The sequence below is a fragment of the Duganella fentianensis genome, from assembly GCF_009857835.1.
GTDB lineage: Bacteria > Pseudomonadota > Gammaproteobacteria > Burkholderiales > Burkholderiaceae_D > Rugamonas > Rugamonas fentianensis.
In genome coordinates, this window is record NZ_WWCL01000001.1 from 1,083,382 (window position 1) to 1,198,724 (window position 115,343).

Consider the following 115,343-nt stretch of genomic DNA (forward strand, 5'->3'; position numbering starts at 1 on the left):
TGAGTTTGTCGACCAGCTTGCGCAGTACGGGCAGGGGCAGGCCTACGCCTATCAGCGGGCAATGGCTGCTATGGTCGAGCTGCCACAGGCGCCGCCGGCGCGAGGAAAGCGGCGCAGCGATCGCTTGCGCTTCGGTAGCGTGACGTTCGCACATGGCCGCACCTATGCCATGCTGCCGGCGTGGCGCGCACGCGTCATGATGCGGGCGAGAAAGCTGCTGCGTTCGGGCGGCGGCAACTGGCGTTCCACCACATGGGCCCATTGCTCCGACAGCTGCTGGCAGGTGGCGCTGAGCACGGGTGCCAGCTCGGGCAGGCTGGCCAGCGCCTTGAGGTGGCGTTCGATCACGGACGCCAGCTTGATGCAGCCGCCTTCGGCGCTGTGATGCGCCGTGTAGTGCGACATCAGATGCAGTACGGCAGACAGCATCAGCTCCGGATTAGGGCCGGCTGGCGGCGCCATGAAAATAGGGTCGTGACGATCGAGGGCCATGTATCGCTCCTGAAAAAAAAGGGGAAACTCTGGCTGGCAGTAGCGGCTGGCGACGAGGGGAATTGGGCGGCGGTGCTAGGCCGTCAGTATCAGCTTGTTTAACTGGGTGATGCGCAGCTGGTAGACCCGGCCGCCATGTTCGATTTCTATCGCCCGCCCTTCACCCATCAGGGTGGCGCTGCTGATGCGGCGCGGCGCGACAGCGCGCGGGCTGTCCGTGGCCGGGTTAGGGGAGGTGGTGCAGGCACGATCTGGGGCGCTGCTGGCTGGCAAAGTCTGGCTCATGGTTGGGGAGTCCTCAAATAAGAATGATTCGCATTTGCGTTCATTATTGAGGATCACGCGCCGGAATGCAAGCGGATTCGTCGCTGGGGCGGCAGCGCGCAGCGGCCAGCATGGCTGGCAGGCAGGAAAACGGCAAAAAAGAGCCCGGATTTGCCGGGCTCAAGGCTGGGGGAAGCGGCGGGCGGCCCCGATCAGAGTGTGGCCAGTGCGCTTTCGGCGCTGCGCGCTTTGGCGGCGGCCTGCTGTTTGGCACGGGTGCGTGATGGCGGCAGCCGGCGCAGGTTTTTCAGCGCTTCCGGATCCTTGATGCCTATGGTGCGCTGGTCCACGCTGATCAGGCCGATTTCGTTGAAGGCGGACAGCGTGCGGCTGACGGTTTCCAGCGTCAGGCCCAGATAGCTGCCGATTTCGTGGCGCGTCATGCGCAGGTTGAACAGCTTGGACGAATAGCCCATCTGGGCGAAGCGTTCGGCCAGCGACATCAGGAAGCGCGCCACCCGTGCTTCGGCGCTGAGTGCGCCCAGCATGCCTATCATGGCCTGTTCGCGTACCAGTTCGCGGCTCATCACGCCATACATCAGGTGTTCCAGTTCCTGATGCACACGTCCCAGCGCCGTCAGTTTCTTGAACGGCAGCAGGATCACGTCGCAGTCGGACAGGGCCACCGCTTCCGACGAGTAGTGGCGCGTGTGGATGCCGTCCACGCCCAGCATATCGCCCTTCATGGGGAAACTGAGTACCTGCTCGTTGCCGAACTCGTCGATCAGCACGGTTTTCAGGAAGCCGGAATTGACGATGTACAGCGTGTCGAAGATCTGGCCTATGGTGTGCACGCGCTGGCCCGTCTTGAACTGCACATGCTGGAATAGCAGCTCTTCCGTATTCACGCTGCAAGCGGCCGGAATGTGCAGCAGATCGCACACCTCCTTGAGATTCGACCAGAGCCGCCCCTGACGCTGGCGGCCGGCCTCCATGGCGCCTGCTTGCAGGCTGGTGGTGCCGGCGGGGCGTAGTTCGGGGCTAGGTGTGGACAGCATGATCATCTCCTGTGGTATGGCATGGCACTCAGTGATTTCAGTATGCCAACAGAAGCAATCCGGATATATCGGCAACGGCTGAATCTGGCCGTAGGAGAACACGCCGTCTTGTAGGAGTTTTCCTAAGAGAAAAAAAGTGTTTTCAAGTCTTGAAAGGCGAGAGCAAACGGTGTGCAACTGCGTATTGCACCATTTCTGAAAGCGAACTCATGCCCATTTTCTGCATGATGCGGGTCTTGTGTGTGCTGACCGTTTTGACGCTCAGGTGCAGGCTGTTGGCGATTTCCGTGATGGACTTGCCGGCCACCAGCAGCGAGAACACTTCGAACTCGCGGTCCGACAGCTGCTTGTGCAGCAGGCTCTCGTTGGGCGCCATGATATTCAGGGCCAGCTGTTCGGCCACGCCGGTGCTGATGTAAGGGCGGCCCGAAGCGACCTTGCGGATCGCCCCCACCAGCTGGGTGCCGGCACTTTCCTTGGTCAGATAGCCCTGGGCGCCGGCGCGGATGGCGCGCACGGCGTACTGCTCCTCTTCGTGCATGGTGAGGATCAGGATGGCCAGCTTGGGCGCTTCCGAACGGATCTGGCGGATCAGATCGACGCCGCTGCGGCCGGGCATGGACAGATCCAGCAGCAGCAGATCGAAGCCGCCCTGGCGGACATGGCCCAGTACTTCGAAACCATCGATGGCTTCACCCACGATATCGATGTCCGGCGCGCCGTCGAGAATGCGCTTGAGACCTTCGCGCATGATGGTATGGTCGTCAGCAATGACTATGCGGATCATGAATAGTGATTTTAGGTAAGATTTATTATGTTTGAGCCAATCTTATAATCTTACTATAAAAATCGACTACCAGTTTTTTACTTGCTATCGGGTTCCTTGATCAGCCTGTGTACGAGTACCGGAAGGCTAGTGTGGGACAACACCTTGTTGGTCACACTGCCTAAAAGTAATTGTCCCCAGCCGCTGCGGCCATGCGAACCCATGAAAATCAGATCGCACTGTTGCTGTTCCGCCACCTCGACGATTTTCAGTGCCGTATGTTCGGCGAAGGCCGTCATGCTGCGGCAGGGCAGGCCGTGCTGCTGGCAGGCCTGTACCACGGCGCGGGTATGTTCTTCGCCCGCCTGCAGCATGGCGGCGCGGTAATCGTCTTCGCTGGGGTAACTGGGGGGCACGATTTCTACATAGATCGGATACTGGTATTCCGGTGCGACAAACAGCACCAGTACTTCCGCCTGCATCTGGGCGGCGAAGGCGACGCCGGCACAGGCTGTTTTGCTGGAAACGGCCGAGCCGTCGGTGGTGAGCAGGATTTTGCGGTACATGGTCAACCTCCTTGCGTAACTGTGCTCTATCATGCTTTATTCTAGACCCGATTTACATTATTGCCACTATGGAAAGAGTTGATGATTATCAAGTGAAGGCAAGATTTCCTAGTGGGACGATGTGGTTTTGCTACCGAGTCGCGGGTTTTTTTGCACCGGGGCACTACTTTTGTGTCATGAACCATGTTTTGTCGCCGTAAGCGATGTTAGTATCACCAAATACAACGAAACATGGGCTGGACTCGTGGCGCAGGGGAGGCGACCCTGTGACGGGATTGAATAATCTGGCTGTGGCCTGCTACACTCAGGCAGGTGCACTATATTGCCGAGAGTCATTACCCGTAAAGCAAGTTTAGGGCAGCATTTTTACAAATTATGGAGAAGCAGGGATTATGACCAACGCCGCTGACGATTTCGACGCATTATTTGATGAAGTGTCTGCGCAGAGCAAGACTTCAGCTCCAGCGCCTGCTCCCGCACCGGCTGCTGCCGAGGACGATCTAGAGAGTCTGTTCGAGGAAGTAGCTGCTGCGCGTCCCGCCGACGTAGTGGCGGCGCCTGCGGCTGCTCCGGCCGCTGCGGAAGCCGCTGGCGGCGCGGACGAAGAAAAGCCGATGTTCGAACGCCTGGGCGGAATTGTGCGTCTGCTGCACGATTCGCTGCGCGAACTCGGTTACGACAAGGCGCTGACGGAAGCGTCCTCGCAGATCAATGATGCGCAGGACCGCCTCGAATACGTGGCCACGCTGACCGAGCAGGCTGCCAACAAGGTACTCAATACGCTGGACGAAGGCATGCCGGAACAGGATGCCCTGTCGAAAAAATCCAAGGACATGGAAGACCGCTGGGCCGATCTGTTCGCAGGCAAGCTCAGTCAGGAACAGTTCAAGCAGCTGGCCGGCGATTCGCAAGCCTTTGCAGCGGCCGTTTCCTCTGCCACGGAAGCGGAGAAAGCCCGTTTGCTGGAAATCATGATGGCGCAGGACTTCCAGGACATTACCGGTCAGCTGATCAAGAAAGTCGTGATCATCACCAAGACCGTGGAACAGGAACTGGCCATGCTGCTGCGTGATAACGCACCGCCAGCCCTGCGCGAGAAAATTGCAGCGAAAGAAGTGACCCTGATGCAAGGCCCGTCGACCCCGACCGTTGCGCTGAGCCAGGATAGTGTTGACGACTTGCTTGCTGATCTGGGATTCTAATGGACGATATGCTCAAGGATTTCGTCGTCGAGGCGATGGATCTTGCGGTCAACGTTGAAGAGCATCTGCTCAAGCTCGAACGCGACCCAGACAATAAGGAAACACTGAATGCAGTGTTTCGCTCCTTCCACACCATCAAGGGTGGTGCCGGTTTCATGGGCTTGCCCGCACTGGTTGCCGCCTGCCACCTGACAGAAAATCTGTTCGATGCGCTGCGTACCGGTGCTGCGCCCGTTACGCCGCTGGCGATCGAAGCGGCGCTGCAGGCGTCCGGTTTTGTGGCCGACCAGCTGGCCGAACTGAATAACGGTGTCGAACCGGATACGCTGCCGGCCATGCCGCACGATCTGGAAATCATTCTGAAAGATGCCATCGACGGCAAAACCGACTCGGCGCCTGCCGCAGCTGCACCGGCACCGGCCGCTGCCCCTGTGGCCGCTGCCCCGGCAGCTGTCGCAGCTCCGGCTCCAGCCCCGGCGGCCGCACCAGTCGACGGCAATGCCTCGACCATGACGGCCAACGGTCTCGACTGGGATGCCATGTATGAAGCGGTGATGCCGCCCGGTAGTTACACCCGTCCGGCCGCGGCCGCCGCTGCGCCGGCCCCCGCTGCTGCCGTGGCTGCACCGGCCGCCGTTCCTGCTGCTTCTGCTGCGGCACCGGCGCCAGCGCCTGCCGCTGCTGCGCCTGCGCCGGCAGCCACCGGCTCCAATCCTGCTGCGACGGCTGTCAAGCGCGAAGCGGCCGAGAAGCGCGACGAACGTCCGCACGCTGCGCCTGCCAAGGAAGAATCGATCCGCGTCGATGCCGTCAAGCTCGATGCGCTGCTGGAAGTGGCCGGCGAATCCGTGCAGGCTGCCAATCAGGCAGCCGTGCTGCTCGAACGTCTGCTGCAATTCAAATTCGAAGGTCAGGCCCAGACGCTGATGGCCACGCTGGCAGAAACGCTGGAACGTGCTTCGCGCTATTCCACCGAACTGCAGCGCGCCACGCTGGCCACCCGTATGCAGCCGGTCGGCCGGCTGTTCCAGAAGTTCCCGCGACTGGTACGCGAATTGGCCAAGGACCTGGGCAAGGACGTGGAACTGACCATCGAGGGTGCGGAGACCGAAGTCGACCGCGTGGTGGTGGACAGCCTGTACGATCCGCTCGTGCACATGCTGCGTAACGCACTCGATCACGGGGTGGAAACGCCGGAAGAACGTGCTGGCGCCGGCAAGTCCATCAAGTCGTATATTTCACTCAAAGCCTGGCAGGAAGCCAATAGCGTGATGATCGTGCTGCAGGATGACGGCAAGGGCATGGACCCCGTCAAGCTGCGTGCCAAGGCATTGCAGAAGGGCCTGATTTCCGAATCGGCCCAGCTGACGCCCGACGATTGCTTCCAGCTGGTATTCCTGCCCGGGTTCTCGACCAAGGAAGTGGCTTCCAGCGTGTCCGGCCGCGGCGTCGGCATGGACGTGGTGAAAACCGCCGTGGAGAAAAACCGCGGTGCCATCCACATCGAATCGGAACTGGGCAAAGGCACCAAGTTCGCCATCCGTCTGCCGATCGAACTGTCGATCGTGCCGACCATGCTGGTCTCGACCTCGGGCGCCGCACTGGCGCTGCCGATGGCCGTGGTACAGCGTGTGGTGGAACTGCCGGAAGAGTTCATGGAAGTGGGCGGCGCGCCCGTGCTGAAAGATCAGGGTCGTCCGCTGCCGGTGCGTTCGCTGGCCGGTGCGCTCGGTTATGAAGACTGCCGCGAGAAAGTCGGTATTGTTGTTGCAGCGCCACAACCGTATATTCTGGCGGTGGAAGCGGTGGACGGTACAGCCGACCTCGTGATCAAACCTATGACTGCGATTGCCGTCGAAGGCATTACCGGTACCGCACGTTCGGCCGAAGGCGAGCTAGTGCTAGTGGTAGGCCTATCCTTCCTGATGGACGGGTGTCGAGGCAATGTGCGCATGGCGGCCTAGCAAATAGCGGGGCCAGTAAGACACTAAGCCTGCGACCCCGCAGGCTTTTTTTTCATTGCAGCACGGAATTTTTTAAAAGGAGTCATAAAAAGTGTATCAAATGAGCGGAACTGCATCAGCTCACGAGGCCGACCGCAGCGACCGCTATTGCGTTGCACAATATGGCATAATCGAAGTGGATCACTCACACAGGCAGTAGCAGTACTCAACGAATATGATGAAGACGCTTTACGACAAACTCTGGGAATCCCACGTGGTGAAGGCCGAAGAAGACGGCACCACCATCCTCTACATCGACCGCCATCTGGTGCACGAAGTCACCAGCCCGCAGGCTTTCGACGGCCTGCGTGCCGCCAAGCGCGCGCCATGGCGGGTGTCGGCCAATCTGGCCGTGGCCGACCACAATGTGCCGACTACCGGCCGCGATCAGGGTATCGCCGATCCCGTTTCGCGCCTGCAGGTGGAAACGCTGGACAGCAATGCCAAGTCCTACGGCCTGACCTATTTCAACATGAACGACAAGCGTCAGGGCATCGTCCACGTGATCGGGCCTGAACAGGGCGCGACCCTGCCGGGCATGACGGTGGTGTGCGGCGATTCGCATACCTCCACCCATGGCGCCTTCGGCGCACTGGCGCACGGCATCGGCACCTCGGAAGTGGAGCACGTGCTGGCCACCCAGACCCTGCTGCAGAAAAAATCCAAAGCCATGCTGGTGCAGGTCGACGGCGCGCTGCCGGCCGGGGTGACGGCCAAAGACATCGTACTGGCCATCATCGGCAAGATCGGCACCGCCGGCGGTACCGGCTACTGCATCGAATTCGGTGGTTCCACCATCCGCGCGCTGTCCATGGAAGGCCGTATGACGGTCTGCAATATGGCGATCGAAGCGGGCGCCCGCGCCGGCATTATCGGCGTGGACGATACCACCATCAACTACGTCAAAGGCCGTCCGTTCTCGCCAGTTGGCCCGCACTGGGATCGCGCCGTCGAATACTGGCGCACCCTGCATTCGGACGCCGGTGCGCGCTTCGATCTGGTGGTGACGCTGAACGCCGCCGAGATCAAGCCGCAGGTGACCTGGGGCACTTCGCCGGAAATGGTGCTGGCCATCGATGGCCGCATCCCTGATCCGGACCACGAAAAAGATGAAGTCAAGCGTAACGCCATCGAAAAAGCGCTGGTGTACATGGACCTGAAACCGAATACCGCCGTCAGCGATATCCGCATCGACAAAGTATTCATCGGTTCCTGCACCAACTCGCGCATCGAAGACCTGCGTGCTGCCGCCGAAGTGGTGCGCGGCAAACAGCGCGCTTCCAACGTCAAGCTGGCGATGGTGGTGCCGGGCTCCGGTCTGGTGAAAGAACAGGCCGAACGCGAAGGTCTGGACCAGATCTTCCGCGCTGCCGGTTTCGAATGGCGCGATCCGGGCTGCTCGATGTGTCTGGCCATGAATGCCGACCGGCTGGATCCGGGCGAGCGCTGCGCTTCCACCTCCAACCGCAATTTCGAAGGACGCCAGGGTCAGGGCGGTCGCACCCATCTGGTGTCGCCCGCGATGGCTGCGGCAGCCGGTATCGCCGGCCACTTCGTTGACGTACGCAGCCTGCGTTAATTCAACTCTTACGACCCACGAGGCCCCAATATGAAAAAACTGATCGCACTGACTATTCTCGCCATGACCACGCTGACTCTGACTGGCTGCAACACCGTCGCCGGTATCGGCAAGGATGTGCAGAAAGCCGGCCAGGCGGTGCAGGGCGCCGCGGGCCATTAAAACGGACCCCCATGACGGCGCGCAGCACGGTCTGCGCTGCCGTCCACTTATAGAGCATCATGGATAAATTTACGATTTATGAAGGGCTGGTAGCACCGCTCGATCGCGCCAACGTCGATACGGACGCCATCATTCCCAAGCAATTCCTGAAGTCCATCCACCGCACCGGCTTCGGCCCCAACCTGTTCGACGAATGGCGCTATCTGGACCACGGCGAACCGGGCATGGACAACAGCAAGCGTCCGCTCAATCCTGATTTCGTGCTGAACCAGCCGCGCTATCAGGGCGCCTCGATTCTGCTGGCGCGCAAGAACTTCGGCTGCGGCTCCTCGCGCGAGCACGCACCATGGGCACTCGACCAGTATGGCTTCCGCGCCATCATCGCACCGTCGTTTGCCGACATCTTCTTCAACAACTGCTACAAGAGCGGCTTGCTGCCCATCGTTTTATCCGAATCACAGATCGATCATCTGTTCAATGAAGTCAAGGCCTTCCCCGGTTACCGTCTGGTGGTGGACCTTGAACAGCAGCGCATTTCCACCAGCAATGGCAGCGTCTCCTATCCCTTCGAGATCGACGCCTTCCGCAAATACTGCCTGATGAACGGGCTCGACGATATCGGCCTGACCCTGCGCCATGCCGACACTATCCGTGCTTTCGAAGAGCGCCATCTGGCTAGCCAGCCATGGCTGGCCAATGTCATCTAAACGCTAACCAAGATCTCAACATGAAAATCGCAATTCTCCCGGGCGACGGTATCGGCCCGGAAATCGTCGCCCAGGCCGTCAAGGTACTGAACGTGCTGGGCGAGTCCTTCGAGCTGGAAACGGCACCGGTCGGCGGCGCCGGCTATGCGGCCCACGGCCACCCGCTGCCGGAAGCCACGCTGGCGCTGGCCAAAGCGGCCGACGCGGTGCTGTTCGGCGCCGTTGGCGACTACCAGTATGACAATCTGGAACGCTCGCTGCGTCCCGAGCAGGCTATTCTGGGCCTGCGCAAGCAACTGGGCCTGTTCGCCAATCTGCGTCCGGCGATTCTGTACCCTGAACTGGCCGGCGCTTCCACGCTGAAGCCGGAAGTGGTGTCCGGTCTGGACATTCTGATCATCCGTGAACTGACCGGTGATATCTATTTCGGCCAGCCGCGCGGCGTACGCGAGTGCCCGGACGGCCCGTTCAAAGGCCAGCGCGAAGGTTTCGATACCATGCGCTATGCCGAAGGCGAAATCCGCCGCATCGCCCGCGTGGCGTTCCAGGCGGCGCAGAAGCGCGACAAGCGCCTGACCAGCGTGGACAAGGCCAATGTGCTGGAAACCTTCCAGTTCTGGAAAGACATCGTGATCGACGTGCACAAGGAATATCCGGACGTCGCGCTCGAGCACATGTATGTCGATAACGCCGCCATGCAGCTGGTACGCGCACCGAAGAAGTTCGACGTGATCGTGACCGGCAATATGTTCGGCGACATCCTCAGCGATGCCGCCGCGATGCTGACCGGTTCGATCGGCATGCTGCCATCGGCTTCGCTGGATGCCAACAACAAGGGCCTGTACGAACCCTCGCACGGCTCGGCACCGGACATCGCCGGCAAAGGCATCGCCAATCCGCTGGCGACCATCCTGTCGGCCGCCATGATGCTGCGCTTCTCGCTCAACAAGCCGGAACAGGCTGACCGTATCGAGAACGCCGTCAAGGCCGTGCTGGCGCAAGGCCTGCGTACTGGCGATATCTACGAAGCCGGTACCACCAAAGTGGGCACGGAAGAAATGGGTAACGCCGTCGTGAAAGCGCTGGTGTAAAGAAGTAAGCACCGGGACTGACTGCCGCAACAGCTGGGGAAAGCCAAGCTACAGCAGTCCCGTTCGGGAAGAAACTGAAACTCAAGGAATGATTATGAAACTGGTAGGCTTGGTAGGTTGGCGTGGTATGGTCGGTTCGGTGCTGATGCAGCGTATGCAGGAAGAGGGCGATTTCGCCCACATCGAGCCGGTGTTCTTCACTACTTCGAATCCCGGTGGCGATGCCCCGAAGATGGCGAAGAATGAAACCAAACTGAAAAGCGCCACCGATATCGACGAACTGAAAAAGTGCGAAATCATCATTTCGTGCCAGGGCGGCGATTACACCACCGAAGTGTTCCCGAAACTGCGCGCCGCAGGCTGGAACGGCTACTGGATCGACGCGGCTTCGACGCTGCGTATGGAAAAAGATGCCGTGATCGTGCTCGATCCGGTGAATATGCACGTGATCAAGGACGCGCTGGGCAAGGGCGTGAAGAACTTCATCGGCGGTAACTGCACGGTATCGTGCATGCTGATCGGTCTGGGCGGCCTGTTCCAGAACAATCTGGTGGAGTGGATGACGTCCATGACCTATCAGGCAGCATCGGGCGGCGGCGCCCAGCACATGCGCGAACTGCTGACCCAGTTCGGCACCATCAACAGCGCCATCAAGCCGCTGCTGGACAACCCTGCTTCGGCGATTCTGGAAATCGACCGTCAGGTGCTGGCGACCCAGCACGGCCTGACCGCTGACGAAACCAAACAGTTCGGCGTCCCGCTGGCCGGCAACCTGATTCCCTGGATCGACAAGGATCTGGGCAACGGCCAGTCGAAAGAAGAGTGGAAGGCCGGCGCGGAAACCAACAAGATTCTGGGTCTGGGCGCCGACTTCGGTTCCAAGCCGATTCCTGTCGATGGCCTGTGCGTACGTATCGGCGCCATGCGCTGCCACTCGCAGGCACTGACCATCAAGCTGAAAAAAGATGTGCCGCTGGACGAAATCACCGACATCATCGCTTCCGCCAACCAGTGGGCCAAAGTGGTGCCGAATACCCGTGAAGCGTCGATGAAAGAGCTGTCGCCAGCTGCAGTGACGGGCGGTCTGACGATACCGGTGGGCCGTCTGCGCAAACTGGAAATGGGTCCGGACTACCTGTCGGCCTTCACCGTGGGCGACCAGCTGCTGTGGGGTGCGGCCGAACCACTGCGCCGCATGCTGCGCATTGTTCTGGACAACTAAGCCGGGTTGCAGTTCTGAACGGGCGTTTGATCGCCCGAGTTGAAGGGGTTTTCTCTCTATGCTCTCATAGGGGAAACCCCTTTTTTTCGTCTAAAGTAGGCGTAGACGTGACAACTGGCCCGTCATACATCGTGCAAAGCTTGCGTGCCTCAAAGCATGATGATATGTTGGGATATCTGGGAAAGTAACATTTTCCCTCTGACAACCTAATGCTGCCCACTATGCCTGTACCGAATCGTTCCCGCTTTGCTTCGTTTGCGTTGAAAACTCTCACTGGTGCGGTTGCCAGTGCGGTGCTGATGGCGTCTGCCCATGCGGCCGGACTGGGCAAGCTGACGGTGCTGTCCTCGCTGGGCCAGCCACTGCGCGCCGAGATCGAGCTGACAGCTGTCACGGCTGATGAAGCGGGCGCGCTGGTGGCCAAGCTGGCGCCAGCCGATGCCTACCGCGTCGCCAATATCGATTTCAATCCGGCGCTGCTGTCGCTGCGCTTCGATGTGGAGCAGCGCGCTGGCCGGCAGGTGATCAAGGTCAGTTCCAGCCAGCCTATCAACGAGCCTTTCGTCGATATGCTGATGGAGCTGAACTGGAACGGTGGCCGCATCGTACGCGAATATACCTTCCTGCTCGATCCGGCCGAAATGCGCGCCACGCAGGCACCGCAAGTGGCGGCGCCGGTGGATCTGGGGCGTCCGCTGCCAGCCGCGCCAAGCGCGCCAGCGCCGTCTACCGCACCGGCCGCCAGTGCTGCCGCAACTCCTGCAACCCCGGCAGCGCAGGCGCCTGGCGCTGCACCTGCCGCACCTGCCGCCGCATCGGCACAGCCTGCCAGCGAATACACCGTCAAGAAGGGCGATAGCCTGAGCCGCATCGCCAGTCAGGTCAAACCGCAGGATGTGTCGCTCGACATGATGCTGGTAGCGCTGTACCGCGCCAATCCGGAAGCCTTCTCGGGCAATAATATGAATCGCCTGAAGTCGGGCCAGATTCTGGCAGTGCCGGGCAGCGACGAAATCCGCAGCAGTGCACCGGAAGGCGAAGCACGTGGCGTAGTGGTGGCCCACGCGGCCGACTTTGCCGCCTACCGTGCCAAGCTGGCAGGACAGGTGGCGGCCAGCACGCCGGCCAAGGAAGCAGACCTGAGCCAGAACGTGACGGGCAAGATTACCGCCAAGGTGGAAGAAAAGCCGAATGCCGTCAATGCGGCCAAGGATAAGCTGACTCTGTCGAAAGCGGCCAGCGGCACGCCGGAGCAGGGCAAGACCGGGCTGGCGGTAGAAGACAAGATCGCTAAACAGAAAGAGCTGGAAGAAGCCGACGCCCGCACCAAAGAGCTGGAAAAAAATGTGCGCGATCTGGAAAACCTGATGGCCATGAAGAGCAAGGTGGCGGCCAAAGCTTCCGCTTCGGCCTCGGCTTCTGCATCGGCCTCCGCGTCCGCGTCCGCCTCCGCTTCCGCCGCTGCTTCGGCACCGGCCAAACCTAAGCGTACGCTGGTGCTGCCACCGAAGAAACCGCTTGAACCTAGTATCTTCGAAATCCTGATGGATAACCTGCAGTATGTCGGCATTGCGGCCGCCACGCTGCTGGCCGGTGGCGGTGCGCTGCTGGCGGCACGACGCCGGCGCAAGTTCGAAGTGCCTAAGGAAGAAACCATCGCGGTCGAAGATCCGGCCCTGACCGCCCAGTCCCTGATCGAGGAGACGGGCGGGCAGAGCGTCGATACCAGCAACAGCGTGTTCAATTCCAATTTCGCCCCGTCGGCCAGCCAGCTCGATACCAATGAAGTCGATCCAGTAGCGGAAGCGGATGTGTATATCGCCTACGGCCGTGATGCGCAGGCTGAAGAAATTCTGAAGGAAGCGCTGCGCGTCAATCCCGAGCGCCATCCGGCCCGCCTGAAGCTGCTGGAAATCTACACGGCCCGCAAGGATCCGCGCGGTTTCGAGGAGCAGGCCGAAGAACTGTATGGCCTGACCCGTGGCGAGGGTGAAGAATGGGCCCAGGCTGCAGCCATGGGGCAGGCACTGGATGCCGCCAATCCGCTCTACACGCGCGGCCCGGATACTTCGGCGCCGGCCGCACCGGTAGCAGAAGTGGCGGCGGACCCTTACGCTGCCAGCGCCGATAGCGCCATGATGAATTTTGATAGCGGCATGGAGACGGCGCTGCCGCAAGCGGCCGATGCGGCCATTTCGCCAGCCTCGGTGGCGGCTGAAAACAGTAATCTGATGGACTTCGATCTCGCTGGCCTGAGCTTCGAGCCGGTCGCCGATGCGCCTGCGGCCATCGAACTGCCAGCCAGCGCAGCGGAACCTGTTGCTGCAGCGGCGGCCGAGGCGCCGGCCATACCGGATCTGGACTTCACGCTCGATCTGCCGGGCGAGCCGGCACCTGCGGCAGCAGCGGCCAGCGATCCGCTCGATCTGGATCTGGCCGGCTTTGACCTGCAGGCGCCAGTGGCCGATAGCGTTGCGGCAGCAGCTGATGCTGCAGCCGCAGCACAGGTCGACGAAGATCTGGCCAGCCTGCTACAGGCTGCGGAAGAAGTCACGCCGGCACCGGCACCGGCGGCGCAGGAATTCGATCTGTCCAGCATCGATCTGGATCTGCCGGAAGTGGCCAGCGCTGCAGCAGAGCCGGCCGCGGCCGATGCTGCAGCCGACGAGCCGATGTCGGCCCAGCATATGGAAATGGATACCAAGCTGGATCTGGCCGTGGCCTATCAGGAAATCGGCGACAAGGAAGGGGCGCGCGAACTGCTGGAAGAGGTGCTGCGCGGCGGTAACTCTAGCCAGATCGCCAAAGCCAATACCATGCTGGCCCAGCTGGGCTAAGCATGGTCGGGACGGCGCCGCTGCCGCAGCAAGGCGCGCGGCGCCTGTCTGGGCCTGCTATGCCTGTTCTTGTGCCCGTATATAATGGCTGACTCAGAGAACAGATCGGGCAGCAATTGAAACGGATAGTAATCGGCGTCCAGTACGACGGCAATGCATGGCAGGGCTACCAGAAGCAGCCGGGTGGCCTGACCGTGCAGGACAAGCTGGAAGAGGCACTGGAAAAATTTGCCACGGTAAAACTGGCGACTACCTGCGCGGGACGCACCGACGCTGGCGTACACGCGCTGGAACAGGTGGTGCACTTCGATACCGAGCTCGAGCGCGAAGATCACGCCTGGGTGCGCGCCGCCAATGCCTTCTTGCCACCGTCGATCAGCGTGCGCTGGGCCAAGCAGCTGGAAGGCGATCCCGCGGCGCTGGACTTTTTCCACGCCCGCTTCAGTGCCCACTCGCGCACCTACCATTACGTCTTGCATAACCATCCCGTGCGCAGTGCTTTGCTGGCAGGACGGGCCGGTTTCTTCTTCCGTCCGCTCGACGTCGGACTGATGCAGCAGGCCGTGCAGCCGCTGATAGGCTGGCATGATTTCAGCGCCTTCCGCGCGGCGCAATGTCAGGCCAAGTCCCCCATGAAGCTGATGCACGAGATCAAGATCCGCCAGCAGGGCGAGCTGATCGTGTTCACCATCACGGCCAGCGCCTTCCTGCACCACATGGTGCGCAATCTGGTCGGGTCGCTGGTCTACATCGGCAGCGGGCGGGAACCCCCGGAATGGCTGGGACAGTTATTGGAAAGTAAAGACCGCACGCAGGCGGCGCCCACGTTCATGCCCGATGGCCTGTATCTGGCCCGCGTCGGTTACGATCTGAAATGGCAGCTGCCGCAGGATGCGGATAGTCCTCTGGTCTGGTTTTAAAGGTTAAGCATGGCACGCACCCGTATCAAGATTTGCGGTCTGACCCGCGTAGAAGATGTGCAGGCTGCGGTGGCTGCCGGTGCCGATGCCATCGGCTTTGTGTTCTATCCGAACAGCCCCCGTTATGTCACGCCCGAGCAGGCGGCCGCCCTGATGGCTGCCGTGCCGCCCTTCGTCACCTGCACGGGCTTGTTCGTGAATGCCACCCCCGCGGAAGTAGCGGCCACGGTAGCCGTCGCTCCCATCGGCCTGATCCAGCTGCATGGCGATGAGACTGTGGCCGAATCGGCCGCCATCGCCGCTGCGGCCAAGCGCCCCTATGTGCGGGTATTCCGCGTCAAACCTGACACAGCGCCCGCTGATTTGCTAGAATACGAGCAACAATGCCGCGCTGCCGGTCCCTGGTTCACCAGCCTGTTGCTGGACACCTATGTGGATGCCTACGGTGGCGCTGGAAAGGGTTTTGATTGGTCTCTCATTCCAAAAGAGCTCGCGCCTCGGGTCGTTTTGAGTGGTGGCTTGAGCGTACACAACGCCACTGACGCAGTGTGCGAGGTACGCCCCTACGCCGTCGATATCAGCAGTGGTGTCGAAGCGGCCAAGGGGATCAAGGATGGCCGCAAGATTGCTGCATTTGTTGCAGCCGTGCGTGCCGGAGATGACTTAATCGAGAGAGCAACCCATCATGAATGCGCCAGCGCAGCCCCTGTTCCACGCTAAAGATTACGATTTACCTGACAACCGCGGCCACTTCGGCCCTTACGGCGGCTCCTTTGTCGCCGAAACCCTGACCTACGCTCTGGCCGAACTGAATCAGGCCTACGAGAAGTTCAGCAAAGATCCCGAATTCCTCGAAGAATTCCGTTACGAACTCAAGCACTTTGTCGGCCGTCCTTCGCCCGTCTACCATGCCAAGCGCTGGTCGCAGCAGGCGGGCGGCGCGCAAGTGTTCTTCAAGCGCGAAGACCTCAACCATACCGGCGCGCACAAGATCAACAACGTGATCGGGCAGGCACTGCTGGCCAAGCGCATGGGCAAGCGCCGCATCATCGCCGAGACGGGTGCCGGCCAGCACGGCGTGGCCACGGCCACCATCTGCGCGCGTTTCGGCCTCGAATGCGTGGTCTACATGGGCAGCGAAGACGTCAAGCGTCAGGCCCAGAACGTCTACCGCATGAAGCTGCTGGGCGCCACCGTGGTGCCGGTGGAATCCGGTTCGAAAACCCTCAAGGATGCGCTTAACGAAGCCATGCGCGACTGGGTGACGAATATCGAGAACACCTTCTACATCATCGGCACGGTGGCCGGTCCCCATCCTTACCCTATGCTGGTGCGCGACTTCCAGTCCGTGATCGGCGAAGAGTGTCTGGTACAGATGCCGGAAATGACGGGCCGCCAGCCTGACTACGTGGTGGCCTGTATCGGTGGCGGCTCCAACGCCATGGGGATTTTCTACCCTTACATCGACGAGAAACAGGTGCGTCTGGTGGGCGTGGAAGCGGCCGGTGAAGGTCTGGATGGCGACAAGCATGCGGCTTCGCTGACCAAGGGCTATCCGGGCGTATTGCACGGCAACCGCACCTATCTGCTGCAGGATGAAAACGGCCAGATCATCGAAACCCATTCCGTTTCGGCCGGTCTCGACTATCCGGGTGTGGGGCCGGAGCACGCCTATCTGAAGGATAGCGGCCGCGCCCAGTACGTTTCCATTACGGACGAAGAAGCACTGGCGGCTTTCCATGACTGCTGCCATATCGAAGGCATCATACCGGCGCTGGAGTCGTCGCACGCGCTGGCCTATGCCTTCAAGCTGGCGGCCACGCTGCCAGCCGATCAGATTATTCTGGCCAACCTGTCGGGTCGGGGCGACAAGGACATGCATACGGTGGCTGAACGTATGGGTTTGAATTTTAATTAAGGAGCCGACATGTCCCTCATCGCACAAACTTTTGCCGAGCTGAAGGCACAGAACAAGACGGCCCTGATTACTTTCATCACGGCCGGTGATCCGGCACCGAGTCTGACGGTGCCGCTGATGCATGCCATGGTGGCCGGTGGCGCCAACATCCTTGAACTCGGTGTACCGTTTTCCGATCCTATGGCGGAAGGCCCCGTGATCCAGCGCGCCTGCGAGCGGGCGCTGGCACAGGGCGTGGGCATAATGGATGTGTTCGCCATGGTGGCCGAATTCCGCAAGACCAACCAGCACACGCCCGTGGTGCTGATGGGCTATGCCAATCCTATCGAACGTATCGGCGCGGCGCGTTTCATCGCTGAATCGCAGAAAGCCGGTGCCGACGGCGCCATCGTGGTGGATTACCCGCCGGAAGAGTGCGTCGAGTTTTCGGCCGCCATGCGCGCGGCCGGACTCGATCTGATCTTCCTGCTGGCGCCCACCTCGACCGAGCAGCGCATTGCGCAGGTGGCCCAGGTGGGTGGCGGTTTCAGCTACTACGTTTCGCTGAAAGGCGTGACGGGGGCGGGCAATATCGACACGGTGGAAGTAGCCGAACGTCTGAAAGCGATCCGCCAGCACGTGGCGTTGCCTATCGGGGTCGGTTTCGGCATCCGTGACGGTGCTACTGCGCGTGCCGTGGCCGAAGTGGCCGATGCCGTGGTGATCGGTAGCCGCATCATTCAGGAAATCGAAAACGTGGGTGCGGAGAAAGCCGTGTCGGCGGTTGAGACTTTCGTGGCCGGTATCCGCAGCGCGCTCGACGCCTAACTGCGCAGCATAAACTTCCTCCGTGCGCCCGTTTGGTGCACATCAAATTCCGCGGCTCACCTTGCTCCATAGTGCACTACTGACTATGGTGGAAGTGAGCCGCGGTGCGTTTTCTTTCCGATCCCAACAAAGCCCGCCTGAATCTGCTCAAGCACCGCGTCAGCTTCGACGAGGCGGCGACAGTGTTCGACGACATTCTCGCCTGTTACTGGGCTGATATCGACCACTCGGACTCGGAGCCACGTTATCAGATATTGGGCCTTAGCCAGCGGGGCAGGTTGTTAGTTGTTATCTATAGTTGTGAAGTGAATGATGTGATACGGATTATTTCAGCGCGTCTGGCCTTGGGGTTGGAGAAGCGTCGTTACTGGAGATCGATATGACGAATAGGTATCATCACGCACGTTTGCCAGCGGGCGATGTGCCGCACGAGGCGGGAGACTGGGTTTCTATCCCCAACCCGTTTGTTACCGCTGGACGAGAATTGAACTTGCATTTGCATAAAGATGTTGTTGCCTATTTCGACAACATTGGTTTAGATGCGGGTTGGCCAGCTGAAAGAGTCATGGAATTGTATTTAAGAAATATCGCGCGCTCGGGCTTGCTGTTGCCGTTGGAACTCACCAGTTTTAAGGGGGAGATGTGAGTCAAGCAGTAGGGGATTTACTCTAAAACGGCGACGGGAACATGACGAAACCGAAAAATTAATGTATCGCAATGTTCGACAGGGGGGCCAGAAACGGCTACACTTCGGCCACAAGTTTGCTGTAAGGAGAATTTATGAGTTGGTTGGAAAAACTGCTGCCCCCACGAATCCAGCGTTCCGATGCTGGCGCTCGCAAGACCATGCCCGAAGGTCTGTGGGTCAAATGCCCATCCTGCGAAGCCGTGCTGTACCGCACCGATCTGGAATCGAACCTGCATGTTTGCCCGAAATGCGACCACCACATGCGTATCCGTGCGCGCGAACGTCTGGACAGCCTGTTCGACGCCGGCGGCCGCTACGAAATCGGCATGGACACCCTGCCAGTCGATAGCCTGAAATTCAAAGACAGCAAGAAATACCCAGACCGCCTGAAACAGGCCATGGAAGCCACCGGCGAGACCGATGCGCTGATCGTCATGGGCGGCTCCATCATGAGCCTGCCCGTTGTGGTGGCCTGCTTCGAGTTCGAATTCATGGGCGGTTCCATGGGTTCCGTCGTCGGCGAGCGTTTCGTCCGTGGCGCGCAAGTGGCGCTGGAACAGAAAGTGCCGTTCGTCTGCATCACCGCCACCGGCGGTGCGCGTATGCAGGAAGGCCTGATGTCGCTGATGCAGATGGCCAAGACCACGGCCATGCTGACCAAGTTGTCCGACAAGAAACTGCCATTCATCAGCGTGCTGACCGACCCGACCATGGGCGGCGTGTCCGCTTCGTTCGCCTTCATGGGCGACGTGGTGATTGCCGAGCCCAAAGCCCTGATCGGCTTCGCCGGCCCGCGCGTGATCGAAAACACCGTGCGGGAAAAACTGCCGGAAGGCTTCCAGCGTGCCGAGTTCCTCGTCACCAAGGGTGCCGTGGACATGATCGTAGACCGCCGCAAGATGCGCGAAGAAATCGCCCGTCTGCTGGCCCTGCTGCAGAATCAGGCCGCCGAAGTTCTCGCCTAAAATTCGCTGGCTTTGCCACGCGACGGCGCGCAATCCGGTATCATCCGGCCTGCGCGCCGTTTTACATTCTGAGTCACCATCCGATCACCATGCCTAGCTCCCAAACTACCCCTGTTTCGACCCCTGCCGCCACGCCTGATAACCTGCCTGACTGGCTAGCGCTGCTGGAGTCGCGCCACGCCGAAACCGTCATCAATATGGGGCTGGATCGCGTTCTGGCCGTCAAGGAACGCTTGCAGCTGCAATTCAGCTGCCCCGTGATCATGGTGGCCGGTACCAACGGCAAAGGTTCGACCTGTTCCATGCTGGAATCCGTGCTGCTGCGCGCCGGCTACAAGGTGGGCCTGTACATCAAGCCGCACTTCCTCGACTTTAACGAGCGTGCCCGCGTGAATGGCGATCTGGCCAGCGATGCGGCCCTGGTGGCAGCCTTCAATGCCGTCGAAGCCGTGCGCGGCGATACCCCGCTGACGTATTTCGAATTCACCACGCTGGCCATCATGCATCTGCTGGCTGGTTCTGGCATGGATGTGGTGATACTGGAAGTGGGGCTGGGCGGCCGTCTGGATGCCGTCAACATCGTCGATGCCGATGTGGCCATCGTCACCAGCGTCGATATCGACCATACGGATTATCTGGGCGATACGCGCGAAGCCATCGGTTTCGAGAAAGCCGGCATCTTCCGCGCCGGTAAGACGGCAATCTGCTCCGACCCCGTGCCGCCACAATCGCTGATCGACCATGCCAACGCGATTGGTGCCGATCTGTGGCTGATGGGGCGCGACTTCAACTATTCGGGCGACAAGCAGCAGTGGAACTACGGCGGCCGCAGCCAGCGCCGCAATGCGCTGGCCTATCCTAGCCTGCGCGGTGCCAACCAGATACTGAATGCCTGCGCTGCGCTGGCCGCGCTGGAAGCACTCAAGCTGGAATTGCCGGTGGGCGCGCAGGAAGTGCGCACGGGGCTGGTGACGGTAGAGCTGCCGGGCCGCTTCCAGGTGCTGCCGGGCCGCCCTAGCGTGATCCTCGATGTGGCGCACAATCCGCATGCGGCAGCCGCGCTCAACCAGAACCTCGGCAACATGGGCTACCACCCCTACACCTATGCCGTGTTCGGCTCCATGCAGGACAAGGATATCGAAGGCGTGATTGCCGCCATGTCGGAACACGTCGATCACTGGTGCCTGGCCACGCTGCCTACGCCACGCTCGGCCACGGCAGCCGAACTGGCGGCGAAAGTGCAGGCCGTGCAGCCGGAACGCGACGAACGCACCATCACCACCTTCGATGATCCGGGCTCGGCTTACGCAAATGCCATCAGCCGGGTCGGGGAGAATGATAGAATTGTGGTCTTTGGATCTTTCCTCACTGTCGCCGGTGTCATGGCGGCGCGAAAATCCGCTCTACACTGAACGCACAGGACTGAAATCACGCATGGGCTTGTTCTCGAAACTCGGTAAAAACAAGCAAGATACTGCTGGTCAGGATAGCGGCTACTACAGCAGCGCCGACGAGCAGACAATGACGGAGCGCGCCCGTTCCAAGCGCGCTTCGTCGGCCAATAGCAAGGGACGGGGCGGGCGCGAACGCGACGCGGACGATCCTATGCTGCCGGAAAAGAAACGCGCGCGCCGCCGTCTGGTGGGCGCCATTGCGCTGGCGCTGGGCGTGGCCATCGGCCTGCCCATGGTGCTCGATTCCGAGCCCAAGCCGCTGTCGTCCGATATAGAAATCAAGATTCCTCCCAAAGACCGCACCGATGCTGCCGGCATGACGCCGGTAGTGGCGCAGAGCGCTGCGCTCGATGCCAAAGAAGAAATAGTCGATCCGGGCAAGGCTGGCCGTGGTGCGCTGTCGCTCAAGGCCGACGCGACGATCTCCGCTCCTGCTGCGGCTGCAGAAGCTGCGCCAGCGGCCGGTACGCCCGCCAAGGTGGCGCCGGTGCGGGTCGAGAGTGCACAGGCCGAGCCGGAACTGCGCTCCGACTCGCGCGCCCGTTCCGAAGCTATTGTCCGCGCCCGTCAGGAGCGCGAAGCCAAGGCTGAAGCGCAAGCCCGTCAGGATGCCGATTACAAGCTGGAAGTGGAGCGCAAGATGGCCGAAGTGAAAGCGGCGGCCGATGCCAAAGCCCGTGCGGCAGCGGCCAAGCAGGCCGGCGAGAGCGCCAGGCCCGGTGGTGACGCCAAGGCAGCGGAAGATGCGCGTGCGCTGGCTATACTGGAAGGCAAACCTGCCGCCAAGCCGGCCGCAGCGGCTGCCGAAGGCAATCAGAAATTCGTGCTGCAGGTGGCCGCTCTGACCGACCACGACAAGGTGGAAGAACTGCGCGACAAGCTGAAAAAAGCCGGCATCAGTTCCTTCACCGAGAAAACCCCGTCCGGTGACCGCACCCGTGTGCGTGTGGGCCCGTTCAGCAACAAGGATGACGCGGAAAAAGTCCGCGCCAAGCTGAGTTCCATGGGCCTGAGCGGCCGCGTGGAAGCCCAGTAACGCTACGCTAACGGGCCACGCAGCGTGACGGTATTCGACTATCTGGTGCTGTTCGTGCTGGGCGCCTCGGTGGTGATCAGCCTGATGCGCGGACTGGTCAAGGAAGTGCTGTCGCTGGCCGGCTGGGTGCTGGCGTTTGTGGTGGCCAATGCCTACGCGGCGGCGCTGGGGCAGATGCTGCCGCCAGCCGTGCCCGGTGAAGTGCTGCGGCTGATACTGGCGTTTATCGCCCTGTTTATCGGCACCCGTATTCTGACCGGTTTGCTGGCCATGGCGCTCAGTGCCTTGCTGGAAGCCGGCGGCCTGAGCTGGGCGGATCGTCTGCTGGGCGTGGCGTTCGGATTGTTGCGCGGTCTGCTGATCGTGCTGACGGTAGTGATTTTGTGCGGCATGACGTCCATACCGCAGCAGCCTTTCTGGCGTGACGCGCGCTTGAGCCCGTATGCGGAAGCTCTCGCGCACCATGTCAAACCGCTGTTACCCGCTGCGCTCGCGCAGCATGTGAATTTTTGAAGTCTTTAAATCTGTAGTACCTGTCCAGGAGCAACATCATGTGTGGCATCGTCGGCGTCGTTTCCCATCAACCTGTCAATCAATTGCTGTATGACGCACTGCTGCTGTTGCAGCACCGCGGTCAGGATGCGGCGGGTATTGCGACCAATCACAGCAGCATGTTCGCCATGCACAAGGCCAATGGTCTGGTGCGTGACGTCTTCCGTACCCGTAATATGCGTACGCTGCAAGGTAACTCCGGTATCGGCCACTGCCGCTATCCTACCGCTGGCTCGTCGAGCGAAGAAGAAGCGCAACCGTTCTACGTCAATGCTCCGTACGGCATCACGCTGGCGCACAACGGCAACCTGACCAACTGGGAACAGCTGAAGCAGGACATGTTCAAGATCGACCGCCGCCACATCAACACGGATTCCGATTCGGAAGTGCTGCTGAACGTGCTGGCGCACGAAATCCAGAAAGCCACCACCGGCATCTCGATCGATGCGGACACCATCTTCCAGGCCGTGGCCGTGCTGCACCGCCGTGTGCGCGGCGGCTACGCTGCCGTGGCGCAGATCGCTGACGTGGGTCTGCTGGCCTTCCGTGATCCGTTCGGCATCCGTCCTCTGTGCCTGGGCAAGAACGAAACGGCGCAAGGCACCGAATACATGGTGGCTTCTGAATCGGTAGCACTGGAAGGCATGGGCTTCCGCTTCGTGCGCGATATCGCGCCGGGCGAAGCCGTGTTCATCGATCTGGAAATGAACGTGCACACGCGTCAGTGCGCCGACAATCCGACCCTGAACCCATGCGTGTTCGAGTTCGTGTATCTGGCCCGTCCCGATTCCGTGATCGACGGTGCTTCCGTCTACGCCACCCGTCTGAAGATGGGTGAATATCTGGCCGAGAAAATCAAGCGCGAATTCAAGGATGGCGAAATCGACGTGGTCATGCCGATTCCCGATTCCTCGCGTCCTGCCGCGATCCAGCTGGCACTGGCGCTGAACGTGGAATACCGCGAAGGCTTCATCAAGAACCGCTACATCGGCCGTACCTTCATCATGCCGGGTCAGGCCGCGCGGAAAAAATCCGTGCGCCAGAAGCTGAACGCGATCGCCAGCGAATTCAAGGACAAAGTCGTGCTGCTGGTGGATGACTCCATCGTGCGCGGCACCACCAGCCGCGAGATCGTGCAGATGGCCCGTGAAGCAGGCGCCAAGAAAGTCATCTTCGCATCGGCTGCGCCACCGGTGATCTACCCTAACGTGTACGGCATCGACATGCCTACCCGCGACGAGCTGATCGCCTACGGCCGCAGCAACGAAGAAGTGTGCCGCGAAATCACCGCCGATGCGCTGGTGTATCAGGACATCGACGCGCTGAAACGCGCCATCGCGGATGTGAATCCGGCGCTGCAGAATTTCGAAGCGTCGTGCTTCGATGGCGTCTACGTCACCGGCGATATTTCGAAAGACTATCTGGACAAGCTGGAATATGCGCGCCACAACCCCAAGGCCGGCAAGCCTGAGGATGCGGCACGTACCCAGCTGAATCTGAATCTCGCAGCCACGGAAGGCTGATGAATGCCCGGTGCAGTCTGCACCGGGTTTTTTTTTTTGAATCTGTACTCATGAACGACAAAAAGAATTACGGCTTTACCACCACCATCCTGCACAACGACCGCCGCAAAGGCATCGAGCACGGTTCTCTGCATAAACCAGTGCATACTTCGGTGGCCTTTGGCTACGCCGACGCGCGCCAGCTGGCTTCCGTGTTTCAGGGCAAGGAGCCGGGCTTCCGCTACGGCCGTCAGGGCAATCCGACTGTCTCGGCGCTGGAAGATAAAGTGAACCAGATGGAGCAGGGCGTCGGTACGCTGTGCTTCGCAACGGGCATGGGCGCCATCGGCGCCGTGTTCCAGGCGCTGCTGCGCGCCGGCGACCATGTGGTGTCGTCCTCCTTCCTGTTCGGGAATACCAACAGCCTGTGGCAGACCACCATGGCGCAGGGCGTGGCCGTATCGTTCGTCGATGCCACCAGCGTGGATGCTGTGGCGGCGGCCATCACCGAGCAGACCCGCATCGTCTTCGTCGAAACCATCGCCAATCCGCGCACCCAGATTGCCGATCTGGCCCGCATCGGTGAACTGTGCCGCGAACGCGGCATCCTGTACATCGTCGATAACACCATGACCACGCCGTATTTGTTCCTGCCGAAAGCCGTAGGCGCCGGTCTGGTGGTGAATGCGCTGACCAAGTCCATCGCCGGCCACGGTATGGCACTGGGCGGCAGCCTGACCGATACGGGCGCGTACGACTGGACCAAGTTCCCCAACATCTACGAGAACTACAAGAAGGCAGCGGCCAAGCAGTGGGGGCTGGCACAGATCCGCGCCAAAGGCTTGCGCGACTTCGGTGCTTCGCTGGCACCGGAAGCCGCGCACCACATCGCCGTGGGTGCGGAGACGCTGGCGCTGCGCATGGAGCGCACCTGCGCCAATGCGCTGGCACTGGCGCGCCTGCTGGAAGCAGATGAACGCGTCGCGGCGGTCTACTATCCGGGGCTGGCTTCGCACCCGCAGCACAAGCTGGCCGGTGAGCTGTTCCGCAGCTATGGTTCGCTGCTGAGCTTCGAACTGAAAGACGGCATCGACTGCTTCGATTTCCTGAATCGCTTGCAACTGGCGATTCCGGCTTCGAATCTGGGCGATACCCGTACCCTGATCATTCCGGTGGCGCATACCATCTTCTACGAGATGGGCGCCGAGCGCCGTGCTTCGATGGGCATCGCTGAATCGCTGATCCGCGTTTCGGTCGGCATCGAAGATACGGACGATCTGCTGGCGGATTTTGCCAGCGCGCTTAACGCCAGCTAAGCTGCCCATCAGCGACTAAATCGGGCATAAAAAAGGGGAGGTGGCACCAGCATGCCGGTGCCACCTCCCTTTTTTATTTGCGCCGCCGGCTTAGTGCCAGGTGCGCATCAGGCCGACGGCCAGACCTTCGAGCGCGAATTCGTCCGCTTCGGGATCGACCTTGATGATCTTGAAGTCAGGGTTTTCCGGCAGCAGTTCGATATTGCTGCCGGTCTTGCGGTAGCGCTTGACGGTGACTTCATTGCCGATGCGGGCCACCACGATCTGGCCGTTCTTGGCGCTATCGACTTTTTTCACGGCCAGCAAATCGCCATCCATGATGCCGGCGTCGCGCATCGACTCGCCGCGTACCTTGAGCAGGTAGTCCGGCTTGGAAGCGAACATGGCAGGATCGACGCTGTAGCTGGTTTCCAGATTTTCCTGCGCGAGGATGGGCGAACCGGCGGCCACGCGGCCGATCAGCGGCAGCGACATCATCAGCGCGGCCGGTACTTTCGGCATGGCTGCTTCGGCATGCGCGCCGATCAGGCGTATGCCGCGCGACGTGCCGGCAGCGATCTCGATGGCGCCCTTGCGCGCCAGTGCCTGCAAGTGTTCTTCCGCTGCATTGGCCGATTTGAAGCCCAGTTCCTGAGCGATTTCGGCGCGGGTGGGCGGGAAACCCGTGTTCTCGATGGCATCCTTGATCAGATTAAGAATCTGTTCCTGCCGTGCGGTGAGCTTGATCATAGAGGGCGTTTGGCCTGTGGATATAGACAGTCTGTATTTTTGTACAGTGTGGCGCGAAATGCAAGGGGATTTGTTGCTTTGAGCGAAATAAATTCATCTGGAGCAAGTTCATCCGGTGTGCTGGCTTTTTGTCATAAAAGCTGCTATAGTCGCGGGCTTACCTCTTCCCACACCTGTCTTGACGCCAGGGTGGGCATATTCACAGTCCTTAAGGGAGTTTGCATGCGTCACTATGAAATAGTATTTATCGTCCATCCGGACCAAAGCGAGCAAGTGCCTGCCATGATCGAACGTTACAAAGCATCCGTAACGAGCCGTGGCGGTAACGTACACCGTGTTGAAGATTGGGGCCGTCGTCAAATGGCTTACTCGATCCAGAAACTGGCGAAAGCGCACTACATCTGCATGAACATCGAATGCGACAACGAGACCCTGGTCGAGCTGGAAACCGCCTTCAAATTCAATGATGCCGTGCTGCGTCACCTGACCGTCAAGATGAAGAAAGCTGAAACCGCTCCTTCGCCTATGATGAAGTCGGTACAACGTGAAGATGCAGCGAAATCGCATCGCGCCGAAGCTCCTGCAGCCGCTGCTGCTCCTGCAGCCTAAGAGCTGAAGGAGGCGAACTGAATCAGCTCCAGTTCATTGCCCTGATCGCCGAACGGGAAGCCTTGCGCTACACCCCGGCCGGTATGCCGATCGTGAATGCTGTCCTTCAGCACCGGTCGCAGCAAGTCGAGGCAGGAATTGCGCGGGTGAGCGAGTTTGAAATAGCCGCAGTTGCTGCAGGCGAAATTTCAAACCGGTTTCATCAGGCGCCACTGGGAGGGCTGTATCAGTTCAGCGGTTTTCTGAACAAGAAGAACCGCAATAGCAAAAGCCTGGTGTTTCACATCATTGATTTTAGTGCTGTCCAAGACAGCTCAATTTAGATACAGGAGCCTAAAATGGCATTCGGTAAAAAGTTCGACAAAAACAAGCTCAAGCTGAAAGAAAAGCGTAAGCAACAAAACCCACTGTTCAAACGTAAGAAGTTCTGCCGCTTCACCGCTGCTGGCGTTGAACAAGTTGACTACAAAGACGTCGACACCCTGAAAGATTTCATCCAGGAAAACGGCAAAATCATGCCAGCACGTCTGACCGGCACCAAAGCGCTGTACCAGCGTCAAGTGGACACCGCGATCAAACGCGCTCGCTATCTGGCCCTGCTGCCTTACACCGATCTGCACAACGCTTAATTGCGGCGGCTAGATAAGATTCTGGAGAAGAACTATGCAAATCATTCTGTTGGAAAAAGTTGTCAACCTGGGCAACCTGGGTGAAGTCGTTAAAGTTAAAGACGGTTACGCACGTAACTTCCTGATCCCGCAAAAAATGGCACGCCGCGCTACCGCTGCTGCTGTGGCGGAATTCGAAGTAAAACGCGCTGAACTGGAAAAAGCTGCTGCCGCTAAACTGGCTGCTGCGCAAGCCCAAGGCGAAAAACTGAACGGCATGACCGTGACCGTATCGCAGAAAGCCGGCGTTGACGGCCGTCTGTTCGGTTCCGTCACCAACTTCGACATCGCTGAAGCGCTGACCAAAGCAGGTTTCCCTGTTGAGAAAGCTGCTGTGCGTATGCCTACCGGCCCTCTGAAGGCTGTTGGCGAGCACCCAGTGAGCGTGTCGCTGCACACCGACGTTCTGGTGGAAGTGACCGTTGCTGTCGTAGGCGAAGCTGCCTAAAAAACTGGAACAGACGGCAACGTCTGTCTAGTTTTGCAACATCTGTGTAAAAAAGCCGGGTTCGCCCGGCTTTTTTCTTGTCATGATTCTGTAGTACTGCACAAGCAGGTATAATTCGCGCCATGAACGCCCCCTCCGATCCGCAAGTCGATTCGCTACGCGTCCCGCCGCATTCCATCGAAGCAGAACAGTCCGTTATTGGCGGTCTGCTGCGCGATAATGCCGCGTTCGACCGCATTGCGGATATGATGCATCCGGAAGACTTCTATCGCTACGACCACCGCATCATCTTCGAGCAGATCGTCAAGATGATCAATGCGTCCAAGCCGGCCGACGTGATCACCGTGTTCGAAAACCTGACCCAGCTGGGCAAGGCGGAAGACGTGGGCGGTCTGGCCTACCTGAATGCGATGGCGCAGAATACCCCGTCGGCCGCGAATATCCGCCGCTATGCGGAAATCGTGCGCGACCGCAGCATTCTGCGCCAGCTGATTACCGTGGCCGACGAAATTTCCGGTCAGGCCTTCAGCCCGCAAGGCAAGGAAGTCAAACAGATGCTGGACGAGGCGGAATCGAAGATTTTCGCGATTGCCGAGCAGGGCGCCCGTGGCGCCGCCGGCTGGACTGCCGTGCAGCCTTTGCTGACTCAGGTGGTCGAGCGTATCGACGAGCTGTACTCGCGCGAAAACCAGTCGGAAATCACCGGCGTCCCCACCGGCTTTATCGATCTCGACCGCATGACGTCGGGTCTGCAGGCGGGCGATCTGGTGATTGTGGCCGGTCGTCCTTCCATGGGTAAAACGGCGTTCTCCGTCAACATCGGTGAAAACGTGGCGATCGAAGCGGGCCTGCCCGTGGCCGTGTTCTCGATGGAGATGGGCGGCGCCCAGCTGGCCATGCGTATGCTCGGTTCGGTCGGCCAGCTTGACCAGCACCGTCTGCGTACCGGCCGTCTGCTCGACGAAGACTGGCCACGCCTGACCCATGCTATCCAGAAGATGAACGACGCCCAGTTGTTCATCGACGAAACTCCGGCTTTGAATCCGATCGAGATGCGCGCCCGTGCGCGCCGGCTGTCGCGCCAGTGCGGCAAGCTCGGTCTGATCATCGTCGACTACCTGCAGCTGATGCAGGGCTCCACCCCGGGCGATAACCGGGCTTCGGAAATTTCCGAAATTTCGCGTAGCCTGAAAGGCTTGGCCAAAGAGTTGCAGTGCCCCGTGATTGCACTGTCGCAGCTGAACCGCTCGCTGGAGCAACGTCCCAATAAACGTCCCGTCATGTCCGACTTGCGCGAATCCGGCGCTATCGAGCAGGACGCGGACGTCATCATCTTCCTGTATCGCGACGAGGTCTACAACCCCGACTCGCCCGATAAGGGAACGGCCGAGATCATTATCGGTAAGCAGCGTAACGGCCCGATCGGCGCGGTACGTCTGACCTGGATCGGCCAGTACACCAAGTTTGGTAATTACGTCGGTAACCTGGCCCTGTATCAGGGTGATTAATCTTTACGTCGCCCCGTATCCCTGGGGCGACGATCTGCAGTACTTAATGAACGGAGAATACAAATGTTTGGACGTTTGATGCCCACCGAGGGCAAATTTTTTGACCTGTTTAACCAGCACGCCGACCTGTGCGTCAAAGGTGCAAAAGAGATGCTGGGCCTGATGTCCAATTTCGATGATCTGGAAAATCGCGTGCACGCGATCGAGAGCATCGAGAAGCAGGCTGACAAAATCACTTACGCAACGGTAGACCTGTTGCACAAGACTTTCATCACCCCTATCGACCGTGACGACATCCACAAGCTGGTCACCAAGATGGACGACATTCTGGACTTGCTGGAAGATGCGGCCCAGACCGTGTCGCTGTACGACCTGCATTCGGTCACGCCGGAAGCCAAGCGTCTGGCCGAACTGGTACTGGCCTGCTCGGAAAAAGTGCGCGATGCCGTAGCCCTGCTGCACAACATGGATAACTCGAAACAGATCGTCGCCATCTGCGAAGAGATCGACCGTCTGGAATCGGACGCCGACCATGTGATGCGCGCTGCCATGTCCAAGCTGTTCCGCGATGAACCGGACGTGCGCAACCTGATCAAGATGAAAGCGATCTACGAAATTCTGGAAACCGTGACTGACCGTTGCGAAGATGTGGCCAACATCATCGAAGGCATCATCGTCGAAAACGCATAACGCATAACAACTACAAAAGAATAGTCCAATATGCATACCCTACAAATCAGCATCTATGTGCTGGGCCTGCTGATTGCCCTGGCACTGGTGTTCGACTTTATGAACGGCTTCCATGATGCCGCCAATGCGATTGCCACCGTGGTGTCTACCGGCGTGCTGAAACCGCAGGCGGCCGTGGCCATGGCCGCGCTGTTCAACTTCACGGCGATCTTCGTGGTCGGCCTGCACGTGGCCGGCACGGTGGGCAAGGGCACCATCGATCCCGGCGTGGTCGACCAGTACGTCATCTTCGGCGCGCTGGTAGGCGCCATCGTGTGGAATCTGTTCACCTGGTACTACGGCATTCCTTCCTCGTCCTCGCACGCCCTGATCGGCGGTCTGGTGGGCGCGGCCGTGGCCAAGTCCGGCACCAGCGCGCTGGTCGGCGGCGGCCTGCTGAAAACCGTGCAATGGATCGTGCTGTCGCCGCTGATGGGCTTCGTATTCGGTTCCATCATCATGCTGGTGGTGTCGTGGATCTTCGTGCGTTCCACCCCGCGCCGGGTGGATAGCTGGTTCCGCCGCCTGCAGCTGGTGTCGGCCGCTTCCTACAGCCTCGGCCACGGCGGCAATGATGCGCAGAAGACCATCGGTATCATCTGGATGCTGCTGATCGCTGTCGGTCAGGTGCCTAGCAATGCGACCGAACCACCGCTGTGGGTGGTGGTAGCCTGCTACACGGCGATTTCGATCGGCACCCTGTTCGGTGGCTGGCGTATCGTCAAGACCATGGGCCAGAAAATCACCAAGCTCAAACCGGTAGGCGGCTTCTGTGCCGAAACGGGCGGCGCCATCACGCTGCTGATCGCCAGCCACTTCGGTGTACCGGTGTCGACCACCCATACCATCACCGGCGCCATCGTCGGTGTGGGCTCGTCGCAGAAGATGTCGGCCGTACGCTGGGGCGTAGCCGGTAACATCGTCTGGGCCTGGGTGTTCACCATTCCGGCATCGGCCTTCGTGGCTGCGCTGGCATGGTGGGTCGGTCAGCACATCATGTAATTGCCTGCCACCGGCGGCTGGCGGGGCCTGCTAGCGGGCGCCCGCTAGCGGTTCGTTGCCGCAACCGGTGGCAAGCTCTACACGCGGGCTAAGGCCCGCTGCGGTGTCGCCAGCTTTGCTCTATCATGGCTGCTGGCCGGCACCTGTCTCTTTTCCGATGTTCATCCCGCGAAGCAAACTCTACACTCGCCGCAAGCAGTTGCTGCAATCGTGCCGCCACGCGCTGCTGCTGGGCGGACTGGTGCGCCATGTCAGCTACCGGCTGGGCCTGCATGGCCGGCTGGGCGTGAGCACGCACCACGTCAGCCTGCCACCGCGGCAGCGGCTGGCGCGGCCGCTGAAAATCGCCTTTGCCTCCGACCTGCATGCGGGGCCATCCACTCATCCGGCTATCTTCGAACAGCTGTTTGCCCGTTTGCAGCAGGAGCAGCCTGATCTGCTGCTGCTGGGCGGCGACTATGTGGCCGGCCCGGCCCATCACGCAGCCCAGCTGTGCGCAGGACTGGCGGCCTGCCAGCCGCCGCTGGGCAAGTTCGGTGTGTTCGGCAACCACGATCTGGCCACTGATGACGGTCACATCGGCGCGATGTTTGCGGCGGCCGGCGTGCAGATGCTGGTCAACCGTGCCGTCGGGCTGGCGGCGCCGTTCCAGCAGGTGTCCGTGTGCGGCATGGATGATCCGTGGACGGGCGAGCCGAATCCCCGTATGACCTTCGCCCGTGCCGGTGCAGTGCGGATTTTTCTGGTCCATGCGCCGGATGGCTTGCTGACCCTGTCGGGCCAGCGCTACCACATCGCTTTTGCCGGCCATACCCATGGCGGACAGATCGCGCGCCGCAATGGCCGGCCGCTGGTGTGGCCCAAGGGGCCGCTGTCGCGCAAGCTCTACCATGGCCGCTATGCGGTGGCCGGCAACGGCGATCTGATCGTCACGCGCGGCGTGGGCTGCAGCACCATCCCCGTGCGCCTGAATGCCGATCCGGAACTGGTGATCTGTACCCTGCAATAGAGGGCGAGGGCGGCCCTGCCTCAGCGCAGTTCGACCGTCATGCCTTCGTAGGCGAGGAAGACTTTCAGTTCGCCCAGCTGGTCGGCGTAGCGGCCCATGACTTCGGCAAACACGGCTTCCAGTTCATCGTCGCTGCGGGTCGGTTCGTGGTGGGTGCAGTACAGCGCCTTGACGCCGCAGCGCAGCGCCATGGCCAGCGCCGTATCGAAGGTGCCGTGGCCCCAGCCCTGTTTGGCCGGATATTCTTCCCGCGTGTAGGAGCAGTCGGCAATCAGCGCATCGACGCCCTGCACCATGGCATCGATGGCGGCATTGCGCTCGGCCATCCAGTGCGCATAGGCCGCATGTTCGCTATGTTCGGCCGGATAGATGTTGTAGAGCGGTTCATGGTCGCCCGTAAAGAACAGCGACTTGCCGCCCGACTCGATGCGGTAACCCAGATCCGTGGCCGGATGGTTCATCACCACATTGCGCACCACGGCATCGCCCAGCGTGTAAGGCTGTGCGACGGCCAGGTTCTGGTATTCGATGGTGGCATCCATCTGGGTTTCGCTGACGGGGAAATAACTATTTTGCAATTGCACGCCCATCACGTGTTCGATGCCATTGCCGGTGTCGGGATCGATGGCGCCATGCAGGCGGACCCGGCTATCCTTGACGAACAGCGGGGTGAAGAAGGGCAGGCCGTGGATGTGGTCCCAGTGACTGTGGGTAATGAAAATATTCGCGTGGATGGCGCCGGTTTTGTTCTGCAGCAGCGCCTGGGCCAGCGGGAAGATGCCGGTGCCGCCATCGAGGATGAGCAGGGTGTTGTTGTCGCTGCGCACTTCGATGCAGGTAGTGTTGCCGCCGTAGCGCGCGGTGCGCGGCCCCGGCGAGGGGATGGAACCCCGCACTCCCCAGAAGGTAAATTTCATGTGTTCTTCCCTGTTTTTTTTTACTGATCGCTGCGGGCGATGATAGCTTTTTTTTTCGATAACAGGGAAAAAGTGACAACGATAACGACTAATTTGTGACGCCAGCCCATTCTTTCTATACACCGGCTTGCACCTAGATGCATTCTTGATAGTGAGCGCATCGCGGGTACGTTATTTCTTCGTCGCATTGCATCATGTCGCACCAGAGCACGCTTGACCTTCCCATCGTGGGATACTCGATGCTATGGTTACCGAGTTGTCCCACGAGATCATCATGCCTGCTACCTCTACTCCAGCGCACACCCTGTCTTTCAAAGTGGAGGGCATGACCTGCGCCTCCTGCTCCGGCCGCGTCGAGCGGCTGCTGGCTGCCATGCCCGACGTGGCCACGGCCAGCGTCAATCTGGCCACGGAAACGGCGCGCGTCAGCTCGCTCAAGCCGCTGGCCTTCGAAGCCTTCGCGCAAGCTATCGAGCAGGCCGGCTATCACGCCGTCGCACCGGCAGCGCCGCCCCATAAAGCGCCCCTGCTGGCGACGGGCGGTGGCACGGCCGTGCTGCTGGCCGCGGTGTTTTCGCTGCCGCTGCTGTTGCCCATGTTGCTGGAACTGGCGGGGCTGCACTGGATGCTCGATGGCCGCCTGCAATGGCTGCTGGCTACGCCCGTGCAGTTCTGGCTAGGGGCGCGCTTCTACCGCGCCGGCTGGGCCGCAGTGAAAGACCGCAGCGGCAATATGGATCTGCTGGTGGCGCTGGGCACCAGCGCTGCCTATGGTCTGAGCGTGTACCAGCTGCTGGCTGCGCAGAGCGCCATGCCGCATCTGTACTTCGAAGCGTCGGCCGTGGTGATTACCCTGATTTTGCTGGGCAAATGGCTGGAAGCGCGGGCCAAGCGCCAGACCACTTCGGCCATCCGTGCCCTGCAGGCGCTGCGGCCCGAAACGGCACGGGTGCAGCGTGGCGGACAGGAAGTGGAACTGGCCATCGATGCGGTGCAGGTGGGTGATCTGGTGGTGGTGCGGCCGGGCGAACGCATCGCGGTTGACGGCATCGTGCAGCAGGGCGCCAGCCACGTGGATGAGGCGCTGATCACGGGCGAAAGCCTGCCGGTGGCGCGTGCCGTGGGCCAGCGCGTGACGGGCGGCGCCATCAACGGCGAAGGCTTGCTGCTGGTGCAGGTGACGGCGGTCGGCGCCCAGAGCACGCTGGCGCGCATCATCGCGCTGGTGGAGGATGCGCAAGGTGCCAAAGCCCCCGTACAGCGGCTGGTGGACCGCATCAGCGCCATCTTCGTGCCCGTAGTGCTGCTGCTGGCGCTGCTCACGCTGGCCGGCTGGCTGCTGGCCGGCGCCGGACTCGAACATGCGCTGATCAATGCGGTGGCCGTGCTGGTGATAGCCTGCCCGTGCGCACTGGGGCTGGCCACGCCGGCCGCCATCATGGCCGGCACAGGCGTGGCGGCGCGTTATGGCATCCTGATCAAGGATGCCACGGCGCTCGAACTGGCGCACCGCATCAGCAGCGTGGCGTTCGACAAGACCGGCACGCTGACGGAAGGCAAGCCGGCCCTGCTGGCCCTGCATGCGCTCGATCAGGATCAGGACGGCCTGCTGCGTGCGGCCGCCGCCATCCAGCGCGGCAGCGAACATGCGCTGGCCCGCGCCGTGCTCGATGCCGCTGCCGCGCGGGGGCTGGAAGCCACGCTGGTGGCGAGCGAACTGTCGGCCCTGCCGGGGCGCGGGGTGGCTGCCACTGTGGCGGGCCAGCGCCTGCTGCTGGGCAGTAGCAGGCTGATGAGCGAGCAGGGCGTGTCTATCGAGCCGCTGCAGGCGGAAGCGGAAGCGCATGCGCGTGCAGGCCGCACCATCGCCTGGCTGGCCAGTGTGGCGCCGGCGCCGCAGTTGCTGGGCCTGCTGGCCTTCGGCGACCGCATCAAGCCGCAGGCGCAGGCTGCGTTGCAGGCCCTGCATGCGCTGCAGGTCGAAACTATTTTGCTGACGGGCGACAATCAGGGCAGCGCCGACGCAGTCGGGCGCGAACTGGGGCTGACGCGGGTCATCGCCAACATGCTGCCCGGTGATAAGGCGGCGGCCATCACGGCCTTGCAGCAGCCGGGCGCCTGCATCGCCATGGTCGGCGACGGCATCAATGACGCGCCGGCGCTGGCGGCGGCCGATGTGGGCATCGCCATGGGCAGCGGCACGGACGTGGCCATGCATGCAGCCGGCATTACCCTGATGCGCGGCGATCCGGCGCTGGTGGCAGCCGCCATCAGCATATCGCGCCTGACTTACCGCAAGATCCGGCAGAATCTGTTCTGGGCATTTATCTACAATCTGGTGGGCATACCGCTGGCCGCATTCGGCTTGCTCAACCCCATGGTGGCCGGGGCAGCGATGGCACTCAGTTCCGTGAGTGTGATCAGCAATGCCCTGTTGCTGCGCCGCTGGAGACCCGCATGAATATCGGACAGGCCGCTGCCGCTACCGGCGTCAGCGCAAAAATGATACGCCATTACGAGAGCATCGCCCTGATCCCGGCGGGCAAACGCAGCGCGGCCGGCTACCGCATCTATGCCGACAGCGATCTGCATGCGCTGCGCTTCATCAAGCGTGGCCGCAGCATGGGTTTTTCGCTCGAGCAGATACGCGAGCTGCTATCGCTGTGGCAGGACCCCAGCCGCGCCAGCGCCGACGTGAAACGCATCGCGCTCGGCCATGTGGCGGAACTCAATCAGCGCATTGCCGAGCTGACCGAGATGCGCGACAGCCTGCAGCAGCTGGCCGGCTGCTGCCATGGCGACCAGCGCCCGGAATGCGCCATTCTGCAGTCACTGGCTGACTAGGCCGGACGGCCGGTGTGCCGGCCAGCGTGAGATTTTTGCGCGGCGGTGACAAACAGTGAGCTTTGCTGGTCGCACCAATGTTATCCTAAAGTCAATGTTGCTGCGAGTACCTGCGGCTGAACGGGCGCAGGCATCTGCGCCGGCAACCTGACGATAGCGAGAACTATGCGAACCATGATATTCCAGCTGTTGCTGGTCGGGCTGTGTGCAATGCAAACAGTCCGGGCCCAGGAGCCGCCCGTCCTTGCTCCGGCGCAGGCTGAACTGAAGCGCGCTCCGGCCATGGCGCTGACCCAGCTCAGTTCGACGCAGATAGAGAATCTTGCGGTCACGGGCAAGGTCTGGGGCTTTTTGAAGTATCACCATCCTGCCGTCACCAGTGGCCAGCAGCAGTGGGACCAGGCATTGCTGGACATTTTGCCGTCAGTGCTGGCGGCGCCCGACCGCGCCAGCGCAGACCATGTGCTGCATGGCTGGATCAGCCGCCTGGGCCCGGTGCCGGCGTGTCAGGATTGCGCCACGCTGGAGCCGGCACAGTACCAGCTCCTGCCCAGTCTGGCATGGCTAGAGGATGGCCAGCTGCTGAGTGCCGGGCTGCGCGATGATTTGCAGGCCGTCTACCGTAACCGCGCGCGTCACGCCAGGCAGTTTTATGTGACGCTGACGCCCTTGGTCGGCAATCCGGTATTCGCGCAGGAAGCCGCTTATGCGGACCTGAAGTTTCCCGATAGCGGCTACCAGCTGCTGGCCCTGTTCCGGTTCTGGAATGTGATCGAATACTGGGCGCCTTACCGCGATCAGGTCGGCGCCGACTGGGATCAGGTCTTGCGTGCATCGATAGCGCCGCTGGCGCTGGCACCCGATCGTAACCGCTATGAACTGGCGCTGATGGCTGTGATCGCTCAGGTTCATGACAGCCACAGTAATTTGTCGAGTTCGCTGCACCTGCGCCCACCTGTGGGCGCCTGCGCCTTGCCCGTGCGGCTGCGCTTTGTGCAGGGCCAGGCTGTGGTCAGCGGCTACACCAGCGCGGCAGAAGGCATGGCCAGTGGCCTGCAGCGCGGCGATATTCTGACCGAGCTCGATGGCGTACCGCTGGCGCAGTTGCTGGTTACGCTGCAACCCTATTATGCCGCGTCGAATCAGGCGGCGCGTCTGCGCGACGTCGCTGCCGGCCTGACCCGGGGCGAGTGTGGCAGTGCGCAGCTGGCGATCCGGCGCGAAGGCACCTTGCGCCAGCTGGCCGTGGCACGTATCCCGGAAAGCGGCCCAAGTAGCAAGGTCACGCACGACAAACCGGGCGACACCTTCCAGCTGATTAACGACAAGATCGCCTACATCAAGCTATCCTCGATCCAGCGCAGCGATGTGCCGGCCTATATGGAGCGTGCCGCGCACACCAAGGGGCTGATCATCGATATCCGCAACTATCCCTCGGACTTTGTGCCGTTTGCGCTGGGCCAGTATCTGGTCGAACAGCCCACTCCGTTTGTGCGCTTCACCATCGCCGATCTGGCCAATCCGGGCGGATTCAAGTGGAGCCAGCAGCTGATGCTCCAGCCGCAAGCCCCCCATTACGGGGGCAAGGTGGTGATTCTGGTCGATGAGCGCTCGCAAAGCCAGTCCGAATATACGGCGATGGCTTTGCGTGCGAGTCCCCGCGCGCTGGTGCTGGGCAGTATGACGGCGGGGGCGGATGGGAATGTGTCGGCGCTGGTCTTGCCCGGCGGCTTAAAAACCATGATCAGTGGTATCGGCGTGTTTTATCCCGACAAACGGCCTACCCAGCGTATCGGCATCGTGCCCGATATCGTGGTCAGCCCGACGGTCGCGGGCTTGCGCGACCAGCGCGACGAGGTGCTGGAAGCCGCCATCCGGCTTATCGAGCGCGAGTGAGGCCGGCCCGCTAGACTGGCCGCTAGCTCAGGCGCGCATGAACATCCATACGGTCAGGCTGGCACCGACCAGCACCACAAAGGCGCGCATGACTTTTTCCGGCAGGCGGTGGATCAGCCAGCCGCCGACAAAGCCGCCGGCGATGCCGCCCGCGCACAGCGCCAGCGCGGCTGGCCAGCTGATCAGCGAGGAGCTGGCGAAGATGGCTGCGGCGGCCGCATTCATGGCCATGGCCAGCACATTCTTGGTGGCAGCTGCGGCACGCACCTGCTGGCCGGCGATGGTCAGCGCGGCCAGCATCAGGAAACCGATGCCGCCGCCGAAATAGCCGCCATACACCGCGATGCAGCTCTGCACCAGAATCAGGGTCCAGCGCGGCATGCTGCTGGCCGCGTGCAGCGGTTTTTTGCGGAAGCTGCCCCAGGCGAATACGCTGGTGGCAAACAGCACCAGCCAGGGCACCAGCCGGGCAAAGAACGAGGGCGGAGTGTTGAGCAGCAGGATGGCGCCGAACAGGCCGCCGATGGCGCTGATGATCAGCATCTGGCGGAACGTCAGCGGGCCCACATCGGCCACCAGTTTGCGCCCCGTATAGCCGGAAGTGATCTGGCTGGGGAACAGGGCAATGGTGGAAGTCATATTCGCTGCCAGCGGGTTCAGGCCGGCCAGCAGCAGGGCAGGGAAGGTGATGAAGGAGCCGCCACCGGCAAGGGCGTTCTGTACGCCGGCCAGAAAACCGGCCGTGGCAACCATCAGTATCAGGGGGAGATCAAGAGCAGGTACGGGAGGCATGAGTGGGCACCCGGCAGGCGGGTTGCAACGGTTAAAGTGGAATTGTGACCGTTGATTATAACCGCGCCTGCCTGAGCCCGTGCCGGGCCGGTTGCTACTAGCTGGCGGCGCTGACGGGGTAGCCGGCCTGCACGATGGCAGCCGTCAGGGCCGGCAGCGCCGTGCTGCTGTCGATGCGGACTTGTTTGCTGGCCAGATCGATCTCGACGCGGGCTGCGGCATCGACGGCCTGTACGGCTTTGGTGACAGCACCCACGCAGTGGCTGCAGCTCATATTTTCTACCTGTAATTGATACATCGTAATTCTCCGTTAGCGGTGACGATGATCATACTGTAGCCCTTACCACGGTGGGAAGGGCAAGCAGTGTTTCAGGTTTCCGGTGGATCGTCGAGTTTGGACAGGTCGAGGCAGACCAGCGCCCAGATGCCGCCCGCGTAATCGGGCTGGCTGGACAGACGTTCCACTTCCGAGGGTTTGATTTCGAAGGCTTTGCCCTGTTCGACTAGCTGGCCGACGTGGCCGTAGATGGCTTTGGTGGCATTGCTCATGGCTTTGCCCAAGGTTTCGCCGCTGGTAACGCAGCCGGGGATGTCGGGCACGGTCACGCCGTAGCGGCTGCCGTCGCGCTTGCGGATCAGGATAGGGATGTCCATGGTCTCACCTCAGCTCGGTCCGTAGGGCAGGGAATACAGGGCCTGGCAGTCTAGTGTCATACAGCTTGCGAGCGGTTTCAAGCACTTTCGGTGTCGGCTCCAGGTCAGATAAGTTAAAAATTTATCCTTGACAATAATTATTTCCCAAGATAACATTCATTTAATTCTCTTGGGAATATATTATTACTTTAGAGAAAGTGATGCGCTAGGTTTCTTGTGGTAACTAATGCTGGCGAATCCAAGCTGAAACGACAACTCATAAAACAGGGATACCATGAAAAACTTCAAATTCGCCGCTCTGGCACTGGCTCTCGCCGCTATCGGTAGCGCCAACGCAGCCGTCATCACTTTCCAGACCGGTACTTCCACCGCCGGTATTCAAAGCACGGCGCAGGCCTATGCCGATATAGTCAATGCCGCAGTTTCCGCCCCGGGTGCCCATTCGCTAGTGTTGTCCTCGTACGACAACGTCTCGAACAACGGCATTTTCCACGCCGGCACCAGCAATATCGCTTTCAAATCGACCATCGATTTCGGCCTGACCAGCGCTGGCACCTATTCGTTCCGCGCCGGTGTGGACTTCGGTAACGGTGGTGCCGTCTTCCTCGACGGTCAAGTGGTGGACATCAAGAAGAACGATATGTGGTGGGGCGGTAGCTACAGCAACAGCAGCCAGTTCTTCCAGGTGTCCGGTGCCGCCCTGTCGGCTGGCAACCACACCCTGACCATCTATGGCCTGGAAGGTTGCTGCGACGGTAACCAGCAGGTGCAGTTCGCCAAAGCTGGCGACGCTTACCAGAGCTTCAGCGTGAATACGCTGGCACCGGTACCAGAGCCAGAAACCTATGCCATGCTGCTCGGTGGTCTGGCCATGCTGGGCGTCGTCGCCCGTCGTCGCCGCGCTTAAGCCTGCATTGCACTGTCTGTAAAAAACCTGCCAGCATCACGCTGGCAGGTTTTTTTTATGCCTCAGAATTCCGTATGCAGACGTAGGGAAGCGATATCGACGGGCCCGCGTGCGGCATTGTAGGCCGGATGACGGATGCGCTGCCAGTCCAGCGTGAGCGCCAGCGACTTGTTCAGGGCCAGGTTGTAATAGGCTTCCACGGCCTGTTCCTGCCGGTATTGCAGGGCGCCGTCGCCGATGAAGAAGCTGATGCCGCCTGCGGCCAGATAGGCCCGGCGCGCACCGGACAGGCCATTGCTGGCCACGGCTACGCCTATGCTGTCCTGAGCCCGCTGCCATGCCGTGCCGCGCAGCACGGCGCCGGCCGTCAGCGATTGATCGATTTCCGTGAAAGCATAGGTTTCAGTCTGGCCGTCGGCCTTGCTGTAGCGGCCGAACAGACCCAGATCCGCGCCGACGGCCTGCTCGACACTGATGCCCAGTCCCCGCTTGTGCTGGTCGCCATGGCGTACCAGCCCGATTTCCGGCGTGCTGCCCGTGCGGCTGGCCAGCTGCGTGGCATCTTCAAAACGCGCCATGCGCAGATGGCTGTTAAAGGCCAGCACGCGGACACGGCCGGGCTGGCCCGCCAGCGTGTGCGCATGTTCGAGTTCGATCTGGTCGCCATAGTGCTGCCAGATTTTCGGATCTAGCGCTTGCTGGTTGGGCTGGCGCGGCTCGATAAAGCGGCCCGCACGCAGCACCCAGTTGTCGAAATAGCGTTCCAGCGTGGCGCCCCAGGTATAGCCGCGCGCATCGGCCGCATAGTCGTAGGCACCATAAGTCATCAGCGACCAGTTGAGGAACTGGGTGCGCGGATCATGGGCATAGCTATTCGGATCGAACACATCGAGCACGCTCAGATTGCCGGCCGTGAGTACCCAGCGGCGCCGGCTTTGCGTGCCGGCCAGCTGGTTGGCGGCCGATTCCAGCGCTTCCGTCTCGCCGTCCTGCTGCCAGCTCTGGCGCAGGAACAAGCGGGCGCGGTACAGCTTGAGGTTGCTGCCGGAAGCGCGCCCCATGTCGCCATTGCTGAAGCCGCCCAGCCCCGTCAGGCCGGACAGGGGGATGCCCTGGGCCGCCTCCGGATTGACATACAGTTCGCCGCCCTGCCAGGGGCGCCAGCCCAGTGCCAGCGTGGTGGTCCATGAGTAGCTGAGTTCGCGGCTGGTGCTCAGGCTGTTGGTGCCGGAATAGGCGGCCGCAAACGCGTGCTTGTTCTGCCAGGTATACGTGGATTGCAGGTGGGCATTCCAGTCTTCCGCTGTGCTTGCTTCGTCGGCATAGGCATAGCCGGTCAGCAGGGGCAGCACAGCGCAGCCAGTGAAAAATTTGGAACGAGAAAAGATACGACGCATACAGACTCCCGGTTCCCGCGCCGGTGGCGCAGGAGCGTGCCTGTGCCGCAGCGGCGACAGGCGAATTGAAATGATGGGGAAGCGTGGGCCGGATCAGCAGATCCGGCAGGTGCACTACCCGCCAGACAGGCATGGTAGCGGCACGATATGTCGTGCGGATTACCTTGCCTGTGACATGTCGAAAAATCGACGACTATAACTGTCCACAGGAATGACTCCGAAGTTGGGATGGCGCGATTATAGCTAAAAATAAACTAGCCCGCCGGCAGCAAGCTGCGGGCGGGCTAGTGGGCTAGCCTGGTCTAAGAGGCCGGGCTTACAGCACGTCGCTGGCGTGGTCGGCCAGACGCGAGCGTTCACCCCGTGCCAGCGTCACATGGCCGCTGTGCGACCAGCCTTTGAAGCGGTCGACCACATAGGTCAGGCCGCTCGAACCTTCCGTCAGATACGGCGTGTCGATCTGGGCGATATTGCCCAGGCACAGGATCTTGGTGCCGGGGCCGGCACGCGTGACCAGCGTCTTGACCTGTTTCGGCGTCAGATTCTGCGCTTCGTCGATGATCAGGAACTTGTTGACGAAAGTACGGCCGCGCATGAAGTTGAGCGACTTGATCTTGATGCGCGAACGGATCAGATCCTGGGTGGCCGCACGGCCCCACTCGCCGCCATCGGAATCGGATTTGTTGAGCACTTCGAGGTTGTCGTCGAAGGCGCCCATCCATGGCGACATCTTTTCTTCCTCCGTGCCGGGCAGGAAGCCGATGTCTTCGCCCACGGGAACGGTGACGCGGGTGACGATGATCTCGTTGTACAGCTTGGTCTCTAGCACCTGCGCCAGACCGGCCGCCAGTGCCAGCAGGGTTTTACCCGTACCGGCCTGACCGAGCAGGGTGACGAAGTCGCACTCGGGATTCATCAGCAGGTTGAGAGCGAAGTTCTGCTCGCGGTTACGCGCCGTCACGCCCCACACACTGTTCTTGTTGTGGCTGTAGTCGCGCAGGGTTTGCAGCACGGCCGTCTTGCCGTTGATCTGCTTGACCTGACCGTAGAACGGCGCTTCGCCATTCTTAGGTTCGAGGAACACGAACTGGTTGACCAGCAGGCTGGGAATGAAGGGGCCCGTCACGCGGTAGAAGGTCGCGCTCTGGCCGTTCTTGTTCTCCTGCCAGCTTTCCAGATCCTTGCCGTGCTTGCTCCAGAAATCATCGGGCAGCTGCACGATGCCCGAGTACAGCAGGTCGGTATCTTCCAGTACGTGGTCGTTGAAATAGTCTTCCGCCGGCAGGCCCAGAGCACGGGCCTTGATGCGCATATTGATGTCTTTCGACACCAGTACCACATGGCGCCCATCCTGCTCGGCTTCCAGCGAACGCACCACCGACAGGATCTGGTTGTCGGCCTTGCCTACAGGCAGACCCAGCGGCAGATCGGCCGACTGGATACGGGTCTGGAAGTACAGCCGGCCCTTGGCATCCTTGTTGCCCAGTTTGGACAGGGGGATGCCCTGATCGATCGCATCGTCGTCCGTATTCGACATCAGCGCGTCCAGCGTGCGCGAGACCTGACGCGCATTGCGCGCCACTTCCGTCATGCCCTTCTTGTGGTTGTCCAGCTCTTCCAGCGTCATCATGGGCAGATACACATCGTGCTCTTCGAAGCGGAACAGCGAGGTCGGATCGTGCATCAGCACATTGGTGTCGAGTACGAACAGCTTGGTAGCGCCGGTCTGGTCGGCATGGCGACTGGCGGACGATTTGAGCGGCACTTCCACCGGCTTGTGCTTGGCCGGGTGGGGCGCTTTGGTGCTGATAGGCGTGACCTTGCTGCGTGCAGCAGGCGCCACCTTGGCTCTGGCCGGCACTTTGGCGGGCTGGACCTCTGGCTCGGCCGCAGCGGCGGCTTTCAGCACGGCCGGTGCCGCCTTCAGTACGGCAGCCACGGCGCTGCCTTTGCCAGCCTTGCCGGCCGGTGCTTTCACGGCAGCCGGCGCTTTGGCCGCTGCGGTCTTGGCTTTGGCCGGCGCGGCTTTCTTGGTGGTGGCGGCCAGTTCAGGCTGGGCAGCCAGTGGCGCTATCGCGTGGGTGCCGCTGGCTTTGGGGTAATCTTTGGCCAGCAGTATGGTCGCTGGCTGACTTGGAATTTTTGGCAGTGGCATCAGGATCTCATTTTCAAAAAAGCTGGAGGAATCCGCCCATAGGCGCAGCGCGCTGCCCGGCGCGCAGGGCGGCTGGCAACGTTGATAGCGGATGGGGTGGATGCGAGGGAAAACAACTTACAAGACTGCCGACGGGCGCTCATCTTGCCCGGGGAAAGAACCGCATGGTGACCGGCTGGCCACCATGTTGGGTGGAAGAAAGTACAGTGCTGACTCAAGGATAGGTGCCGTTTAGGCTGTTACGCCTGCTTGGTTAATAAACGTCTTACGACGTTCAGCAACGCTGGCGCTTGCAACACGCAACCGGTGATTAAGCCTGGTGCGCTACAAATTCCAGCACTTCATCGACGTGACCTGCAACCTTCACGCCTCTCCATTCTTTCACTATTTGACCTTGAGCGTCAATCACAAACGTGCTGCGTTCAATGCCACGTACAGTCTTACCATACATCTGTTTCATCTTCATGACGTCGAACAGCAGGCACAGCGTTTCGTCAGGATCGGAGATCAGTTCGAACGGCAGGCCCAGCTTGGTCTTGAAGCCTTCGTGCGAGCGCAGCGAATCGCGGCTGATGCCGTAGATTTCCGTGCCGGCGGCCTGAAACTGTGCATGCAGGTCACGGAAGGCGATGTTCTCGGTGGTGCAGCCCGGCGTATTGTCCTTGGGATAGAAGAACAGCACCGTGTAGCGGGCCGGACGGCCAGCCAGCTGGAAGGTCTGGCCACCCGTCATGGCGGCGGAAAAATCACTTACTGCGGTAGGGCGGTCAGCCACAGGCGTCTCCTGTTCAGTTGTTGGTTGCGCGCGCCGGCACTGGCTGGCAATAGCTTGTGCTAGTTGCGGCTAGCGGCACGGGCCTCGCCCTGAACGATCAACTGTCCCGAGCGGCCCGGCAGTTCGCCCCAGCTAATCGGGCAAACGGGCAAGGTCTGGTGCTGCACTTTCTGGTAGTAGTCGGCCATGGACGCGAGCTGATAGCCTTGCGCTTTCCATCCGGCCAGCAATTGCTCGAAGATGGGGGCAAGTTTTTGTCCTTCAAGCTCGGCATGCAAAGTATATACATGGTCGCGCGTGGCACCGGCCGTCAGCTGCAGCAGGAAGTCGGCGATATTCGCCGTGCTGACGGTGACGCCGTTGATTTCGCGGCCCAGCAGTTCATCCAGCGTGGGCAGGGTGGTGGGCAGCTGCACGTGTTTGAGTACCGTGGCGCCATCGCTGAGCAGGTGCGGGCCGTCGGCCGGGTTGGCCAGCGTGCCATCGTCGTTGAGGCGGCAGCGGCCGTCGGAGGCGTAGGCATAGCCGGCCGTGTCATGCTCGGCAAAGGCCGCGGCATTCATCTGCCAGCCGGCTGCACCATGGGTGCGCGGCGCTACGCCATACACCTGACTAAAGCGGGCGGCCGCCTTGCGCATCATGCGGGTAGTCCAGCCGGCATCGCGCTGCGCCACATTGTCCTGCCACAGCACGTGGTCCCAGGTGTGGATGCCGCATTCGAAACCGGCCGCCTGCACGCTGCGCAGTTCGGCAGCGCACTGTTTGCCGATGTCCGGCCCCGGTAGCAGGGTGCCGTACATCAGCGTTTTCAGACCGTAATGCTCGACCACCGAGGTGCGCGAGACTTTGCTGAAAAAACCGGGGCGCAGGGCGCGGCGTAAAGCCCAGCCCGTGTGATCTGGCCCCAGCGAGAACAGGAAGGTGGCGCCGGCCTGATGGGCCGACAGCATGCGCACCAGATTCAGGGTGCCTTCCCGGGTGCCGCGATAGGTGTCTATATCGATCTTCAACACCATCAGCGGTTTAGTCGTCGCAGTCGTCTCGCTCAAGGTCAGGTCTTAGTCCATCAGTTTCTGCGCTTCGGCTACCTGGCTGCGGTAGGCGTCGAAGATTTTTTTCAGGGCATCGGCCATGGTGGTGGTCGGTTTCCAGCCCAGCTCTTCGCAGGTGTTGGTAATTTTCGGTACGCGGTTTTTCACGTCCTGATAGCCGGCGCCGTAGTAGGCACCCGAAGTGGTTTCCACGATCTGCACTTTGGCGGCGCCTTCGGCGTACTCAGGGTACTGTGGTGCCAGTTTCAGCATCATGTCGGCCAGTTCGCGGATCGAGTAGTTGTTGACCGGGTTGCCGATGTTGTAGATCTTGCCGCTGGCAGCGCCGTTCTTGTTCTCGATGATTTTCATCAGCGCATCGATACCGTCGTCGATGTCGGTGAAGGCACGCTTCTGGTGGCCGCCGTCCACCAGCGAGATGTTCTCGCCGCGTACGATGTGGCCGAAGAACTGGGTCACCACGCGCGAGGAACCTTCTTTTGGCGTATGGATGGAATCCAGACCGGCGCCGATCCAGTTAAATGGACGGAACAGGGTGAAGTTCAGGCCTTCCATGCCGTAGCCCCAGATCACGCGATCCATCAGCTGCTTGGCGTTGGAGTAGATCCAGCGTGGCTTGTTGATCGGGCCGCAGATCAGTTCCGAGTTTTCCGGATCGAACTCTTCGTCGTGGCACATGCCATACACTTCCGAGGTCGAAGGGAATACCAGATGCTTGCCGTACTTGGCAGCCGAACGCACGATAGGCAGGTTGGCTTCGAAGTCCAGCTCGAACACGCGCAGCGGCGCCTTGACGTAGGTCGACGGGGTGGCAATCGCTACCAGCGGCAGGATCACGTCGCATTTCTTGACGTGGTATTCCACCCACTCCTTGTTGATGGTGATGTCGCCTTCGAAGAAGTGCATGCGCGACTTGTAGCTCTCATTCTCCAGCAGGTCGGTGATACGGTCGGTATTCATGTCCATACCGTACACGTGCCAATCGGTGGTTTCCAGAATGCGCTTGGACAGGTGATGGCCGATGAAGCCATTGACGCCGAGGATGAGGACTTTTTTCATATGCTGTTTTCCAGTGAGTGTTCAGTAGCCGCCGGACTATCAGGCTGCCAGACGGGTTTGCAACTGCTGGGCCGAGATGGCCACGCCATCGGCCGTAAGAGCGAGTATGGTAATAATGCCACCATCGCCGCAGACGCCAAAAACGCAATTATCCACTACTGTCAAGCCGAGTGGCAAACTTCGCGCTGCAACATTGTCGGTTTTGCCATTCTGCAGTACGCCGTGACGGTCGCCCAGGCGGGCCCGTTCGATCACATAGCGCACCCCGTTGACATCGGTGAAAGCGCCCGGATAAGGCGGTGCCACAGCGCGGTGCAGGTTGTACACCTGCTGGGCCGGCAGGTGCCAGTCGATGCGGCCATCTTCCGGCTTGCGCCCGCTGAAATAGCCACCCTTGCTGAGGTCATTGTTAATGCGTGGCGCCGTGCCATCGAGCAGCGAAGGCAGCACGCGCCACAGCGCCTGCTCGGCCGCCACGGTGACTTTGCCGAATACTTCAAAGGCCGTATCGTCGGGCAGGATGGGCACTACCATCTGCGAGACGATGGCGCCGGCGTCGGGCTTGACGGTCATTTCATGCAGCGTTGCGCCAGTCTCGGTAGCGCCATGCAGTACGGCCCAGTTGACGGGCGCGCGGCCGCGGAATTCCGGCAGCAGCGAACCGTGCATATTGAAGGCCGGCGCTACTTCCAGCAGGCTGGCCGGCAGCATGTGGCGGTAGTAGAAGCTGAAGATGAATTCAGGATCGGCCGCCTTTACCTGCGCCAGCAGTTCCGCCGATTTGGCGTCGGGCGGGGTGATGTAGGGGATGCCTTCGGTCTGGCACAGGCTGACGACGGATTCGAACCAGATGTTCTCCGTCGCGCTGTCCTCGTGGGTCACCACCAGCGCCACATCGACGCCGCCGGCCAGCAGCACCTTGAGGCAGCGCACGCCCACGTTATGGTAGGCGAATACCACGGCGCGCGGACGTGGCTCGGGTTCGTAGCTGTTCATGGCATCAGTCATGGGGACGTCCTACCGTGCGTTTTTCCACGCCTTCCGGCGCTTCGTAAGCTTGGCCCGGCTGCTGTTCGAGGATGGTCTGCACCACATAGCGGGGACGCGCGCGTACCTGCTGGAAGATGCGGCCCACGTATTCGCCGAGCAGACCGATACCGAACAGTATGGTGCCCATGAAGAAGAAGGCAATCGCGAACAGGGTGAACAGACCCTCCGCCTCGGCGCCTAGGAATAATCGGCGCACCAGCAGCACGGCCACCAGCAGGGCCGAAGCCAGCGACAGCAGGATGCCGAACATGGAGAAGAACTGCAGCGGCACCAGCGAGAAGCCGGTCACCAGATCGAAGTTCAGACGGATCAGGCTATACAGCGAATACTTCGATTCGCCGGCCGCGCGCTCTTCGTGTTCGACGATGATTTCCGTCGGGTTGCGCGCAAAGCGGTAGGCCAGCGCCGGTACGAAGGTATTCACTTCGCCGCACTGATTGACCAGATCGATCACATTGCGGCCATAGGCGCGCAGCATATTGCCCTGATCAGTGATCTTGATGTTGGTGATGTTCTCGCGCAGGTGGTTCATGGCCTTGGAAGCATAGGTGCGCCAGGCGCTGTCCTGCCGCTTGCGGCGGATCGAGCCGACATAATCGTAGCCTTCGCGTACCTTGGCCACCAGATTGCCGATTTCCTCGGGCGGGTTCTGCAGGTCGGCGTCGAGTGTGATCATGATCTCGCCGCGCGCCGCTTCGAAGCCGGCCAGTATCGCCATGTGCTGGCCGTAGTTACCGTTGAACAGCACCACACGCGTCACGTCGGGACGGGCGCGGAACTGCTCGGCCAGGATAGACACCGAGTTATCGCGGCTGCCATCGTTAACGAACACGATTTCGTAGCGGCTACCGAGCTTGTCGAGTGCCGGATACAGACGGTCGAACAGGGTCTGCAGGCCGGCCTGCTCGTTATACACGGGGATAACGACGGAGATTTCTGGTTTCATTGCGGTCGTACTCATTTGATCAGGATCGCTTTCACGGCGGCCACGGTGCGCTCGACGTCGGCCATGGTCATGGCGTAGAACATCGGCAGCGTCACGGTCAGGCGGCCGATGCGCTCGGCCACGGGGAACATGCCTTCCTTGAAGCCCCGTTCGCGGTACATGGTGAACAGATGGATAGGGGCATAGTGGTAGCCGGTGCCGATGTTATAGCCTTCCTGCAGGGCGCGCATGAAGTTTGCGCGGGTGCCGGGGCCGTTGTCGGGCAGGATGATCTGGAACAGGTGGTAGTTGCTGCTGTCGAAAGCCTGCAGCGGCAGCTGGGCGCCGGACTTGGCTTCGAAATCGCTGCCGAAGCACTCGTAGTAGTGGCGTGCCAGCGCGCGGCGGTGCGCCGTGATGGCAGCGATATTGGCGAACTGGCCCAGACCGATGGCGGCCATGATGTCGCTCATATTGTATTTGCCGCCGAGGACATCGACATCGATACCATCGACGCCGCTGCGGGTCACACCCTGCAGGCGGTATTTTTCGGCCAGACGGGCTTCTTCCGGCGTGTTCAGTACCAGCGCGCCGCCTTCGCCGGTGGTGATGTTCTTGTTGGCCTGGAAGCTGAACGAGACAAAGTCGCCAAAGGCGCCGATGCGCTGGCCCTTCCATTCAGAGCCGAAGGCTTGCGCCGCATCTTCCACCACGCGCAGATTGTGCTTGCGGGCGATGGCGTACAGACGGTCCATGTCGACGGGCAGGCCGGACAGGTAGACCGGAATGATGGCCTTGGTACGCGGGGTGATGGCCGCCTCCACCTTGTCCAGATCAAGGTTGCGGGTCAGCGGATCGATGTCGGCGAACACCGGAGTGGCGCCCACTTCGATGATGACGTTGGCCGTGGCTACCCACGAAATCGGCGTGGTGATCACTTCGTCGCCGGGGCCTATGCCGGCGATGCGCAGCGCGATCTCCATGGTGCAGGTGCCGGAATTGAAGGTGCGCACAGGGCGGCCACCGAAGTATTCCGACATCTGCGCTTCGAAAGCCTGGACTTTCGGGCCGCTGGTGATCCAGCCGGAGCGCAGCACGTCGCCGACGGCAGCGATGGTGGCTTCATCGATAGTAGGCTTGGAGAAGGGCAGGAAAGGCAGGGCAGAGGTCATGGTATGCACTCGTATGTGTAAGGTGGTTAGTCTTGGTCAGACAGTATGGGCCGCATTCTAAAGCCAGACTCAGGTCCGCGCCAGTAAGGCGACGCCAACCAGAATCACGGCGATGGCGAACAGGCGCTGGAAAGTCAGCGCTTCGCCGAACAAATACCAGGCGCCGATGGCGGTGACCACATAGCCCAGCGACAGCATGGGGTAGGCGATCGTCACGTCGACACGCGACAGGGCAATGATCCACAGGACCACCGATAGGACGTAGCAGGTCAGGCCGCCGATGATGGGCAGCTGGGTTGCGACCTTGAGGCCGACGCTGAACAGATTGTTCATCGTCAGGTGGATTTCACCCACATTGCGGGCACCCGCTTTGAGCAGCAACTGGGCGACGGCGTTGAGCAGCACGCCGAATACGATAAAACTGAAGGTGGCAATATTCATGCAGTAAATCAGACTTTCTAATCAGCGCTGGCGCGGATGCGGCGCCAGCTCGGGGGACGGTACTTGATGCTTACAGATTGGCCACCACGACGCGGCGGGTATCCTGTACCACTACGCGCATGGTCAGGCCCTGCTGTTTCAGTTCGGCGTATTTTTCCGGACTGATGATGGCCAGCGCTTTTACGCCTGCCTTGCTGTGCTGCTGCCAGCGTTCGACGAATTGTTCCACCTTGGGGATAGACAGTTCCGGCTGCTGGCTCAGGCCGAAAGTGAATTCGTCCCAGTAGTCCACCAGCGTGACCGGACGGCGCAGGTAGAAGGTCATCGACTGTTCGTAGGTGGCCACCGAGTAGATCGGTGTATCCGCTTTCAGCTCCGGCAGCATCTTGAGCGCGGCGGTCTTACCGGCGCGCATGGCGCCGTAGGGTTCAAAACCGGTGAGTATCAGTTCGGTGGCGGCAAAGCCGGCGAGCGCCATGGTCAGCACGGTCAGGTCGCGGCGCAGATGGCGCGCGTGCAGCAGGGCCACGGCACCGCCGGCAGCGGTGATGATGGCGGCCGCCAGCACCCACGGCTGATAGGCCACCAGCAGCCTGGTTTCGCTGGCATGGCGTACGCCGACATTGACCATCTGCGGCACGGCGATGATGCCGGCGATGCCGATCAGCACCAGCAGGCCGGCCGCGATGATGCGGCTGCGGCGTGGCGCGGTTTCCAGATAGGCGGCCAGCAGCAGGGCCAGCGCCGGGAAGATGGGCAGGATGTAGCCGGGCAGCTTGGAGCTGGAATAGCTGAAGAAGGTGAAGATGAACACGCTCCAGATCAGCAGCAGCAAACGTGGCTGGAAGCGGGTTTCGGCGCGGCGGCGGCCGGCGGCCAGCAGCGCTTGCGGCAATATGCCCAGCCACGGCAGGATGCCCGGTGCCAGCAGCACGAAGAAGTAGTACCACGCGCCTTCGCGGTGGTGGGTCTTGAGGAAGAAGCGCTCCCAGTGCTCGTGCACGAAGAAGAAGTGCGGCTGCTCGGGATTGCGCAGGCCGACCAGCACGAACCACGGCGTGGCAACGGCAAAGAACAGCAGCAGGCCTTTGCCCAGATGCAGACGCTTCCAGATGGCGAAGTCGCCCGATAGCAGCGAATACAGCACCAGCACGGCGCCGGGCAGCACCAGCCCGATCAGGCCCTTGGCCAGCACGGCCAGCGCCATGCCGGTCCAGCACAGCAGCATCCAGTTACGCTGTTCGCTGGCCGTGGCGTCGTCGCGCTGGGCGACCAGCACCGAGCACAGGACGATGGCCATCATGCCGGACAGGCTCATATCGAGCGAATCGATCTGGCCGGACGCCACCCAGAACAGGCTGGAACCGAGCGCCAGCGCCGCATAGAAGCCCACGCGCGGGCCGAACACGCGGCTACCGGCATAGCCGCTCAGCAGCACGCCCAGCAGGCCGCACAGGCCCGTCCACAGGCGTGCCTGCCATTCACCGAGGCCGAAGGCGGCGAACGACAGCGCGTTCATCCAGGTCTGCAGCGGCGGCTTTTCGAAGTATTTGATGCCGTTCAGGCGGGTGGTGATCCAGTCGCCACTGGCGAACATTTCGCGCGCCATTTCCGCATAGCGGCCCTCATCGGGCGGCACCAGGGTACGCACGCCCAGCGCATACAGCCAGACCAGGATGAACACGGCCAGCAGCGACCACAGGACTTTCTTGTTGTTATACAGATCGTTCATCAGGCGGTAGGCTCCCCTTGCGGTGGAATGATCAGGGCCAGCGTGACCTTGCGGCCTTCGCCCATCAGGATGTTGTAGGTGCGGCAGGCGGCCTGGCTATCCATGCATTCCACGCCGATGCGGCGCATGGTCAGGGCGGCCGTCAGGCGCGGGTGGATGAAGCGCTGGCGCTCGCCCGTGCCGAGGATGACCACGTCGGGGTTGTCGGCACCTATTTGCTGGAAATGGGCTTCGGTAATGCTTTCGAAAGTGGGGGCATCCCAGGCGCGCGGCGCCACTTCGGGCATGACGATCAGGCTGTAATCGTAGCGCTGGGCATTGATTTCGACGCCAGCGGCGTCGTAGCCGGTGACGGTCTGGTATTTCTGGGTATCGCTGGCGTGAAGCTTCATGGGGCCTTAATCAACAGATTCAACAGATGGGCGGTTTTAATCGTCAAAAGAAGCGTCATTGTAGCGTTTTTCCGTGCACTTCCAGTCTGAAAGGTTGATTAAATGGGATGCTTTCGGCAGAATGGGTCTTTTCGCATTGCAGCACGGGCCGGCGGGCGTTTTTAGCAGGCCACAGCGGTTTGCTTCACCAGAACAGGATTTTATTTTGCGACCTATTCAAAAATCCAACAAATTAGCGGAAGTTTGCTACGAAATCCGTGGTCCGGTGCCGGAAAAAGCCCGGCAGATGGAGGAAGAGGGCCATAAGATTACGAAGTTGAATATCGGCAACTTGGCCGTATTCGGTTTCGATCCGCCCGACGAGATCGTGCGCGACATGAAAATCAACCTGCCCGACGCGGCCGGTTACACCGATTCCAAGGGCATGTTTGCCCCGCGCAAGGCGGTGGTGCACTACAGCCAGCAGAAAAACATCCGTGGCGTGACCATCGATGACGTGTATCTGGGTAATGGCGCCTCCGAGCTGATCGTGATGGCCATGAATGCCCTGCTCAACAACGGCGACGAAGTGCTGGTGCCGGCGCCCGACTATCCGCTGTGGACGGCGGCTGTCAGCCTGTCCGGTGGCAAACCGGTGCACTACATCTGCGACGAGCAGCAGGAATGGTATCCCGACATCGAGGATATGCGCAGCAAGATCACGCCGAACACGCGCGCCATCGTCGTCATCAACCCGAACAACCCGACCGGTGCACTGTATCCAGTGGAACTGCTGCAGCAGATCATCCAGCTGGCGCGCGAGCATGAGCTGATCATCTACGCCGACGAAATCTACGACAAGGTGCTGTATGACGGTGCCCAGCACGTTTCCATCGCCTCGCTGGCCGATGACGTGCTGTTCGTGACTTTCAATGGCCTGTCGAAAAACTACCGCGCCTGCGGCTATCGCTCCGGCTGGATGATCGTGTCCGGCGAGAAGAGCCATGCCAAGGACTATATCGAAGGCCTGAACATGCTGGCTTCGATGCGCCTGTGCGCCAATGCGCCGGGCCAGTTCGCCATCCAGACGGCGCTGGGCGGCTACCAGTCGATCGACGATCTGGTGGGGCCGGGCGGGCGTCTGCTCAAGCAGCGCGATCTGGCCTACAAGCTGCTGACCGATATTCCGGGCGTCACCTGCGTCAAGCCCAAGGCGGCGCTGTATATGTTCCCCCGTCTCGATCCCAAGATCTACCCGATCGAGGACGACCAGCAGTTTGCCTACGAGCTGCTGGCGGAAACCAAGGTGCTGATCGTGCAGGGCAGCGGCTTTAACTGGATCGCACCGGATCACTTCCGCGTGGTATTCCTGCCCAATACCGACGATATGACGGAAGCATTCGGCCGCATTGCCAAATTCATGGAAAGCTACCGCAAGCGTCACGGCAGCAGCTTCTAATTATCCAGCCCAGATCATCAGAGAAACGGTTTATATGAAATCCATCAAAGTAGGTTTGCTCGGCGTCGGTAACGTCGGTTCCGGTACCTTCAATGTACTGCAGCGCAATCAGGAAGAAATCCGCCGCCGTGCCGGCCGCGGCATCGAAGTGGTGGCCGTATCGGCCCGCAATCTGGAACGCGCCAAGGAGCGTACTGGCGGCAAGGTCAAAGTGGTGGCTGACCCGTTCGACATCGTCAATGATCCGGAAATCGATATCGTCGTCGAGCTGATCGGCGGTTACGATCAGGCCAGAGCACTGGTGCTGCAGGCGATCGCCAATGGCAAGCACGTGGTCACCGCCAACAAGGCCCTGCTGGCCGTGTATGGCAACGAGATTTTTGCAGCGGCACAGGCCAAGGGCGTGATGGTGGCGTTCGAAGCGGCAGTTGCCGGCGGCATCCCTATCATCAAGGCGCTGCGCGAAGGCCTGACGGCCAACCGCATCGAATGGCTGGCCGGTATCATCAACGGTACCACCAACTTCATCCTGTCCGAAATGCGCGACAAGGGGCTGGATTTCGCCACCGTGCTGAAACAGGCGCAGGAGCTGGGCTATGCCGAAGCCGATCCGACCTTCGACATCGAAGGCGTGGATGCGGCGCACAAGGCCACCATCATGTCGGCCATCGCCTTCGGCATTCCCGTGCAGTTCGATAAAGCCTATGTGGAAGGCATCTCCAAGCTGAATGCCATCGATATCCGCTACGCCGAACAGCTCGGTTATCGCATCAAGCTGCTGGGCATCGCCAAGCGCGCCAAAGTCAATGGCGTGGAAGGTGTGGAACTGCGCGTGCACCCGACCCTGATCCCGGCCAAACGCCTGATCGCCAACGTGGAAGGGGCCATGAACGCCGTGCTGGTACAGGGCGATGCCGTGGGCGCGACGCTGTACTACGGTAAAGGCGCCGGTTCCGAGCCGACTGCTTCGGCCGTGATCGCCGATCTGGTCGATATCACCCGTCTGGCCACGGCCGATGCCGAGCACCGCGTGCCGCATCTGGCCTTCCAGCCGAACGAGCTGACCAACATCGAAATTCTGCCGATGGCAGAAATCACCACCAGCTACTATCTGCGCATGAATGTGAGCGACCAGCCGGGCGTGCTGGCCGACCTGACCCGTATTCTGGCCGATGCCACCATCTCGATCGATGCCATGATGCAGAAGGAACCGGCGGACGGCGAAACCCGTACCGACATTATCTTCCTGACCCACCAGACGCAGGAAAAGAATGTGCTGGCAGCGATCGCCAAGATCGAAGGTCTGGCCACCGTGTGCGGCAGCGTGACCAAGATACGTCTGGAAAATCTGGCCTGATCAGGCCAGCTTCCAAGGCAGCCGGCATTGCTTTGCATGCCGGCTGTTTTTTTTGCTGCGGCGCTTCAGGCGGGGCCCACGTCCATGCCGTCGTAGGCTTCCAGTTGCTGGGCTTCGGCAAAGCGGTAGAACTCCTGATTGCGTGCATGCAGGGTGTCGACCGTGTGCAGTTCCACCTTCTCCACATGCAGCCACCACAAGGCCGGCGTATCGGCTTCCGGTTTGGAATCGTAGATGCCCACCTGATGGTAGCCCTGCGCCTCCAGCAGCTTGCTCGCCGCTTCCAGCTTGGCCTTGTCCTGATCGGCAAAGAAATAGCCCCACAGTAGCGGCTTGTTCATATCCCACGGGGCGTTCTTTTTCATATCGGCGAACAGGCCGAGCATATCTTCTCTGGTAATCATCGGGAGCTTTCGGTTGCGAGTTGTGCTGCGAGGCGGGCACGCGCTGATGCCTCAGGGGGCGATTTTACCCGAGCGCGCTGCCCGCGGCGGGAAAGCTGACCTGTACTTTGAGACCGGGCGCCTGTGGTGTAGCAGGATAGGCATCGCTCAGGCTGATGCTGGCGCCATGCAGGGTGGCGATATCGCGCACGATGGCCAGCCCCAGACCGGCGCCGCCCGGATTGCGCTCCAGCGTGGCGCTGGCGCGGTAGAACGGCGCGAACACGCGTTCCCGCTCGCCGGCCGGTATGCCCTGGCCATTGTCTTCCACTTCCAGCAGCACCTGCTGCGCCGCATTGCGCACGCGCAGGGTGACGCTGCCGCCAGCCGGTGTGTAGCGCAGGGCGTTATCGGTCAGGTTGGCGATCAGTTCGTGCAGCAGGAAAGCCTGCCCCTCGATCATGCATTCGGTTTCCGCTTCCAGCGCCAGATCGATCTGCTTGGCCACTGCTGCCATGGCCAGTTCCAGCCCGACCTGACGGGCGATGTCGCACAGGTCCACCCGTTCGCTGGCATTGCTGGCGCCTTCCAGATCGCCGCCGTGTTCGATGCGCGCCAGCGTCAGCAAGCGGTTGGCCAGATTGATGGTGGAATCGGTGGTGGCAGCGATGCTGTGCACGATGTCGCGCAGCGTAGCACGCAGCTGTTCGGCGTCGCTGCCGGGCCGGTCGCAGGCGCGCAGGGCCAGCTCGGCCTGCGTCTTGAGTACGGTGAGCGGGGTGCGCAGCTGGTGCGAAGCGTCGGCAATGAAGCGGCGCTGGCTGCTGATCAGTATCTGCAGGCGGGCGCGCGAACTGTTCATGGCCGCCACCAGCGGGCGCACTTCGCGGTGCACCAGCGCCGGGTCCACGTCCGAGCTGTCGTTGAGCGAGCGGGTCTCCACCACCAGTTTCAATCGCATCAGCGGCTGCAGCACCAGCCGCACGGCAAACCACACCAGCAGGGCCAGTGCCAGTAGCAGCAAGGCCTGCCATGCCAGTGTGTCGAACAGGATCTGGTTGGACAGGCCGCGCCGCGCTTCCAGTGTTTCGCCCACCTGTATCAGGGCGATGCCGCGCATGGAATCGTCATACACGGGTTGTAGCAGGGCGGCGATGCGTACGGGCTGGCCGTTGTAGTTGGCGTGGTAGAAGCGCACCAGCGCCGGATAGGTTTCAGAGCGGGGGACGTTGGCCGGCACGGGCGGCAGGTCGCCATAGCCGGATACGGTTTCGCCATTGATGCCGGTGACCTTGTAGTAGATCCGCCCCAGCGTGTCGGTCTCGAAGCTGTCCAGTGCTACATAAGGGACGTCGGCCACCACCTTGCCTTCGACGATGGACACGCGTTCGGCCAGCGCCCGGGTCGAGGCCAGTAGCGAACGGTCATAGGCCACGTCGGCCGCATCGAGTGCATTGCGGTAGACCGAATAGGTATTCAGTGCCACCAGCAGCAGCAAGGGCCCCAGCAGCCAGCGCAGCAGCTGGCCGCGCAGGCTGCCCTGACGGGCTTCCGGGCCGAAGCGGCGTGCGAGTCTGGCCAGTAGCGGCATGCGTTAGCCCTAGCTGGCCGGGCGCGGCTGCAGCAGATAGCCTATGCCGCGCAGGGTGGTGATGACGGCAGCGTCGGGTATGGCGATGTCGAGCTTTTTGCGCACGCGGTGGATGTACAGTTCGATGGCATCGAGATTGGCATCATCGGCCAACGCGAACACTTCGTCGAACAGCTTTTCTTTCGAAACGGCGCGGCCCGAGCGGGTGATCAGGGTTTCCAGCACGGCGTGCTCGCGCGGCGTCAGCGCCAGCGCATTGCCGCCGTAGCTGAACATGCGCGTCACCGTATCGAAACTCAGGGCGCCGCAGTGGTGTACCAGCGCTTCATTGCCTACGCTGCGGCGCAGCAGGGCTTTCACGCGCGCTTCCAGTTCGGCCAGCTCGAAGGGCTTGGCCAGATAGTCGTCGGCACCCAGATTCAGGCCCTGCACGCGGTCTTCCAGTCCGCCCCGTGCCGTCAGTATCAGTACCGGCGTCTGGCCGCGCGGTGCCGGCCGAGCGCGCAGGCGGCGCAGCACATCCAGCCCGTCCATACGCGGCAGGGTCAGGTCGAGGATCACCAGCGCGTAGTCCTGGGTATGCAGCAGGGCGTCGGCGTCGGCGCCGTTATCGGCACACTCCACCGTCAGGTTGGCCTCGCGCAGGGCTTTGGCCAGCCAGTGGGACAGTTCGGTGTGGTCTTCAACTAACAGAATACGCATGTTTTTTCGCTAATTTCTGGTCCTTTTGTTGCGCACAAAAGGGAATCGGTTCAGTGTATGGACATGCATGATGGTCGCGCGCGCCGTAAAAGGGAAGCACGGCCCGGTTTTGTGGCAGCAAGACGACACTGAAAGGGAATTGAAAGCTAGCGACTCCTATAGTGGGAAGCCTGATCGCATATCAGGCATCACTGATAACTATATCTTCTGGGAGACTCGAATGAAAAAATCCGCTTTGACTCTGGCCGTTCTGGCCCTCGCAGCAGGCGCCGCACAGGCGCAATCGAATGTGCAGGTATATGGTCTGCTGGACGTGGGCATGGAAACCGCCAATAACAAATCGGCAACGGGCGGCAGCCAGACCAGCGTCATTTCCGGTGGCATGAATACCTCGCGCTGGGGCCTGCGTGGTTCGGAAGATCTGGGTGGCGGCCTGAAAGCCGTGTTCAATCTGGAAGGCGGCATCCTGATGGACACCGGTAATATGGACGGCGTGCTGTTCAAGCGTCAGGCCAATGTCGGTCTGGAAGGCAGCTTTGGCCGTGTGATCATCGGCCGCTCCTTCACCACCGTATATGACACCGTGATCTCGTTTGACCCTATGGGCTTTGCGCCTTACTACTCGTGGGCAGCGGGCGGCTCGGCAACGGGGCCTAGCAAATACGGCTTCACCACCGCCTACGACAACATCATCAAATACAGCGGTTCGGTGGGCGATCTGAAAGTCGGCGCCAACTACGCTGCCGGCGAACAGACCACCGGCGCACAGGATAGTGCCAAAGTGGGCTTCAGCGCCATCTACAAACTGGGTGACGTGAACCTGATGGGTACCTGGGAGCGCAACAACGGTAACACCGTGGCTGCCACCGGCAACCGGGACAAGAACACCGTCTGGCATATCGGCTTCAATTATGAAACTGGTCCCGTCAAAGTCTGGGGCGTAGTGCGCGACTACAAACTGGTAGCCGGCAAAGCGCTGACGGCCGATGTCGATGGCACCACCACCTGGGGCGGCGTGGCCTACAAGGCCGATGCTGCCACCACCCTGACTGCTGCGATCTACCACATCAACGTGAAGAACGTTGCTGCAGGCAAGGATGCCGATCCGACCATGTACGTGGCGCGCTATCGCTACGCGCTGTCCAAGCGCACCGACGTGTTTGTGTCGGCTGCTTATGCCAAGTCGAAAAATGGCCAGCTGACCGGCATGTCGCGTGATGACGCCGGCTTCGGCACCAGCCAGCACGGTCTGGCGCTGGGCATGCAGCACCGCTTCTAAGCCGGTACAGTAGCGGCGCCAGTTCCTCCGCTGGCGCCGTCTACTGAAAGCGCTCTGAAAGCTTTACCGTTCTAAGATTACACACACGATGATCAAAGTTTTGCTGGCTGTTGTGGCGGCCCTCTGGGTCAGCGTGACTGCGCAGGCAGCAGGTGCCGAGTGCATCGTGCCATCCAAGCCGGGTGGCGCCATGGACCTGACCTGCAAGCTGGCGCGCAAGGGTCTGCAAGGTTTGCAGGGCAGCGCCAAAGCGCCGCCGGCCGATATGCACATCAGCTACCTGCCCGGCGGGATCGGTGCAGTAGCCTGGCATTCGCTGGTGTCGCAGCGGCGTGCCGAGCCGAATACGCTGGTGGCTTTTTCGGGTGGTTCGCTGCTCAATCTGGCGCAGGGCAAATTCGGCAAGGTGAAAGCCTCCGATGTACGCTGGGTGGCGGCGCTTGGTGCCGATTACGGCATGATCGCCGTGCGGGCCGATTCGCCTTACCACTCGCTGGGCGAGTTGCTGGCTGCACTGAAGGCCCAGCCGCAGAAGGTGCTGATCGGTGTATCGGGCACTATCGGCAGCCAGGACTGGCTGAAGATGGCGCTGATCGTCAAGGCCGCCGGCATCGATCCTAAAGTGCTGCGTTTCGTAGCGCTGGAGGGCGGCGGCGAAGCTTTTACTGCCATGCACGCCAATTACGTGCAGGTGGTATCGGGCGACGCCAGCGAAGCGACGCTGTATGCAGGGAATGGCACGACGCGGGTGCTGGCGGTGCTGTCCGAGCAGCGTCTGCCCGGTGTGCTGGCCAGTGTGCCGACGGCGCGCGAGCAGGGCATAGACGTGGTGTGGCCTATCATCCGCGGCGTATGGATGGCGCCACAGGTGCCGGAGGCAGATTATCGTTCATGGGTTGCAGCGTTCGATCGTGTGATGGCAAGCCCCGGCTATGCCGCCATGCGTGACAGTGCCGGTCTGTTCCCCTTCGGGCTGACTGGCGATGCCCTGACCCGCTATGTAAGCAAGGCCGTAGAAGACTACGGCAAGCGTGCGACCGAACTCGGTCTGATGCGCTGAACACCAACTATTAAAACGACGGAGACCAAGATGAAGTTACATATGACTGTGGCCGCTGCATGCGCCACCCTGTTTGCCGGCGCCGCCATGGCGCAAGTGCCAGCCGGCTATCCGGCCGATTACCAGAAGATTATCGACGGCGCCAAGAAAGAGGGCAAGCTGGTGATCTACGGCGCGACAGACAGCAAGGCTACCCAGCCCCTGATCAAGGACTTCAATACCCTGTATCCCGGCATTACCGTCGAATACAACGACATGAATTCCACCGAAGTGTACAACCGCTTCATATCCGAAGTGGCTGCCGGCGGCAATACGGCCGACGTCATGTGGTCGTCCGCCATGGACCTGCAGATGCGCCTGGCCTCGGACGGTTATGCGCTCAAGTACAAATCGGTCGAATCGGCCAGGATTCCCGGCTGGGCCATCTGGGATGACCAGGCTTACGGCACCACCTTCGAGCCGGCTGCCATCGTCTACAACAAGCGTCTGCTCGATGCCAAGGAAGTACCGCAGAACCATGCCGACTTCGCCAAGCTGATCGTGCAGCCCAAGTTCAAGGACAAGGTCACCACCTACGATATCGAAAAATCCGGCGTGGGCTTCATGTTCATGACCCAGGATGCGCGCGAGAACCCCAAGTTCCTTGAACTGGAAAACGCTTTCGGCGAAGCCAAGGTGCGTGTGCAGTCGTCCACCGGCACCATGATGGAGCGTATTTCGTCGGGTGAAAACCTGATCGGCTACAACGTGCTGGGCTCCTATGCACTGGTGCGCGCCAAGACCGATCCATCGATAGGCGTGGTGCTGCCCAAGGATTACACGCTGATCCTGTCGCGCGTCCAGTTCATCAACAAGGGCGCCAAGAACGTCAATGCGGCCAAGCTGTGGCTGGACTATCTGCTGTCGCAGCGCGGTCAGACCATTATCGCCAATGATGCCAAGCTGTTCGCCATCCGCGAGGATGTAAAAGGCGAGACCACTTCGGCTGAACTGATCAAGATGATAGGCAAGGACAAGGTCAAGCCGATTCCCGTCCATCCCATGGTGCTGCAATTCCTTGGACCAGCCAAGCGCATGGCCTTCCTCAAGCAGTGGAAAGAAACCGCGGGCAAGAAGTAGGCACCGCGACCCGTATGCCCGATATTAGGCGTCGACTCTAGACGTCGACTACGCTGACAGGCTAGCCAGCGCGCGCTCCCTTCCTGCGCGCTGGCCGATACATCCATCCGCTCACACGGACTCATTATGCAAACTCTGAACCTTACCGGCTCGGGCCGGCACAGTATTAACTGGCCGCGCGGGGTGGTGGTGACGCTCGCCGCTACCGCCATCTTCCTGCCGCTGCTTCTGATCTTTTATCAGAGCTTCCTGAATGCGCCTTTCTTCATGCCCGCCAAGGAGCTGGGACTGGACGCCTACCGTTTCATTTTCGAAGACCCCGATTTCTCGGTGGCCTTCAAGAACGCGCTGGCGCTGGCCGCCGGCCTGACGGCCATCGCCGTGCCGCTGGGCGGCATGCTGGCCTTCCTGATGATACGCACCGATCTGCCGGGCCGAGGCTTCATCACGCCGCTGCTGCTGGTGCCTATCTTCGTATCGCCCATGGTGATGGGCTTCGGCTACGTCGTGGCGATGGGGCCGGTGGGCTTCTACTCGCTGTGGGTGAAAGACCTGCTGGGCTTCATCCCGTGGAATATCTACTCCTTCACCAGCATCGTGGTGATCGCCGGTCTGACCCACGTACCGCACGTGTATCTGTACGCCTCCTCGGCCCTGAAGAGCCTCGGTTCGGATGTGGAAGAAGCGGCCCGCGTTACGGGTGCCTCGCCGCTGCAGGTGATGTTCAATGTCTCGCTGCCCATGGTGACGCCGGCGCTGGCTTATGCGGCCGTGCTGGTGTTCTTCCTCGGCTTCGAGGTATTCGGTCTGGTGCTGGTGCTTGGTGATCCGGAAGGTCATCTGGTGCTGGCCACCTATCTGTACAAGCTGACCAACAAGCTCGGTACGCCGTCCTACCACCTGATGGCTGCGGTGGCCGTGTGTCTGGTGGCTGTCACCATGCCGCTGGTGATGCTGCAGCGCTGGCTGCTGAAGTCGGCCAATAAATTCGTCTCCATCAAAGGCAAGGGTGCGCGCAGCAAACCCATGCCGCTGGGACGCTGGAAATGGCTGGCGTTTGCGCTGATCTTCGGCTGGCTGATGATCACCATCATCATGCCGCTGTCCGGCATTCTGCTGCGCTCCTTTGTGCAGTACTGGGGCGAGGGCGTACGTCTGGCCGATGTGCTGACGCTGCAGCACTTCCGCGAAATTCTCGACCAGCCGGCGCTGATGCGCGGCATCCTGAACACGGTGCTGATCGGCGTGATCGGCGGTGCCTGCGCCGTCATCTGCTACTGCGCGATAGCGCTGGCCATGCACCGCAAGCCGGACGGCATTACCCGCTTCCTCGACTACAGCGTGCTTGTGCCGCGCGCTGTGCCGGGCCTGCTGGCCGGGCTGTCCTTCCTGTGGGTGTTCCTGTTCGTGCCGAGCTGGCTCGATGGCGTCCTGAAAGGCATCGATAACGGCATGGCGATCTGGCTCAGCGAGAACGCGATTCCGCTGCTGCGCTCCCTGCGCTCCACCATCTTCGCCCTGTGGCTGGCCTACTCGGTGGTGTGGCTGGCTTACGGCATGCGTCTGATTTCGACGGCGCTGCTGCAGGTAGGGCCGGAACTGGAAGAAGCGGCACGTGCCGTGGGGGCCAGCCGTGGCCAAGTCACGCGCGATGTGACGGTGCCGCTGGTGAAATACGGCCTGCTCGGTGCATGGCTGATGGTGTTCCTGATCTTCGAACGCGAATACTCGACCGGCGTGTATCTGCTCTCGCCCGGCACGGAAGTGATAGGTGCGTTGCTGGTATCGCTGTGGGCCACGGGCTCCACCGATCTGGTGGCTGCGCTTTCCTTCATCAATATTTCGCTGGTTGCGATCGGGCTGGGCGTGGCGCTGCGTTTTGGCGTGAAGTTACATAACTAGTTACATGACTAAGTACCTCACCAAGTTTAAAAAATATGAAACGAGACATCACCATGAATGAACTGACCGTCAACGATCTGCATCTGGACTATGGCTCCGGCGCCCATGTGAACCACATTCTGAAGGGTGTATCCATGCACCTGCAGAAGGGCGAAGTGGTGGCCCTGCTGGGCCCCTCCGGCAGCGGCAAGACCACGCTGCTGCGCGCCGTGGCCGGACTGGAAAGCCCCAAGACCGGCACCATCGCCATCGGCGAGCGCAACGTGTTCGATGGCAGCCGCGATTTCGAGCTGCCGGCCGAGCACCGCAATCTGGGGCTGGTGTTCCAGTCATATGCACTGTGGCCGCACAAGACCGTGTTCGACAACGTGGCTTACGGCCTCAAGCTGCGCAAGCTGGGCGCCAGCGAAATCAAGGACAAGGTCAATGACGTACTGAAGAACCTCGGCCTCGGTCATCTGGGCGAACGCTTCCCGCACCAGCTGTCCGGCGGCCAGCAGCAGCGCGTGGCGATTGCCCGTGCGCTGGTGTACAACCCGCCCGTGATCTTGCTGGACGAGCCGCTGTCGAATCTGGATGCCAAACTGCGCGAAGAAGCGCGCGCCTTCCTGCGTGAACTGATTGTACGTCTGGGCCTGTCGGCCCTGATGGTGACGCACGATCAGGCCGAAGCGATGGCGATCTCCGACCGTATTTTGCTGCTGAATAACGGCAAAATCGAGCAGCAAGGCACGCCGCAAAGCATGTACGAAACCCCGGAAACGCTGTTCTGCGCCGAATTCATGGGCAGTAACAACCGTCTGCCTGCCAGGGTTACAGCACGCAGCGGCCAGCAGGTCACGCTGGCGCTGGGCGGCGCCACGCTGCAGGCCACGGCGCGCGGTGCCGGTGCGGCGGAACCGGCTACCATCATCCGGGTGGAAGAGGTGAAGATCAGCGCTACGCCGGTGGAGAATGCCATCGAACTGCCGCTGCTGACCTGTATGTATCTGGGCGACCGCTTCGAATGCCTGTTCAAGAGCACGGACGGCAGCGACATCAGCGTGCGTGCCCATTCCAAATACAAGCTCGAAGCAGGGCAGTACTGGCTGCAGCTGCCGGCCGATAAGCTGTGGGTATTCTGATGCACTGAACTGCGCAGACGATACCCTGCTACGCACTTTTCCCGCTTTCCTTAGTAGCGGCGCACGGCGACTTGCCGGGCGCCGTTTTTTTATGGGCGGCGAATTTTCGCGGGCGGCGGTTTATCGCAAACCGGGGCCGGAAGCTGAGGTTATAATCCGTTCAATCTTTCCGGTTACTCTACCTTGAACGGACCTGCCCAGCATGAGCCAGCCCAATCAGTTTTCCCTGTTGATGCAACGCCGTTTCGCGCCGTTCTTCTGGACCCAGTTCCTGGGGGCGCTCAACGATAATCTGTTCAAGACGGCGCTGGTGGTCATCATTACTTACGATGCCCTGAGCTGGACCACGCTATCACCCGCGCTGATTACCAATCTGATTCCCGGCCTGTTCATCCTGCCCTATGTGCTGTTCTCGGCCACGGCGGGGCAGCTGGCAGAAAAATACGAGAAGGGCGCGCTGACCCGGCTGGTGAAGTGGCTGGAGCTGGGCATCATGTCGCTGGCCGCGCTGGGCTGGTTCACCCATACGCTATGGCTGCTGGTGCTGGGCGTGGTCGGCATGGGCGTGCATTCCACCCTGTTCGGTCCCGTCAAATATGCCTATCTGCCGCAGCAGCTGCAGCCCGAGGAACTGATGGGCGGGAATGGTGTAACGGAGATGGGCACCTTCGTCGGCATTCTGCTGGGCGAGATATTCGGCGCGCTGCTGGTGGTGCAGCAGCCCCACGGCATCGCCTATGAAGCGCTGGCGACGCTGGCCGTGGCGGCACTGGGGCTAGTGGCCAGCTACCGCATTCCCTATTCGCCCGCGCCGGTGCCGGATCTGAAAGTCAGCTGGAATTTTATTGGCGAATCCGTGCGCAACATCGGCCATTCGCGCAAGAACCGCGTGGTGTTTCTGGCCATGCTGGGCAACTCGTGGTTCTGGTTCTATGGCGCGCTGGTGCTGGCCCAGTTCCCCGTGTTCGCCAAGGATTATCTGCATGGCGACCATAGCGTGTTCGTGCTGCTGCTGACGGTGTTTTCGCTTGGCGTGGGCTGCGGTTCGCTGCTGTGCGAACGCATGTCCGGCCGCAAGGTGGAAATCGGTCTGGTACCGTTCGGCGCCATCGGTCTGACGCTGTTCGGCGCCGACCTGTATTTTGCCAGCCGCGGCATCAGCACCATGCTGGCTCCGGCGGCTGCGGCGCAGTTCGATGCCATGGCCTTGCTGCATCAGCCGGGCGTGCTGCATATCCTGGCCGATGTGCTGCTGATCGGCCTGTTCGGCGGTTTCTACATCGTACCGCTGTTCGCTCTGATCCAGACGCGCTGCGAACCGTCGCACCTGTCGCGCACCATCGCCGGCATGAATATTCTGAATGCGCTGTTCATGGTGGCGGCGGCCGGACTGGCCATCGTGCTGCTGGGGCAGGGCTTTACCATACCCCAGCTCTTCCTCGTGACCGCGCTGCTGAACGCGCTGGTGGCGCTGTATATCTTCTCGCTGGTGCCGGAATTCCTCATGCGCTTCCTGGCCTGGCTGCTGATCCAGACCGTGCACCGCGTGCGCAGCGTGGATGCGGAACGCATACCCGTCGATGGTGCTGCCGTGCTGGTATGTAACCATGTGAGCTATGTCGATGCCATCGTGATCATGGCGGCCAGCCCGCGCCCCATCCGTTTCGTAATGGATCACCAGATTTTCAGAATGCCGCTGCTGGGCTGGGTGTTCCGCACTGCGCGCGCCATACCGATCGCGCCGGCCAAGGAAGACCCGTGGTTGATGGAAAAGGCTTTCGTCGATATCGCCCAGGCTTTGCATGAAGGTGATCTGGTGTGCATTTTCCCCGAGGGCCAGCTGACCCGCACGGGCGAACTCAATCCGTTCAAGAATGGCGTCAGCAAGATCGTCGAGCGCAGCAAGGTGCCGGTAATTCCTATGGCCTTGCGTGGTTTGTGGGGCCATCTGCTGAGCCGCAGCAGCGAGAATGTGTTCGAGCGGGCTTTCCGCAGCGGCCTGCGTTCGCGGCTGGAGCTGGCCGTGGGCGAAGCGGTAGCGCCGCAGGATGTCACGCCCGAGCATTTGCAGCGGCTGGTGCTGGACCTGCGCGGCAGCTGGAAATAGGTCTGCGGTAGTCGCTAGCCTGCGGGCAGTAAGTAGCAGGCCTTGGGCCGCGCGTAGCAGGCAGCTGGCCGCGGGCAGCAGGCCCGCGCTGCCGGCCTAACGGCGGATGCGCTGTGGCTTGCCCAGCTGCTTGTCCTGATACATGGCGCGGTCGGCCCGGCCCAGCAGCATTTCGATATCGTGCGGATCGTCCGGATGGTGCACGGCGATACCGATGCTGGCGCCCAGCGTAACGCTGGTGGTCTTCAGCTTGAATGGCTGCAGCAGTGCAGGGCGCAGCTTGTCGGCGGTCTCCTGCGCCGCACTATCGTCCTGCAGGTTTTCCAGTATCACCACGAATTCATCGCCGGCCAGACGGCCCACCGTATCGGTCTTGCGCACGTTCTCGCGCAGGCGCTGGGCGAACTGGCGCAGCAGCTCGTCGCCTTCCTCGTGGCCATAGCGGTCGTTGATCTGCTTGAAGCGGTCCAGGTCAACGAAGAACACGGCGCAGTTCTGGCGCAGACGGTTGGCGCGCTGAATGGCGTCGTTGAGTGCCACTAGCAGGGCGCGCCGGTTCGGCAGGCCGGTCAGGGTATCGCGCAGCGCCATGGCTTCCATCGATGCAAACAGCGATTTACGTTCGCTGATATCGTGCAGGAAGGCGATGAACAGATGGCCGGAACTGCGCGGCACATAGGCCAGCGCCACTTCCACCGTCAGCTCCTGCCCCGCGCGGTTGTGCAGCGTCAGTTCGATGCGGCGGTTGAGTACCGTATCGCCGCCATTCTCCGCCAGCTGGCGCATGTCGCGCTCATAGGCGCGGCGCAGCAGGGGCGGCAGCACCATGGCGGCCAGCGGCTGGCCTATGACTTCGGCACGGCTCCAGCCCAGCAGTTTTTCCGCCTGACGGTTCCAGTCCAGCACCACGCCGCCGGGATCGAGCGCGATGAAGGCATCGTAGGCATTATCGAGAATCGCACGCAGTTCGGCGGCGCGTTCCTGCAGCAGCATCTGGGTGCTCTGTTCCTGTGCCAGCGCGCGTTCCAGCAGCATGGCCTTGCCGGCGATTTCGCGCGTGCGCTGGGCCACGGTGGTTTCCAGCCGCTCGTTCAGATTGCGCAGCGAGTCCAGATGGCTTTCTTCCTTGCGCACCAGTTCCGCCAGCGCCTGCGACAGCACCTGCCCTTCATGGAAGCTGTCGACCTGCGCGATGGGCGGCAGCGGCGCGCTATGGTCCTGCGCTGCGAGGCGGTTTTCTATGTCGGCACTCAATGCGTTGAGGGGGGCGAGCAGACGGCGTGCCATCAGCATGCTGATCAGACCGGCCAGCACGGCCAGCAGGCCGCCCAGCAGCAGGATGGGGCGCTGCAGTTGCTCGGCACTGGCCAGTGCGACTGCTTCGGGCTGGCGCACCAGTACCGTCCAGCTCAGGTTGCTGCGGTCTTCGGCTTCACCGGTCAAGGCATAGGCGGTGAGATAGGTTTTGCCATCGGCCCAGCTTTCGCGCACGCTGCCTGCTGTGCCGCTCTGGGCCAGCGTCAGGCTGGTGCTGCGGATTACCGTGTCTTCCATGCCTTGCGGGCCAAGGATCACCGTGCCATCCGGCCGCAGGACAAAGATCTCCACGCCATTCAATTGGGCACCGGGCGGCAGCAGCGACTGCACCAGACGGCGCGCCCAGTTCCAGCTCATCTGCACGCACAGCACGGCACGGAACTGGCCGTCCGCACCCGTTACGGGACCGGCCACATCGACGAAGCGCCATGGGTCGGCACTGCCCGGCAGCTTTTTGCCCAGCAGGGTAGTGGGATGGTAATCGCTGGCGTAGTAGCGGTCGTGGCCGTGGTTGAACCAGTTGCGCGTGCTGACGTCCTGCCCTTCCAGCGTGCCCTGAGTGGCCGCATACACTTTGCCGTCCGGATGGCCCAGGCCTATCCACGCATAGTCGGGCGAGGACTTCTGCAGCGCTTCCAGCACCTTGCGTGCCTCTTCGGGCGAACGGGGATTGCTGATCTGGGGCAGCTCGCGCACCAGCTTGATGTCGTTGATGGCGCTCAGTACCACGCGGTTGAGCGTGTCGCGCATCTGCCAGGACAGTTGCTGCAGACGTTCTCTGGCCTCGCGCTCGGACTTCTGACGCGCGTTGTGGCTGACTAGCCCCAGTACGGCGAATACGGACAGCAGTACGGCAGCGACCAGGCCGGCCGTGATGAGCGTCGTCAGGCGGGGCCGTCTGGCACGTGGAGGGAGCGGCGAAATCATGTACAGACGACCAGAATAATGACTGTCGGAAATAAAACATTGTAGCACCGGGCTGCAAGCTGAGCCGTGTCCTATGGGCAAATTCCTTGCCTAAAGCCACTAATTCGCCACGTTCTAGACGGGTTTTTCAAAAAAATGTTGCTTGACTTAATTAGAATGATCGTTCATTCTAATGTCTGTGCTTGTTTTTTATACAGAAAGAATTCACATGGAAGCTCGTTTCTGCCCCACCAATCTGCGCACGACCAGCCTCGTCGCACTGTTTTCAGCGAGCGCTGTGCTCAGCCTCAGCGCTTGCTCCCACTCCAGCTCCGAAGCACCTCATGCGCAGGTGGCGGAGGTGGGCGTTTTCAAAGTAGCGCCGGAAGCGCTACAGATCAGCACCGAACTGCCGGGCCGCACCAGCGCCTATCAGGTGGCCGAAGTGCGCCCGCAGGTCGGTGGGCTGATCCGGAAACGTCTGTTTGTCGAAGGCGCCGATGTGCAGGCTGGCGCCGCGCTGTACCAGATCGATGCGGCCAGCTATCAGGCCGCCTACCAGTCGGCCAAGGCGGCGCTGGCCAAGGCGCAGGCAAATCTGCTGAGCAGCGCTCCCAAGGCCGCGCGTTACAAGGAGCTGCTGGCCATTGAAGGTGTAAGCAAGCAGGATTACGACGATGCCGTGGCCGCGCACGAGCAGGCCAGGGCCGATGTGGCGGTGGCTGCCGCTGCGCTGGAAACGGCCAGCATCAACCTGCAGTACACCAAGGTGGAAGCGCCTATCAGCGGTCGTATCAGCCGCTCCAGCGTGACGGCCGGTGCGCTCGTCACGGCAGGACAGAGCACGGCGCTGGCCACCGTGCAGCAGCTCGACCCTATTTATGTCGATGTGACGCAGTCGAGCGAAGACTTGCTGCGCCTGAAGCGCGAACTGGAAAGCGGCAGCCTGAAACGCGGCGCCCAGCAGGCCAGCGTGCATCTGCTGCTGTCGGACGGCAGCCGTTATGCGCAGGAAGGCAAGCTGCAGTTTTCCGATGTGACGGTGGACCCGGGTACGGGCAATGTCACACTGCGCGCCATCTTCCCCAACCCGCGCCATGATCTGCTGCCCGGTATGTTTGTGCGCGCCGTGGTTGATGCTGGCGTGAACGAGCAGGCCATCGCCGTGCCGCAGCAAGGCGTGAGCCGCAACCAGAAGGGCGAGGCCACGGCTATGGTGCTGAACCCGCAGGGCAAGGTCGAGCAGCGCACGCTGGTGACGGGTGGTACCCGTGGCGATAAATGGCTGGTCAAGTCCGGCCTCAAGGCTGGCGATCTGGTGATCGTGGAAGGCTTGCAGAAAGTGCAGCCGGGCGCGCCCGCACAGGTGGCCAAGCCAGCAGCGGCAGCAGCGACGGCGCAGGCCAGCAGTTCGGCCCCGCACGGCAACGCGCAGTAAGGGAGGCAGCTTATGTCACGATTTTTTATAGACCGGCCTATCTTTGCGTGGGTGGTCGCCATCGTCATCATGCTGGCGGGCGCGATTGCCATCACCGGCCTGCCGATTGCCCAGTACCCTAGCATTGCGCCGCCATCGATTTCGATTACCGGTTCCTATCCGGGTGCTTCCGCCAAGACTGTGGAAGATGCGGTCACGCAGGTGATTGAGCAGAAAATGAAAGGCATCGATGGCTTGCGCTATATGTCCTCGTCCAGCGATGGTACGGGCGGCATCAGCATCACGCTGACCTTCAAGAGCGGCACCAATCCCGATATCGCGCAGGTGCAGGTGCAGAACAAGCTGCAACTGGCCACGCCGCTGCTGCCGGCCATCGTTACCCAGCAGGGGCTGGTGGTGACCAAAGCCACCATGAACTTCCTGATGGTGCTGGGCTTCGTCTCGGAGGACGGCAAGATGACGCAGGCCGATCTGGGCGACTACGTGGCCTCCGATGTGATCGATAGCCTGAGCCGCGTCGAAGGCGTGGGCGATGTGACTTCGTTCGGTGCGCAATATGCCATGCGGATCTGGCTTGATCCGGCCAGGCTGCATAGCTACCAGCTGACGCCAGCCGATGTTTCGGCTGCCATCCAGGCACAGAATGCCGAAGTCTCGGCTGGTGAACTGGGCGGCGCGCCTGCAGTACCGGGGCAGCAACTGAATGCCACCGTGTCGGCCCAGAGCCGCCTGCAGACGCCCGAGCAGTTCGGTGCGATTCTGCTGAAGACGGCCAGCAGCGGTGCGACGGTGTATCTGCGCGATGTGGCGCGCATCGAACTCGGTAGCGAGAACTACAATGTGCTGGCGCGTTACAACGGCAAGCCGGCGACGGGTGTGGCCGTGAAGCTGGCCACGGGTGCCAATGCGCTCGACACGGCCAAAGCTGTGAAAGCCAAGATCGGCCAGATGGAAAAGCAGTTCCCTGCCGGGATGAAGGCCGTAGTGGCGTATGACACCACGCCGTTCGTCAAGCTGTCCATCGAAGAAGTGGTGAAGACGCTGGTGGAAGCGGTGCTGCTGGTCTTCCTCGTGATGTATCTGTTCCTGCAGAACTTCCGCGCCACGCTGATTCCGACCATGGCCGTACCGGTGGTCCTGCTGGGTACTTTTGCCATCCTGTCCGCGTTCGGCTATTCGATCAATACGCTGACCATGTTCGCCATGGTGCTGGCCATCGGCCTGCTGGTGGATGATGCGATCGTGGTGGTAGAAAACGTCGAGCGCGTGATGACGGAAGAGGGCCTGTCGCCGCTGGAAGCCACGCGTAAATCCATGGGCCAGATCAGCGGCGCACTGGTAGGTATTGCGCTGGTGCTGTCGGCCGTGTTCGTGCCTATGGCTTTCTTCGGTGGTTCGACCGGCGTGATCTATCGCCAGTTCGCCATCACCATCGTGTCGGCCATGGTGCTGTCCGTGCTGGTAGCGATGGTGTTCACGCCTGCACTGTGCGCCACCTTGCTCAAGCCGGTGGAAAAAGGTCACCATGCCAGCAATACCGGCTTCTTCGGCTGGTTTAACCGTAGCTTCGAGCGTGGCAGCAGCACTTATCAGGGCTGGGTCAGTGCGATCCTGAATCGTCAGGGCCGTACGCTGGTGCTGTATGGCGTGCTGCTGGCGGCACTGGCCGCGCTGTTCATGCGCCTGCCGACTTCCTTCCTGCCGGAAGAAGATCAGGGCGTGCTGTTTGCCCAGATCCAGCTGCCGACGGGCGCGACCCAGCAGCGCACGCTGAAGGTGATCGAACAGGTCGAGCAGCATTTCATGAACGAGGAAAAGGCGGCAGTCGATTCCGTGTTTGCCGTGGCAGGCTTCAGTTTCAGCGGCAATGGCCAGAATACCGGTATCGCTTTCGTGCGCATGAAGGACTGGTCGGAGCGTAAAGGCGCCGCCATGCGGGTAGATGCCATCGTTGGCCGTGCCATGGGCAGCTTCTCGCGCATCAAGGATGCGATGGTGTTCGCCTTTGCACCGCCGGCCGTGATCGAACTGGGGAATGCCAGCGGCTTCGATTTGCAGCTGCAGGACCGCGGTGGTGTGGGCCATGAAGCGCTGATGGCGGCACGTAACCAGATGCTGGGCATGGCGGCACAGAACCCGCTGCTGATGGCCGTGCGCCCGAACGGGCAGGATGATACGCCGCAGTACAAGATCACCATCGATCAGCAGAAGGCTGCAGCACTGGGCCTGTCCATCGACGAAGTGAACAAGGTACTCAGCACGGCATGGGGTAGCGCCTACGTCAACGACTTCGTCGACCGTGGCCGGGTCAAGAAAGTGTATATGCAGGGTGCGGCCGAGTCGCGCATGGCGCCGGAAGATCTGGGTAAATGGTTTGCCCGCAATGCCAAAGGCGAGATGGTGCCATTCTCGGCCTTCGCCAGCGGCCAGTGGATCTACGCTTCGCCACGGCTGGAGCGCTACAACGGCATGCCTTCCACCGAAATCCTCGGTATGCCGGCACCGGGCCTGAGCTCCGGTGTGGCGATGGCGGAAATCGAAAAGATGGCGGCCAAGCTGCCACCCGGTATCGCCTACGAGTGGACCGGCCTGTCGACGGAAGAACGTGATTCCGGTTCGCAGACCACCCAGTTGTATGCGCTGTCGCTGCTGATCGTGTTCCTCTGTCTGGCGGCACTGTACGAAAGCTGGTCGATTCCGTTCTCGGTGCTGCTGGTGGTGCCGCTGGGTGTGATCGGCGCCGTGCTGGCTACCTTTGTGTTCAAGCTGTCGAACGACGTGTACTTCCAGGTGGGCCTGCTGACGGTGATCGGTCTGGCCGCGAAGAATGCGATTCTGATCGTGGAGTTTGCCAAGGAGCTGCAGGAGCAGGGCGTGGCGCTGAAAGAGGCGACGCTGCAGGCAGTGCGTCTGCGTCTGCGGCCGATTCTGATGACGTCGATCGCTTTCGGTCTGGGCGTGCTGCCACTGGCACTGGCCAGCGGCGCCGGTTCCGGTAGCCAGAATGCGATTGGTGTCGGGGTGCTGGGCGGTATGCTGTCGGCCACCTTCCTCGGCATCTTCTTTGTACCGCTGTTCTTTGTGCTGGTGCGCGGCTACTTCGCGCAGAAAAAAGCTGCGCCAGCCAGCACTGTGGAGGCCAATTAATCATGAAAATGAGCATGCAAAAAACTCTGATCTCTCTGGCCGCGCTGGCGCTGCTGGCTGGTTGCAGTCTGGCCCCGGTACTGCCGCAGGCCAGCAGCGGCGTGCATGCGGCATGGCCGCAGGGCGAGGCCTACAAGGCGCTGCCGCAGGCTGCCAGCGATGCCCAGCCGGCATCGGAAATTCTGTGGCGCGACTATTTTGCCGATGCCAGCCTGCGCGAAGTGATTGCACTGGCACTGGCGAATAACCGTGATCTGCGCGTGTCGGCGCTGAATATCGACAAGGCCAAGGCCCAGTACAGCATCGACAGTGCGGCGCTGCTGCCCAAGCTGTCGGCCAGTGTGGGCCAGACGGCCAGCCGTACGCCGGCGACCATGAGCGCCACCGGTGCGGCGCAGGTCAACCGCCAGTACAGCGGCGGCCTGAGTATGGCAGCGTATGAACTGGACTTCTTCGGCAAGCTGCGCAATCTGTCGGAAGCGGGGCTGCAAAGCTATCTGGCGACCGAAGAAGCGCGCCGCGCCCAGCAGATTACGCTGGTGGCCGAAGTGGCGAATGCCTACCTGACGCTGGGTGCCGATCAGCAGCGTCTGAAGCTGGCGAACGACACGCTGCAAAGCCAGCTGGCTTCCTATCAGCTGATACAGAAGCGTCAGGCCGGCGGCATCAGTTCCGGCGTCGATCTGTATGAAGCGCAGAGCAGTGTAGAAGCGGCCCGTAGCGACGTGGCGCTGTACACGGCACAGGTGGCGCTCGATGTGAATGCTCTGCGTCTGCTGGTGGGCGCCGAAGTGCCAGCGGCCCTGCTGCCCGCTGCTGCGCTGCAGCTGAATTCCACGCTGGCAGCCATCCCCGCCGGCCTGCCGTCGGACGTGCTGACCAGCCGCCCCGATGTACAGGAAGCCGAGCGCGCACTGCGGGCAGCAAATGCGAATATCGGTGTGGCCCGCGCGGCCTTTTTGCCCAGCATTTCGCTGACGGCCAGTGGCGGTAGCGCCAGCAGCAGCCTGAATGGCCTGTTCAAAGCCGGTTCGTCGACGTGGAGCTTTATCCCCCAGATTAATCTGCCGATTTTTGACGGGGGGGTGAACCGTGCGAATCTGAACATCGCCAAAGCCAACCGCGATATCTCGCTGGCCCAGTACGAAAAGGCCATCCAGTCGGCCTTGCGCGAAGTGTCCGATGCGCTGGCCCAGCGCGGGACGCTGGTGCAGCGCGTCGATGCGCAGACTGCGCTGGTGTCGGCGGCCGACAAGAGCTACCGCATCCACGATGCGCGCTACCGTCAGGGCAGCGAATCGCATCTGGCTGCGCTGGTAGCGCAGCGTGCGCTGTACGTGGCGCAGCAGGGGCTGATCAGCGCGCAGCTGGAACAGTCCAGCAATGCGGTGGCGCTGTACAAGGTGCTCGGTGGCGGCTGGCAGCCGGAGAGCGCCAGCCCGCGCAGCTAATGCGCAGTGCGGTCGGGCAGGGCAGACGGTGTTGTTTGGCCGTCGCACTGCCAGCCCGCCAAATTGACAAATGCCGTATGCTTCGCCACAGTACCGCCTCACCTTCGCCACTCGCCAGACCATAGACTAGGAACCAGCATGAGCACAGCTCCCGTAAAACGCCGTACCGATCCCGAGCGCGCCCAGCAGCGGCGTAATCAGGTGCTGGAAGCAGCGGCGCTGTGCTTTGCCCGCAGCGGCTTCCATGGCGCCAGCATGGCGGAGATATCCAAGCAGGCCGGCATGAGTGCAGGCCATATCTACAACTACTTCGACAGCAAGGACGCCATCATACTGGCGTTTGTGGAGCGCGAAGCGGAACATGTGGCCGGTTTGCTGCGCGACCTCGATAGCCGCGACGATCCGCTGGAAGCCATGCTGGAAGACGCGCCCATGCACGTGGCCGAGTCGCTCGATCCGCAGCCGTGGCATATGCCGCTGGAGATGTATTCGGAAGCTTCGCGCAATCCCGTGATTGCGGCCAAGCTCAAGGAAGTCGATGAACGCGCCCATAGCCAGTTACGTGAACTGGTCCGGCGTGGCCGCGAGCAGCGCCAGCTGCCGGTGGACGATACCCTGCTCGATGGCAGGCTGAATACGCTGGTGACGTTTTTCCACGGCCTGCCCGTGCGCGGCATCCACCGGCCGGACATGAACCGCGAGGCGCTGGTGGAGGGATTCCGCTGCGCGATGCGGGCTTTGCTGCTTAGTTAAAGCTGTCCCGGATGCAAGCCACGTTGGCCGTTTGAAAGCAAACATGACAAATGCTTAAAGTGGCTGTTATAATTTAATTCTAGTCGGGGCGTAGCGCAGCCTGGTAGCGTACTTGCATGGGGTGCAAGGGGTCGGAAGTTCGAATCTTCTCGCCCCGACCAGAAGAATCAAAGAAAAAGGCCAATCTTCGGATTGGCCTTTTTCTTTTCCAGTCTGAGTACCGTAACAATGCCTCAGAAATTGCTGGAATCTGTTAGTTCGGGTAGTAGCTCCAGCAGGGCTTGCAACTGCGGCGTGACGGCGTCGCGCCGCCATACCAGCCAGGTGTCTAGCCAGCGCCATGGTTCGGCCACGGGCCAGACGCTGACCTGATCGTGGCCGGGCATACTCTCCAGCATTTTGCGCGGCATCATGGCCAGCCCGCCGCCTGCGATCACGCAGGCCAGCATGCTGTGGTAGGACTCCATTTCGTAGATCTTGCCCGGCATGGCCAGTCCGGCGCGGAACCATTCCTCGAAATGCCTGCGGTAGCTGCAATGGCTGCGGAAGGCATACAGATTGCGGCCGGCCAGCTCGCTGGCGCGGCTGAAGGCCGGCTGCGAGCGCGGTGCAATGATCAGCATTTCTTCCCGATACACGGCGCGCCCCTCCAGTGCCGGATGCAGCAGCGGAGCATGGACGAAAGCGGCCGTGCAGTGGCCGGACAGCACCTGCTCCAGCATCAGCCCCGAAGCCCCCGTGTTGAGTTCGAGCTGGATGTGCGGGTAGCGCTGATGGAAGGCGGCCAACAGGGGCGGGATGCGTACGGCAGCGGTACTTTCCATCGAACCCAGCGTCAGCGTGCCCAGTGCGGCGCCGCCACTGACGGCTTGGCGCGCTTCGGCCACGAGCGCCAGTATCCGGCGGCTGTACTCCAGCAGGCTGTGACCAGCGGGTGCCAGTTGCAGGCGCTGGTTGCTGCGGATGAATAGCTGCACGCCTAGCGTCTCTTCCAGCTGGCGCAGACGGGTGGTGACATTCGAAGGCACGCGATGCAGGCGCTGGGCGGCGGCAGCAACGCTGCCACATTCTGCGACCGCCTGAAAGATTTCCAGTTCCGAGAGTTTCATATTCTCAATTTGTGAATGGTTTATGCTTAATTATTCACTTTTTTGCTGGTTCGCGCTACGCTAAGCTGTACTCTGTTGATGGCAGCCGTCTGCCATCCATTTGATTTGCAGGATTTTTATGGCTACAGCGTCCCACCCATCGCCACTGATAGAGCGCAGCGTGCCATGGCTATTCGTGTTCCTGTGGAGCACGGGCTATGTGGCCGTCAAAGCCTGCGTGCAGTATGCGCCGCCCTTCAAGCTGCTGCTGTGGCGTGGTGGCCTGTCGGCGCTGGTGTTTCTGGCGCTGGCGCTGGTCTGCCGTGTGCGCTTTCCCACGCCGCGCGGCATGCGCCAGGCTTTGCTGACCGGCTTGCTGATGCAGACCCTGTTTCTGGGCGGCTGTTTCTATGCCATGAGCCGTGGCCTGCCTGCTGCCGTGACGGCTCTGATTACGGGCCTGCAGCCGGTGCTGACGGCGCTGTATGTGAGCACGGCACAGCGGCAGCGGCTGGGCTGGCGGGCGTGGCTGGGTATCGCCGTGGGTTTTGGTGGCGTGTATCTGGTGCTGGCGCCGGGCTTGCAACCGGGCGGGCTCGATGGCTGGGCCATCATGGCGGCCTGCATCGCCTTGCTGGCCGTGACCACGGGAACCCTGTACCAGAAGCAGCTGCCGGCCGATGGCCATGTCTTTGCCAGCACGTTTTTCCAGTATGTGGCCGTCAGCGTGGTGATGGGACTGGTCTGTCTGTTCGACCATTCCGCGCCTGTGCAGTGGCAGGGCACTTTTGTGTTTGGCCTGCTCTGGATGGTGCTGGGAGTTTCGGTGACTGCCGTGCTGTTGCTGATCTATCTGATCAAACGGGGCGAAGCGACGCGGGTTGCGACCTATTTCTATCTGGTGCCGGTGGTGACGGCGCTGCTGGGCTGGCTGCTGTTCGGTAGCAGCCTGAGCGGCACAACCCTGGCCGGCATGGCGCTGGCCGTGCTGGGCATGCTGCTGGTGCTGCTACCGGCTGCCGGCGCTGCTCAGGCCGCGCCGTAGCGGCCCGGCACGTGGTTGATCGCCAGCGTGAGGTTCAGCACGGCGGCGCCCAGCAGGGAGATGGCGATGCGGTCGATAGGAACGATGGCCAGCGACATCAGTACGATGGCGCCATCGATGGTCAGCTGCATATAGCCGGCGCGCCAGCCCAGGCGTTCCTGCAGGAATAGCACCAGTACGTTCACGCCGCCCAGACTGGCGCGGTGGCGGAACAGGATCAGCAGACCTACGCCGGCCAGCAGACCACCCATCACGGCCGAATAGAACGGGTTCACATCGCCGATCTTGAACACCAGCGGCAGCAGTTCCGACCATGCGCTGAGCAGTCCCACCGAGAGGAAGGTCTTGAGCGTAAATACCCGCCCCATTTTTTTGTAGGCGAGGATGTAGAACGGCAGGTTCACCAGAAAGAACAGCTTACCGAAGGAAACACCCGTGAAGTATTTGAGCAGTATGGCGATGCCCACCGTGCCACCGGTAATCAGGTTGGCCGTGCCGAGCAGGTTCACGCCTAGCGAAATGAGCAGGGTGCCGGTGACGAGCGCCTGGGCGTCGTCGAACAGGGAATGTTGGCTGACAGGAAGCGTAGATTGCATAGTGGCGCGATCATATAAGCGATAGGCAGTCCGGCGCATTGACATAAATCAAGAAAAGCGCTGAGTTTTCTTGATCGAAAACAGATCTTTCTGACAATGTTACTGTTGATTCTCATTAATTTTTTGCATGAAAGCAACAGTGTTACATGTCAATATCGACTTTGCGCAATCGCAAGCGTACGATCAAATCGTTACAGCAGCGGGGATCCCGTGGCTGTTACTGCTAGATTTCATTCTATTCATTTCACAAAAAGGAAGCCTCATGAAACGTTTCGCCATTGCTGCAATCAGTCTGCTGTCGGTTACGCTGCCCGCGTTTGCCGCCGACAAAATGGCTACTCTGGATCCTAAGGTCCCATGCTCGATCGAGTATCCGAAAGCCTCGCTGATGAATGAAGAAAAAGGCACCGTGGTTCTGGGCCTGAAACTGTCCGCCGAAGGCAAAGTGCTGGAATCGAAAGTGAATAAATCGAGCGGCTTCAAAAATCTGGACAAAGCCGCTGAGAAAAGTATCACCAAGTGCAAATTCGTTTCGCCAGGTGGCGATCAGTGGCAGACGCTGGAATACGTCTGGAAACTGGACTAATCTGCCAGCAGCAGTTTGAACCGGACAATGTTCCGGACCAGCAAGGCGGCCAGGATGGCCGCCTTTGTTTTTTTCTGTTCCCGGCAGCGCACGCTCCTGACAAAAACTGTCAGAGCATTTTCTTACCATATGCACAAGCGACACCGCGGTGGTGTGCATCTCTAGGAGTAAGAAAATGTTTAGCCCTGATTATGCTCTGTTGTATGTGGAAGATCCGATTGCCAGCGCCGCCTTCTATGCCGGCCTGCTGGGCCAGCAGCCGGTCGATACGGCCCCCACGTTCTCCCTGTTCATGCTGGAGAACGGCCTGAAGTTCGGCCTGTGGGCCCGTTCTTCCGTCCAGCCCGTGGCGCTGGGCGCCGGTGGTGGTGGCGAGCTGTGCATCCACGTGGCCGACCGCGCCGCCGTCGATCGCCTGCATGGCCAGTGGGCCGAGCAGGGCGTAGCCATCGCCCAGCGTCCGGTGGCGCTGGACTTCGGTTACACCTTCGTGGCGCTGGACCGCGATGGCCACCGTCTGCGCGTATTCGTGCGCGAAGGCGACTGACCCGCCCCGTAGCGCGCCAGCCGGCCGCTTGCGGCGGGCGCGCGCGAATTCCTGAATTCCGGTTGACACTCAAATTCTAGCGGTGCTATAGTCGGCGGCATGAATTGGTAACGTTTCCAATTCCGTTCGATGTACCCCCTAGTCTCTTCGCACGAAGTTACCGGCGCTGTGGACGGCGCCGGTTTTTTTTGCATGAACAGGGCAGGCATCGTAGTATCGCGTTTTATCCCGAATGAGCAATGCTGCCGCCGATCGGCATGCAAGGAGACCGGATGACCCAATACCGTAAGGGCGGCATGGCTGTTGCGGCGCTGGCCGCGTGGATGCTGGCTGCAGGCGCGCAAGCGGCCGGGCCGAAAGCCGAAGTAATGCACTGGTGGACCTCGAGCAGCGAGTCTGCCGCCGTGCGCAAATTTGCCGATGCCTACCGCGCTGCCGGTGGCGTGTGGGTCGATACTGCGATTGCCGGTGCCGATCAGGCCAAGGCCGTGGCGATCAACCGCATCGTCGGCGGCAATCCGCCCACTGCGGCGCAATTCAACACCACCAAACAGTTCCGTGATCTGATCGATCAGGGCTCGCTCAACAATGTCGACGATGTGGCCCTGCGCGACAAGTGGGACCAGCTACTGCCCGGCCCCATGCTCGATGTGATCAAGGTGAAGGGCCATTACTACGCGCTGCCCGTCAACATCCATATGTCGACCTGGATCTGGTATTCCAAGGCCGCGTTCAAGAAAGCCGGCATCACCAAGGAGCCGGCCACGCCGGACGAACTGTTTGCCGCACTGGATAAACTCAAGGCCGCAGGGCTGATCGGTCTGGCCCATGGCGGTCAGGCCTGGCAGGAGAACATCCTGTTCCAGGCCATGCTGGCCAATGTGGGCGGCAAGGAGCTGTATCTGCAGGTGCTGCGCGACCGTAATCCGAAAGCGCTGAATTCGGAAGCCTTCAAGCAGGTGCTGGTGGCGTTCAAGCGTCTGCAAAGCTATGTCGATGCCGGTTCGCCTAACCGTAACTGGAACGATGCCACGGCCATGCTAATCAGCGGTAAAGCCGGGGTGCAGATCATGGGTGACTGGGCCAAGGGCGAATTCTCGGCAGCGCGCCAGAGCGCCGGCAAGGACTTCGGCTGCATTGCCGGTCTGGGCCCGCAAGTGCCGTATCTGATACAGGGCGATGCTTTCGTGTTCCCGAAAACGGCCAATGCCGATGCCGTGAAAGCACAGAAGCTGCTGGCCACCACGCTGATGGCGCCGGCCGCCCAGCTGGAATTCAGCAAGCTGAAAGGCTCGCTGCCGGTGCGCAGCGATATCGATGTGTCGACCATGGATGCGTGTGCCCAGGCCGGCATGGCTGCCATGAAGGACAAGTCGCGTCAGGTCGGCATGATAGAGGTGTACATCACGCCCGACCAGAATGGCGCCTTGCAGGACGTGCTGACGGCGTTCTGGAATACCCGCATGCCGGTGGAAAAAGCCCAGAAGAGCATCGCTGCGGCGCTGCTGCAGGACTAGGTGGGTAGGGCCGATCATGACAGCTTGTCATGGCGGCAGGCCATGCGGTATGCTTGCCGCCGCATAGACTGAACGGACAGGGGAACTCGTGGCAACCATTAAAGACGTAGCCCGCCTGGCGGGAGTAGGGCTGGGCACGGCGTCGCGGGTGATCAGCGGTAAAGGCTCGGTGTCGCCGGCCACGCTGGAAAAAGTACGCAAGGCCATAGAGGAGCTGGATTTCCGTCCCTCGCATGCAGCGCGTACTCTGCTGTCCGGTAATTCGCAGATGATAGGCGTGTACATTCCGTATCTGAGCGGGACCTTCTACACGCCCATCCTGCAGTCCATTTACACGGCGCTGCGCGCGGCCGGGCTGAATATGGTGGTGGCGTTCGGGGTGGGCGAAGGCGATGCGCGCCAGCAGGCCATCGAAGGGATGAACTTCCTGATCGAACGCGGTAGCGATGGTCTGATCGTGATGACCAACTCGCTCGAAGAGGAAGACTTTGCGGCACTGGGGCCGTTTCAGGCGCGCGTGGTGGTGATCAACCACGAATTCGCCAGCATCGCCGAACAGTGCTTCACGGTCGATCATGAAGCCGGTGGCCGGCTGGCCGCGCAGACGCTGCTGGCGCAGCAGCACCGCAAGATTGCCGTGATCGCCGGCCGTGCCAGCGCCCCCGACAATCAGGCGCGCATCGCCGGCTTCATGGCGGAGCTGGAAGCGGCAGGCATCGCTCCCGCTTCCGTGTGGATGGAAGACGGCGAGTTTTCGCCGGAAGGCGGCTGGGCCTGTGCCGAGCGCCTGCTCAAGTCGGGCTATGAATTTACCGCGCTGTTCTGCGCCAACGATGAAATGGCGGTAGGTGCGCTGTCCTGCTTCCAGCAGGCTGGCGTGGCCGTGCCGCAGCAGGTGTCGGTGCTTGGTTACGATGATACGCATAGCGCGGAATTCACTGCGCCGCGCCTGACCAGCGTGCACATACCGTGGAGCGAAATGACGCTGAACGGACTGAATTTTCTGCTCAACCGCTGCTATGATATGCAGCGGCCGGTGGAACGGCAGTACCGCGTGCATGTAGCCGAGCGGGCTTCGCTGGCTGCGGCGGGGAAGTAATAGACAGGGGGAAGGGCAGGCTGGTTTGCCCTTTTTTTGCAGTGCTATTGGAAACGGTTCCAAATTTGGGAGTGGCCATGTTTACCAAGCGTTTGCTGTGCGCCGTCAGCCTGCTGGCGGCACTGCTGCCGGCGGCACCTACATGGGCCCAGCCGCTGTCCATGCTGCATACGCAGGGCGGGCGCTGGCTCGATGCCGCTGGCCAGCCGGTGGCGCTGCGCGGCATTAACTTCGGCAACTACCTGATGCAGGAATTCTGGATGATGGGGCAGGGCAGCGCCGGCATCGATGACCAGTGCAAGCTGGAGGCCGTGGTGGATCGCCGCTTCGGCTACGCCGAGCGCGAACGCCTGTACCGCCTGTTCCGCGACCACTGGATCACGGAGCGCGACTGGGATCTGCTGCCGCAACTGAAGCTCAATCTGGTGCGCCTGCCGTTCATCTACAGCGTGGTGGAAGATGAAAGGCAGCCTTACCAGTTGCGCGCGGACGCGTGGCACTATCTGGATCAGGCCATCAACGAGGCCGAGCAGCGCGGCATCTATGTGGTGCTGGATCTGCATGGCGCCGTCGGCAGCCAGGGCTGGGAACATCACAGCGGCTGCGCAGGAAAAAATCTCTACTGGAGCACACCCGAATACCAGCAGCGCACCATCTGGCTGTGGCAGCAGATCGCCGCGCGCTACAAGGACCGCGCTGCCGTAGCCGGCTACAGCATCCTTAACGAACCCTGGGGCACCACGCCGGAACATCTGGCCACCGTGATGGACACGCTGTATCAGGCCATCCGCGCGGTGGATCCCAACCACGTGATCATCCTGCCCGGCCATAACCTCGGCTTTGACGCCTACGGCAAACCGGCCGAACATGGCCAGCAAAATGTGGCCATTGAAATGCATCCCTATCCCGGCCACTTCGGCTGGGGCAAGCCGGGCTTGCAGGTACACCGCGACTGGCTGGAATGCGGCAGCGACGGCAACAGCGGCATGTGCGAGTGGCAGCGCAAGCTGGCCGAACGCGATGCGGCTTTCTTCGTGGGCGAGTTCCAGCCATGGGCCTTCATGGGGCCGGAGCTGGGCGGCCAGATCATGCGCGTCAGCTACGACACTTACACGGCACAAGGCTGGGCCGCCACGGCGTGGGCCTACAAAGTCGTCAGCAATCAGGGCGGGCAGGGCAACGGCAGCTGGGGACTGGTGACTAACGCCCGCAGCGCGAAAATTCCATCCATCGATTTCAATACGGCCACGCTGGCCGAGATCGAAAACCTGTTCCGCCAGTTTGGCAGCGTACCGTATGAAGTCATCGCCGGTGCGCAGCAATGGATGAATGCTCCCGTACCGCCCACACCGTTCAACAAGAAAAAATGAAGACACCGATATTTAAAGACCTGCCCATGGCGATCCGGCGCGCCGACTTTGCCGACGATTTCGTCTGGGGCGTCTCCACTTCGTCCTACCAGATCGAAGGCGCTGCCACGCTGGATGGCCGCGTGCCGTCGATCTGGGATACCTTCAGTGCCACGCCGGGCAAGGTGCGCGATGGCAGCACAGGTGCGGTGGCCTGCGATCATTATCATCGCTGGGAGCAGGATCTGGATCTGGCGCAGTCCATGGGCCTGACGGCCTACCGCTTTTCGATTGCATGGCCGCGTATTTTCAACGGCCGCGATGCCACGCCCAACGCCAAGGGGCTGGAGTTCTATTCGAAGCTGGTGGATGGCATGCTGGCGCGTGGCCTGCAGCCGTGGTGCACGCTGTACCACTGGGATCTGCCGCAGACGCTGCAGGATCAGGGCGGCTGGGCCAGCCGCGCCACGATAGACGCATTCCTGCAGTATGTGGATGTGGTGACGCGCCATCTGGGCAACCGTGTGCGCCACTGGATTACCCACAACGAACCGTGGTGCACCGCCATGCACGGCAACTGGGACGGCATGCATGCGCCGGGCCACCGCAGCCTGCCGCTGGCCCTGCAGGTGTGCCATCACGTGATGGTGTCGCATGGCCGCGCCGTGGCGCTGATCCGCGCCAACGTGCCGGATGCGCAGGTGGGCATTGCTCTGAGCCTGCACCCGGTCCATGCTGCCAGCAGCAGCGCGGAAGATCAGGCTGCCGTGCAGCGCCACGACGGGCTGCGCAACCGCTGGTTCCTCGATCCCCTGTATGGCCGTGGCTATCCGGCGCAGGTGCTGGAACTGGTGGGGGACGATGCGCCGCACATCGAGGCGGGCGACATGGAAGCCATTGCCGCGCCGCTGGATTTCCTCGGCGTGAACTACTACTTCCCCGAAGTGGTACGCGATGCGCCGGAACAGTATCCGCTGCGCAGCGCCATCGTCCATCCGCAAGGGCGCGAACGTACGGCCTTCGGCTGGGAAGTGGCGCCGCAAGGCATGGTGGAGCTGCTGGCGCGCATAGCGCGCGACTATCCTGCAGGCCCGCTCTACATCACGGAAAACGGTTCGACCTATGAAGACCGGGTCGAAGCCGACGGCAGCATCAACGACCTGCAGCGGCGCGATTATCTGATCCGCCATCTGGCGGCCATGCGTACTGCCATTGCATCAGGTGCTAATATCCGCGGCTATTTTGCATGGAGCCTGCTGGATAATTTTGAATGGGCAGAAGGCTATCTGCGGCGCTTCGGCCTGACCTATATCGACTACGCCACGCAAGAGCGCACGCTCAAGCATAGCGGCCACTGGTACAGCGCTTTTCTGCACGGCGCGCACAACTAAATCACACAAGGGGACAGCAAAACCATGAAGACCACTCCACACAACTACCTGATGCGCCGCGCCGTACTGGCCGCCACGCTGGCTTTGAGCGCCGGCGCTGTTACCGCTACCGTGACTGCGGCACAGAGTGCGCCGCTCAAGGACTGGCCGCACATCACCAGCGCCGTCAAGCAGGACAAGGCGATGGAAGCACGCATTGCGCAGATCGTGGCCGGCATGACGCTGGCGCAGAAAGTGGGCCAGATCACCCAGCCGGAAATCAAGTTCATCACGCCCGAGCAGGTGCGCGAGTACTACATCGGCTCCGTGCTGAATGGTGGCGGCAGCTGGCCGCAAGGGAACAAGTATGCGACAGCAGCGGACTGGGTGAAGCTGGCCGACGCCTACTACGACGCTTCCATGAGCACCGATATGAAGGTGCAGGTACCCGTGATCTGGGGCATAGACGCGATGCACGGCAATAGCAATATGTATGGCGCCACGCTGTTCCCGCACAACATAGGCCTCGGCGCTGCGCGCGATAAAAAGCTGGTCGGCGAAATGGCGCAGGCTGTGGCCAAAGCCGTGCGCGCCACCGGTATCGACTGGGTGTTTGCGCCGACGCTGGCCGTGGTGCGTGATGATCGCTGGGGCCGTACCTACGAAAGCTTCTCGGAAGATCCGGCCATCGTCAAAGACTATGCAGCAGCCTATGTGCAGGGTCTGCAGGGCGATCTGAAAGCCGACAACACGGTGGTGGCCACGGCCAAACACTTCGTGGGCGACGGTGGTACGGCAGAAGGCAAGGACCGCGGCGTCAACCGTTCCAGCAAGGCGGACATGATCAACATCCATGCACAGGGCTACTACCCGGCACTGCAGGCCGGCGTGCAGACGGTGATGGCCTCCTTCAATAGCTGGAACGATGTGGATGGCGGGGTTGATTACGGCAAGATGCACGGCAGTAAAGCCCTGCTGACGGATGCGCTGAAAACCAAAATGGGCTTTGATGGTCTGATCGTCAGCGACTGGAATGCCATCGATGAAGTGCCGGGCTGCACGGTCGACAGCTGCCCCGCTTCGATCAATGCCGGTGTCGATATGGTGATGGTGCCCGAGCACTGGAAAACCTTTATCGCCAATACCATCGCACAGGTGGAGAAGGGCCAGATTCCCATGTCGCGCATCGATGATGCCGTGACCCGCATCCTGCGCGTGAAGCTGCGCGCCGGTCTGTTCGATGGCAAGAAGCCTTCGCAGAATGCCTATGCCGGCAAGCAGGAAGCGCTGCAGGCGCGCGCGCTGGCCCGTCAGGCCGTGCGCGAATCGCTGGTGCTGCTGAAGAATAACGGCGGCGTGCTGCCGCTGGCGCGCGGCAAGAAGGTGCTGGTAGTGGGCAAGAGCGCCGACAATCTGGCCAACCAGTCGGGTGGCTGGTCGCTGACGTGGCAGGGTACGGACAACAAGAACTCCGACTATCCGATCAGCGACAGCATCCTCGCCGGCATACAGGATGCTGTGGGCAAGGCGAATGTCACCTTTAGCGAAAACGCGGCCGGTGTCGATGTGGCGCAGTTCGATGCCGTGATTGCCGTGATCGGCGAGACGCCGTATGCGGAAGGTGATGGCGATATCGGCCCGTCCGGTACGCTGCGCCTGTCCGGCCGCCATCCGGAAGATCTGGCTGTGCTGCAGGCTGTCGCAGGCAAGGGCAAGCCGGTGGTAACGGTGCTGATGTCGGGCCGTCCAATGTATGTGAACGACCTGCTGAATCTGTCGGACAGCTTTGTGGCCGCATGGCTGCCCGGCACCGAAGGCAAGGGCGTGGCCGATGTGCTGTTCCGCAAAGCTGATGGCAGGGTCAATACTGACTTCCGCGGCAAGCTGTCGTTCTCGTGGCCGAAATCGGCCTGCCAGTCGCCTCTCAACGTGGGCGATGCCAAGTACGATCCGCTGTTCAAATTCGGCTATGGTCTGAACTACCACAGCAAGGCCAGCGTACCCCAGCTCGATACCAGCTATCCGGCTGGCGGTTGCGGCAAGACCACGGCCATGCCTATCTACGCACCGGCCGACCGTTCTACCTATGCGCTGTATGTGAGCAGCGCAGGCCAGCGCGTGGCGCTCGGTGCAGACCTGAACGCTGTGTTCAAGCTGCCGACCGTGAAAGTGGAAACTGCACAGGTAAATACCCAGCAGGATGCCAAGCGCCTGACCTGGAGCGGCCCCGCCAAACTGGAAGCGCAGGCTGCCAAAGCCGCGCCGCTGCCAGTGTACGCCAGTCAGGATGCCGCGCTGCAGTTCGATGTGATCGTGGCCGTTGCGCCGCAAGGCAAGGTGGCGGTGGGTGTGGATGGCACCGAGCTCGATGCCAGCGCCATCTTCCAGCGTCTGGCCGGCAAGGAAAAGCAGACGGTGAAAATGCCGCTGGCCTGCTTCAGCGCCCGTGGTGCGGCATTGTCGGCCATTAGCGTGCCGTTCAGCGTGGCCGCTGATGCTACCTTCAGCGCCAGCTTCGCCAATGTGCAGATCGTCGGCGGCGCTGCCAAAGATGCCGATGCGCTCAAGTGCAGCGACTTCAAATAAACAGACGGAGACTACAGAATCATGGAACACCATTCCTCTAGCATGCCGCTACGCGGCGAGATGGCGCAGGGAGCCAGCAATACCGGCCCGCTCGTCATCGTCACCATCCTGTTCTTCATGTGGGGCCTGCTCACGTCGCTCAACGACGTGCTGATCCCGCACCTGAAAGCCGTCTACACGCTGAGCTATGTGCAGGCCATGCTGGTGCAGTTCTGCTTCTTCGGCGCCTACTTCATCGTCTCCATACCGGCCGGTATGCTGATCAAGAAGATAGGCTATCAGCATGGGGCGGTAGCGGGGCTGACCATTGCCGCTGCCGGTTGCGCGCTGTTCTATCCGGCCGCCACCAGCGGCTACACGCTGTTCCTGATTGCCTTCTTCGTGCTGGCCGGTGGCATCACCATCCTGCAGGTGGCGGCCAATCCTTATGTGACGGTACTGGGTGACCCGCAGACGGCGTCGAGCCGTTTGACGTTAACGCAGGCCTTCAACTCGCTGGGCACTACCGTGGCGCCTACGCTGGGTGGCATGCTGATACTGGCGGGCGGCGTACTGAGTGCGGAAGATCTGGCCAAACAGAGCAGCGAGCAGCTGGCGGCCTACCATGCGTCGCAGGCTGCTGCCGTACAGGGGCCGTATCTGGCGCTGGCGGCTGCCTTGCTGCTGCTGGCCGTGCTGTTTGCCATGGCCCGTCTGCCCAAGATTGTCGATGGCGAACAGGCCAGCACGGGCGGCTGGTCGCAAGTGCTGCAGCAGCGCCATCTGGTGCTGGGCGCGCTCGCCATCTTCCTCTACGTGGGCGGTGAAGTCAGCATCGGCAGCTTCCTGATCAACTTCCTCGGCGATGCCAAGGTGGCGGGCCTGTCCGCCGCCGATGCTGCGCCTTTCGTCAGCTACTACTGGGGTGGCGCCATGGTGGGCCGCTTCATCGGCTTTGCCGCCATGCGCTACATCAGCCCCGGCAAGGCGCTGGCCTTCAATGCAGCGGCGGTGATTGCGCTGGTCCTGCTGGGCATATTCGGCAGCGGCCATGTGGCCATGTGGGCCATGCTGGCCGTGGGCCTGTTCAACTCCATCATGTTCCCGACCATTTTCTCGATGGCGCTGAACAAACTGGGCCCGCTGACGGGGCAGGGTTCCGGCCTGCTGTGCATGGCCATCGTCGGCGGCGCGCTGGTGCCGTTTGCACAGGGCCTGCTGGCCGACAGCATCAGCCTGCAAACCTCCTTCTTTGTACCGGCAGCCTGCTACACCTTCATCCTGTATTTCGGTCTGAAGTACGCGAATATGTACACGGAAGAGTAACAAGGGCTTTGGTATGGCCCGAACGGGGGGAGGTGCGCGCAAGCGGCCTGCCCCCGTTTTCTTTTTGCGACGCCTTCTATTGTTTTGATTTTTTGATCTGGCGCATGGAAACCGTGCTTTAGAGTGCGGCCTCCCATTTTTGTCTTGTGCAGCGCACTATCATGGCACTCTATTCCATGAATTTCTATGTAAAAGAGGGCAGTGACATGAGTGATTCCATCAAAGCATATCTGGTCGGTGGCGGTATCGGTAACCTCGCCGCAGCAGCCTTTATGATCCGCGACGCCGGTGTGGCGGGCAGCGATATCACCATATTCGAAGCCTCGCCATTATCGGGCGGCAGTCTGGATGGCGGCGGCAATGCGGAAACCGGCTACACCCTGCGCGGCGGCCGCATGCTCACCACCGATAACTACGAATGCACCTGGGATCTGTTCAAGAGCATCCCTTCGCTGGAGCACGTGGGCAAGACCGTGTACGACGAAACCATCGCTTTCAACGAGATGCACAAATCGCACTCGAAAGCGCGACTGGTGGATCGCAACCGCTTCCGCCTGAATGTGTCGTCGATGGGATTCAATATGCACGAACGCGCCGAGCTGATGGCGCTGGCCGAAGCGGACGAAGAAAAGCTGGGCAATACTGCGATTACGGACTGGCTCTCGCCGGAATTTTTCGATACCAAATTCTGGTATATGTGGGCCACTACTTTCGCTTTCCAGCCATGGCATAGCGCGGTGGAATTCAAGCGCTATCTGCATCGCTTCATGATGGAGTTCTCGCGCATCGAAACGCTGGCCGGTGTGAAACGCACGGTGTACAACCAGTACGATTCGCTGGTGCGTCCGCTGCAGCACTGGCTGCAGGAGCAGGGCGTACGCGTGGTCCACAACTGCAAGGTGGAAGACATCGAACTGGATGAAGATGGCGGCAATACCATCGTCGAGCGTCTGCGCTGCAGCCGTGATGGTGTGGCTGAAACCATCGAAGTGCGCCCGCAGGATCTGGTGTTCTTCCAGAACGGTTCGATGACGGACGCATCGAGCTTCGGCAACATGCACAGCGCTCCGCCGAAATTCGATAAGCGCGACAGTCAGGGCTGGGCGCTGTGGGAGAAGCTGGCAGTGGATCGTCCCCAGTTCGGCAACCCTGCTGCGTTCAATACCAGCATTCCCGAATCGTGGTGGGAGTCGTTCACCGTGACGCTGAAAGACCCGGCCTTCTTCGACAAGATGGAGCAGTTCACCGGCAACACCGATGGCACGGGCGGGCTGGTCACGTTCAAGGATTCCAACTGGCTGATGTCGGTTGTACTGGCGCACCAGCCGCACTTTGCCGGCCAGCCGGAAGGCGTGCAGGTATTCTGGGGCTATGCCCTGCATCCTGATCGCGTCGGCAACTTCGTCGCCAAGCCTATGGCCGATTGCACAGGCGAAGAAATCCTGCGCGAGCTGTGCGGCCACCTGAACTTCGATATGCAGATCATGGAAAAGGCTAACTGCATCCCTTGCCGTATGCCTTACATCACCAGCATGTTCATGCCGCGCTTCAAGAGCGACCGTCCGCTGCCCGTGCCGACCAACTCGCGCAATCTGGCCTTCGTCAGCCAGTTTGTCGAGATACCGGAAGATGTGGTGTTCACGGTGGAGTACTCGGTGCGTGCGGCGCAGATGGCCGTGTATGAACTGCTGAACGTGAAACGCACCGTGCCGCCAGTGAGCCACTACGACAAGTCGCTGAAAGTGAAACTGGAAACGCTGGTCAAAGCCTTCCGCTAGATCTGCGCGCATAAAAAAAACGGGGTCAGACAGGACAAGCGGGCATTGCGCCCCGTGTACTGCCTGACCCCGTTGCTATTTGTGGCGGCCTACAGGAAGCGGTCGAGGATTTTCTTGCTGTGCTTATCCAGCTCGCGCAGATCGCGCACGAGGAAGTGGATGCCGTGTATGTCCGAGATCAAGAGCGTATCCACGGTCAGGCGGCGGATATCTTCTTCGCCGCGCAGCACGAACTCCGTTTCGCCGCGATCCGTCGTCACCGTCCACGTGCACGGCGTGGCATAGCTGGTAACGTTGTGGATGCGGCTGATCTCCGGCATGAACTCGCGGCCGGCCAGTTCTTCGCGCACCAGTGCGCCCGCCTGTGCATCGAGGTCTTCGATGCGGTCTATCCAGCCCACTTCCTTGCCGTCCGTATTGACCAGCGAGATGCCATCTTCCGGCGCCTGCACCGGAAAGGCGCGCACGGGCGCTACGCCTTCATGCACATCGCCTTCCGGCGTGGTCAGTATCAGCTTGCCGTAGGCGTTGCGCGTCAGTTTGAATTGTGTCGTCATGAGTCGGTTCTCTGCTTATTCTTCGGCCAGGGTGGCGGCGTTGCGTGCCTGCGCCTGATACAGGCGGTAGTAGGCGCCTTCCAGTGCCATCAGCTCGTCGTGCGGGCCTTCCTCCACCACTTCGCCGCGATCGAGCACGATCAGGCGGTCGGCCTTCTGCAGCGTGGACAGGCGGTGCGCAATCGCGATGGTGGTGCGGCCCTGTACCAGATTCTCCAGCGCGCGCTGGATTTCTTTTTCCGTTTCCGAGTCTACCGATGCCGTTGCTTCGTCGAGGATCAGAATCTTCGGATCGATCAGCAGGGCGCGGGCAATCGAGATACGCTGGCGCTCACCGCCGGACAGGCCCTGACCACGTTCGCCCACCATCGAGTCATAGCCCTGCGGCAGACGCAGAATGAATTCGTGCGCATGCGCGGCGCGCGCTGCGGCGATGATCTCGGCACGGGTGGCGTCCGGTTTGCCATAGGCCAGATTCTCGGCAATGGTGCCGAAGAACAGGAAGGGCTCCTGCAGCACCAGGCCGATGTTGCGGCGGTAGTCCGACACGGCGAACGAGCGGATGTCTACACCATCGAGCATGATGGCGCCTTCGGCCACATCGTAGAAGCGGCAGATCAGGTTGACCAGCGTGGATTTGCCGGAACCGGAGTGACCCACCAGACCGACCATTTCGCCCGCCTTGATGTTCAGATTGATGCTGCGGTTGACGGCGCGGTTACCGTAGCGGAAGCCCACTTCACGCAGGGTGATATTGCCTTCTACCTTGGCCAGCTTGACCGGACTGGCCGGTTCCGGCACCGAGGATACGTGGTCGAGAATGTCGAAGATACGCTTGGCCGCCGAAGCCGATTTCTGCGTGACGGAGACGATGCGGCTCATCGAGTCGAGACGGCCATAGAAGCGGCTCGAATACGAAATGAACAGGCTCAGTACACCGACAGTGATATGGCCTTTGGACACCTGATAGATGCCGAACACCCAGATCACCAGCAGGCCGATCTCGGTCAGGAAGGAGACGGTAGGCGAGAACAGCGACCAGATCTTGTTGAGCTTATCGTTGACGGCCAGATTGTGCTTGTTGGCAGTGCGGAAGCGGTTGGCTTCGCGGTCTTCCTGTGCAAAGGCTTTCACCACGCGGATGCCGGGGATGGTATCGGCCAGCACGTTGGTGACTTCGCCCCACACGCGGTCGATTTTCTCGAAGCCTGTGCGCAGACGGTCACGCACCACATGGATGATCCACGCAATGAAGGGCAGCGGCAGCAGCGTAATTGCGGCCATCCACGGATCGATGGTGAACAGGATCACGCCCGTCATGATGATCATCAGGCAGTCGGAAGCGAAGTCCAGCAGGTGCAGGGACAGGAACACGCAGATACGGTCACTCTCGCTGCCGATGCGCGACATCAGATCGCCCGTACGTTTGCCGCCGAAGTATTCCAGCGACAGCTTGAGCAGGTGTTCGTAAGTGGTGGTGCGCAGGTCAGCGCCTATGCGCTCCGACACCAGTGCCAGCACATAGGTTTTACCCCAGCCCAGTATCCACGCGAGGATGGCCGAACCGAGCAGGCCGCTCATGTACAGCGTGACCAGATTGGTATCGACGGGCTGGCCGTTCTGGTAAGGGATCAGCACATTGTCCATCAGCGGACGGGTGAGGTAGGGCGGAATCATGTGCGCGCTGGTACTGAGCAGCATCAGCGTGAAGCCCAGTGCCAGTTGCCAGCGATACGGGCTGGCGAAACGCCACAGGCGGAACAGCGTCCACGTCGATGGCGGTGTGTACACCACCTTGGTGCAGATCGGGCATTCTTCCTGTTCCGGCTCGAGCGGCGCCTTGCAGCTAGGGCAGACGTTGGCCTCTTCGCGCACCACTGGCAGGCCGGTGGCGTGGCTATCGAGGTGGGCTTCGAACTGTTCGACCAGACGGATGGCTTGCAGGTTCTGGCCCAGCGTGAAGCGCCATGCACCGAGGCGGCCGGCTTCGTTGAACAGTTCGATGTGGCCGACGCCCGCATGGTCGTGATGCTGCAGGCGCAGCGCTTTAGTGAAATGCCAATGTTGCCATTTCTCTTCCCCCGGTGCGCGCGCCAGCAAGCGCTGCTCGGTGAGTACCAGCACACCTTTCGCGAAACGAAGTTGCGCATCCAGGTCAACCTCCAGGGCACTTACAACGTTTTCCCCTTTGGAAAGTTGTGCCTGTATCTCGGAACGCCAGCGCTCGGGCAGTTCGCTAGCGCTAGCGGCGGAGGAAAGTTGTTCAGTTGTCATTGTGCAGCGTACTCCGGATGGGAAAAGGGCGGGCCTGGGCAAAATATTCACTCTGCCAGCAAGCAGTTGCGGCTGATATAAGTGCGTATTTACGGTATTCTGTCACTTGTAACAGTTTTGACGGAAAACAAGGAAATACCGGTGTTTTGTGCTGGCGGCAAGTATAACGCACAGACATAAACGCCGGAACAGCTTGATGAACTTGATCGAAGCCACAGGTACAACCAAATGCTATTTGGCAGCAAGCAGTAGTTCAGGGGTTAAAATACGGCGCGGGTAGGCCACGGCTGATAACAAAGACACAAGAATAGAAACATGATCAAGAAGAAAGACATCGACATTCTGCGCGTGACGTATCTGCGCGGACCGAATATCTGGACCTATCGCCCGGTGATTGAAGCCTGGCTCGATATCGGTGAACTGGAAAACTTCCCCTCGAATCTGCTCCCCGGTCTGTATGAGCGCCTGACGGCGATCCTGCCGGGTCTGATCGTGCACCGTTGCGGTGTGGGCGAGCATGGCGGTTTCCTCGAGCGTCTGCGTGACGGCACGTATGCTGGCCACATCCTCGAGCACGTGGTGCTGGAGCTGCAGAATCTGGCCGGCATGAAAACCGGCTTCGGCAAAACCCGCCAGATCGGTGAAGATACGGGCCTGTACAAGATGGCTTTCCGCACCCGTCAGGAACGTGTGGGCCGCGCCGCGCTGGCCGCTGGCCGCGACCTGCTGATGGCGATGATCGAAGACCGTCCGTACGACGTCGATGCCACCGTGGCCGAGCTGACCGATATGGTCGAGCGTCTGTGCCTGGGCCCGAGCACGGGCAATATCGTCGATGCTGCCGGTGTGCGCAAGATTCCGTTCATCCGTCTGACCGACGGCAATCTGGTACAGCTGGGCCATGGCGCACGTCAGCGCCGCATCTGGACTGCTGAAACGGAAGACACCAGCGCGATTGCCGAAGGCATTGCCAGCGACAAGGACCTGACCAAGTCGCTGCTGTCCTCGTGCGGCGTGCCCGTACCGGAAGGCGAACTGGTCACCAATCGCGAAGCGGCCGCCGAAGCGGCCAAGGACATCGGCATGCCGGTGGCAGTGAAGCCCTACGATGGCAATCATGGCCGTGGCGTTTCGCTCAACCTGAACACGCCGGAAGAAGTGGCTGCTGCCTACGATGTGGCAGCGCTGCGCGGCGGTAGCAAGAACGTCATCGTCGAGCGCTTCATTCCCGGCGACGAACATCGCCTGCTGGTGGTGGGCAAACGCATGGTGGCGGCAGCCGCCGGCGAATCGCTGTGGGTGACGGGCGATGGCAAATCGAATATCGTCGAACTGTGCAACCTGCAGATCAACATCGATCCGCGCCGTGGCGAAACGGAAGACCACCCGCTGGGACTGGTCACGCCGGAAAAGAGCCCGGAAATCCTGCTGGAACTGGAACGCCAGAATCTGACCGTGCAATCGGTACCGGCGGCCGGCTTCAAAGTGCTGATCCAGCCTAACGGCAATGTGGCGATCGACGTGACCGACAAAGTGCACCCGCAAGTGGCGGCCATGGCCGCGCTGGCCGCTCGTGTAGTCGGCCTTGATATCGCCGGCATCGATCTGGTGGCCAGCGACATCACCCGTCCGCTGGAAGAGCAGGGCGGCGCGATTATCGAAGTCAATGCCAGCCCGGGCCTGCTGGCCCACCTCAAGCCTGCCGTGGGCGAACCGCGCAATGTGGGCGAAGCCATCGTCGATCACCTGTTTGCACCGGAACTTGATGGCCGTATGCCTATCGTCGGCATCGCCGGCAAGCACGGCACCACCATGACGGCGCGCATCGTCGCGTGGCTGCTGCAGATCAGCGGCAAGAAGACGGGCCTGAGCTGTGCCGATGGCCTGTTCGTCAACGGCCGCTTGCTGCCGCGTGATGGTCTGACGGACTGGGAAACGGGCGAGCGCATGCTGCTCAACAAGAGCGTGGAAGCGGGCGTGTTCGAAGCCAGCGCCCGCATGATCCTGAGCGAAGGTCTGGCCTACGACAAGTGCGCCGTGGGTGTGGTGACCGACGTTAGCGATTTTGAAGATGTCGGCGATTTCTATATCGATAGCGCCGACAAGCTGTACAACGTGCTGCGCACGCAGGTCGATGTGATCCTGCCTAGCGGCGCTGCGGTGCTGAATGCCGCCGACGAACAGGTGGTCGAAATGGCCGAACTGTGCGACGGTGCAGTGATTTTCTACGGCGTGGACGAGCATCTGGCCGCCATCGCTGCCCATCGTCAGGAAGCTGGCCGCGTGGTGTTCCAGCGTGCCGACCGCATCGTGCTGGGCGAGGGCAGTGTGGACGTGGCAACGCTGCCGCTGTCGCCGCTGGTACCGCCGGAAGCCGTGCTGGCCGCGATTGCTGCCGCATGGGCGCTGGGCCTGACGCCGGATCTGATCGGCGCCGGTCTGCGCACCTTCGAGGCGACCCCGAAAAAAACACATCACTGAGAGAACACACAGATTTATGGAAGTCATCCGTACCCGCGCCCTTCGCGGCCCGAATCTCTGGAGCCACCACACTGCGGTGGAGGTTATTGTTTCGTGCCCGCCTGAAGAGCGTTCGATTGCCGGCATTCCCGGTTTCGAACAGCGCCTGCATGCGCGCTTCCCTGCCATCGGTGCACTGCAGCCGACCGGCCATTCCGGCGATGTGCCCATGGCGCGCGTGCTGGAAGTGGCGGCCCTGAGCCTGCAGGCGCAGGCTGGCTGCCCTGTCACCTTCAGCCGTACCACGGCCACGCTGGAAGACGGCATCTACCAGACCGTGGTGGAGTACAGCGAAGAAGCGGTAGGCCGTCTGGCCATGACGCTGGCGGAAAACCTGATCAATGCCGCACTGGCCGATACGCCCTTCGATCTGAAAGGCGCACTGGCCGAACTGGCCGAACTTGATGAAGACGTGCGTCTGGGCCCGAGCACGGGCGCGATTGTCAGCGCTGCAGTGGCACGCGACATTCCGTTCCGCCGTCTGACCGAAGGCAGCATGGTGATGTTTGGCTGGGGCTCGCGCCAGCGCCGCATACAGGCCGCCGAAACGGACACCACCAGCGCGATCGGCGAAGCGATTGCGCAGGACAAGGAACTCACCAAGAAGCTGCTGCATGCAGCCGGCGTGCCGGTGCCTATCGGCCGCACGGCGGAAGATGCGGAAGACGCCTGGGCGGCAGCGCTGGAAATCGGCCTGCCGGTGGTGGTGAAACCGAAGGACGGCAATCAGGGCAAGGGTGTCACGGTCAACGTGATGACCAAGGAGCATCTGGAAAAAGCCTTCCACACGGCGCGCGAATTCCGCGACGACATCATGGTCGAGCGTTATCTGCCGGGCCACGATTTCCGTCTGCTGGTGATCGGTAACAAGCTGGTGGCAGCGGCCCGCCGCGATCCGCCGCAAGTGGTGGGCGATGGCGTGCACACGGTGCGCGAACTGGTCAACATCGTCAATGCCGATCCGCGTCGCGGTAGCGGTCACTCGACTTCGCTGACCAAGATCCGTTTCGACGATATCGCACTGGCCCGTCTGGCGCTGCAGGATCTGGAAGCGGATTCGGTACCGGCCAAAGGCCAGCGCGTGATTCTGCGTAACAATGCCAACCTGTCCACCGGTGGCAGCGCCACCGATGTGACGGACGATGTGCATCCGGAAGTGGCCGCCCGCGCGGTGGAAGCAGCGCAGATGATCGGTCTGGATATCTGCGGCGTGGACGTAGTATGCGAGAGCGTGCTGCAACCGATCGAAAACCAGCGCGGCGGCGTGGTGGAAGTGAATGCCGCGCCGGGTCTGCGTATGCACATTGCGCCTTCGTTCGGCAAAGGCCGTGCGGTTGGCGAAGCCATCGTCAACACCATGTTTGCACCGGGCGACAATGGTCGTATTCCCGTGGTAGCCGTCACCGGCACCAACGGCAAGACCACCACCGTGCGTCTGATTGCCCACCTGCTGACCGCTAGCGGTTTGCGTACCGGTATGACCAATACGGACGGCGTGTACATCGAAGGCCGCCAGACCGATAGCGGCGATTGCAGCGGTCCGCGCAGCGCCCGTAACGTGCTGCTGCACCCAGATGTGGATGCGGCCGTGTTCGAAACGGCACGCGGCGGTGTGCTGCGTGAAGGTCTGGCCTACGACCGTTGTCAGGTGGCGGTGGTCACCAACATCGGTAGTGGCGACCATCTCGGCTTGAACTACATCACCACGGTGGAAGATCTGGCTGTGCTCAAACGCGTGATCGTCCAGAATGTGGGCGAGAGCGGTTACGCTGTACTCAACGCCATTGATCCTATCGTGGCGGGCATGGCGGCTAACTGCCGTGGCAAGGTGATCTTCTTCGGCGCCGAGCGCGGCCATCCTGTGATCGCCACCCATCTGGCACAGGGCAGCCGTACCGTGTACGTGGACGATGGCCATATCGTGGCAGCAGAAGGCCAGCAGCAGCACCGCATTGCGCTGAGCGACGTGCCGATTACCCGCAACGGTACCATCGGCTTCCAGGTCGAGAACGTGATGGCATCGGTGGCGGCAGCATGGGGCGTGGGCATTAGCTGGGATGCGATCCGTCTGGGTCTGAAAACCTTCGCCAACGATTCCCATAATGCGCCGGGCCGCTTCAATGTGTTCGACTACAAGGGCGCGACGCTGATCGCGGACTATGGCCACAATCCGGATGCGATTCTGGCGCTGGTGCAGGCGGTGGAAACCATGCCGGCCAAACGCCGTGGTGTGGTGATTTCGGGCGCGGGCGACCGTCGTGACGAAGATATCCGCCAGCAGACCGAGATTCTCGGCCGTGCTTTCGACGATGTGATTCTGTACGAAGACGCCTGCCAGCGTGGCCGTGGTGATGGTGAAGTGGTAGCGCTGCTGCGCTCGGGCCTGAACAACGCACCGCGTACCAGCCATATTCAGGAAATCTTCGGCGAGTTCCTCGCCATCGATACGGCACTGGCGCGTCTGCAGCCGGGTGACCTGTGCCTGATACTGGTGGATCAGGTGGAGGCCGCACTGGCCCACATCGCCAAGCGCATCAAAGAAGCTTAAACCGCTACCGTGCGCAGACAAGGGCAGCCTGAGGCTGCCCTTTTTTCATTTGTAATCATTGTTATTGACTATTGAACTGATAAATATAATTGGTTTTTATAATAGATCAGCCTTGTTTAAAATGATTTCACTATCAAACAACAAGGAGTAATAGAAATGATTAATACCGCCATCACCACCGCTTCCGGTATCCCTGTTGCCGATAACCAGAATTCTTTGACTGCCGGCCCACGTGGCCCGGTACTGCTGCAGGACTTCCACCTGATCGAAAAGCTCCAGCATTTCAACCGCGAGCGCATCCCTGAGCGCGTGGTGCACGCCAAAGGTTCGGGTGCTTACGGCACGTTCACCGTGACGCACGATATCCGCCGCTACACCAAGGCCGAGCTGTTCTCCGCGATCGGCCAGAAGACCGATGTGTTTGTGCGCTTCTCCACTGTAGGCGGTGAGCGCGGCAGCGCCGATACCGAGCGCGATCCGCGCGGCTTCGCAGTGCGCTTCTACACGGCGCAGGGCAACTGGGATCTGGTCGGTAACAACACGCCTATGTTCTTCATTAAGGACGGCATCAAGTTCCCCGACTTCGTGCATACCCAGAAGCGCTGCCCGCAGACCAATCTGAAGTCGCCTACCATGATGTTCGACTTCTGGAGCAAGGCGCCGGAAAGCCTGCATCAGGTCACCATGCTGTTCTCCGATCGCGGCACACCCGATGGCTACCGCCACATGGACGGATTCGGCAGCCACACTTTCAGCCTGATTAACGATGCGGGCGAGCGCGTGTACGTGAAGTGGCACCTGAAGAGCCGTCAGGGCATCAGGAATCTGTCGGCGGCCGAAGCCACGCGCATCGCCGGTACGGATCCCGATTACGCCCAGCGCGATCTGTTCGGTGCCATAGCAGCCGGTAACTTCCCGCAGTGGGACGTGAAGCTGCAGGTAGCAACGGCGGCCGAACTGGCAGCATGGGAACAGCGCACGGGCTGGAATCCGTTTGATCTGACCAAGGTGTGGCCGCACAAGGACTTCCCGCTGATTCCCGTGGGCGTGATGGAGCTGAACCGCAATCCGCTCAACTACCACGCGGAAGTGGAACAGGCCGCGCTGTCGCCAGCGAACATTGTGCCCGGCATGGGCTACTCGCCGGACAAGATGCTGCAGGCACGTCTGTTCGCCTACCACGATGCGCAACTGTACCGCGTGGGCACCAATCACCAGCACCTGCCGGTGAATGCGCCGCGCTGCCCGTTCCATAACCAGCAGCGCGATGGTGCGATGGCGATCCACAATGGCGGCGCAGCGCAGAACTACGACACGGTGGCAGCGGCAGGCAGTGCGCCGCAGGGCATGGGCCACGGCGAGCCTGCGCTGGAACTGACGGGAGCAGCAGGGCGCTACGATGGGCGCGGGCAGGAAGACGATTACACCCAGGCCGGTAATCTGTTCCGTCTGATGTCGCCGCAGGCGCAGCAGAACCTGTTCGATAATCTGGCTGGCCCACTGAGTCAGGTCAGCAGCGAAATTATCGCGCGCCAGCTGGCCCAGTTCGATCAGGCCGATCCAGCCTACGGTGCCGGCGTGCGCGCCGCGCTCAAGGCGCGCGGCGTGGTGCTGTAACGGTTACGCTCCCGTGCCCAGCACCTCGTTGCACACTTCCAGCCACGCGCGTGCCGCGTGCGACAGGTAGGGGCCGCGCCATACGTGCGCGGCCTGCCATTGCAGTTCCGGTTCCACCAGTTTCAAGCGATCGAGCTGGCCGATGGCCAGCCGGTGTATCAGTGGTTCCGGCAGCAGCGCCACACCCATGCCGGCGGACGCCATCGCTACCAGCCAGTCCCACTGGCCGCTCTGCGCCGCGATCTCCGGCGCAATGCCGGCCTGCGCAAAGGCGTGGCGCAGGCTGCGCGTCAGCGCGAAATCATCGGTCAGCATCACCAGCGGCAGCGTCGCCAGCGCCTTCAGCTTGAGCGTGCTGCGCTGCTTGGGGAAGGTGCCGCGTGCTGCCAGCGCCCAGATCGGATAGCTGACGATGGGCGCTGTCTGCAAACCTAGTTGCGGATCGGCCGGCAGCACCGTCATGCCGATTTCCAGCTCGCCGCTGGCCACCTGCCGTTCCAGTGCCTGCCCGGCATCTTCCTTGAGTGTCAGGCTGATGCCGGGGTGGCGCTTGCGGAAAGCCTTCAGCACGGGTGTGAACAGCAGGTTGATCATGGGCGGTATGCCTACCGTCAGGTGGCCGCTCTGTGCGGCCTGCAGGTCGGCCACTTCCATGGTCAGCTGCTGCATGGCGGCCAGCATTTCCTCGCCCCGTGCAAACACCACGCGCCCGGTATCGGTGAGGTGTAGCTGGCGGCCGCTGCGCAGCAGCAGTTCCGTTCCGACTTCCTGTTCCAGCTGGCGCACCATCTTGCTGATGGTGGACTGGGTGACGTTCAGCTTCTCCGCCGCCTGGGTAAAGCTGTTCAGCCTCACCGTTTCGACGAAGTAGCGCAGCGAGCGTAGATCCATGAAAAAAGCGACTCCAATCAGAGAATTTAAGTCATGCAGCGACTAGTTCTTAAATTCTATACTGAAACAAACATACAAGGAGGAGCACCTGATGTACGAACAACGCATACGCCGCCCGGAATTGATGAGCAAGGTCATGACGGCAGCGCAGGCAGCACGCCTGATCAAAAATGGTATGACGGTCGGGATGAGCGGTTTCACCCGTGCCGGCGACGCCAAGGCCATGCCGCTGGCACTGGTAGAGCGCTCGCGCAACGAGGCGCTGGCACTGACGCTGCTGACCGGCGCTTCGCTTGGCAATGATAGCGACGGCATGATGGCCAACGCGGGCGTGGTAGCACGCCGCATGCCGTTCCAGGCAGATGCCGCCCTGCGCCGCAAGATCAACACGGGCGAAGTAATGTTCATCGACCAGCATCTGTCGGAAACGGCCGAGCAGCTGCGTTCCGGCGACCTGAAAGAGATCGACGTGGCCGTGGTGGAAGCGGTGGCGATTACCGCCGATGGCGGCATCATCCCCAGCATGTCGGTCGGGAATACGGCCACTTTTGCCCAGCAGGCCAGACAGGTGATCGTGGAAATCAATCTGAGCGCACCGCTGGCGCTGGAGGGCTTCCACGATATCTACCTGCCCGTAGCCCGTCCGCATCGCGGCGCGATTCCGCTGCTGACGCCATGGCAGCGCATGGGCTGGACAGCGATCCCCGTTCACCCCGACCGCATCGCCGCCATCATCATTACCGATAGTCCCGATAGCCCATCCAATGCGCTGCCGCCCGATGAAGAGACGGATGCGATTGCACGCCATGTGATCCGCTTCCTCGAAGGCGAAGTGAAAGCAGGGCGCATGGGGCCGGAACTGCGTCCGCTGCAGGCAGGCATAGGCACCATCGCCAACGCCGTGCTGCATGGTCTGATCGACTCGCCATTCCGCAACATGACCATGTATTCCGAAGTGCTGCAGGATAGCGCCATCGAGCTGCTCGATTCGGGCCAGCTGTCCATGGCCTCGGCCTCGTCGATCACGCTGTCGGCCGCCATGCACGAGAAATTCATCCGCAATCTGGAAAGCTACCGCGAGCGCATCGTGCTGCGTCCGCAGGAGATCAGCAACCATCCGGAAGTGGTGCGCCGTCTGGGCCTGATCGCGCTGAACACGGCGCTGGAATTCGATATCTACGGCAACGTCAACTCAACCCACGTGGGCGGCACGCACATGATGAACGGCATAGGCGGCTCGGGCGACTTTGCCCGCAATGCCCAGCTGTCCATTTTTGTCAGCAAATCCGTGGCCAAGGGCGGCGCGATTTCCAGCGTGGTGCCCATGGTGCCGCACGTGGACCATACCGAGCACGATGTCGATGTATTGGTGAGCGAATGGGGGCTGGCCGACCTGCGCGGGCTGGCGCCGCGCGAGCGCGCGCCGCTGATCATCGAGAACTGCGCCCACCCTGATTATCGTCCGCAGCTGCGCGCCTATCTGGCCGAAGCGCTGAAGGGCGGTGGCCAGACGCCGCATGTGCTGGAACAGGCGTTTGCATGGTACGGGCGCTACAAACGTGATGGGAGCATGCTGGTAAAATAAGGTCCTCGGCACTCTCAAATTACGGATTACCATGACCATTAAAATCAGCCAGAATTTTGACTCGGGCGCGATCGAAGTGCTGCGTGCAGACAGCGCAGCCGAGATCGAACTGAACCTGCGCAAGGATAACAACGCGGACATCCATCAGTGGTTCCACTTCCGCGTGCAGGGCGCCCGTGGCCAGCAGCTGCGTATGCGTTTCCTGAACGCCGGTTCGGCTACCTATGCCAAGGGTTACGAAGACTATCAGGCTGTGGCCAGCTACGACACGGAAACCTGGTTCCGCGTACCGACCCATTTCGATGGCGAGGTCATGACCATCAAGCACACGCCGGATACGGATAGCGTGTACTACGCCTATTTCGAGCCATATTCCTTCGAGCGCCACCTGCGCCTGCTCGGTGAAATCGGCGAACATCCGCTGGCCCGCGTGCAGGATCTGGGCAGTACGGTCGATGGCCGCGACATGAATCTGGTGGTGGTGGGTAATCCGGCTGCCGAGAAAAAAATCTGGATCATCGCGCGCCAGCACCCGGGGGAATCGATGGCCGAATGGTTCGTCGAAGGGCTGGTGGATTCGCTGCTGGACGATGCCAATCCTATCGCGCGCAAGCTGCTGCAGCGCTGCGTGTTCTACATCGTACCGAACATGAATCCGGACGGCTCGGTGCGCGGCAACCTGCGTACCAACGCCGCTGGCGCCAACCTGAACCGCGAATGGATGACGCCGACGCTGGAACGCAGCCCTGAAGTGCTGTGCGTGAAAGAGAAAATGCATGCCACCGGCATCGACATGTTCTTCGACATACACGGTGATGAAGCGCTGCCGTACAACTTCGTGGCCGGTAATGAAATGCTGGAGAACTTCAGCGAAGAGCGCCGCGTCGCCCAGCAGGCGTTTATCGACCGCTACAAGGCTTCCAGCCCGGACTTCCAGGACAAGTATGGCTACGCTGCCAGCAAGTACAAGGAAGACATGCTGACGCTGGCTTCCAAGTATGTGGGCCACCATTTCGGCTGCCTCGCGCTGACGCTGGAAATGCCGTTCAAGGATAACGCCGATTTGCCTGATCCACGCGTGGGCTGGAACGGTGCCCGTAGTGCGGCGCTGGGCGCAGCCATGCTGCAGCCTATTCTGCTGTCGCTGGACGACTGAGATGGGCGTCGAGATCGAGCGCAAGTTCCTGTTGCGCGGCGATGCGTGGCGTAGCATGGGCCAGCCGGTCCTGCTGCGTCAGGGCTATCTGTCCTCGCACAAGGAGCGCGTGGTGCGCGTGCGCATCGAGGGCGAGCGCGGTGTCATGACCATCAAGGGGCGCAATGTGGGCGCTGTGCGCGGCGAGTGGGAGTACGAGATTCCGCTGGCCGACGCGACCGAATTGCTGCTGCTGTGCGAGCAGCCCCTGATCGAGAAATACCGCAGCCGTATCGACTATGCGGGCCACGTGTGGGAAGTCGACGAGTTCCTCGGCGTGAATGCGGGACTGGTGGTGGCCGAGATTGAACTGGGCAGCGAAGCCGAACAGTTCGAGCTGCCCGAGTGGGTAGGCGAGGAAGTCACCAGCGATGTGCGCTATCTCAACTCCAGCCTGATCAAGCACCCGTATTCGGCTTGGTAAAGACCTCGCTGTCGCCTATGCTGTAAGCATGAACGACAGCGAATTCTATGCGCTCAAGGCGCACTACGATGCCATCGTGCCGACCCTTGCCACCAAGGCCGACATTGAAAAGTTGCGTGCTGAAATGCTCCACACGGTGGCCGAAATACATAAGTGGATGGTGGCCTCCATGATAGGGCTGTTTATCGGCTTTGGTGGCTTAGGCATCGCTATGGGGCAGATACTTAAACCGATTGCCGCGGCGGCACAAGCTGCTCCGCCGCAGCCTATCATTCTTTATGTCTCGCCTCCTGTACCGCCAGAAGTGAAAAAGCCCTCGTAAGCGAGGGCTTTTGTTTTAATGGAAGTGCTCGGTGCCGGTAGGTGCGTCTTCGGGCATTTCTGCATGCGCCAGTTCGCCCAGCGGATCGGCAAACAATGGCGCGCCGCAGTCGTCGCAGAACTCGGCCACATAGCGCTCGCTATGCTTCTTCACCTGCGTCACACCGGACGCATTGAGCTGGGCCGTGATCTCGTCCACCGGCGTCACCGGGCGCTGCTGCAGGCCGCCAAAGCCGCCTTGCAGCGGGCCTTCCGGCGGCGTGCCGTCTTCATCTTCCTGCCCGTACAGCGGCCAGACGACGCCATACATCACATCGTTGGAATTGCGCTGGGTGAAAGCGACACGATATTCGTCGATCTGGCCATCGGCACTTTCTTCGCCAAAGCCGGCGATCACGGCGCGCAGGCCGGCCGGTTCCAGACCCAGCGTGTGCGTCAGGTAGTGCACGGCAGCGCGGATCGATACGGGACGGATCTGCTTGTCCGCTTCGCGGCAGGCCATGTAATAGGCTTCCGGCAGCAGCAGTTCCACGCCGCAGCCCGGCAGCAAACGGCTGACGGTAGGCGTGACCTGATTGCGCCACTGTTCGAGCGCGCTGGCACGTTCGGCCGCATAGTTGGCCTGCAGGCCAGGCATCTGCCAGCGGAACAGCGCTGCACCGGCTGGCGCGGCAACGGCCACCAGCAGGTAGCGCGTATCGGCCAGGAAAGGCGCCGTTTCCGGCGTCTTGCTGTCGGTCTTCAGCGCCGTGCCCTTGATGGCGGCCTGGCCCAGCTTCTGCACTTTGCCGAAGGTTTCCACGTGGCTGCGCGGCAGCTGGTCGATCGAATACAGCGTAGGTGCCATCGCCATGTGCGTGCCATCGGCCAGCAGGTGGGCGCCGAAATGGGCCGACAGCGTGCTCAGAATGTCGCCGGGGATGGCGCCCGAAGCGATGGCAAAGCGGGTCCATGCGAGGATGGGCGCAGCCACCAGCAGCACATCGTAGGCTTTGCTCACACCGTCGGCTTCGATCTGGATGGTGGCCGATTCGCTGACGGCTTCCACGCTATCCATCAGGATATCGTAGGCATTCAGGTCTTCCTTGAACAGATGGTTCAGGGTCGCGTCGATAGTGTCCTGATGGCCAGTCTTGAGTAGTTTCTGCAACTGCGCATCGAGGCTGAGTTCCCATGTCCGCTCTTCGATCCGGCTGGCAGCCTGACCCACGGCATTGGCGTAAGTCACCAGACGCTGGCTTTCGGCAGACAATTTTTGGGATGAATCTTTAGAAGGACGACGCATAACGCAATAAGAGTCTCATAAAAGTGGAAAAAGCGGATCAGTCAAACAAATGATAACCCTTATGACTCTATTGTAGATGATAAGCGTACAAGACGAAAAAAACGCCGGCAATCAGCCGGCGTTCTGTGGTGTGCGCTGACGCAGAGCAGGGCGCTTAGCTGGCCAGCAGCTGGCGCAGCACGAAGGGCAGGATACCGCCGTGCTTGTAATAATCCACTTCGATAGGCGTGTCGATACGCAGCAGCACTTTGACTTCCTGTGCCGGCTGGCCGTCACGGTGGATCACCAGCGTGGCTAACTGCTGGGGCTTGATTTCGCCGTCCAGACCTTTGAGGTCATAGGTTTCCTTGCCGGTGATGCCGAGCGATTCGACGCTGTCGTTGCCGATGAATTGCAGTGGCAGCACGCCCATGCCCACCAGATTCGAGCGGTGGATACGTTCGAACGAGCGCACGATCACGGCTTTCACACCCAGCAGCTGGGTGCCCTTGGCGGCCCAGTCGCGCGACGAGCCGGTGCCGTACTCTTCGCCGCCGAACACCATGGTCGGCGTATCTTCGGCCACGTACTTCATGGCCGCGTCGTAGATAGCCATCTGTTCGCCCGATGGCTGGTGGATGGTGATGCCGCCTTCCACGGCCGAACCGTCAGCCTTGGCCGGTATCATCTTGTTCTTGATGCGCACGTTGGCAAAGGTGCCGCGCATCATGATCTCGTGATTGCCGCGGCGCGAGCCGTAGGAATTGAAGTCGGCCTTCAGCACGCCATTGGCCAGCAGCCACTGACCGGCCGGACCGTCTTCCTTGATCGAACCGGCAGGGGAGATGTGGTCGGTGGTGATGGAGTCACCGAACACGCCCAGCGCGCGTGCACCGGTGATGCCGGTAGCTGCTGCTTTCGGCGTCATTTCGAAGCCGTCGAAGAACGGTGGTTCGGCGATGTAGGTGGAGGCCGGCCAGTTGTAGACCTGACCTTCCGTGCTCGATACGTCTTCCCACAGCTTGCCCGGATTGCCTTTGACATCGGCGTAGTTGGCCTTGAAGACTTTGGCGTTCATGGCGAACTTCATCAGCTTGGCGATCTCTTTCGAGGTCGGCCAGATATCGCCCAGATACACGTCTTTGCCATCCTTGCCCTTGCCCACAGGCTCGGTCATCAGGTCGACCGTCATATTGCCGGCGATGGCGTAAGCCACTACCAGTGGTGGCGAAGCGAGGAAGTTGGAACGGATATTCGGGTGAATACGCGCTTCGAAGTTGCGGTTACCGGACAGCACGGCCGACGCCACGATGTCGTTGCTGGTGATGGCGGCATTCAGTTCGGGCGTCAGGTCGCCCGCGTTGCCGATGCAGGTGGTGCAGCCGTAGGCGGTAACGCCAAAGCCCAGCTGTTCCAGATACGGCAGCAGACCGGCCGCGCCCAGATATTCCGTTACCACGCGCGAGCCGGGCGCCAGCGAAGTCTTGATGTGCGGCGCTACGCTCAGACCCGCTTCCACGGCTTTCTTGGCCAGTAGGCCGGCGGCCAGCAGCACGCTAGGGTTGGACGTGTTGGTGCACGAGGTAATCGCAGCGATCAGCACGTCGCCGTTCTTGACGTTGACGCCATTGCTGGTGGTGTAGACGGCGCCCAGATCTTCGGCTTTCTTGTTGAAGCCATTCTCTTTGGTCGGCTTGGAGAACAGTTCGGTGAAGTTGTTCTTGACCTGACCGATCTCGATGCGGTCCTGCGGACGTTTCGGGCCGGCCAGCGAAGGCGTGACCGAAGTCAGGTTCAGTTCCACTACGCGGGTGTAATCGATCTCGCCTGCTTTCGGCACGCCGTACAGACCCTGCGCCTTGAAGTAGGCAGCAAAGGCAGCGATTTCGTCCTTGGTGCGGCCCGTGCCTTCGAAGTACTCGACGGTGGCGTCATCGACCGGGAAGAAGCCCATGGTGGCGCCATATTCGGGCGCCATGTTGGCGATGGTGGCGCGGTCGGTCAGCGACAGCGTCTCGGTACCTTCACCAAAGAACTCGACGAACTTGCCGACGACTTTTTCCTTGCGCAGCAGTTCGGTAATGGTCAGCACCAGATCGGTAGCGGTGCAGCCTTCGCGCAGCACGCCCGTCAGGTTCACGCCGATCACGTCCGGTGTCAGGAAGTACACGGGCTGGCCCAGCATACCGGCTTCCGCCTCGATGCCGCCCACGCCCCAGCCGACCACGCCGATGCCGTTGATCATGGTGGTGTGCGAATCGGTGCCCACCAGAGTGTCCGGGTAGTACACCCCTTCGCTGGTCTTGTGCACGCCGCGCGCCAGATATTCCAGATTGACCTGATGGACGATGCCGAAGCCCGGTGGCACCACGCCGAAGGTGTCGAAGGCTTGCATGCCCCACTTCATGAACTGGTAGCGCTCGTTATTGCGCGAGAATTCCAGCTTCATGTTCAGGTCCAGCGCGCCTTTTTCGCGGAAGTGGTCGATGGTCACCGAGTGGTCGACCACCAGATCGACCGGTACCAGCGGCTCGATTTTCTTGGCGTTCACGCCCATCTTGTAAGCCACGTTGCGCATGGCGGCCAGATCGGCCAGCAGCGGCACGCCGGTGAAGTCCTGCAGCACCACGCGGGCGACGACGAAGGGGATTTCATCTACGCGCTCGGCCGTCGCACCCCAGTTGGCCAGCTGCTTGACGTGTTCTTCGGTGACTTTCTTGCCGTCGCAATTGCGCAGCACGGATTCCAGTACCACGCGGATGGAAACGGGCAGGCGCGAGATTTTCGCACCCAGACTCTGTTCCAGCGCCGGCAGCGAGTAGAACTTGCCGGTTTTGCCGGCGATAGCGAATTCCTTGAGCGTATTGAGCGTATTGTGTGCCATGACTTCTCCTAGGTTTGGGGTGTCGTCGGTGCGAGGGGAATTCCCTGCCTGAGTGACAGGCGGCAGGGAATTACTGCAGGCTGGTGCCGGTGGCTGCTGCTTCGTTGGCAGCCAGTGGTTTCATCTGTTCAGCGTTGCGGCATTCGTTGGCCAGCTGGCGGCCCTGTTTCGAGTCCAGCAGCATGCCTTTGGCAGGAATGCCGATCCAGACCAGACCGTACACATGGTTCTCGAAGCGGTGCGCGCCCGTGGTGGTGCCCACGCGGGTCAGGCGGTGCAGACGTTTTTTCCAGCGCAGGGCGATGTGGGCGTCGTCATTGACGTTTTCGTAGATGGTGATCTTGTTGCCCAGCTCGCAGTCGAACTCGGTGGCCGACGATTCGCCCACAGCCGGTTCGGCCACATCTTCATCGGCCGGTTTGGCTTCCGCAGCCTTGGCCGCCGGTTTGGCCTTGGCGGTTTTCTTGGCGGCCGGCTTGGTCGGCGCATTGTCGGCGCGGGCAGCCGAGCTCAGGGTGAGGGCGGTAAGCGACAGGCTGCATGCCAGCAGCAGTTTGGCGAGAGACATGGTGGTACTTCCAGATGTAAGGTTATTTGGTGTTGCCGTTGAGCAGGCTTTGCGCCGCTTCGGGCAGGCTTAAACCGGCCAGTTTGGCCCGTTGCAGCACAGTCCAATAGTATCTGTAGCTGGCGCGGTCGTGCAAGCGGCCATTCTGCGAAATCGGCCCCCATTGTACAGCCGCAGCTTCCACCAGGATGGCGGTGGCGTCATTGACTTCGGACATGCGCGGCGTAAAGGTTTTGATGATGGGCTTGATCTGGTCCGGATGGATGCTCCACATCCGGGTAAAGCCGAATTCGGCGGCAGCGCGCTGCGCGTCGTTGGCGGCCACGGCGGCATCCTTGATGTCGGTGGTGACATTGTGCGAAGGCACTTTGCCGTGCGCATGGCAGGCGGCCGCCACTTCGAGCTTGGCGCGGACTACCAGCGGGTGGGTGAACTGGCCCGGCGTGCGCATGGCGCTGGCCGGAATCGCTCCGTAGTGGGAGGAAACAAAGTCCATGATGCCGAACGACAGGCACTGCACTTGCGGCAGGGCGGCAATGGCATAGGCCTCGTGCAGCGCTTCATGGGTTTCGATCAGCACGTGCACGGGCAGGTCCTTGCGGCCCGCCTTGCTGGCGTGGGTGTTGATCAGTTTGATGGCAGCAGTGACTTCCTTGGCGCTATGCACCTTGGGCAGCACGATGTAGGCCAGTTTGCTGGCCGCCGTGCAGATGATTTCCACATCGCTCACAAAGTGCGGGCTGGCGATATCGTGCACGCGCGCGCCTAGGCGGCTGAACTTATTCTCGTCCGACTGCACCAGCGCCGCGACGAGGCGGGCGTGCTCGATTTCGTTGCCGGCGCTGGCGCCGTCTTCGCAATCGAGGGTGATATCGAACAGGGGGCCAAGTTCTTGTTGCAAGGCAATCGATTTGCGCATCAGCTTTTCGCTGCCGGCGTAATGGTCACAAGCTGGCAGCAGCAAGGGTTGGCGATTGCCCTGGAATAAAACCTCGGATGGATGCATGCGGGAAGTGTCTGGTACTGCGGAGGGGTGAGATGGAGCTGCCGCGCTGCTGTCAGCAGCGCGGCGGGTGCGGCGGAGCGGTGTTTTAACCGGTTCCACTTACGCAGAAGGGAGTGAGGAGTTCAGCCCGGCTTATGGCAGCAGGTGCTTCACGCCTTCGCGCTCTTCGGTCAGTTCTTTCAGGGTGAGGTTGATGCGCTCTTGCGAGAATGCATCGATTTCCAGACCTTGAACGATTTTGTATTCGCCGTTTTCGGTGGTCACAGGGAAGCCGAACACGGTGCCTTCTGGGATGCCGTAGGAACCGTCCGATGGGATGCCCATGGTGGTCCATTTGCCTGCGGTGCCCAGTACCCAGTCGTGGATGTGGTCGATGGCAGCGTTGGCAGCCGAAGCAGCCGACGACAGGCCGCGTGCTTCGATGATGGCGGCGCCGCGTTTGCCCACGGTAGGCAGGAAGGTGTTAGCGTTCCATTCCTGATCGTTGATCATGTCTTTGACCGAAGCGCCGTCGATGGTAGCGAAGCGGTAGTCAGCGTACATGGTAGGCGAGTGGTTGCCCCATACGCACAGTTTTTCGATGTCTTTAACAGCTTTGCCGGTTTTGGCAGCCACTTGCGACAGCGCGCGGTTGTGGTCCAGACGCAGCATGGCGGTGAAGTTCTTGGCTGGCAGCGATGGTGCCGATTTCATGGCGATGTAAGCATTGGTGTTGGCTGGGTTGCCGACCACCAGAACTTTAACGTTGCGCGAAGCGACGGCATCCAGTGCCTTACCTTGTACGGTGAAGATCTGGGCATTGGCTTCCAGCAGGTCTTTACGTTCCATGCCTGGGCCACGTGGACGTGCGCCAACCAGCACGGCGACGTCGGCATCTTTGAAAGCCGTCATCGGATCGGAGTGGGCGGTCATTTCGGTCAGCAGCGGGAAAGCGCAGTCGTCGATTTCCATCATGACGCCCTTCAGTGCTTTCTGTGCTTTTTCGTCAGCAATTTCCAACAGTTGCAGAATAACTGGTTGGTCTTTGCCCAGCATGTCGCCATTGGCGATGCGGAACAGCAGAGCGTAACCGATTTGGCCGGCGGCGCCGGTAACAGCAACACGCATTGGGGTTTTTGCCATGATGAATCTCCAAAGTGGGAATAAAACGTTCGCTAAGCGGGGCCAGTAGCGGCCCGGGGGAAACCGTAATCATACTGCATTTGAGTGCTGGCCGGCGGTCCGCAGGGGTGGTCAAACGGCTTGCCGCAAGCGCCTCGCTGGGGAGTGTAGGCCTGAGTTTGGCAGATGTCAATGCTATCTTATGTCTTATATAAGACAGATAAGTTATTGCTGGTTTTTGCTGGACGGCAGGGGGTATTTGTGGTGAAATCGTGGTCTATGAATTCCGTGCCGCCTAATAACAACCCTGCATCCACTACCGCAAGCGGCAGTGCGGGCAGCGCATCGGCGGCCCCTTCGCCCACGTTCTCGCCACTTTATCAGCAAATCAAGGGTCTGATTACCCAGAGTTTGCAGTCGGGCGAATGGAAGCCGGGCGAACTGATCCCCAGCGAAGTGGAGCTGGCCAACCGTTTCAAGGTGAGCCAGGGCACCGTGCGCAAGGCGATCGATGAGCTGGCGGCGGAAAATCTGGTCATGCGCAAGCAGGGCAAGGGAACGTTTGTTTCCACCCATCACGAAGCGCGCGCCCACTTCCGCTTCCTGCGTCTGATGCCGGACGAAGGCGTGCCGCACTATCCCGACAGCAAGATTATCGAAGTCAAACGCATGCGTGCGCCGGCCGATGTGGCGCGCCTGCTCGAACTGAAATCGGGCGATGCGGTGGTGTATATCAAGCGGGTGCAAGCGTTTGAAGGCGTGCCCACCATCGTGGAAGAGCTGTGGTTGCCCGGCATGATCTTCAAAGGTCTGACGGCCGAGCGCCTGATGGAATACAAAGGCCCGATGTACGGCCTGTTCGAATCGGAATTCGGCACCCGCATGATACGCGCGACGGAAAAAATCCGCGCCGTCAGCGTGGGTGAGGAAGATGCAAAATTGTTGGGCATCGCTGCCCAGACCCCGCTGCTGGAATCGGAGCGGGTGTCGTTCACTTACGGTGATAAAGCGGTGGAACTGCGCCGCGGTCTGTACTCGACCGCCCGGCACCACTATCACAATGAGCTGAACTAAGCGAGCTGAACTGAACGGATCACACGAGTTGATGTGAGGAGATGCCCGTTTGCTGCAATGCAGCGGCGGGCGGCGAAAACGGGGTAGAAATCGAGGCAAAACCCTGTTGCGCTGAAAATACGTTGAGCTACAGAAAGTAGCCGTCGCAGCTGTTGACTACCACTATTTTGGTTATATGTAACAATACATATTGGTTATAAATGCGAAAATCAGCGAAAATCGCATTCTCGAAATTTTTGTTTTTGCCTAGGAGGTCTTGATATGTCTGAAGCCGTAAGGGAAGCCCCGAAAAAAGAACGGCCGGAGTTCCGTAACATCCATGTGACGGAATTGTCCAACTACCGCTTGCCTTTGGCTGGCCTGGTATCCATTTTGCACCGCATCAGCGGCCTCTCGATGTTCCTGCTGCTGCCATTCGTGCTGTACCTGCTGGAGCAAAGCCTGCGCTCGGAAATTTCCTTTGCGTACTACCAAGGCATCGTTTCCTACCCGCTGGTCAAACTGATCATTCTGGCGCTGGTCTGGGGCTATCTGCACCACTTCTGCGCTGGCTGCCGCCACCTGATCATGGACATGCACATCGGCCTGGCCAAAGAGCAGGCACGTCACTCGGCCGCTACCGTGCTGGCTGTGAGCCTGAGCCTGACCGCAATCATCGCCCTCAAACTGTTTGGAGTCTTCTGAGATGGCCACTAACGATAACATCGGACCAAAACGCCTCGTCGTAGGCGCGCATTACGGCCTGCGTGACTGGCTGGCGCAACGCGTTACCGCACTGGTGATGGTGGCTTACACCGTGATCCTGCTGGTGTCTTTCCTGACCGGCCAGAACTTCACCTATGAAGGCTGGGCTGGCCTGTTCGCCCAGCAATGGTTCAAGCTAATCAGCGCCGTGACCCTGTTCGGTCTGTTCTTCCACGCCTGGGTAGGCGTACGTGACATCTGGATGGATTACGTGAAATCCGTCGGTCTGCGTCTGACCCTGCAAGTCGCCACCATCTTGTGGTTGATCGCTTGTGCCGCATGGTCGGTACAGATACTCTGGAGTGTTTAATCGTGGCAGCTATCAAATCTGCAATCCCTACCCGCCGCTTTGATGCGGTAATCGTCGGCGCCGGCGGCTCCGGCATGCGTGCATCGCTGCAACTGGCTGAAGCCGGTCTGAACGTCGCGGTGCTGTCGAAAGTTTTCCCTACCCGTTCCCACACCGTGGCAGCGCAGGGCGGTATCGGCGCCTCGCTGGGCAATATGGCTGAAGACAACTGGTTCTGGCATATGTTCGACACCGTCAAAGGTGGCGACTATCTGGGCGACCAGGATGCGATCGAATTCATGTGCCGCGAAGCACCGAAGGTCGTGTACGAACTGGAACACTTCGGTATGCCTTTCGACCGTAACCCGGACGGCACCATCTACCAGCGCCCATTCGGCGGCCACACCGCCAACTTCGGCGAAAAAGCCGTACAACGTGCTTGCGCTGCTGCTGACCGTACCGGTCACGCGCTGCTGCACACCCTGTACCAGCGCAACGTGCGTGCCCGTACCCACTTCTTCGTCGAGTGGATGGCACTGGACCTGATCCGTGACGCCGAAGGCGACGTGGTCGGCGTAGTCGCACTGGAAATGGAAACCGGCGAATGCATGATTCTGGAAGCTAAGACCACCATCTTCGCTACCGGCGGTGCTGGCCGTATCTTCGCTGCATCGACCAATGCCTTCATCAACACCGGCGACGGTATGGGTATGGCTGCACGTGCCGGCCTGCCGCTGCAGGACATGGAATTCTGGCAGTTCCACCCGACCGGCGTGTCCGGCGCGGGCGTGCTGATCACCGAAGGTGTACGCGGTGAAGGCGGTATCCTGATCAACTCCGAAGGCGAACGTTTCATGGAGCGCTATGCGCCTACGCTGAAGGATCTGGCACCACGCGACTTCGTTTCGCGCTCGATGGACCAGGAGATCAAAGAAGGCCGCGGCTGCGGTCCGAACAAAGATCACGTGATGCTGGATCTGCGCCACATCGGCGCCGACACCATCCAGAAGCGTCTGCCTTCGATTCTGGAAATCGGCCACAAGTTCGCCAACGTCGACGCCACCAAAGAGCCGATTCCGGTCGTACCAACCATCCACTACCAGATGGGCGGTATTCCAACCAACATCCACGGTCAGGTGGTCACGCCTAACGGCGACGGCACCCAGAAAGTGGTCAACGGCCTGTACGCAATCGGCGAATGCGCCTGCGTATCGGTGCACGGCGCTAACCGTCTGGGCACCAACTCGCTGCTCGACCTGGTGGTATTCGGTCGCGCTGCCGGTAACCACGTGGTGGCACAGAACCTCAAGCAGAAGGAAAACAAACCGCTGCCTAAGGATGCTGCCGACTTCGCGATGAACCGTCTGAACAAGCTGGAAACCTCGAACGGCGGCGAAAAAGTGCAGGGCGTCGCCAACGACATTCGCGCCACCATGCAGAAATACTGCGGCGTGTTCCGTACCGACGAGATGCTGAACAAGGGCGTGGAAGAAATCATGAAACTGGACGAGCGTCGCAAGCACGTATCGTTCAAGGACAAATCGAAAGTGTTCAACACCGCCCGCGTCGAAGCACTGGAGCTGGACAACCTGATCGAAACTGCCAAAGCCACCATCGTCTCGGCCGCAGCTCGTAAGGAATCGCGTGGCGCGCACGCCCACAACGATTTCCCGCAGCGTGACGACGACAACTGGATGAAACACACCCTGTGGTACTCGGCGGACAACCGTCTGGAATACAAGGCAGTCGTGACCAAGCCGCTGACGGTCGACACCTTCAAACCGAAACCACGTACTTTCTAAGAGCTAAGAACATGGCACGCACTCTCAAACTGAAAATTTATCGTTACGATCCCGATCAGGACGCCAAGCCTTACATGCAGGACGTGACGGTCGAGCTGAAAGACACCGACAAGATGCTGCTGGACGCACTGCAGCGCATCAAGTCCGACGTGGATGATTCGCTGGCCCTGCGCCGCTCGTGCCGCGAAGGCGTGTGCGGTTCGGACGCCATGAACATCAATGGCAAAAACGGTCTGGCCTGCACCACCAACCTGAACGAGCTGACCGAGCCTATCGTGCTGCGTCCGCTGCCAGGTCTGCCAGTGATCCGCGATCTGATCGTCGACATGACCCAGTTCTTCAAGCAGTACGACTCGGTCAAGCCTTACCTGATCAACGATTCCATCCGCCCTGAAAAAGAGCGTCTGCAATCGCCAGCCCAGCGCGAAGAGCTGGACGGTCTGTACGAGTGCATTCTGTGCGCTTGCTGCTCGACCTCCTGCCCATCGTTCTGGTGGAATCCGGACAAGTTCGTCGGTCCTGCCGGCCTGCTGCAAGCCTACCGCTTCATCGCCGACTCGCGCGACGAAGCCACCGGCGCCCGTCTGGATAATCTGGAAGATCCATACCGTCTGTTCCGCTGCCACTCGATCATGAACTGCGTCGACGTTTGCCCGAAAGGTCTGAACCCGAACAAGGCCATCGGCAAGATCAAGGAACTGATGGTCCGTCGCGCCATCTGATGCACCACACGGGCGGTGTTGTGTAGGCAAACCGCCCGTTTTTGTAAA

Annotated in this window: 102 protein-coding genes and 1 tRNA gene (1 of these 103 running past the window's edge); 67 read left to right on the forward strand and 36 right to left on the reverse strand. The window is 61.0% G+C overall.

Going from position 1 to position 115,343, the window contains the following annotated elements:
* The 6 genes from GTP23_RS04665 to GTP23_RS04690 form a co-directional block, all read right to left on the reverse strand.
* Positions 1 to 154 carry the beginning of a DUF2325 domain-containing protein gene (locus GTP23_RS04665; protein WP_161034061.1) on the reverse strand. Its footprint begins 1,046 nt before the window's first position, so 154 of the gene's 1,200 nt are visible here — the first part of the coding sequence; its start codon is at positions 152 to 154; its stop codon lies beyond the left edge, outside the window.
* Positions 155 to 162: 8 nt separating this feature from the next.
* The gene (locus tag GTP23_RS04670; protein WP_161034062.1) at positions 163 to 492 is read right to left on the reverse strand and encodes a hypothetical protein; all 330 of its coding nucleotides are present in this window, start codon (positions 490 to 492) and stop codon (positions 163 to 165) included.
* A 75-nt stretch (positions 493 to 567) separates the two neighbouring features.
* Positions 568 to 777 carry a hemin uptake protein HemP gene (hemP, locus tag GTP23_RS04675; RefSeq protein ID WP_161034063.1) on the reverse strand — a complete coding sequence of 70 codons (210 nt, stop codon included), beginning with the start codon at positions 775 to 777 and terminating at the stop codon, positions 568 to 570.
* Positions 778 to 968: 191 nt separating this feature from the next.
* The gene (locus GTP23_RS04680; protein WP_161034635.1) at positions 969 to 1,751 is read right to left on the reverse strand and encodes a Crp/Fnr family transcriptional regulator; all 783 of its coding nucleotides are present in this window, start codon (positions 1,749 to 1,751) and stop codon (positions 969 to 971) included.
* A gap of 205 nt (positions 1,752 to 1,956) precedes the next feature.
* On the reverse strand, positions 1,957 to 2,601 hold the full coding sequence (locus tag GTP23_RS04685) for a response regulator (RefSeq protein WP_155433374.1): 645 nt from the start codon (positions 2,599 to 2,601) through the stop codon (positions 1,957 to 1,959).
* A gap of 77 nt (positions 2,602 to 2,678) precedes the next feature.
* Positions 2,679 to 3,146 (reverse strand): universal stress protein, encoded by a 468-nt coding sequence (locus GTP23_RS04690; RefSeq protein ID WP_161034064.1) that lies wholly within the window; start codon positions 3,144 to 3,146, stop codon positions 2,679 to 2,681.
* Positions 3,147 to 3,538: 392 nt separating this feature from the next.
* Here GTP23_RS04690 and GTP23_RS04695 point away from each other — a divergent pair, with 392 nt between their 5' ends.
* The 20 genes from GTP23_RS04695 (at position 3,539) to GTP23_RS04790 (ending at position 25,107) form a co-directional block, all read left to right on the forward strand.
* Complete coding sequence (locus tag GTP23_RS04695) at positions 3,539 to 4,348, forward strand: protein phosphatase CheZ (protein ID WP_161034065.1); 810 nt, start codon at positions 3,539 to 3,541, stop codon at positions 4,346 to 4,348.
* Entirely contained in the window at positions 4,348 to 6,312 is a 1,965-nt protein-coding gene (locus tag GTP23_RS04700) for a chemotaxis protein CheA (protein WP_161034066.1), read from the forward strand. Before GTP23_RS04695 ends, GTP23_RS04700 begins: the two co-directional genes overlap by 1 nt.
* A gap of 214 nt (positions 6,313 to 6,526) precedes the next feature.
* Positions 6,527 to 7,930, forward strand: a complete 1,404-nt coding sequence (gene leuC, locus GTP23_RS04705; RefSeq protein ID WP_161034067.1) for a 3-isopropylmalate dehydratase large subunit — start codon at positions 6,527 to 6,529, stop codon at positions 7,928 to 7,930.
* Positions 7,931 to 7,960: 30 nt separating this feature from the next.
* Entirely contained in the window at positions 7,961 to 8,092 is a 132-nt protein-coding gene (locus GTP23_RS04710) for an entericidin A/B family lipoprotein (protein ID WP_155433379.1), read from the forward strand.
* 59 nt (positions 8,093 to 8,151) lie between these two features.
* Positions 8,152 to 8,799, forward strand: coding sequence for a 3-isopropylmalate dehydratase small subunit (gene leuD / locus GTP23_RS04715; RefSeq protein WP_155433380.1), 648 nt, complete (start codon positions 8,152 to 8,154; stop codon positions 8,797 to 8,799).
* 20 nt (positions 8,800 to 8,819) lie between these two features.
* Positions 8,820 to 9,890, forward strand: a complete 1,071-nt coding sequence (gene leuB / locus GTP23_RS04720; RefSeq protein ID WP_161034068.1) for a 3-isopropylmalate dehydrogenase — start codon at positions 8,820 to 8,822, stop codon at positions 9,888 to 9,890.
* 94 nt (positions 9,891 to 9,984) lie between these two features.
* On the forward strand, positions 9,985 to 11,112 hold the full coding sequence (gene asd / locus GTP23_RS04725; protein ID WP_161034069.1) for an aspartate-semialdehyde dehydrogenase: 1,128 nt from the start codon (positions 9,985 to 9,987) through the stop codon (positions 11,110 to 11,112).
* A gap of 260 nt (positions 11,113 to 11,372) precedes the next feature.
* Positions 11,373 to 13,949, forward strand: a complete 2,577-nt coding sequence (locus GTP23_RS04730) for a motility hub landmark protein FimV (protein ID WP_308494788.1) — start codon at positions 11,373 to 11,375, stop codon at positions 13,947 to 13,949.
* 116 nt (positions 13,950 to 14,065) lie between these two features.
* The gene (gene truA / locus GTP23_RS04735; RefSeq protein ID WP_161034070.1) at positions 14,066 to 14,869 is read left to right on the forward strand and encodes a tRNA pseudouridine(38-40) synthase TruA; all 804 of its coding nucleotides are present in this window, start codon (positions 14,066 to 14,068) and stop codon (positions 14,867 to 14,869) included.
* A 9-nt stretch (positions 14,870 to 14,878) separates the two neighbouring features.
* A complete protein-coding gene (locus tag GTP23_RS04740) occupies positions 14,879 to 15,589 on the forward strand; it encodes a phosphoribosylanthranilate isomerase (RefSeq protein ID WP_161034071.1) in 711 nt (236 codons plus the stop codon).
* Positions 15,555 to 16,787 carry a tryptophan synthase subunit beta gene (gene trpB / locus GTP23_RS04745; RefSeq protein ID WP_161034072.1) on the forward strand — a complete coding sequence of 411 codons (1,233 nt, stop codon included), beginning with the start codon at positions 15,555 to 15,557 and terminating at the stop codon, positions 16,785 to 16,787. Before GTP23_RS04740 ends, trpB begins: the two co-directional genes overlap by 35 nt.
* A 9-nt stretch (positions 16,788 to 16,796) precedes the next feature.
* On the forward strand, positions 16,797 to 17,594 hold the full coding sequence (gene trpA, locus GTP23_RS04750) for a tryptophan synthase subunit alpha (protein ID WP_161034073.1): 798 nt from the start codon (positions 16,797 to 16,799) through the stop codon (positions 17,592 to 17,594).
* 104 nt (positions 17,595 to 17,698) lie between these two features.
* Positions 17,699 to 17,977 carry a BrnT family toxin gene (locus GTP23_RS04755; RefSeq protein WP_161034074.1) on the forward strand — a complete coding sequence of 93 codons (279 nt, stop codon included), beginning with the start codon at positions 17,699 to 17,701 and terminating at the stop codon, positions 17,975 to 17,977.
* A complete protein-coding gene (locus tag GTP23_RS04760; RefSeq protein WP_161034075.1) occupies positions 17,974 to 18,240 on the forward strand; it encodes a hypothetical protein in 267 nt (88 codons plus the stop codon). Before GTP23_RS04755 ends, GTP23_RS04760 begins: the two co-directional genes overlap by 4 nt.
* 134 nt (positions 18,241 to 18,374) lie before the next feature.
* Entirely contained in the window at positions 18,375 to 19,247 is an 873-nt protein-coding gene (gene accD, locus GTP23_RS04765; protein WP_155433388.1) for an acetyl-CoA carboxylase, carboxyltransferase subunit beta, read from the forward strand.
* Positions 19,248 to 19,336: 89 nt separating this feature from the next.
* Positions 19,337 to 20,659 carry a bifunctional tetrahydrofolate synthase/dihydrofolate synthase gene (folC, locus tag GTP23_RS04770; RefSeq protein WP_161034076.1) on the forward strand — a complete coding sequence of 441 codons (1,323 nt, stop codon included), beginning with the start codon at positions 19,337 to 19,339 and terminating at the stop codon, positions 20,657 to 20,659.
* Positions 20,660 to 20,681: 22 nt separating this feature from the next.
* Positions 20,682 to 21,737 (forward strand): SPOR domain-containing protein, encoded by a 1,056-nt coding sequence (locus tag GTP23_RS04775; protein ID WP_161034077.1) that lies wholly within the window; start codon positions 20,682 to 20,684, stop codon positions 21,735 to 21,737.
* A 24-nt stretch (positions 21,738 to 21,761) separates the two neighbouring features.
* Entirely contained in the window at positions 21,762 to 22,250 is a 489-nt protein-coding gene (locus GTP23_RS04780) for a CvpA family protein (RefSeq protein ID WP_161034078.1), read from the forward strand.
* 38 nt (positions 22,251 to 22,288) lie between these two features.
* On the forward strand, positions 22,289 to 23,812 hold the full coding sequence (gene purF / locus GTP23_RS04785; protein WP_161034079.1) for an amidophosphoribosyltransferase: 1,524 nt from the start codon (positions 22,289 to 22,291) through the stop codon (positions 23,810 to 23,812).
* A 50-nt stretch (positions 23,813 to 23,862) separates the two neighbouring features.
* Positions 23,863 to 25,107, forward strand: a complete 1,245-nt coding sequence (locus tag GTP23_RS04790; RefSeq protein WP_161034080.1) for a cystathionine gamma-synthase family protein — start codon at positions 23,863 to 23,865, stop codon at positions 25,105 to 25,107.
* Positions 25,108 to 25,197: 90 nt separating this feature from the next.
* Here GTP23_RS04790 and lexA read toward each other — a convergent pair whose 3' ends face one another.
* Positions 25,198 to 25,836: a transcriptional repressor LexA gene (gene lexA / locus GTP23_RS04795; RefSeq protein ID WP_161034081.1), complete on the reverse strand. Its 639-nt coding sequence runs from the start codon at positions 25,834 to 25,836 to the stop codon at positions 25,198 to 25,200.
* A 222-nt stretch (positions 25,837 to 26,058) separates the two neighbouring features.
* Here lexA and rpsF point away from each other — a divergent pair, with 222 nt between their 5' ends.
* From rpsF to GTP23_RS04835, 8 genes are all read left to right on the forward strand, one after another.
* Positions 26,059 to 26,445 carry a 30S ribosomal protein S6 gene (gene rpsF / locus GTP23_RS04800; protein WP_155433394.1) on the forward strand — a complete coding sequence of 129 codons (387 nt, stop codon included), beginning with the start codon at positions 26,059 to 26,061 and terminating at the stop codon, positions 26,443 to 26,445.
* Positions 26,446 to 26,462: 17 nt separating this feature from the next.
* Positions 26,463 to 26,768 carry a primosomal replication protein N gene (gene priB, locus GTP23_RS04805; RefSeq protein WP_155433395.1) on the forward strand — a complete coding sequence of 102 codons (306 nt, stop codon included), beginning with the start codon at positions 26,463 to 26,465 and terminating at the stop codon, positions 26,766 to 26,768.
* Between the two features lie 15 nt (positions 26,769 to 26,783).
* Positions 26,784 to 27,074, forward strand: a complete 291-nt coding sequence (gene rpsR, locus GTP23_RS04810; protein WP_155433396.1) for a 30S ribosomal protein S18 — start codon at positions 26,784 to 26,786, stop codon at positions 27,072 to 27,074.
* A 34-nt stretch (positions 27,075 to 27,108) separates the two neighbouring features.
* Complete coding sequence (gene rplI, locus GTP23_RS04815) at positions 27,109 to 27,561, forward strand: 50S ribosomal protein L9 (RefSeq protein WP_155433397.1); 453 nt, start codon at positions 27,109 to 27,111, stop codon at positions 27,559 to 27,561.
* Positions 27,562 to 27,683: 122 nt separating this feature from the next.
* Positions 27,684 to 29,069, forward strand: a complete 1,386-nt coding sequence (locus GTP23_RS04820) for a replicative DNA helicase (RefSeq protein ID WP_161034082.1) — start codon at positions 27,684 to 27,686, stop codon at positions 29,067 to 29,069.
* 63 nt (positions 29,070 to 29,132) lie between these two features.
* Complete coding sequence (locus tag GTP23_RS04825; RefSeq protein WP_155433399.1) at positions 29,133 to 29,759, forward strand: DUF47 domain-containing protein; 627 nt, start codon at positions 29,133 to 29,135, stop codon at positions 29,757 to 29,759.
* Positions 29,760 to 29,789: 30 nt separating this feature from the next.
* Positions 29,790 to 30,800, forward strand: a complete 1,011-nt coding sequence (locus GTP23_RS04830) for an inorganic phosphate transporter (RefSeq protein ID WP_161034083.1) — start codon at positions 29,790 to 29,792, stop codon at positions 30,798 to 30,800.
* A 157-nt stretch (positions 30,801 to 30,957) separates the two neighbouring features.
* Entirely contained in the window at positions 30,958 to 31,809 is an 852-nt protein-coding gene (locus tag GTP23_RS04835; protein WP_161034084.1) for a metallophosphoesterase, read from the forward strand.
* 20 nt (positions 31,810 to 31,829) lie between these two features.
* Here GTP23_RS04835 and GTP23_RS04840 read toward each other — a convergent pair whose 3' ends face one another.
* Positions 31,830 to 32,726 carry an MBL fold metallo-hydrolase gene (locus GTP23_RS04840; RefSeq protein ID WP_161034085.1) on the reverse strand — a complete coding sequence of 299 codons (897 nt, stop codon included), beginning with the start codon at positions 32,724 to 32,726 and terminating at the stop codon, positions 31,830 to 31,832.
* A gap of 274 nt (positions 32,727 to 33,000) precedes the next feature.
* Here GTP23_RS04840 and GTP23_RS04845 point away from each other — a divergent pair, with 274 nt between their 5' ends.
* From GTP23_RS04845 to GTP23_RS04855, 3 genes are all read left to right on the forward strand, one after another.
* Positions 33,001 to 35,187 carry a heavy metal translocating P-type ATPase gene (locus tag GTP23_RS04845; protein WP_308494789.1) on the forward strand — a complete coding sequence of 729 codons (2,187 nt, stop codon included), beginning with the start codon at positions 33,001 to 33,003 and terminating at the stop codon, positions 35,185 to 35,187.
* Positions 35,184 to 35,570, forward strand: coding sequence for a Cu(I)-responsive transcriptional regulator (gene cueR, locus GTP23_RS04850; protein WP_161034086.1), 387 nt, complete (start codon positions 35,184 to 35,186; stop codon positions 35,568 to 35,570). The genes GTP23_RS04845 and cueR overlap by 4 nt, the downstream gene beginning before the upstream one ends.
* A gap of 210 nt (positions 35,571 to 35,780) precedes the next feature.
* Positions 35,781 to 37,466, forward strand: a complete 1,686-nt coding sequence (locus GTP23_RS04855; RefSeq protein WP_161034087.1) for a S41 family peptidase — start codon at positions 35,781 to 35,783, stop codon at positions 37,464 to 37,466.
* Positions 37,467 to 37,493: 27 nt separating this feature from the next.
* Here the strand turns inward: GTP23_RS04855 and GTP23_RS04860 are convergent, their stop codons facing one another.
* The 3 genes from GTP23_RS04860 to GTP23_RS04870 all read right to left on the reverse strand — a co-directional run bounded on the left by GTP23_RS04860 (position 37,494) and on the right by GTP23_RS04870 (position 38,912).
* Positions 37,494 to 38,258, reverse strand: a complete 765-nt coding sequence (locus GTP23_RS04860; protein ID WP_161034088.1) for a sulfite exporter TauE/SafE family protein — start codon at positions 38,256 to 38,258, stop codon at positions 37,494 to 37,496.
* A 97-nt stretch (positions 38,259 to 38,355) separates the two neighbouring features.
* Entirely contained in the window at positions 38,356 to 38,556 is a 201-nt protein-coding gene (locus GTP23_RS04865) for a heavy-metal-associated domain-containing protein (RefSeq protein WP_161034089.1), read from the reverse strand.
* 71 nt (positions 38,557 to 38,627) lie between these two features.
* A complete protein-coding gene (locus GTP23_RS04870) occupies positions 38,628 to 38,912 on the reverse strand; it encodes a type II toxin-antitoxin system HicB family antitoxin (RefSeq protein ID WP_161034090.1) in 285 nt (94 codons plus the stop codon).
* A 274-nt stretch (positions 38,913 to 39,186) separates the two neighbouring features.
* Between GTP23_RS04870 and GTP23_RS04875 the strand changes: the two genes are divergently transcribed.
* Complete coding sequence (locus GTP23_RS04875) at positions 39,187 to 39,819, forward strand: CCXG family PEP-CTERM protein (protein WP_161034091.1); 633 nt, start codon at positions 39,187 to 39,189, stop codon at positions 39,817 to 39,819.
* Between the two features lie 62 nt (positions 39,820 to 39,881).
* Here GTP23_RS04875 and GTP23_RS04880 read toward each other — a convergent pair whose 3' ends face one another.
* The 11 genes from GTP23_RS04880 to GTP23_RS04930 form a co-directional block, all read right to left on the reverse strand.
* Positions 39,882 to 41,216 (reverse strand): carbohydrate porin, encoded by a 1,335-nt coding sequence (locus tag GTP23_RS04880; protein ID WP_161034092.1) that lies wholly within the window; start codon positions 41,214 to 41,216, stop codon positions 39,882 to 39,884.
* 316 nt (positions 41,217 to 41,532) lie between these two features.
* Positions 41,533 to 43,371, reverse strand: coding sequence for a PhoH family protein (locus GTP23_RS04885; protein ID WP_161034093.1), 1,839 nt, complete (start codon positions 43,369 to 43,371; stop codon positions 41,533 to 41,535).
* A gap of 310 nt (positions 43,372 to 43,681) precedes the next feature.
* Entirely contained in the window at positions 43,682 to 44,146 is a 465-nt protein-coding gene (locus tag GTP23_RS04890) for a peroxiredoxin (RefSeq protein WP_161034094.1), read from the reverse strand.
* Between the two features lie 59 nt (positions 44,147 to 44,205).
* The gene (locus GTP23_RS04895; protein WP_161034638.1) at positions 44,206 to 45,162 is read right to left on the reverse strand and encodes a polysaccharide deacetylase family protein; all 957 of its coding nucleotides are present in this window, start codon (positions 45,160 to 45,162) and stop codon (positions 44,206 to 44,208) included.
* 42 nt (positions 45,163 to 45,204) lie between these two features.
* A complete protein-coding gene (locus GTP23_RS04900) occupies positions 45,205 to 46,257 on the reverse strand; it encodes a bifunctional UDP-4-keto-pentose/UDP-xylose synthase (RefSeq protein WP_155433415.1) in 1,053 nt (350 codons plus the stop codon).
* 39 nt (positions 46,258 to 46,296) lie between these two features.
* On the reverse strand, positions 46,297 to 47,265 hold the full coding sequence (locus GTP23_RS04905; protein WP_229255918.1) for a formyltransferase: 969 nt from the start codon (positions 47,263 to 47,265) through the stop codon (positions 46,297 to 46,299).
* Positions 47,258 to 48,253, reverse strand: a complete 996-nt coding sequence (locus GTP23_RS04910) for a glycosyltransferase (protein WP_161034095.1) — start codon at positions 48,251 to 48,253, stop codon at positions 47,258 to 47,260. Before GTP23_RS04910 ends, GTP23_RS04905 begins: the two co-directional genes overlap by 8 nt.
* Before the next feature lie 11 nt (positions 48,254 to 48,264).
* Positions 48,265 to 49,404: a DegT/DnrJ/EryC1/StrS family aminotransferase gene (locus GTP23_RS04915; RefSeq protein WP_161034096.1), complete on the reverse strand. Its 1,140-nt coding sequence runs from the start codon at positions 49,402 to 49,404 to the stop codon at positions 48,265 to 48,267.
* A 69-nt stretch (positions 49,405 to 49,473) separates the two neighbouring features.
* Complete coding sequence (locus tag GTP23_RS04920) at positions 49,474 to 49,845, reverse strand: SMR family transporter (protein WP_161034097.1); 372 nt, start codon at positions 49,843 to 49,845, stop codon at positions 49,474 to 49,476.
* Positions 49,846 to 49,915: 70 nt separating this feature from the next.
* Positions 49,916 to 51,577, reverse strand: coding sequence for a glycosyltransferase family 39 protein (locus tag GTP23_RS04925; RefSeq protein ID WP_161034098.1), 1,662 nt, complete (start codon positions 51,575 to 51,577; stop codon positions 49,916 to 49,918).
* The gene (locus GTP23_RS04930; protein ID WP_161034099.1) at positions 51,577 to 51,969 is read right to left on the reverse strand and encodes an Mth938-like domain-containing protein; all 393 of its coding nucleotides are present in this window, start codon (positions 51,967 to 51,969) and stop codon (positions 51,577 to 51,579) included. Before GTP23_RS04930 ends, GTP23_RS04925 begins: the two co-directional genes overlap by 1 nt.
* A gap of 205 nt (positions 51,970 to 52,174) precedes the next feature.
* Here GTP23_RS04930 and GTP23_RS04935 point away from each other — a divergent pair, with 205 nt between their 5' ends.
* Entirely contained in the window at positions 52,175 to 53,407 is a 1,233-nt protein-coding gene (locus GTP23_RS04935) for a pyridoxal phosphate-dependent aminotransferase (RefSeq protein WP_161034100.1), read from the forward strand.
* Between the two features lie 34 nt (positions 53,408 to 53,441).
* Complete coding sequence (locus GTP23_RS04940; protein WP_161034101.1) at positions 53,442 to 54,764, forward strand: homoserine dehydrogenase; 1,323 nt, start codon at positions 53,442 to 53,444, stop codon at positions 54,762 to 54,764.
* 65 nt (positions 54,765 to 54,829) lie between these two features.
* Here GTP23_RS04940 and GTP23_RS04945 read toward each other — a convergent pair whose 3' ends face one another.
* The 3 genes from GTP23_RS04945 to GTP23_RS04955 form a co-directional block, all read right to left on the reverse strand.
* Positions 54,830 to 55,168, reverse strand: coding sequence for a ribonuclease E inhibitor RraB (locus GTP23_RS04945; RefSeq protein ID WP_161034102.1), 339 nt, complete (start codon positions 55,166 to 55,168; stop codon positions 54,830 to 54,832).
* Between the two features lie 64 nt (positions 55,169 to 55,232).
* Entirely contained in the window at positions 55,233 to 56,738 is a 1,506-nt protein-coding gene (locus GTP23_RS04950; protein ID WP_161034103.1) for a sensor histidine kinase, read from the reverse strand.
* A 9-nt stretch (positions 56,739 to 56,747) separates the two neighbouring features.
* Positions 56,748 to 57,440 carry a response regulator gene (locus tag GTP23_RS04955; RefSeq protein WP_155433425.1) on the reverse strand — a complete coding sequence of 231 codons (693 nt, stop codon included), beginning with the start codon at positions 57,438 to 57,440 and terminating at the stop codon, positions 56,748 to 56,750.
* A gap of 220 nt (positions 57,441 to 57,660) precedes the next feature.
* Between GTP23_RS04955 and GTP23_RS04960 the strand changes: the two genes are divergently transcribed.
* From GTP23_RS04960 to GTP23_RS04985, 6 genes are all read left to right on the forward strand, one after another.
* Positions 57,661 to 58,719 carry a porin gene (locus tag GTP23_RS04960; RefSeq protein ID WP_161034104.1) on the forward strand — a complete coding sequence of 353 codons (1,059 nt, stop codon included), beginning with the start codon at positions 57,661 to 57,663 and terminating at the stop codon, positions 58,717 to 58,719.
* 88 nt (positions 58,720 to 58,807) lie between these two features.
* Positions 58,808 to 59,779: a Bug family tripartite tricarboxylate transporter substrate binding protein gene (locus GTP23_RS04965; protein WP_161034105.1), complete on the forward strand. Its 972-nt coding sequence runs from the start codon at positions 58,808 to 58,810 to the stop codon at positions 59,777 to 59,779.
* A 30-nt stretch (positions 59,780 to 59,809) separates the two neighbouring features.
* Positions 59,810 to 60,898, forward strand: coding sequence for an ABC transporter substrate-binding protein (locus GTP23_RS04970; RefSeq protein ID WP_161034106.1), 1,089 nt, complete (start codon positions 59,810 to 59,812; stop codon positions 60,896 to 60,898).
* Between the two features lie 126 nt (positions 60,899 to 61,024).
* A complete protein-coding gene (locus tag GTP23_RS04975; RefSeq protein WP_161034107.1) occupies positions 61,025 to 62,800 on the forward strand; it encodes an ABC transporter permease in 1,776 nt (591 codons plus the stop codon).
* A gap of 53 nt (positions 62,801 to 62,853) precedes the next feature.
* Complete coding sequence (locus tag GTP23_RS04980; RefSeq protein WP_161034108.1) at positions 62,854 to 63,924, forward strand: ABC transporter ATP-binding protein; 1,071 nt, start codon at positions 62,854 to 62,856, stop codon at positions 63,922 to 63,924.
* Between the two features lie 202 nt (positions 63,925 to 64,126).
* Entirely contained in the window at positions 64,127 to 66,031 is a 1,905-nt protein-coding gene (locus tag GTP23_RS04985; RefSeq protein WP_161034109.1) for an MFS transporter, read from the forward strand.
* A gap of 96 nt (positions 66,032 to 66,127) precedes the next feature.
* On the opposite strand, the gene GTP23_RS04990 is transcribed toward GTP23_RS04985, so the two are convergent.
* Positions 66,128 to 68,275: a diguanylate cyclase domain-containing protein gene (locus GTP23_RS04990; protein WP_161034110.1), complete on the reverse strand. Its 2,148-nt coding sequence runs from the start codon at positions 68,273 to 68,275 to the stop codon at positions 66,128 to 66,130.
* 208 nt (positions 68,276 to 68,483) lie between these two features.
* On the opposite strand from GTP23_RS04990, the gene GTP23_RS04995 reads away from it, so the two are divergent.
* The 5 genes from GTP23_RS04995 to GTP23_RS05015 all read left to right on the forward strand — a co-directional run bounded on the left by GTP23_RS04995 (position 68,484) and on the right by GTP23_RS05015 (position 75,204).
* The gene (locus tag GTP23_RS04995; protein ID WP_161034111.1) at positions 68,484 to 69,692 is read left to right on the forward strand and encodes an efflux RND transporter periplasmic adaptor subunit; all 1,209 of its coding nucleotides are present in this window, start codon (positions 68,484 to 68,486) and stop codon (positions 69,690 to 69,692) included.
* 12 nt (positions 69,693 to 69,704) lie between these two features.
* Entirely contained in the window at positions 69,705 to 72,839 is a 3,135-nt protein-coding gene (locus GTP23_RS05000; RefSeq protein ID WP_161034112.1) for an efflux RND transporter permease subunit, read from the forward strand.
* A gap of 14 nt (positions 72,840 to 72,853) precedes the next feature.
* Positions 72,854 to 74,290: an efflux transporter outer membrane subunit gene (locus GTP23_RS05005; RefSeq protein ID WP_161034113.1), complete on the forward strand. Its 1,437-nt coding sequence runs from the start codon at positions 72,854 to 72,856 to the stop codon at positions 74,288 to 74,290.
* A 138-nt stretch (positions 74,291 to 74,428) separates the two neighbouring features.
* Positions 74,429 to 75,043 (forward strand): TetR/AcrR family transcriptional regulator, encoded by a 615-nt coding sequence (locus tag GTP23_RS05010; RefSeq protein ID WP_161034114.1) that lies wholly within the window; start codon positions 74,429 to 74,431, stop codon positions 75,041 to 75,043.
* 84 nt (positions 75,044 to 75,127) lie between these two features.
* A tRNA-Pro gene (locus tag GTP23_RS05015) sits at positions 75,128 to 75,204 on the forward strand.
* A 72-nt stretch (positions 75,205 to 75,276) separates the two neighbouring features.
* On the opposite strand, the gene ptrR is transcribed toward GTP23_RS05015, so the two are convergent.
* Positions 75,277 to 76,152, reverse strand: coding sequence for a putrescine utilization regulator PtrR (gene ptrR / locus GTP23_RS05020; RefSeq protein ID WP_161034115.1), 876 nt, complete (start codon positions 76,150 to 76,152; stop codon positions 75,277 to 75,279).
* 118 nt (positions 76,153 to 76,270) lie between these two features.
* Here ptrR and GTP23_RS05025 point away from each other — a divergent pair, with 118 nt between their 5' ends.
* The gene (locus tag GTP23_RS05025) at positions 76,271 to 77,176 is read left to right on the forward strand and encodes a DMT family transporter (protein WP_161034116.1); all 906 of its coding nucleotides are present in this window, start codon (positions 76,271 to 76,273) and stop codon (positions 77,174 to 77,176) included.
* Here the strand turns inward: GTP23_RS05025 and GTP23_RS05030 are convergent.
* Positions 77,161 to 77,772: a YitT family protein gene (locus tag GTP23_RS05030; protein WP_161034117.1), complete on the reverse strand. Its 612-nt coding sequence runs from the start codon at positions 77,770 to 77,772 to the stop codon at positions 77,161 to 77,163. The two genes, GTP23_RS05025 and GTP23_RS05030, sit on opposite strands and share 16 nt — an antisense overlap.
* Positions 77,773 to 78,034: 262 nt before the next feature.
* Here GTP23_RS05030 and GTP23_RS05035 point away from each other — a divergent pair, with 262 nt between their 5' ends.
* From GTP23_RS05035 to GTP23_RS05075, 9 genes are all read left to right on the forward strand, one after another.
* The gene (locus tag GTP23_RS05035) at positions 78,035 to 78,358 is read left to right on the forward strand and encodes an energy transducer TonB (protein ID WP_161034118.1); all 324 of its coding nucleotides are present in this window, start codon (positions 78,035 to 78,037) and stop codon (positions 78,356 to 78,358) included.
* 175 nt (positions 78,359 to 78,533) lie between these two features.
* Positions 78,534 to 78,905: a VOC family protein gene (locus GTP23_RS05040; RefSeq protein WP_161034119.1), complete on the forward strand. Its 372-nt coding sequence runs from the start codon at positions 78,534 to 78,536 to the stop codon at positions 78,903 to 78,905.
* A 272-nt stretch (positions 78,906 to 79,177) separates the two neighbouring features.
* Entirely contained in the window at positions 79,178 to 80,422 is a 1,245-nt protein-coding gene (locus tag GTP23_RS05045; RefSeq protein WP_161034120.1) for an ABC transporter substrate-binding protein, read from the forward strand.
* Positions 80,423 to 80,510: 88 nt separating this feature from the next.
* On the forward strand, positions 80,511 to 81,521 hold the full coding sequence (locus GTP23_RS05050) for a LacI family DNA-binding transcriptional regulator (RefSeq protein ID WP_161034121.1): 1,011 nt from the start codon (positions 80,511 to 80,513) through the stop codon (positions 81,519 to 81,521).
* A gap of 77 nt (positions 81,522 to 81,598) precedes the next feature.
* Positions 81,599 to 82,891, forward strand: coding sequence for a glycoside hydrolase family 5 protein (locus tag GTP23_RS05055; protein WP_161034122.1), 1,293 nt, complete (start codon positions 81,599 to 81,601; stop codon positions 82,889 to 82,891).
* Positions 82,888 to 84,261 (forward strand): GH1 family beta-glucosidase, encoded by a 1,374-nt coding sequence (locus tag GTP23_RS05060; RefSeq protein ID WP_161034123.1) that lies wholly within the window; start codon positions 82,888 to 82,890, stop codon positions 84,259 to 84,261. The genes GTP23_RS05055 and GTP23_RS05060 overlap by 4 nt, the downstream gene beginning before the upstream one ends.
* A gap of 24 nt (positions 84,262 to 84,285) precedes the next feature.
* The gene (locus GTP23_RS05065; protein WP_161034124.1) at positions 84,286 to 86,826 is read left to right on the forward strand and encodes a glycoside hydrolase family 3 protein; all 2,541 of its coding nucleotides are present in this window, start codon (positions 84,286 to 84,288) and stop codon (positions 86,824 to 86,826) included.
* 21 nt (positions 86,827 to 86,847) lie between these two features.
* Complete coding sequence (locus GTP23_RS05070) at positions 86,848 to 88,131, forward strand: sugar MFS transporter (protein ID WP_161034125.1); 1,284 nt, start codon at positions 86,848 to 86,850, stop codon at positions 88,129 to 88,131.
* A 206-nt stretch (positions 88,132 to 88,337) separates the two neighbouring features.
* Positions 88,338 to 89,909, forward strand: a complete 1,572-nt coding sequence (locus GTP23_RS05075; RefSeq protein ID WP_161034126.1) for an oleate hydratase — start codon at positions 88,338 to 88,340, stop codon at positions 89,907 to 89,909.
* Between the two features lie 89 nt (positions 89,910 to 89,998).
* On the opposite strand, the gene GTP23_RS05080 is transcribed toward GTP23_RS05075, so the two are convergent.
* Together GTP23_RS05080 and GTP23_RS05085 are read right to left on the reverse strand one after the other, a co-directional pair.
* On the reverse strand, positions 89,999 to 90,466 hold the full coding sequence (locus GTP23_RS05080) for a cyanophycin metabolism-associated DUF1854 family protein (protein ID WP_155433449.1): 468 nt from the start codon (positions 90,464 to 90,466) through the stop codon (positions 89,999 to 90,001).
* Positions 90,467 to 90,481: 15 nt separating this feature from the next.
* A complete protein-coding gene (locus GTP23_RS05085) occupies positions 90,482 to 92,740 on the reverse strand; it encodes a cyanophycin metabolism-associated ABC transporter (RefSeq protein WP_161034127.1) in 2,259 nt (752 codons plus the stop codon).
* Between the two features lie 315 nt (positions 92,741 to 93,055).
* Here GTP23_RS05085 and GTP23_RS05090 point away from each other — a divergent pair, with 315 nt between their 5' ends.
* From GTP23_RS05090 to GTP23_RS05100, 3 genes are all read left to right on the forward strand, one after another.
* A complete protein-coding gene (locus tag GTP23_RS05090; RefSeq protein WP_161034128.1) occupies positions 93,056 to 95,221 on the forward strand; it encodes a cyanophycin synthetase in 2,166 nt (721 codons plus the stop codon).
* 16 nt (positions 95,222 to 95,237) lie between these two features.
* Complete coding sequence (cphA, locus tag GTP23_RS05095; protein WP_155433452.1) at positions 95,238 to 97,808, forward strand: cyanophycin synthetase; 2,571 nt, start codon at positions 95,238 to 95,240, stop codon at positions 97,806 to 97,808.
* A 156-nt stretch (positions 97,809 to 97,964) separates the two neighbouring features.
* Entirely contained in the window at positions 97,965 to 99,425 is a 1,461-nt protein-coding gene (locus GTP23_RS05100) for a catalase (protein ID WP_161034129.1), read from the forward strand.
* Positions 99,426 to 99,428: 3 nt separating this feature from the next.
* Here GTP23_RS05100 and GTP23_RS05105 read toward each other — a convergent pair whose 3' ends face one another.
* Positions 99,429 to 100,316 carry a LysR family transcriptional regulator gene (locus tag GTP23_RS05105; protein WP_161034130.1) on the reverse strand — a complete coding sequence of 296 codons (888 nt, stop codon included), beginning with the start codon at positions 100,314 to 100,316 and terminating at the stop codon, positions 99,429 to 99,431.
* Between the two features lie 91 nt (positions 100,317 to 100,407).
* On the opposite strand from GTP23_RS05105, the gene scpC reads away from it, so the two are divergent.
* The 4 genes from scpC to GTP23_RS05125 are packed head-to-tail and all read left to right on the forward strand — an operon-like array spanning position 100,408 to position 103,842.
* Positions 100,408 to 101,901 carry a succinyl-CoA:acetate CoA-transferase ScpC gene (gene scpC, locus GTP23_RS05110; RefSeq protein WP_161034131.1) on the forward strand — a complete coding sequence of 498 codons (1,494 nt, stop codon included), beginning with the start codon at positions 100,408 to 100,410 and terminating at the stop codon, positions 101,899 to 101,901.
* Between the two features lie 31 nt (positions 101,902 to 101,932).
* Entirely contained in the window at positions 101,933 to 103,057 is a 1,125-nt protein-coding gene (locus GTP23_RS05115; RefSeq protein ID WP_161034132.1) for a M14 family metallopeptidase, read from the forward strand.
* A gap of 1 nt (position 103,058) precedes the next feature.
* Positions 103,059 to 103,520, forward strand: a complete 462-nt coding sequence (locus GTP23_RS05120) for a CYTH domain-containing protein (protein WP_161034133.1) — start codon at positions 103,059 to 103,061, stop codon at positions 103,518 to 103,520.
* 28 nt (positions 103,521 to 103,548) lie between these two features.
* The gene (locus GTP23_RS05125; protein ID WP_161034134.1) at positions 103,549 to 103,842 is read left to right on the forward strand and encodes a hypothetical protein; all 294 of its coding nucleotides are present in this window, start codon (positions 103,549 to 103,551) and stop codon (positions 103,840 to 103,842) included.
* A 15-nt stretch (positions 103,843 to 103,857) separates the two neighbouring features.
* On the opposite strand, the gene GTP23_RS05130 is transcribed toward GTP23_RS05125, so the two are convergent.
* The 5 genes from GTP23_RS05130 to GTP23_RS05150 form a co-directional block, all read right to left on the reverse strand.
* Complete coding sequence (locus GTP23_RS05130; protein WP_161034135.1) at positions 103,858 to 105,126, reverse strand: DUF2863 family protein; 1,269 nt, start codon at positions 105,124 to 105,126, stop codon at positions 103,858 to 103,860.
* Between the two features lie 154 nt (positions 105,127 to 105,280).
* Complete coding sequence (gene acnA / locus GTP23_RS05135; RefSeq protein WP_161034136.1) at positions 105,281 to 107,989, reverse strand: aconitate hydratase AcnA; 2,709 nt, start codon at positions 107,987 to 107,989, stop codon at positions 105,281 to 105,283.
* A gap of 70 nt (positions 107,990 to 108,059) precedes the next feature.
* Positions 108,060 to 108,557 carry a hypothetical protein gene (locus GTP23_RS05140; RefSeq protein WP_161034137.1) on the reverse strand — a complete coding sequence of 166 codons (498 nt, stop codon included), beginning with the start codon at positions 108,555 to 108,557 and terminating at the stop codon, positions 108,060 to 108,062.
* A 22-nt stretch (positions 108,558 to 108,579) separates the two neighbouring features.
* A complete protein-coding gene (locus GTP23_RS05145; protein ID WP_161034138.1) occupies positions 108,580 to 109,563 on the reverse strand; it encodes an HpcH/HpaI aldolase/citrate lyase family protein in 984 nt (327 codons plus the stop codon).
* A 132-nt stretch (positions 109,564 to 109,695) separates the two neighbouring features.
* Positions 109,696 to 110,685 carry a malate dehydrogenase gene (locus tag GTP23_RS05150; RefSeq protein ID WP_155433463.1) on the reverse strand — a complete coding sequence of 330 codons (990 nt, stop codon included), beginning with the start codon at positions 110,683 to 110,685 and terminating at the stop codon, positions 109,696 to 109,698.
* 258 nt (positions 110,686 to 110,943) lie between these two features.
* Between GTP23_RS05150 and GTP23_RS05155 the strand changes: the two genes are divergently transcribed.
* From GTP23_RS05155 to GTP23_RS05175, 5 genes are all read left to right on the forward strand, one after another.
* Entirely contained in the window at positions 110,944 to 111,738 is a 795-nt protein-coding gene (locus tag GTP23_RS05155) for a GntR family transcriptional regulator (protein ID WP_155433464.1), read from the forward strand.
* Positions 111,739 to 111,999: 261 nt separating this feature from the next.
* Complete coding sequence (sdhC, locus tag GTP23_RS05160; protein WP_155433465.1) at positions 112,000 to 112,422, forward strand: succinate dehydrogenase, cytochrome b556 subunit; 423 nt, start codon at positions 112,000 to 112,002, stop codon at positions 112,420 to 112,422.
* A 1-nt stretch (position 112,423) separates the two neighbouring features.
* Positions 112,424 to 112,792: a succinate dehydrogenase, hydrophobic membrane anchor protein gene (sdhD, locus tag GTP23_RS05165; protein WP_155433466.1), complete on the forward strand. Its 369-nt coding sequence runs from the start codon at positions 112,424 to 112,426 to the stop codon at positions 112,790 to 112,792.
* A gap of 2 nt (positions 112,793 to 112,794) precedes the next feature.
* Positions 112,795 to 114,573 (forward strand): succinate dehydrogenase flavoprotein subunit, encoded by a 1,779-nt coding sequence (sdhA, locus tag GTP23_RS05170; protein ID WP_161034139.1) that lies wholly within the window; start codon positions 112,795 to 112,797, stop codon positions 114,571 to 114,573.
* Between the two features lie 11 nt (positions 114,574 to 114,584).
* Positions 114,585 to 115,295 carry a succinate dehydrogenase iron-sulfur subunit gene (locus tag GTP23_RS05175; RefSeq protein WP_155433468.1) on the forward strand — a complete coding sequence of 237 codons (711 nt, stop codon included), beginning with the start codon at positions 114,585 to 114,587 and terminating at the stop codon, positions 115,293 to 115,295.
* The last annotated feature ends 48 nt before the right edge of the window (positions 115,296 to 115,343 follow it).

Bases quoted from the DNA above. Each gene is read 5' to 3' on its own strand.
- GTP23_RS04825 (WP_155433399.1), top strand. From the start codon at position 29,133: ATGTTTGGACGTTTGATGCCCACCGAGGGCAAATTTTTTGACCTGTTT.
- GTP23_RS04875 (WP_161034091.1), top strand. From the start codon at position 39,187: ATGAAAAACTTCAAATTCGCCGCTCTGGCACTGGCTCTCGCCGCTATC.
- sdhC (WP_155433465.1), top strand. From the start codon at position 112,000: ATGTCTGAAGCCGTAAGGGAAGCCCCGAAAAAAGAACGGCCGGAGTTC.
- GTP23_RS05145 (WP_161034138.1), bottom strand. From the start codon at position 109,563: ATGCATCCATCCGAGGTTTTATTCCAGGGCAATCGCCAACCCTTGCTG.
- cphA (WP_155433452.1), top strand. From the start codon at position 95,238: ATGGAAGTCATCCGTACCCGCGCCCTTCGCGGCCCGAATCTCTGGAGC.
- GTP23_RS05065 (WP_161034124.1), top strand. From the start codon at position 84,286: ATGAAGACCACTCCACACAACTACCTGATGCGCCGCGCCGTACTGGCC.
- GTP23_RS04840 (WP_161034085.1), bottom strand. From the start codon at position 32,726: ATGAAATTTACCTTCTGGGGAGTGCGGGGTTCCATCCCCTCGCCGGGG.
- GTP23_RS04965 (WP_161034105.1), top strand. From the start codon at position 58,808: ATGATCAAAGTTTTGCTGGCTGTTGTGGCGGCCCTCTGGGTCAGCGTG.
- accD (WP_155433388.1), top strand. From the start codon at position 18,375: ATGAGTTGGTTGGAAAAACTGCTGCCCCCACGAATCCAGCGTTCCGAT.
- leuB (WP_161034068.1), top strand. From the start codon at position 8,820: ATGAAAATCGCAATTCTCCCGGGCGACGGTATCGGCCCGGAAATCGTC.
- GTP23_RS04860 (WP_161034088.1), bottom strand. From the start codon at position 38,258: ATGCCTCCCGTACCTGCTCTTGATCTCCCCCTGATACTGATGGTTGCC.
- GTP23_RS04975 (WP_161034107.1), top strand. From the start codon at position 61,025: ATGCAAACTCTGAACCTTACCGGCTCGGGCCGGCACAGTATTAACTGG.
- GTP23_RS04835 (WP_161034084.1), top strand. From the start codon at position 30,958: ATGTTCATCCCGCGAAGCAAACTCTACACTCGCCGCAAGCAGTTGCTG.
- GTP23_RS04865 (WP_161034089.1), bottom strand. From the start codon at position 38,556: ATGTATCAATTACAGGTAGAAAATATGAGCTGCAGCCACTGCGTGGGT.
- GTP23_RS04670 (WP_161034062.1), bottom strand. From the start codon at position 492: ATGGCCCTCGATCGTCACGACCCTATTTTCATGGCGCCGCCAGCCGGC.
- GTP23_RS04690 (WP_161034064.1), bottom strand. From the start codon at position 3,146: ATGTACCGCAAAATCCTGCTCACCACCGACGGCTCGGCCGTTTCCAGC.
- GTP23_RS05025 (WP_161034116.1), top strand. From the start codon at position 76,271: ATGGCTACAGCGTCCCACCCATCGCCACTGATAGAGCGCAGCGTGCCA.
- GTP23_RS05120 (WP_161034133.1), top strand. From the start codon at position 103,059: ATGGGCGTCGAGATCGAGCGCAAGTTCCTGTTGCGCGGCGATGCGTGG.
- GTP23_RS04950 (WP_161034103.1), bottom strand. From the start codon at position 56,738: ATGCCGCTACTGGCCAGACTCGCACGCCGCTTCGGCCCGGAAGCCCGT.
- GTP23_RS05150 (WP_155433463.1), bottom strand. From the start codon at position 110,685: ATGGCAAAAACCCCAATGCGTGTTGCTGTTACCGGCGCCGCCGGCCAA.
- GTP23_RS04990 (WP_161034110.1), bottom strand. From the start codon at position 68,275: ATGATTTCGCCGCTCCCTCCACGTGCCAGACGGCCCCGCCTGACGACG.
- GTP23_RS04830 (WP_161034083.1), top strand. From the start codon at position 29,790: ATGCATACCCTACAAATCAGCATCTATGTGCTGGGCCTGCTGATTGCC.
- GTP23_RS05035 (WP_161034118.1), top strand. From the start codon at position 78,035: ATGAAACGTTTCGCCATTGCTGCAATCAGTCTGCTGTCGGTTACGCTG.
- GTP23_RS05000 (WP_161034112.1), top strand. From the start codon at position 69,705: ATGTCACGATTTTTTATAGACCGGCCTATCTTTGCGTGGGTGGTCGCC.
- GTP23_RS04680 (WP_161034635.1), bottom strand. From the start codon at position 1,751: ATGGAGGCCGGCCGCCAGCGTCAGGGGCGGCTCTGGTCGAATCTCAAG.
- GTP23_RS05125 (WP_161034134.1), top strand. From the start codon at position 103,549: ATGAACGACAGCGAATTCTATGCGCTCAAGGCGCACTACGATGCCATC.
- GTP23_RS04695 (WP_161034065.1), top strand. From the start codon at position 3,539: ATGACCAACGCCGCTGACGATTTCGACGCATTATTTGATGAAGTGTCT.
- GTP23_RS04900 (WP_155433415.1), bottom strand. From the start codon at position 46,257: ATGAAAAAAGTCCTCATCCTCGGCGTCAATGGCTTCATCGGCCATCAC.
- GTP23_RS04925 (WP_161034098.1), bottom strand. From the start codon at position 51,577: ATGAACGATCTGTATAACAACAAGAAAGTCCTGTGGTCGCTGCTGGCC.
- GTP23_RS04775 (WP_161034077.1), top strand. From the start codon at position 20,682: ATGGGCTTGTTCTCGAAACTCGGTAAAAACAAGCAAGATACTGCTGGT.
- GTP23_RS04740 (WP_161034071.1), top strand. From the start codon at position 14,879: ATGGCACGCACCCGTATCAAGATTTGCGGTCTGACCCGCGTAGAAGAT.
- GTP23_RS04880 (WP_161034092.1), bottom strand. From the start codon at position 41,216: ATGCGTCGTATCTTTTCTCGTTCCAAATTTTTCACTGGCTGCGCTGTG.
- sdhD (WP_155433466.1), top strand. From the start codon at position 112,424: ATGGCCACTAACGATAACATCGGACCAAAACGCCTCGTCGTAGGCGCG.
- ptrR (WP_161034115.1), bottom strand. From the start codon at position 76,152: ATGAAACTCTCGGAACTGGAAATCTTTCAGGCGGTCGCAGAATGTGGC.
- trpA (WP_161034073.1), top strand. From the start codon at position 16,797: ATGTCCCTCATCGCACAAACTTTTGCCGAGCTGAAGGCACAGAACAAG.
- GTP23_RS05105 (WP_161034130.1), bottom strand. From the start codon at position 100,316: ATGGATCTACGCTCGCTGCGCTACTTCGTCGAAACGGTGAGGCTGAAC.
- GTP23_RS04985 (WP_161034109.1), top strand. From the start codon at position 64,127: ATGAGCCAGCCCAATCAGTTTTCCCTGTTGATGCAACGCCGTTTCGCG.
- GTP23_RS05070 (WP_161034125.1), top strand. From the start codon at position 86,848: ATGGAACACCATTCCTCTAGCATGCCGCTACGCGGCGAGATGGCGCAG.
- cueR (WP_161034086.1), top strand. From the start codon at position 35,184: ATGAATATCGGACAGGCCGCTGCCGCTACCGGCGTCAGCGCAAAAATG.
- GTP23_RS05080 (WP_155433449.1), bottom strand. From the start codon at position 90,466: ATGACGACACAATTCAAACTGACGCGCAACGCCTACGGCAAGCTGATA.
- GTP23_RS04970 (WP_161034106.1), top strand. From the start codon at position 59,810: ATGAAGTTACATATGACTGTGGCCGCTGCATGCGCCACCCTGTTTGCC.
- GTP23_RS05090 (WP_161034128.1), top strand. From the start codon at position 93,056: ATGATCAAGAAGAAAGACATCGACATTCTGCGCGTGACGTATCTGCGC.
- GTP23_RS04895 (WP_161034638.1), bottom strand. From the start codon at position 45,162: ATGGTGTTGAAGATCGATATAGACACCTATCGCGGCACCCGGGAAGGC.
- scpC (WP_161034131.1), top strand. From the start codon at position 100,408: ATGTACGAACAACGCATACGCCGCCCGGAATTGATGAGCAAGGTCATG.
- GTP23_RS04995 (WP_161034111.1), top strand. From the start codon at position 68,484: ATGGAAGCTCGTTTCTGCCCCACCAATCTGCGCACGACCAGCCTCGTC.
- GTP23_RS04845 (WP_308494789.1), top strand. From the start codon at position 33,001: ATGCCTGCTACCTCTACTCCAGCGCACACCCTGTCTTTCAAAGTGGAG.
- GTP23_RS04820 (WP_161034082.1), top strand. From the start codon at position 27,684: ATGAACGCCCCCTCCGATCCGCAAGTCGATTCGCTACGCGTCCCGCCG.
- hemP (WP_161034063.1), bottom strand. From the start codon at position 777: ATGAGCCAGACTTTGCCAGCCAGCAGCGCCCCAGATCGTGCCTGCACC.
- lexA (WP_161034081.1), bottom strand. From the start codon at position 25,836: ATGATCAAGCTCACCGCACGGCAGGAACAGATTCTTAATCTGATCAAG.
- GTP23_RS04685 (WP_155433374.1), bottom strand. From the start codon at position 2,601: ATGATCCGCATAGTCATTGCTGACGACCATACCATCATGCGCGAAGGT.
- GTP23_RS04940 (WP_161034101.1), top strand. From the start codon at position 53,442: ATGAAATCCATCAAAGTAGGTTTGCTCGGCGTCGGTAACGTCGGTTCC.
- GTP23_RS04980 (WP_161034108.1), top strand. From the start codon at position 62,854: ATGAATGAACTGACCGTCAACGATCTGCATCTGGACTATGGCTCCGGC.
- GTP23_RS04790 (WP_161034080.1), top strand. From the start codon at position 23,863: ATGAACGACAAAAAGAATTACGGCTTTACCACCACCATCCTGCACAAC.
- GTP23_RS04930 (WP_161034099.1), bottom strand. From the start codon at position 51,969: ATGAAGCTTCACGCCAGCGATACCCAGAAATACCAGACCGTCACCGGC.
- GTP23_RS05175 (WP_155433468.1), top strand. From the start codon at position 114,585: ATGGCACGCACTCTCAAACTGAAAATTTATCGTTACGATCCCGATCAG.
- GTP23_RS04910 (WP_161034095.1), bottom strand. From the start codon at position 48,253: ATGAAACCAGAAATCTCCGTCGTTATCCCCGTGTATAACGAGCAGGCC.
- GTP23_RS05100 (WP_161034129.1), top strand. From the start codon at position 97,965: ATGATTAATACCGCCATCACCACCGCTTCCGGTATCCCTGTTGCCGAT.
- GTP23_RS05075 (WP_161034126.1), top strand. From the start codon at position 88,338: ATGAGTGATTCCATCAAAGCATATCTGGTCGGTGGCGGTATCGGTAAC.
- GTP23_RS05155 (WP_155433464.1), top strand. From the start codon at position 110,944: ATGAATTCCGTGCCGCCTAATAACAACCCTGCATCCACTACCGCAAGC.
- leuD (WP_155433380.1), top strand. From the start codon at position 8,152: ATGGATAAATTTACGATTTATGAAGGGCTGGTAGCACCGCTCGATCGC.
- leuC (WP_161034067.1), top strand. From the start codon at position 6,527: ATGATGAAGACGCTTTACGACAAACTCTGGGAATCCCACGTGGTGAAG.
- purF (WP_161034079.1), top strand. From the start codon at position 22,289: ATGTGTGGCATCGTCGGCGTCGTTTCCCATCAACCTGTCAATCAATTG.
- GTP23_RS05005 (WP_161034113.1), top strand. From the start codon at position 72,854: ATGCAAAAAACTCTGATCTCTCTGGCCGCGCTGGCGCTGCTGGCTGGT.
- folC (WP_161034076.1), top strand. From the start codon at position 19,337: ATGCCTAGCTCCCAAACTACCCCTGTTTCGACCCCTGCCGCCACGCCT.
- rpsR (WP_155433396.1), top strand. From the start codon at position 26,784: ATGGCATTCGGTAAAAAGTTCGACAAAAACAAGCTCAAGCTGAAAGAA.
- GTP23_RS05010 (WP_161034114.1), top strand. From the start codon at position 74,429: ATGAGCACAGCTCCCGTAAAACGCCGTACCGATCCCGAGCGCGCCCAG.
- rplI (WP_155433397.1), top strand. From the start codon at position 27,109: ATGCAAATCATTCTGTTGGAAAAAGTTGTCAACCTGGGCAACCTGGGT.
- GTP23_RS04960 (WP_161034104.1), top strand. From the start codon at position 57,661: ATGAAAAAATCCGCTTTGACTCTGGCCGTTCTGGCCCTCGCAGCAGGC.
- GTP23_RS04955 (WP_155433425.1), bottom strand. From the start codon at position 57,440: ATGCGTATTCTGTTAGTTGAAGACCACACCGAACTGTCCCACTGGCTG.
- asd (WP_161034069.1), top strand. From the start codon at position 9,985: ATGAAACTGGTAGGCTTGGTAGGTTGGCGTGGTATGGTCGGTTCGGTG.
- GTP23_RS05140 (WP_161034137.1), bottom strand. From the start codon at position 108,557: ATGTCTCTCGCCAAACTGCTGCTGGCATGCAGCCTGTCGCTTACCGCC.
- GTP23_RS04870 (WP_161034090.1), bottom strand. From the start codon at position 38,912: ATGGACATCCCTATCCTGATCCGCAAGCGCGACGGCAGCCGCTACGGC.
- GTP23_RS04915 (WP_161034096.1), bottom strand. From the start codon at position 49,404: ATGACCTCTGCCCTGCCTTTCCTGCCCTTCTCCAAGCCTACTATCGAT.
- GTP23_RS05040 (WP_161034119.1), top strand. From the start codon at position 78,534: ATGTTTAGCCCTGATTATGCTCTGTTGTATGTGGAAGATCCGATTGCC.
- GTP23_RS04885 (WP_161034093.1), bottom strand. From the start codon at position 43,371: ATGCCACTGCCAAAAATTCCAAGTCAGCCAGCGACCATACTGCTGGCC.
- trpB (WP_161034072.1), top strand. From the start codon at position 15,555: ATGAATGCGCCAGCGCAGCCCCTGTTCCACGCTAAAGATTACGATTTA.
- GTP23_RS04920 (WP_161034097.1), bottom strand. From the start codon at position 49,845: ATGAATATTGCCACCTTCAGTTTTATCGTATTCGGCGTGCTGCTCAAC.
- GTP23_RS05045 (WP_161034120.1), top strand. From the start codon at position 79,178: ATGACCCAATACCGTAAGGGCGGCATGGCTGTTGCGGCGCTGGCCGCG.
- GTP23_RS04945 (WP_161034102.1), bottom strand. From the start codon at position 55,168: ATGATTACCAGAGAAGATATGCTCGGCCTGTTCGCCGATATGAAAAAG.
- GTP23_RS05085 (WP_161034127.1), bottom strand. From the start codon at position 92,740: ATGACAACTGAACAACTTTCCTCCGCCGCTAGCGCTAGCGAACTGCCC.
- GTP23_RS05115 (WP_161034132.1), top strand. From the start codon at position 101,933: ATGACCATTAAAATCAGCCAGAATTTTGACTCGGGCGCGATCGAAGTG.
- GTP23_RS04905 (WP_229255918.1), bottom strand. From the start codon at position 47,265: ATGACTGATGCCATGAACAGCTACGAACCCGAGCCACGTCCGCGCGCC.
- GTP23_RS04760 (WP_161034075.1), top strand. From the start codon at position 17,974: ATGACGAATAGGTATCATCACGCACGTTTGCCAGCGGGCGATGTGCCG.
- GTP23_RS04855 (WP_161034087.1), top strand. From the start codon at position 35,781: ATGCAAACAGTCCGGGCCCAGGAGCCGCCCGTCCTTGCTCCGGCGCAG.
- GTP23_RS05055 (WP_161034122.1), top strand. From the start codon at position 81,599: ATGTTTACCAAGCGTTTGCTGTGCGCCGTCAGCCTGCTGGCGGCACTG.
- GTP23_RS05130 (WP_161034135.1), bottom strand. From the start codon at position 105,126: ATGCGTCGTCCTTCTAAAGATTCATCCCAAAAATTGTCTGCCGAAAGC.
- GTP23_RS05060 (WP_161034123.1), top strand. From the start codon at position 82,888: ATGAAGACACCGATATTTAAAGACCTGCCCATGGCGATCCGGCGCGCC.
- GTP23_RS04700 (WP_161034066.1), top strand. From the start codon at position 4,348: ATGGACGATATGCTCAAGGATTTCGTCGTCGAGGCGATGGATCTTGCG.
- rpsF (WP_155433394.1), top strand. From the start codon at position 26,059: ATGCGTCACTATGAAATAGTATTTATCGTCCATCCGGACCAAAGCGAG.
- GTP23_RS05030 (WP_161034117.1), bottom strand. From the start codon at position 77,772: ATGCAATCTACGCTTCCTGTCAGCCAACATTCCCTGTTCGACGACGCC.
- acnA (WP_161034136.1), bottom strand. From the start codon at position 107,989: ATGGCACACAATACGCTCAATACGCTCAAGGAATTCGCTATCGCCGGC.
- GTP23_RS04710 (WP_155433379.1), top strand. From the start codon at position 7,961: ATGAAAAAACTGATCGCACTGACTATTCTCGCCATGACCACGCTGACT.